This window comes from Ruegeria halocynthiae, from assembly GCF_900106805.1.
In the GTDB taxonomy this organism is placed as follows: Bacteria; Pseudomonadota; Alphaproteobacteria; order Rhodobacterales; family Rhodobacteraceae; genus Ruegeria; species Ruegeria halocynthiae.
Map to the genome: position 1 here is coordinate 113222 of NZ_FNNP01000004.1, position 112068 is coordinate 225289.

Annotated in this window: 115 protein-coding genes and 1 pseudogene (2 of these 116 only partly in view); 68 read left to right on the top strand and 48 right to left on the bottom strand. The window is 57.6% G+C overall.

Annotated features, from left to right (window positions below; translation table 11 throughout):
• Positions 1 to 341, bottom strand: partial view of a 3D-(3,5/4)-trihydroxycyclohexane-1,2-dione acylhydrolase (decyclizing) gene (gene iolD, locus BLU89_RS12850; RefSeq protein WP_074737241.1) — the 5' portion only. It extends 1528 nt beyond the left edge of the window; the window shows 341 of its 1869 coding nt (coding positions 1-341); the start codon lies at positions 339 to 341; its stop codon lies off the left edge, out of view.
• Between the two features lie 129 nt (positions 342 to 470).
• Between iolD and BLU89_RS12855 the strand changes: the two genes are divergently transcribed.
• From BLU89_RS12855 to BLU89_RS12865, 3 genes are read left to right on the top strand one after another with little or no spacing between them, the layout of a single operon-like run.
• The gene (locus BLU89_RS12855) at positions 471 to 1574 is read left to right on the top strand and encodes a Gfo/Idh/MocA family protein (RefSeq protein WP_074737242.1); all 1104 of its coding nucleotides are present in this window, start codon (positions 471 to 473) and stop codon (positions 1572 to 1574) included.
• A gap of 19 nt (positions 1575 to 1593) precedes the next feature.
• Positions 1594 to 2487 carry a TIM barrel protein gene (locus BLU89_RS12860; protein WP_074737243.1) on the top strand — a complete coding sequence of 298 codons (894 nt, stop codon included), beginning with the start codon at positions 1594 to 1596 and terminating at the stop codon, positions 2485 to 2487.
• Between the two features lie 12 nt (positions 2488 to 2499).
• The gene (locus BLU89_RS12865; RefSeq protein ID WP_074737244.1) at positions 2500 to 3633 is read left to right on the top strand and encodes a Gfo/Idh/MocA family protein; all 1134 of its coding nucleotides are present in this window, start codon (positions 2500 to 2502) and stop codon (positions 3631 to 3633) included.
• A gap of 2 nt (positions 3634 to 3635) precedes the next feature.
• Here the strand turns inward: BLU89_RS12865 and BLU89_RS12870 are convergent, their stop codons facing one another.
• Positions 3636 to 4634, bottom strand: coding sequence for a LacI family DNA-binding transcriptional regulator (locus BLU89_RS12870; RefSeq protein WP_074737245.1), 999 nt, complete (start codon positions 4632 to 4634; stop codon positions 3636 to 3638).
• A gap of 187 nt (positions 4635 to 4821) precedes the next feature.
• Between BLU89_RS12870 and BLU89_RS12875 the strand changes: the two genes are divergently transcribed.
• From BLU89_RS12875 to BLU89_RS12885, 3 genes are all read left to right on the top strand, one after another.
• The gene (locus BLU89_RS12875) at positions 4822 to 5772 is read left to right on the top strand and encodes a sugar ABC transporter substrate-binding protein (protein WP_074737386.1); all 951 of its coding nucleotides are present in this window, start codon (positions 4822 to 4824) and stop codon (positions 5770 to 5772) included.
• 86 nt (positions 5773 to 5858) lie between these two features.
• Complete coding sequence (locus tag BLU89_RS12880) at positions 5859 to 6983, top strand: ABC transporter permease (RefSeq protein ID WP_074737246.1); 1125 nt, start codon at positions 5859 to 5861, stop codon at positions 6981 to 6983.
• Between the two features lies 1 nt (position 6984).
• Entirely contained in the window at positions 6985 to 7773 is a 789-nt protein-coding gene (locus tag BLU89_RS12885; protein WP_074737247.1) for an ATP-binding cassette domain-containing protein, read from the top strand.
• A 41-nt stretch (positions 7774 to 7814) separates the two neighbouring features.
• On the opposite strand, the pseudogene BLU89_RS12890 reads toward BLU89_RS12885, so the two are convergent.
• The 5 genes and pseudogenes from BLU89_RS12890 to BLU89_RS12910 form a co-directional block, all read right to left on the bottom strand.
• Positions 7815 to 8300 (bottom strand): annotated as a pseudogene (locus BLU89_RS12890) (DUF3833 domain-containing protein); the annotation flags it as partial.
• A 47-nt stretch (positions 8301 to 8347) separates the two neighbouring features.
• Positions 8348 to 8965: a DUF3833 domain-containing protein gene (locus BLU89_RS12895; protein ID WP_074737248.1), complete on the bottom strand. Its 618-nt coding sequence runs from the start codon at positions 8963 to 8965 to the stop codon at positions 8348 to 8350.
• Positions 8962 to 10185 carry an MFS transporter gene (locus BLU89_RS12900; RefSeq protein ID WP_074737249.1) on the bottom strand — a complete coding sequence of 408 codons (1224 nt, stop codon included), beginning with the start codon at positions 10183 to 10185 and terminating at the stop codon, positions 8962 to 8964. The genes BLU89_RS12895 and BLU89_RS12900 overlap by 4 nt, the downstream gene beginning before the upstream one ends.
• Complete coding sequence (locus BLU89_RS12905; RefSeq protein WP_245709757.1) at positions 10185 to 10652, bottom strand: hypothetical protein; 468 nt, start codon at positions 10650 to 10652, stop codon at positions 10185 to 10187. Before BLU89_RS12905 ends, BLU89_RS12900 begins: the two co-directional genes overlap by 1 nt.
• The gene (locus BLU89_RS12910) at positions 10600 to 12006 is read right to left on the bottom strand and encodes an NAD(P)/FAD-dependent oxidoreductase (protein ID WP_245709758.1); all 1407 of its coding nucleotides are present in this window, start codon (positions 12004 to 12006) and stop codon (positions 10600 to 10602) included. The genes BLU89_RS12905 and BLU89_RS12910 overlap by 53 nt, the downstream gene beginning before the upstream one ends.
• A 190-nt stretch (positions 12007 to 12196) precedes the next feature.
• On the opposite strand from BLU89_RS12910, the gene BLU89_RS12915 reads away from it, so the two are divergent.
• Positions 12197 to 12922, top strand: coding sequence for an SDR family NAD(P)-dependent oxidoreductase (locus BLU89_RS12915; protein WP_074737251.1), 726 nt, complete (start codon positions 12197 to 12199; stop codon positions 12920 to 12922).
• A gap of 2 nt (positions 12923 to 12924) precedes the next feature.
• Here BLU89_RS12915 and BLU89_RS12920 read toward each other — a convergent pair whose 3' ends face one another.
• On the bottom strand, positions 12925 to 13212 hold the full coding sequence (locus BLU89_RS12920; protein WP_074737252.1) for an I78 family peptidase inhibitor: 288 nt from the start codon (positions 13210 to 13212) through the stop codon (positions 12925 to 12927).
• A gap of 129 nt (positions 13213 to 13341) precedes the next feature.
• Here BLU89_RS12920 and BLU89_RS12925 point away from each other — a divergent pair, with 129 nt between their 5' ends.
• Positions 13342 to 14454, top strand: a complete 1113-nt coding sequence (locus tag BLU89_RS12925) for an S-(hydroxymethyl)glutathione dehydrogenase/class III alcohol dehydrogenase (RefSeq protein WP_074737253.1) — start codon at positions 13342 to 13344, stop codon at positions 14452 to 14454.
• Positions 14455 to 14510: 56 nt separating this feature from the next.
• Here the strand turns inward: BLU89_RS12925 and BLU89_RS12930 are convergent, their stop codons facing one another.
• Positions 14511 to 15449 carry a DMT family transporter gene (locus BLU89_RS12930; protein ID WP_074737387.1) on the bottom strand — a complete coding sequence of 313 codons (939 nt, stop codon included), beginning with the start codon at positions 15447 to 15449 and terminating at the stop codon, positions 14511 to 14513.
• 192 nt (positions 15450 to 15641) lie between these two features.
• Here BLU89_RS12930 and BLU89_RS12935 point away from each other — a divergent pair, with 192 nt between their 5' ends.
• A complete protein-coding gene (locus BLU89_RS12935) occupies positions 15642 to 16109 on the top strand; it encodes a DUF1203 domain-containing protein (RefSeq protein WP_074737254.1) in 468 nt (155 codons plus the stop codon).
• On the opposite strand, the gene BLU89_RS12940 is transcribed toward BLU89_RS12935, so the two are convergent.
• Entirely contained in the window at positions 16106 to 17098 is a 993-nt protein-coding gene (locus tag BLU89_RS12940) for an ABC transporter ATP-binding protein (protein ID WP_074737255.1), read from the bottom strand. The genes BLU89_RS12935 and BLU89_RS12940 overlap by 4 nt on opposite strands.
• Before the next feature lie 87 nt (positions 17099 to 17185).
• Between BLU89_RS12940 and BLU89_RS12945 the strand changes: the two genes are divergently transcribed.
• From BLU89_RS12945 to polA, 3 genes are all read left to right on the top strand, one after another.
• Complete coding sequence (locus tag BLU89_RS12945; protein ID WP_074737388.1) at positions 17186 to 17374, top strand: zinc-finger domain-containing protein; 189 nt, start codon at positions 17186 to 17188, stop codon at positions 17372 to 17374.
• A 44-nt stretch (positions 17375 to 17418) separates the two neighbouring features.
• Entirely contained in the window at positions 17419 to 18081 is a 663-nt protein-coding gene (locus BLU89_RS12950; RefSeq protein ID WP_074737256.1) for a YrbL family protein, read from the top strand.
• A gap of 111 nt (positions 18082 to 18192) precedes the next feature.
• On the top strand, positions 18193 to 20994 hold the full coding sequence (gene polA, locus BLU89_RS12955; protein ID WP_074737257.1) for a DNA polymerase I: 2802 nt from the start codon (positions 18193 to 18195) through the stop codon (positions 20992 to 20994).
• 45 nt (positions 20995 to 21039) lie between these two features.
• Here polA and BLU89_RS12960 read toward each other — a convergent pair whose 3' ends face one another.
• On the bottom strand, positions 21040 to 21270 hold the full coding sequence (locus BLU89_RS12960) for a DUF2798 domain-containing protein (RefSeq protein WP_074737258.1): 231 nt from the start codon (positions 21268 to 21270) through the stop codon (positions 21040 to 21042).
• A gap of 74 nt (positions 21271 to 21344) precedes the next feature.
• A complete protein-coding gene (locus BLU89_RS12965; protein ID WP_074737259.1) occupies positions 21345 to 22100 on the bottom strand; it encodes a hydroxypyruvate isomerase family protein in 756 nt (251 codons plus the stop codon).
• Positions 22101 to 22272: 172 nt separating this feature from the next.
• On the opposite strand from BLU89_RS12965, the gene BLU89_RS12970 reads away from it, so the two are divergent.
• Positions 22273 to 23253, top strand: coding sequence for a DMT family transporter (locus tag BLU89_RS12970; protein ID WP_143030578.1), 981 nt, complete (start codon positions 22273 to 22275; stop codon positions 23251 to 23253).
• Here BLU89_RS12970 and BLU89_RS12975 read toward each other — a convergent pair.
• Positions 23211 to 23789, bottom strand: a complete 579-nt coding sequence (locus BLU89_RS12975) for a DUF1285 domain-containing protein (protein WP_245709759.1) — start codon at positions 23787 to 23789, stop codon at positions 23211 to 23213. The genes BLU89_RS12970 and BLU89_RS12975 overlap by 43 nt on opposite strands.
• Positions 23790 to 23853: 64 nt before the next feature.
• Between BLU89_RS12975 and BLU89_RS12980 the strand changes: the two genes are divergently transcribed.
• The 6 genes from BLU89_RS12980 to BLU89_RS13005 all read left to right on the top strand — a co-directional run bounded on the left by BLU89_RS12980 (position 23854) and on the right by BLU89_RS13005 (position 33283).
• Entirely contained in the window at positions 23854 to 24861 is a 1008-nt protein-coding gene (locus tag BLU89_RS12980) for an AAA family ATPase (RefSeq protein ID WP_074737261.1), read from the top strand.
• The gene (locus tag BLU89_RS12985) at positions 24858 to 25733 is read left to right on the top strand and encodes a DUF58 domain-containing protein (protein ID WP_074737262.1); all 876 of its coding nucleotides are present in this window, start codon (positions 24858 to 24860) and stop codon (positions 25731 to 25733) included. The genes BLU89_RS12980 and BLU89_RS12985 overlap by 4 nt, the downstream gene beginning before the upstream one ends.
• Positions 25730 to 28492: a DUF4159 domain-containing protein gene (locus BLU89_RS12990; RefSeq protein WP_074737263.1), complete on the top strand. Its 2763-nt coding sequence runs from the start codon at positions 25730 to 25732 to the stop codon at positions 28490 to 28492. The genes BLU89_RS12985 and BLU89_RS12990 overlap by 4 nt, the downstream gene beginning before the upstream one ends.
• Positions 28489 to 30531, top strand: coding sequence for a hypothetical protein (locus BLU89_RS12995; RefSeq protein WP_074737264.1), 2043 nt, complete (start codon positions 28489 to 28491; stop codon positions 30529 to 30531). Before BLU89_RS12990 ends, BLU89_RS12995 begins: the two co-directional genes overlap by 4 nt.
• Before the next feature lie 67 nt (positions 30532 to 30598).
• Positions 30599 to 32812: a response regulator gene (locus tag BLU89_RS13000; RefSeq protein ID WP_074737265.1), complete on the top strand. Its 2214-nt coding sequence runs from the start codon at positions 30599 to 30601 to the stop codon at positions 32810 to 32812.
• Between the two features lie 9 nt (positions 32813 to 32821).
• On the top strand, positions 32822 to 33283 hold the full coding sequence (locus BLU89_RS13005; RefSeq protein ID WP_074737266.1) for a VOC family protein: 462 nt from the start codon (positions 32822 to 32824) through the stop codon (positions 33281 to 33283).
• On the opposite strand, the gene yaaA is transcribed toward BLU89_RS13005, so the two are convergent.
• The 3 genes from yaaA to BLU89_RS13020 form a co-directional block, all read right to left on the bottom strand.
• Positions 33253 to 34044, bottom strand: coding sequence for a peroxide stress protein YaaA (gene yaaA, locus BLU89_RS13010; RefSeq protein ID WP_074737267.1), 792 nt, complete (start codon positions 34042 to 34044; stop codon positions 33253 to 33255). The two genes, BLU89_RS13005 and yaaA, sit on opposite strands and share 31 nt — an antisense overlap.
• Positions 34045 to 34077: 33 nt before the next feature.
• Positions 34078 to 36117, bottom strand: a complete 2040-nt coding sequence (recQ, locus tag BLU89_RS13015; RefSeq protein WP_074737268.1) for a DNA helicase RecQ — start codon at positions 36115 to 36117, stop codon at positions 34078 to 34080.
• Between the two features lie 77 nt (positions 36118 to 36194).
• Positions 36195 to 36482, bottom strand: a complete 288-nt coding sequence (locus BLU89_RS13020) for a YggT family protein (protein ID WP_039543000.1) — start codon at positions 36480 to 36482, stop codon at positions 36195 to 36197.
• Positions 36483 to 36612: 130 nt separating this feature from the next.
• Between BLU89_RS13020 and BLU89_RS13025 the strand changes: the two genes are divergently transcribed.
• The 10 genes from BLU89_RS13025 (at position 36613) to smpB (ending at position 44756) form a co-directional block, all read left to right on the top strand.
• The gene (locus BLU89_RS13025; RefSeq protein ID WP_074737269.1) at positions 36613 to 37980 is read left to right on the top strand and encodes an MFS transporter; all 1368 of its coding nucleotides are present in this window, start codon (positions 36613 to 36615) and stop codon (positions 37978 to 37980) included.
• Positions 37977 to 38840, top strand: coding sequence for a penicillin-insensitive murein endopeptidase (gene mepA / locus BLU89_RS13030; protein WP_074737270.1), 864 nt, complete (start codon positions 37977 to 37979; stop codon positions 38838 to 38840). The genes BLU89_RS13025 and mepA overlap by 4 nt, the downstream gene beginning before the upstream one ends.
• Positions 38813 to 39697, top strand: a complete 885-nt coding sequence (locus BLU89_RS13035; protein WP_074737271.1) for an esterase-like activity of phytase family protein — start codon at positions 38813 to 38815, stop codon at positions 39695 to 39697. The genes mepA and BLU89_RS13035 overlap by 28 nt, the downstream gene beginning before the upstream one ends.
• A 91-nt stretch (positions 39698 to 39788) precedes the next feature.
• The gene (locus BLU89_RS13040) at positions 39789 to 40433 is read left to right on the top strand and encodes a queuosine precursor transporter (protein WP_074737272.1); all 645 of its coding nucleotides are present in this window, start codon (positions 39789 to 39791) and stop codon (positions 40431 to 40433) included.
• A gap of 262 nt (positions 40434 to 40695) precedes the next feature.
• Positions 40696 to 41115, top strand: coding sequence for an alternative ribosome rescue aminoacyl-tRNA hydrolase ArfB (gene arfB / locus BLU89_RS13045; protein ID WP_074737390.1), 420 nt, complete (start codon positions 40696 to 40698; stop codon positions 41113 to 41115).
• A gap of 61 nt (positions 41116 to 41176) precedes the next feature.
• The gene (locus tag BLU89_RS13050; protein ID WP_074737273.1) at positions 41177 to 41923 is read left to right on the top strand and encodes an SDR family oxidoreductase; all 747 of its coding nucleotides are present in this window, start codon (positions 41177 to 41179) and stop codon (positions 41921 to 41923) included.
• Between the two features lie 82 nt (positions 41924 to 42005).
• A complete protein-coding gene (locus BLU89_RS13055; RefSeq protein ID WP_074737391.1) occupies positions 42006 to 43019 on the top strand; it encodes a P1 family peptidase in 1014 nt (337 codons plus the stop codon).
• 114 nt (positions 43020 to 43133) lie between these two features.
• A complete protein-coding gene (locus tag BLU89_RS13060) occupies positions 43134 to 43547 on the top strand; it encodes a c-type cytochrome (RefSeq protein WP_074737274.1) in 414 nt (137 codons plus the stop codon).
• Between the two features lie 145 nt (positions 43548 to 43692).
• A complete protein-coding gene (gene idi / locus BLU89_RS13065) occupies positions 43693 to 44235 on the top strand; it encodes an isopentenyl-diphosphate Delta-isomerase (RefSeq protein WP_074737275.1) in 543 nt (180 codons plus the stop codon).
• Positions 44236 to 44279: 44 nt separating this feature from the next.
• Complete coding sequence (smpB, locus tag BLU89_RS13070) at positions 44280 to 44756, top strand: SsrA-binding protein SmpB (RefSeq protein WP_074737276.1); 477 nt, start codon at positions 44280 to 44282, stop codon at positions 44754 to 44756.
• Here the strand turns inward: smpB and glpK are convergent.
• The 3 genes from glpK to panB all read right to left on the bottom strand — a co-directional run bounded on the left by glpK (position 44753) and on the right by panB (position 47989).
• The gene (gene glpK / locus BLU89_RS13075; protein WP_074737277.1) at positions 44753 to 46231 is read right to left on the bottom strand and encodes a glycerol kinase GlpK; all 1479 of its coding nucleotides are present in this window, start codon (positions 46229 to 46231) and stop codon (positions 44753 to 44755) included. The genes smpB and glpK overlap by 4 nt on opposite strands.
• 70 nt (positions 46232 to 46301) lie before the next feature.
• Positions 46302 to 47153, bottom strand: a complete 852-nt coding sequence (gene panC, locus BLU89_RS13080; RefSeq protein ID WP_074737278.1) for a pantoate--beta-alanine ligase — start codon at positions 47151 to 47153, stop codon at positions 46302 to 46304.
• Positions 47150 to 47989 carry a 3-methyl-2-oxobutanoate hydroxymethyltransferase gene (panB, locus tag BLU89_RS13085; protein WP_074737279.1) on the bottom strand — a complete coding sequence of 280 codons (840 nt, stop codon included), beginning with the start codon at positions 47987 to 47989 and terminating at the stop codon, positions 47150 to 47152. Before panB ends, panC begins: the two co-directional genes overlap by 4 nt.
• A 171-nt stretch (positions 47990 to 48160) precedes the next feature.
• On the opposite strand from panB, the gene BLU89_RS13090 reads away from it, so the two are divergent.
• From BLU89_RS13090 to BLU89_RS13115, 6 genes are read left to right on the top strand one after another with little or no spacing between them, the layout of a single operon-like run.
• A complete protein-coding gene (locus BLU89_RS13090; RefSeq protein ID WP_074737280.1) occupies positions 48161 to 49648 on the top strand; it encodes an ABC transporter substrate-binding protein in 1488 nt (495 codons plus the stop codon).
• Positions 49649 to 49667: 19 nt separating this feature from the next.
• On the top strand, positions 49668 to 50684 hold the full coding sequence (locus BLU89_RS13095) for a hypothetical protein (RefSeq protein WP_074737281.1): 1017 nt from the start codon (positions 49668 to 49670) through the stop codon (positions 50682 to 50684).
• 40 nt (positions 50685 to 50724) lie between these two features.
• Positions 50725 to 51672 carry an ABC transporter permease gene (locus tag BLU89_RS13100; protein ID WP_074737282.1) on the top strand — a complete coding sequence of 316 codons (948 nt, stop codon included), beginning with the start codon at positions 50725 to 50727 and terminating at the stop codon, positions 51670 to 51672.
• The gene (locus tag BLU89_RS13105; protein WP_074737283.1) at positions 51669 to 52484 is read left to right on the top strand and encodes an ABC transporter permease; all 816 of its coding nucleotides are present in this window, start codon (positions 51669 to 51671) and stop codon (positions 52482 to 52484) included. The genes BLU89_RS13100 and BLU89_RS13105 overlap by 4 nt, the downstream gene beginning before the upstream one ends.
• On the top strand, positions 52481 to 54079 hold the full coding sequence (locus BLU89_RS13110) for an ABC transporter ATP-binding protein (RefSeq protein ID WP_074737284.1): 1599 nt from the start codon (positions 52481 to 52483) through the stop codon (positions 54077 to 54079). The genes BLU89_RS13105 and BLU89_RS13110 overlap by 4 nt, the downstream gene beginning before the upstream one ends.
• Before the next feature lie 40 nt (positions 54080 to 54119).
• Positions 54120 to 55571, top strand: coding sequence for an aldehyde dehydrogenase family protein (locus BLU89_RS13115; RefSeq protein ID WP_074737285.1), 1452 nt, complete (start codon positions 54120 to 54122; stop codon positions 55569 to 55571).
• Here BLU89_RS13115 and pncB read toward each other — a convergent pair.
• Positions 55568 to 56860: a nicotinate phosphoribosyltransferase gene (gene pncB / locus BLU89_RS13120; protein ID WP_074737286.1), complete on the bottom strand. Its 1293-nt coding sequence runs from the start codon at positions 56858 to 56860 to the stop codon at positions 55568 to 55570. The genes BLU89_RS13115 and pncB overlap by 4 nt on opposite strands.
• A gap of 165 nt (positions 56861 to 57025) precedes the next feature.
• Between pncB and BLU89_RS13125 the strand changes: the two genes are divergently transcribed.
• The gene (locus BLU89_RS13125; RefSeq protein WP_074737287.1) at positions 57026 to 57556 is read left to right on the top strand and encodes a hypothetical protein; all 531 of its coding nucleotides are present in this window, start codon (positions 57026 to 57028) and stop codon (positions 57554 to 57556) included.
• A gap of 3 nt (positions 57557 to 57559) precedes the next feature.
• Here BLU89_RS13125 and pncA read toward each other — a convergent pair whose 3' ends face one another.
• Complete coding sequence (gene pncA, locus BLU89_RS13130) at positions 57560 to 58153, bottom strand: bifunctional nicotinamidase/pyrazinamidase (RefSeq protein WP_074737288.1); 594 nt, start codon at positions 58151 to 58153, stop codon at positions 57560 to 57562.
• 96 nt (positions 58154 to 58249) lie between these two features.
• Here pncA and trhO point away from each other — a divergent pair, with 96 nt between their 5' ends.
• Both trhO and BLU89_RS13140 read left to right on the top strand, forming a co-directional pair.
• A complete protein-coding gene (trhO, locus tag BLU89_RS13135) occupies positions 58250 to 59155 on the top strand; it encodes an oxygen-dependent tRNA uridine(34) hydroxylase TrhO (protein ID WP_074737289.1) in 906 nt (301 codons plus the stop codon).
• 64 nt (positions 59156 to 59219) lie between these two features.
• The gene (locus tag BLU89_RS13140; RefSeq protein ID WP_074737290.1) at positions 59220 to 59720 is read left to right on the top strand and encodes a potassium channel family protein; all 501 of its coding nucleotides are present in this window, start codon (positions 59220 to 59222) and stop codon (positions 59718 to 59720) included.
• Between the two features lie 6 nt (positions 59721 to 59726).
• Here BLU89_RS13140 and BLU89_RS13145 read toward each other — a convergent pair whose 3' ends face one another.
• Positions 59727 to 60056 (bottom strand): hypothetical protein, encoded by a 330-nt coding sequence (locus BLU89_RS13145; RefSeq protein ID WP_074737392.1) that lies wholly within the window; start codon positions 60054 to 60056, stop codon positions 59727 to 59729.
• Positions 60057 to 60248: 192 nt separating this feature from the next.
• Here BLU89_RS13145 and betB point away from each other — a divergent pair, with 192 nt between their 5' ends.
• The 3 genes from betB to BLU89_RS13160 all read left to right on the top strand — a co-directional run bounded on the left by betB (position 60249) and on the right by BLU89_RS13160 (position 65617).
• Positions 60249 to 61703 carry a betaine-aldehyde dehydrogenase gene (betB, locus tag BLU89_RS13150; RefSeq protein WP_074737291.1) on the top strand — a complete coding sequence of 485 codons (1455 nt, stop codon included), beginning with the start codon at positions 60249 to 60251 and terminating at the stop codon, positions 61701 to 61703.
• 120 nt (positions 61704 to 61823) lie between these two features.
• The gene (locus BLU89_RS13155; protein WP_074737292.1) at positions 61824 to 64268 is read left to right on the top strand and encodes a GcvT family protein; all 2445 of its coding nucleotides are present in this window, start codon (positions 61824 to 61826) and stop codon (positions 64266 to 64268) included.
• Positions 64265 to 65617, top strand: a complete 1353-nt coding sequence (locus BLU89_RS13160) for an MmgE/PrpD family protein (RefSeq protein WP_074737293.1) — start codon at positions 64265 to 64267, stop codon at positions 65615 to 65617. Before BLU89_RS13155 ends, BLU89_RS13160 begins: the two co-directional genes overlap by 4 nt.
• Positions 65618 to 65734: 117 nt before the next feature.
• Here BLU89_RS13160 and BLU89_RS13165 read toward each other — a convergent pair whose 3' ends face one another.
• Genes BLU89_RS13165 through BLU89_RS13185 form a run of 5 tightly spaced genes read right to left on the bottom strand, consistent with a single transcriptional unit; the run spans position 65735 to position 70362 of the window.
• Positions 65735 to 67882, bottom strand: a complete 2148-nt coding sequence (locus BLU89_RS13165) for a hypothetical protein (protein WP_074737294.1) — start codon at positions 67880 to 67882, stop codon at positions 65735 to 65737.
• Positions 67879 to 68748: a flagellar motor stator protein MotA gene (gene motA / locus BLU89_RS13170; protein WP_074737295.1), complete on the bottom strand. Its 870-nt coding sequence runs from the start codon at positions 68746 to 68748 to the stop codon at positions 67879 to 67881. Before motA ends, BLU89_RS13165 begins: the two co-directional genes overlap by 4 nt.
• 46 nt (positions 68749 to 68794) lie before the next feature.
• Positions 68795 to 69388, bottom strand: coding sequence for a MotE family protein (locus BLU89_RS13175; protein ID WP_074737296.1), 594 nt, complete (start codon positions 69386 to 69388; stop codon positions 68795 to 68797).
• Positions 69385 to 69855, bottom strand: coding sequence for a hypothetical protein (locus BLU89_RS13180; RefSeq protein WP_074737297.1), 471 nt, complete (start codon positions 69853 to 69855; stop codon positions 69385 to 69387). The genes BLU89_RS13175 and BLU89_RS13180 overlap by 4 nt, the downstream gene beginning before the upstream one ends.
• Positions 69856 to 69864: 9 nt before the next feature.
• Positions 69865 to 70362 carry a flagellar basal body-associated FliL family protein gene (locus BLU89_RS13185; protein ID WP_074737393.1) on the bottom strand — a complete coding sequence of 166 codons (498 nt, stop codon included), beginning with the start codon at positions 70360 to 70362 and terminating at the stop codon, positions 69865 to 69867.
• Between the two features lie 119 nt (positions 70363 to 70481).
• On the opposite strand from BLU89_RS13185, the gene fliF reads away from it, so the two are divergent.
• The 4 genes from fliF to fliP are packed head-to-tail and all read left to right on the top strand — an operon-like array spanning position 70482 to position 73672.
• Positions 70482 to 72071, top strand: coding sequence for a flagellar basal-body MS-ring/collar protein FliF (gene fliF, locus BLU89_RS13190; RefSeq protein ID WP_074737298.1), 1590 nt, complete (start codon positions 70482 to 70484; stop codon positions 72069 to 72071).
• Positions 72071 to 72667: an ABC transporter ATP-binding protein gene (locus tag BLU89_RS13195; RefSeq protein ID WP_074737299.1), complete on the top strand. Its 597-nt coding sequence runs from the start codon at positions 72071 to 72073 to the stop codon at positions 72665 to 72667. Before fliF ends, BLU89_RS13195 begins: the two co-directional genes overlap by 1 nt.
• Entirely contained in the window at positions 72660 to 72947 is a 288-nt protein-coding gene (locus BLU89_RS13200) for a FliM/FliN family flagellar motor switch protein (RefSeq protein ID WP_074737300.1), read from the top strand. The genes BLU89_RS13195 and BLU89_RS13200 overlap by 8 nt, the downstream gene beginning before the upstream one ends.
• Positions 72947 to 73672, top strand: a complete 726-nt coding sequence (gene fliP, locus BLU89_RS13205; RefSeq protein ID WP_074737301.1) for a flagellar type III secretion system pore protein FliP — start codon at positions 72947 to 72949, stop codon at positions 73670 to 73672. The genes BLU89_RS13200 and fliP overlap by 1 nt, the downstream gene beginning before the upstream one ends.
• Position 73673: 1 nt before the next feature.
• Here the strand turns inward: fliP and BLU89_RS13210 are convergent, their stop codons facing one another.
• Together BLU89_RS13210 and BLU89_RS13215 are read right to left on the bottom strand one after the other, a co-directional pair.
• Entirely contained in the window at positions 73674 to 75116 is a 1443-nt protein-coding gene (locus BLU89_RS13210) for a sensor histidine kinase (RefSeq protein WP_074737302.1), read from the bottom strand.
• Positions 75113 to 75850: a response regulator transcription factor gene (locus BLU89_RS13215; RefSeq protein ID WP_074737303.1), complete on the bottom strand. Its 738-nt coding sequence runs from the start codon at positions 75848 to 75850 to the stop codon at positions 75113 to 75115. The genes BLU89_RS13210 and BLU89_RS13215 overlap by 4 nt, the downstream gene beginning before the upstream one ends.
• 215 nt (positions 75851 to 76065) lie before the next feature.
• On the opposite strand from BLU89_RS13215, the gene BLU89_RS13220 reads away from it, so the two are divergent.
• From BLU89_RS13220 to BLU89_RS13235, 4 genes are read left to right on the top strand one after another with little or no spacing between them, the layout of a single operon-like run.
• Complete coding sequence (locus tag BLU89_RS13220; protein ID WP_074737304.1) at positions 76066 to 77310, top strand: ABC transporter substrate-binding protein; 1245 nt, start codon at positions 76066 to 76068, stop codon at positions 77308 to 77310.
• A gap of 57 nt (positions 77311 to 77367) precedes the next feature.
• A complete protein-coding gene (locus BLU89_RS13225; RefSeq protein ID WP_074737305.1) occupies positions 77368 to 78240 on the top strand; it encodes a carbohydrate ABC transporter permease in 873 nt (290 codons plus the stop codon).
• Entirely contained in the window at positions 78233 to 79132 is a 900-nt protein-coding gene (locus tag BLU89_RS13230; RefSeq protein ID WP_074737306.1) for a carbohydrate ABC transporter permease, read from the top strand. The genes BLU89_RS13225 and BLU89_RS13230 overlap by 8 nt, the downstream gene beginning before the upstream one ends.
• Before the next feature lie 4 nt (positions 79133 to 79136).
• Entirely contained in the window at positions 79137 to 80234 is a 1098-nt protein-coding gene (locus tag BLU89_RS13235; RefSeq protein WP_074737307.1) for an ABC transporter ATP-binding protein, read from the top strand.
• 80 nt (positions 80235 to 80314) lie between these two features.
• Here the strand turns inward: BLU89_RS13235 and BLU89_RS13240 are convergent, their stop codons facing one another.
• Together BLU89_RS13240 and BLU89_RS13245 are read right to left on the bottom strand one after the other, a co-directional pair.
• Positions 80315 to 80923 (bottom strand): MlaC/ttg2D family ABC transporter substrate-binding protein, encoded by a 609-nt coding sequence (locus BLU89_RS13240; RefSeq protein WP_074737308.1) that lies wholly within the window; start codon positions 80921 to 80923, stop codon positions 80315 to 80317.
• Positions 80913 to 81728: an MlaA family lipoprotein gene (locus BLU89_RS13245; protein ID WP_074737309.1), complete on the bottom strand. Its 816-nt coding sequence runs from the start codon at positions 81726 to 81728 to the stop codon at positions 80913 to 80915. The genes BLU89_RS13240 and BLU89_RS13245 overlap by 11 nt, the downstream gene beginning before the upstream one ends.
• Positions 81729 to 82025: 297 nt before the next feature.
• Between BLU89_RS13245 and BLU89_RS13250 the strand changes: the two genes are divergently transcribed.
• From BLU89_RS13250 to BLU89_RS13265, 4 genes are read left to right on the top strand one after another with little or no spacing between them, the layout of a single operon-like run.
• A complete protein-coding gene (locus BLU89_RS13250) occupies positions 82026 to 82481 on the top strand; it encodes a RidA family protein (protein ID WP_074737310.1) in 456 nt (151 codons plus the stop codon).
• Positions 82478 to 83248: a glycerophosphodiester phosphodiesterase family protein gene (locus tag BLU89_RS13255; RefSeq protein WP_074737311.1), complete on the top strand. Its 771-nt coding sequence runs from the start codon at positions 82478 to 82480 to the stop codon at positions 83246 to 83248. The genes BLU89_RS13250 and BLU89_RS13255 overlap by 4 nt, the downstream gene beginning before the upstream one ends.
• A gap of 45 nt (positions 83249 to 83293) precedes the next feature.
• Positions 83294 to 84481, top strand: a complete 1188-nt coding sequence (locus BLU89_RS13260; protein WP_074737312.1) for a GNAT family N-acetyltransferase — start codon at positions 83294 to 83296, stop codon at positions 84479 to 84481.
• On the top strand, positions 84478 to 84783 hold the full coding sequence (locus tag BLU89_RS13265; protein ID WP_074737313.1) for a 4a-hydroxytetrahydrobiopterin dehydratase: 306 nt from the start codon (positions 84478 to 84480) through the stop codon (positions 84781 to 84783). Before BLU89_RS13260 ends, BLU89_RS13265 begins: the two co-directional genes overlap by 4 nt.
• Before the next feature lie 43 nt (positions 84784 to 84826).
• Here the strand turns inward: BLU89_RS13265 and BLU89_RS13270 are convergent, their stop codons facing one another.
• From BLU89_RS13270 to BLU89_RS13280, 3 genes are all read right to left on the bottom strand, one after another.
• Positions 84827 to 85174 carry an EF-hand domain-containing protein gene (locus tag BLU89_RS13270; protein ID WP_074737314.1) on the bottom strand — a complete coding sequence of 116 codons (348 nt, stop codon included), beginning with the start codon at positions 85172 to 85174 and terminating at the stop codon, positions 84827 to 84829.
• A gap of 11 nt (positions 85175 to 85185) precedes the next feature.
• Complete coding sequence (locus BLU89_RS13275) at positions 85186 to 85431, bottom strand: glycine zipper 2TM domain-containing protein (RefSeq protein WP_074737315.1); 246 nt, start codon at positions 85429 to 85431, stop codon at positions 85186 to 85188.
• A gap of 102 nt (positions 85432 to 85533) precedes the next feature.
• On the bottom strand, positions 85534 to 86019 hold the full coding sequence (locus BLU89_RS13280; protein WP_074737316.1) for a peroxiredoxin: 486 nt from the start codon (positions 86017 to 86019) through the stop codon (positions 85534 to 85536).
• 99 nt (positions 86020 to 86118) lie between these two features.
• On the opposite strand from BLU89_RS13280, the gene BLU89_RS13285 reads away from it, so the two are divergent.
• Genes BLU89_RS13285 through BLU89_RS13300 form a run of 4 tightly spaced genes read left to right on the top strand, consistent with a single transcriptional unit; the run spans position 86119 to position 88722 of the window.
• The gene (locus BLU89_RS13285; protein WP_074737317.1) at positions 86119 to 87330 is read left to right on the top strand and encodes an NAD(P)/FAD-dependent oxidoreductase; all 1212 of its coding nucleotides are present in this window, start codon (positions 86119 to 86121) and stop codon (positions 87328 to 87330) included.
• On the top strand, positions 87327 to 87881 hold the full coding sequence (gene rsmD / locus BLU89_RS13290; RefSeq protein WP_074737318.1) for a 16S rRNA (guanine(966)-N(2))-methyltransferase RsmD: 555 nt from the start codon (positions 87327 to 87329) through the stop codon (positions 87879 to 87881). Before BLU89_RS13285 ends, rsmD begins: the two co-directional genes overlap by 4 nt.
• Positions 87882 to 88517, top strand: coding sequence for an HAD family hydrolase (locus BLU89_RS13295; RefSeq protein ID WP_074737319.1), 636 nt, complete (start codon positions 87882 to 87884; stop codon positions 88515 to 88517).
• 25 nt (positions 88518 to 88542) lie between these two features.
• The gene (locus BLU89_RS13300; RefSeq protein WP_074737320.1) at positions 88543 to 88722 is read left to right on the top strand and encodes a hypothetical protein; all 180 of its coding nucleotides are present in this window, start codon (positions 88543 to 88545) and stop codon (positions 88720 to 88722) included.
• Here BLU89_RS13300 and map read toward each other — a convergent pair.
• The 3 genes from map to sfsA form a co-directional block, all read right to left on the bottom strand.
• Positions 88710 to 89522: a type I methionyl aminopeptidase gene (gene map, locus BLU89_RS13305; RefSeq protein WP_074737394.1), complete on the bottom strand. Its 813-nt coding sequence runs from the start codon at positions 89520 to 89522 to the stop codon at positions 88710 to 88712. The genes BLU89_RS13300 and map overlap by 13 nt on opposite strands.
• A gap of 169 nt (positions 89523 to 89691) precedes the next feature.
• A complete protein-coding gene (locus BLU89_RS13310; protein WP_074737321.1) occupies positions 89692 to 90531 on the bottom strand; it encodes a hypothetical protein in 840 nt (279 codons plus the stop codon).
• A 127-nt stretch (positions 90532 to 90658) separates the two neighbouring features.
• On the bottom strand, positions 90659 to 91360 hold the full coding sequence (gene sfsA / locus BLU89_RS13315) for a DNA/RNA nuclease SfsA (RefSeq protein ID WP_074737322.1): 702 nt from the start codon (positions 91358 to 91360) through the stop codon (positions 90659 to 90661).
• A gap of 51 nt (positions 91361 to 91411) precedes the next feature.
• Between sfsA and BLU89_RS13320 the strand changes: the two genes are divergently transcribed.
• From BLU89_RS13320 to BLU89_RS13340, 5 genes are all read left to right on the top strand, one after another.
• Positions 91412 to 92134 (top strand): competence/damage-inducible protein A, encoded by a 723-nt coding sequence (locus BLU89_RS13320; RefSeq protein WP_074737323.1) that lies wholly within the window; start codon positions 91412 to 91414, stop codon positions 92132 to 92134.
• Positions 92131 to 92841 carry a GNAT family N-acetyltransferase gene (locus tag BLU89_RS13325; RefSeq protein WP_074737324.1) on the top strand — a complete coding sequence of 237 codons (711 nt, stop codon included), beginning with the start codon at positions 92131 to 92133 and terminating at the stop codon, positions 92839 to 92841. The genes BLU89_RS13320 and BLU89_RS13325 overlap by 4 nt, the downstream gene beginning before the upstream one ends.
• A 10-nt stretch (positions 92842 to 92851) precedes the next feature.
• Positions 92852 to 93424 (top strand): peroxidase-related enzyme, encoded by a 573-nt coding sequence (locus BLU89_RS13330; protein WP_176797706.1) that lies wholly within the window; start codon positions 92852 to 92854, stop codon positions 93422 to 93424.
• Positions 93421 to 94320 carry an OmpA family protein gene (locus BLU89_RS13335; RefSeq protein ID WP_074737326.1) on the top strand — a complete coding sequence of 300 codons (900 nt, stop codon included), beginning with the start codon at positions 93421 to 93423 and terminating at the stop codon, positions 94318 to 94320. Before BLU89_RS13330 ends, BLU89_RS13335 begins: the two co-directional genes overlap by 4 nt.
• Positions 94321 to 94403: 83 nt before the next feature.
• On the top strand, positions 94404 to 95222 hold the full coding sequence (locus BLU89_RS13340; RefSeq protein ID WP_074737327.1) for a DUF2189 domain-containing protein: 819 nt from the start codon (positions 94404 to 94406) through the stop codon (positions 95220 to 95222).
• Between the two features lie 105 nt (positions 95223 to 95327).
• Here BLU89_RS13340 and BLU89_RS13345 read toward each other — a convergent pair whose 3' ends face one another.
• Positions 95328 to 96233 (bottom strand): LysR family transcriptional regulator, encoded by a 906-nt coding sequence (locus BLU89_RS13345; RefSeq protein WP_074737328.1) that lies wholly within the window; start codon positions 96231 to 96233, stop codon positions 95328 to 95330.
• 228 nt (positions 96234 to 96461) lie between these two features.
• On the opposite strand from BLU89_RS13345, the gene BLU89_RS13350 reads away from it, so the two are divergent.
• The gene (locus BLU89_RS13350) at positions 96462 to 96902 is read left to right on the top strand and encodes a DUF4399 domain-containing protein (protein ID WP_074737395.1); all 441 of its coding nucleotides are present in this window, start codon (positions 96462 to 96464) and stop codon (positions 96900 to 96902) included.
• 14 nt (positions 96903 to 96916) lie between these two features.
• On the opposite strand, the gene BLU89_RS13355 is transcribed toward BLU89_RS13350, so the two are convergent.
• The 3 genes from BLU89_RS13355 to BLU89_RS13365 all read right to left on the bottom strand — a co-directional run bounded on the left by BLU89_RS13355 (position 96917) and on the right by BLU89_RS13365 (position 99678).
• On the bottom strand, positions 96917 to 97306 hold the full coding sequence (locus BLU89_RS13355) for a hypothetical protein (RefSeq protein ID WP_074737329.1): 390 nt from the start codon (positions 97304 to 97306) through the stop codon (positions 96917 to 96919).
• Complete coding sequence (locus tag BLU89_RS13360; RefSeq protein WP_074737330.1) at positions 97303 to 97554, bottom strand: hypothetical protein; 252 nt, start codon at positions 97552 to 97554, stop codon at positions 97303 to 97305. The genes BLU89_RS13355 and BLU89_RS13360 overlap by 4 nt, the downstream gene beginning before the upstream one ends.
• 96 nt (positions 97555 to 97650) lie before the next feature.
• A complete protein-coding gene (locus tag BLU89_RS13365) occupies positions 97651 to 99678 on the bottom strand; it encodes an NADPH-dependent 2,4-dienoyl-CoA reductase (protein ID WP_074737331.1) in 2028 nt (675 codons plus the stop codon).
• Positions 99679 to 99815: 137 nt separating this feature from the next.
• On the opposite strand from BLU89_RS13365, the gene BLU89_RS13370 reads away from it, so the two are divergent.
• Positions 99816 to 100307 (top strand): RNA pyrophosphohydrolase, encoded by a 492-nt coding sequence (locus BLU89_RS13370; RefSeq protein WP_074737332.1) that lies wholly within the window; start codon positions 99816 to 99818, stop codon positions 100305 to 100307.
• 236 nt (positions 100308 to 100543) lie between these two features.
• Here the strand turns inward: BLU89_RS13370 and BLU89_RS13375 are convergent, their stop codons facing one another.
• The 3 genes from BLU89_RS13375 to nth all read right to left on the bottom strand — a co-directional run bounded on the left by BLU89_RS13375 (position 100544) and on the right by nth (position 102867).
• Positions 100544 to 101161, bottom strand: a complete 618-nt coding sequence (locus BLU89_RS13375; RefSeq protein WP_083347755.1) for a GNAT family N-acetyltransferase — start codon at positions 101159 to 101161, stop codon at positions 100544 to 100546.
• A gap of 75 nt (positions 101162 to 101236) precedes the next feature.
• Positions 101237 to 102226, bottom strand: a complete 990-nt coding sequence (locus BLU89_RS13380) for an adenosine kinase (RefSeq protein WP_074737333.1) — start codon at positions 102224 to 102226, stop codon at positions 101237 to 101239.
• The gene (gene nth / locus BLU89_RS13385; RefSeq protein WP_074737397.1) at positions 102223 to 102867 is read right to left on the bottom strand and encodes an endonuclease III; all 645 of its coding nucleotides are present in this window, start codon (positions 102865 to 102867) and stop codon (positions 102223 to 102225) included. Before nth ends, BLU89_RS13380 begins: the two co-directional genes overlap by 4 nt.
• A gap of 118 nt (positions 102868 to 102985) precedes the next feature.
• On the opposite strand from nth, the gene BLU89_RS13390 reads away from it, so the two are divergent.
• Entirely contained in the window at positions 102986 to 103837 is an 852-nt protein-coding gene (locus tag BLU89_RS13390) for a methylated-DNA--[protein]-cysteine S-methyltransferase (RefSeq protein WP_074737334.1), read from the top strand.
• Positions 103838 to 104014: 177 nt separating this feature from the next.
• Positions 104015 to 104449 carry a glyoxalase superfamily protein gene (locus tag BLU89_RS13395; protein ID WP_074737335.1) on the top strand — a complete coding sequence of 145 codons (435 nt, stop codon included), beginning with the start codon at positions 104015 to 104017 and terminating at the stop codon, positions 104447 to 104449.
• A 56-nt stretch (positions 104450 to 104505) separates the two neighbouring features.
• Here BLU89_RS13395 and BLU89_RS13400 read toward each other — a convergent pair whose 3' ends face one another.
• A complete protein-coding gene (locus BLU89_RS13400; RefSeq protein ID WP_074737336.1) occupies positions 104506 to 105945 on the bottom strand; it encodes an aldehyde dehydrogenase family protein in 1440 nt (479 codons plus the stop codon).
• A 219-nt stretch (positions 105946 to 106164) separates the two neighbouring features.
• Between BLU89_RS13400 and BLU89_RS13405 the strand changes: the two genes are divergently transcribed.
• Positions 106165 to 106815: a peroxiredoxin gene (locus tag BLU89_RS13405; RefSeq protein WP_074737337.1), complete on the top strand. Its 651-nt coding sequence runs from the start codon at positions 106165 to 106167 to the stop codon at positions 106813 to 106815.
• A gap of 81 nt (positions 106816 to 106896) precedes the next feature.
• Here BLU89_RS13405 and BLU89_RS13410 read toward each other — a convergent pair whose 3' ends face one another.
• The 3 genes from BLU89_RS13410 to BLU89_RS13420 form a co-directional block, all read right to left on the bottom strand.
• Positions 106897 to 107892 carry a Hint domain-containing protein gene (locus BLU89_RS13410; RefSeq protein WP_074737338.1) on the bottom strand — a complete coding sequence of 332 codons (996 nt, stop codon included), beginning with the start codon at positions 107890 to 107892 and terminating at the stop codon, positions 106897 to 106899.
• A 166-nt stretch (positions 107893 to 108058) separates the two neighbouring features.
• A complete protein-coding gene (gene pnp / locus BLU89_RS13415; RefSeq protein ID WP_074737339.1) occupies positions 108059 to 110209 on the bottom strand; it encodes a polyribonucleotide nucleotidyltransferase in 2151 nt (716 codons plus the stop codon).
• 176 nt (positions 110210 to 110385) lie between these two features.
• Complete coding sequence (locus BLU89_RS13420) at positions 110386 to 111288, bottom strand: LysR family transcriptional regulator (protein WP_074737340.1); 903 nt, start codon at positions 111286 to 111288, stop codon at positions 110386 to 110388.
• Between the two features lie 124 nt (positions 111289 to 111412).
• Between BLU89_RS13420 and BLU89_RS13425 the strand changes: the two genes are divergently transcribed.
• Positions 111413 to 112068: the 5' end (the start) of an arylsulfatase gene (locus tag BLU89_RS13425; RefSeq protein WP_074737341.1), read on the top strand. Its footprint extends 913 nt past the window's final position; only the first 656 of its 1569 coding nucleotides appear in the window; its start codon is at positions 111413 to 111415; the stop codon falls past the right edge of the window.

The following is a 112068-nucleotide window of genomic DNA, read 5'->3' on the forward strand; positions in this document are numbered from 1 at the left end:
AGGCGGTTGGCATGGGCCAGTCCGGCCGCGGTCAGCAGATTCGCAGTGCCGGGCCCCGCGCTGGCGGTGCAGAACATAAATCGCTGGCGCAGCCATTGCTTGGCATAGCCTGCTGCGGCGAATCCCATGCTCTGTTCATTCTGCCCTCGATACAGCGGCAGCTCCTCCCGGACCGAATTCAGCGCCTCACCCAGACAGGTCACATTGCCATGGCCGAAAATCCCGAAACCGCCGCCACATAGGCGATATTCCTGTCCATCGATCTCTATGAACTGGTTTGACAGCCAGCGAATGATCGCCTGCGCCGTTGTCATGTAAACGGTGTCGTGTTGCGCGGACATGTCTGCGGGCTCCTTTGGGAAATTTACGGTGCTGTGCCGAATGCAGCTTGCGAGAGTCCTATTCTCACGATACAAGTTTTGCAACCGGTTGCAAATGGTTTTCAAGAAAAAGCGGAGGAGGGCGTCGGAATGGCAGAAATCGGTATTGGCATTCTGGGCGGCGGATATATGGGCAAGGCCCATGCGGTCGCCATGTCCTCGGTCGGGGCGGTGTTCAACACTGCCTTGCGCCCGCGGTTAGAGATGGTGTGCGCGTCCTCACCGGAAAGCGCTGATCGATACCGTCAGGCCTATGGTTTCGCCCGTTCGACTGATGATTGGCGTGTGCTGGTGAATGACCCGAGGGTCGAGGCCATCGTGATCGCCACGCCTCAGGAAACGCATCGCGAGATCGCACTGGCGGCCTTTGCGCTGGGCAAGCCAGTTTTGTGCGAAAAGCCCTTGGGGGCGTCGATGGAAGATGGTGCCACCATGGTGGCCGCAGCGTCGGAATCAGGTCTGCCGAATATGGTTGGTTTCAACTATATTCGCACGCCCGCCAGCCAACACGCCCGCCGGTTGATCGCCGAAGGAGAGATCGGCGATATCACATGGTTTCGGGGCGAACACACGGAAGACTTCTATGCTGATCCACAGGCCCCCGCGACCTGGCGCACGACGGGAATGTCCAACGGGACAATGGGTGATCTGGCGCCGCATATGATCAATGCCGCGCTGGCGTTGATCGGGCCTATCACGCGCGTGATGGCCGAGGTTGAAACGGTTCACAAAAGCCGTCCGGGTGGTGAGGTGGACAATGATGATCACGCCCAGATGATGGTGCGCTTTGCAAACGGGGCGATGGGATCAATGTATTTCAGCCGCATCGCGACCGGGCGCAAGATGGGTTACGCGTATGAGATCAGCGGAACCAAAGGCGCGATCCGCTTTGATCAGGAAGATCAGAACGCCCTGTGGCTTTACCGCATGGATGGGCCTGAGGCCGAGCGTGGATTTCGCAAAATCCTGACCGGCCCGGCGCATCCCGATTATGAGCCGTTTTGCCAAGGCCCCGGCCATGGCACGGGCTATCAGGATCAGATTATCATCGAAGCGCGGGATTTCCTGCGCGCGATCGAAACTGGAAAACCGGTTTGGCCGACCTTCCGCGACGGGCACGAGGTCAACCGGATCGTTGCTGCGGCGCTGTCGTCGTCGGAGGATGAAAATTGGAAAAACATCGAAGATTTCTGAGCATCGGAGACAAGACAAGATGAGCATCAGAATTGGCAATGCGCCCTGTTCCTGGGGCGTGGAATTTGCGCAGGATCCGCGCAATCCGCATTGGAAAACCGTCCTCAGCGATTGTGCCGAGGCGGGGTATAAGGGTATCGAATTGGGCCCGGTGGGGTTCATGCCCGAGGACCCTGCGGTTCTGGCCGATGCGCTGACCGAGCATGATCTGGAACTGATCGGTGGTGTGGTGTTCCGCAACTATCACGACCCGGATGCGTGGGAAGATGTGCTCGATGCCACTCATCGCACCGCGCGCGCATTGAAAGCACATGGGGCGCAGCATCTGGTGCTGATCGATGCAATCTCACCCCGTCGCGCACCCACAGCTGGCCGCGCTGATGAGGCAGAACAGATGGATAAGGTCGAGTGGACGGCCTATCGCGACCGGATCACCGAAAGCGCACGCATCGGGTCCGAGGAATATGGGCTGACGGTGGGCATGCACGCCCATGCGGCAGGTTTCATGGACTTTGAACCTGAACTTATCCGTCTGCTGGAAGAGGTTGATGAAAACCTGCTGAAAATCTGCTTCGATACCGGGCATCACTCTTATGCAGGGTTCGATCCGGTTGGCTTCATGCAGCGTTACGTTGACCGGATCTCGTATATGCACTTCAAGGACATCTCACCGACGGTGAAGGCGGATGTCATCGCCAATCGGACAGGTTTCTACGATGCCTGCGGGCAGGGGATTTTCTGCAATCTGGGTGAAGGCGACGTGGACTTCCCGTCGGTCCGTCAGGTGCTTCTGGATGCAGGCTTCACCGGTTGGTGTACGGTTGAGCAGGATTGCGACCCAACGCTTGATCCCGATCCTGTAGGCGATGCGCGGAAGAATCGCGAATACCTTGAATCCATTGGTTTCAATTGAGGAGGCCAGACCATGACCAAGCTGAAATGGGGCATGATCGGTGGCGGCGAAGGCAGCCAGATCGGACCGGCGCACCGTCTGGGCGCGCTGGCGGACGGGCACTTCGAATTCACCGCCGGAGCGCTGGATCACAGGCCTGATGCCGGTCGCGAGTATGCGCAACGGTTGGGCATCGCGGCGGACCGTGCCTATGGCGATTGGACCGAGATGTTGGCCGGTGAGCGTGGTCGCGACGACCGGATAGATCTGGTCACGGTGGCGACACCAAACGCGACACATTTCGAGATTACTAAGGCCTTCCTTGAGGCAGGCTTTAACGTGCTGTGCGAAAAGCCCATGACCATGACCGTGGAAGAGGGCGAAGAGATCGTCAAAGTCGCCGAGAAATCCGGGAAGATTTGCGCGGTAAACTATTGCTATTCGGCCTACCCGATGGTGCGGCAGGCCCGGGCAATGGTACGCGCAGGTGAATTAGGCAAGGTTCGCTTGGTCGTCACCAATTTCAGTCACGGCCATCACGGCGATGCGACAGATGCCGACAATCCACGCGTGCGCTGGCGTTATGATCCTGCGATGGCGGGCGTCTCCGGGCAGTTCGCGGATTGTGGTATTCATGCAATGCACATGGCCGGGTTCATTGCCGATGACGAGGTTGAAACCCTGTCAGCAGATTTCGCATCAACCATCGGCAGCCGTGAGTTGGAAGATGATGCAATGGTCAATTTTCGGACTCAAAAAGGCGCGGTCGGTCGGCTCTGGACGTCCTCGGTGGCCATCGGTCGCCAGCATGGGTTCGATATTCAGGTGTTCGGAGAAACCGGTGGTCTGCGCTGGGCGTCAGAGCAGCCGAACCAATTGATATATACACCCGTTGGTGGGCGCGTGCAGATCATCGAGAAGGGTGAAGGCGGTTTGCACGAAGAAGCGCAGCGCCTCAGCCGTGTTGCCATTGCGCATCCCGAAGGGTTCCCTCTGGCGGTTGCCAATATCTATTGCGATCTGGCAGATGCGATTACAGGTGAAACCCGCGACGGGCTGCCCAATGCCGCAGACGGCGTGCGGTCGATGGCGGCGGTGCACACTGCGGTCGAATCTGCAAAACGGGGCAGCGCATGGATGGATGCGCGGCCGCCGATGTTCCGTTAACTTTAAGCGACGGGGCGCAACGTGCCCCGTTCCACAACCGAGCATGGGAAAATCCGAGCCTCAGGGTATCGGTCGGGTTCGTTCAGCGTTGCCACCATCAATTCGATCGACGAACTGACGATCTGGCGGATCGGCTGGTGAATGGTGGTGAGATCGATATTCTCCCACCGCGCCATTTCCATGTCATTCAGGCCGATTATGCCGATATCTTCGGGCACGTTCAGGCCGCTGTCCAGAATTGCGGACAAAACCCCGATGGACAACACGTCATCTCCGCAGAAATAGGCATCGGCCCGTTTAGATTGCAGCAATCGCAGCATTTCCCGGCGACCTGCATCGAACGAATATGCATCGGCAAACGAGCAGTTCACCCCGATATGTGGGTGCTGCTCCATTTCCGACATAAAACCCGCATGGCGATCCTGCGTTGATGTGGCGGCCTCGGGGCCGCCAAGGAAGGCCACCTTGTCATACCCGCGTGTAACCAGTTCACGCGCCGCCATGCGTCCGCATTCCACGTTGTCGATCCCCACCACATGCACCTGTGGCGACGAAGAGGACCGGCCAAAACTGTGAACCACCGGCACCCCTGCATCGCGAAAAGCTTTGGCAAAACCCGGCGGCAAAGTCGAAGACGCCACCACTACGCCATCAACCGAATACTGACGCAGCATCCGGACCGAGTTTTCCGGGTCTACCTCATCTGTCAGGTTCACCAGCAACGGGCGCAGACCCCGGTCTTGCAGTCCCCGGGTGAAAAGGTCGAAAACTTCCAGAAAAATAGGGTTGTGAAAGTTGTTCGACACCAGCCCAATGAGTTTGGTCCGCCCTGTCGTCAGCGATGATGCCAGCGCGTTAGGGCTGTATCCAAGCTCTCGCGCGGCCTTTTCGACCTTGCGGCGCATTTTGTCAGAAACCGAGGCCCCATCCGTGAAAGTGCGCGACACTGCGGACCGGGATACCCCCGCGCGTTCTGCAACCTCTTTCAATGTGACAGCCATATTCCGTCTGACCTTTCTAAGTGTTTAGCAGTCCTATTACCCGTATTCTCTGGCAGATACAGTATGAAACACTTCCGAGATGTTTTGCAACCGGTTGCAAAAAGATATCAGATATGCTCTAAATCGAGTCGGAGAGGTTCGGAGAAAAACCTCGTTCCGGGAAAACGATGTGTTTTGGGAGGACATTATGACTTCACTGACGAAGAAGCTGGCGCTGGCCGCTGTCGTCGCAGCGTCGCCGCTGATCGCAGCCACGAGCGCTGCGGCAGAGGGTGAGAAATATATTCTGGTTAGCCACGCACCAGATAGCGATAGCTGGTGGAATACCATCAAGAACGGCATCGCGCTGGCAGGCGATCAGATGGGTGTCGAGGTTGAGTATCGCAACCCGCCCACAGGCGATCTTGCCGATATGGCGCGGATCATAGATCAGGCGGCTGCCTCGGGTCCAAACGGGATCATCACGACGCTGGCCGACTATGACGTGCTGAGCGGTCCGATCAAATCGGCCGTGGATTCGGGTATTGACGTGATCATCATGAACACCGGGACCCCGGATCAGGCGCGCGAAGTTGGGGCGCTGATGTATGTCGGTCAGCCCGAATATGATGCGGGATACGCTGCGGGTGTACGGGCCAAAGGTGACGGAATCGGCTCGTTCCTGTGCGTGAACCACTATATCGTACAGCCTTCCAGCCAAGAGCGATGCCAGGGTTTCGCGGATGGTTTGGGGATCGAACTGGGTGATCAGATGATTGACGCCGGTCAGGACCCCGCCGAAATCAAGAACCGCGTCCTGGCCTATTTGTCGGCGAACCCGGATACCCAAGCGGTTCTGACATTGGGCCCAACATCTGCTGACCCGACCATTCTGGCACTCGAAGAAAATGGCATGGCCGGTGACATCTATTTCGGCACATTCGATCTGGGTGGCGAAATCGTCAAAGGCATCAAATCCGGCGTGATCCAGTGGGGCATCGATCAACAGCCCTTCCTGCAGGCCTACCTGCCGGTTGTTGTTATGACCAACTACCACCGCTATGGTGTTCTGCCCGGCAACAACATCAACTCGGGCCCCGGATTTGTAACCGCTGACGGTCTGACAAAAATCGAAGAATTTGCTGGCGAGTACCGCTAATTCTTGCAGCGCGGGCACCCTGAGCACGGGGTGCCCGCCCTGACTTTCAAACGCAAATTCACTGCTTAACTCGGAGGGGCGTTCTAATGAGCGAGTCTGCTCAAAACTCGGCTGTAACCGACGAACGGATCAAAGAGATTTCTCCGCTGCGCAAGGCGATGATCCGACCGGAACTTGGCGGAATGGTCGGCACGGTTGCCGTGTTCACCTTTTTCCTGCTCTTTGCTTTCGACAGCGGAATGTTCAACGCACAGGGCATGATGAACTGGTCGGTTGTATCGGCTCAATTCATGATTATCGCGGTCGGGGCGTGCCTTTTGATGATCGCGGGTGAGTTTGACCTGTCTGTCGGATCGATGATCGGTTTCTCTGGCATGATGATCGCAATATTCTCGGTCACGCTGGCCTGGCCGGTCTGGATGGCCATTATCGTCACCTTTGCGATGGCCGTTGCGATTGGCGCATTGAATGGCTGGATCGTGGTTCGCACGGGGCTGCCCAGCTTTATCGTGACATTGGCCTTTTTGTTCATTTTGCGGGGATTCACGATCTTTCTGCCGCAGGTCATCGAACGCAAAACGATCATCGGTGGCGTAAAAGACGTGGCTGAAGGCGACTGGCTGGCGCCAATCTTTGGGGGCAAGGTACTTCAGGGACTGTTCAGTTGGTTAGGTGATGCAGGAGTTATCGCGGTGTTCGAACGCGGTACGCGCCAGGGTCAGCCTGTTGTCGATGGTATCCCGATGCTGATCGTCTGGGCCATTGCGCTGGTTATCTTTGGTCATGTGCTGCTGACCAAAACCAAGTTCGGCAACTGGATTTTTGCGTCTGGCGGTGATGCCGAGGCTGCCCGAAATTCGGGTGTCCCTGTGAGCAGGGTTAAGATCCTGATGTTCATGTTCACCGCCTTCTGCGCCACTGTATTCGCGGTCTGTCAAGTTATGGAGTTTGGTTCCGCCGGGGCCGACCGTGGCTTGTTGAAGGAATTCGAGGCGATCATCGCGGTTGTCATTGGTGGTGCGCTTCTAACCGGAGGATATGGCTCGGTTCTGGGGGCTGCGCTGGGCGCGTTGATCTTTGGCGTGGTACAGCAGGGCCTGTTCTTTGCAGGTGTCGAAAGCTCACTGTTCCGGGTGTTCCTGGGTGTGATCCTTTTGGGCGCTGTGATCCTCAACACCTATATCCGCCGCATCATCACAGGGGAGCGTTGATATGAATCCCGAACATGCACCCATCATCCAGATGAAAAACATCGAAAAGCACTTTGGCAGCGTGATCGCGTTGGCAGGCGTGTCCGTAGATGTTTTCCCGGGCGAGTGTCACTGTCTTCTTGGCGACAACGGCGCTGGCAAATCAACCTTTATCAAAACCATGTCGGGTGTTCATCAACCCACTCATGGTGAGATTCTGTTCGAAGGTAAACCGATGCATTTCGCGGATCCGCGTGATGCAATCGAAGCCGGGATCGCAACCGTGCATCAGCATCTGGCGATGATCCCGCTGATGTCGGTCTCTCGTAATTTCTTCATGGGTAATGAGCCTGTTAAGAAAGTCGGGCCTATCCAGCTTTTCGATCATGATTATGCCAACAAGATCACGATGGAAGAAATGAAGAAGATGGGCATCAACCTGCGCGGACCCGATCAGGCGGTTGGCACGTTATCGGGCGGTGAGCGCCAAACGGTCGCCATTGCGCGTGCTGTGCATTTCGGGGCCAAGGTGCTGATCTTGGATGAGCCGACCTCAGCCCTTGGTGTGCGCCAAACAGCCAACGTGCTGGCCACCATCGACAAGGTGCGCAAGCAGGGCATTGCGGTTGTCTTCATCACCCACAACGTCCGACACGCGCTGGCGGTAGGGGATCGGTTCACGGTTCTGAACCGGGGCCAGACGCTGGGTACGGCGCAGCGCGGACAGATCACCCCGGAAGAGCTGCAGGACCTAATGGCCGGCGGACAGGAGATGGTTGCACTGGAAGGAAGCTTGGGCGGAACCGTCTGATCCAAATGCACCCCGCTGGTGAAGCTGGCGGGGTGACTATTTTTCTCAAAAAATAAAATGACCTCACCCAACCTAACGCCATAGCGTGAGACATAGGCCCGGTTCAGCAGCCGGTCATCTGACAACAGCCACATCCAGTCGTCGAAAGTGACGCGCATGGTGCCGTCCTTGATGGGCAGGTCGATCTTGTACTTCCAATTGAACGTATCACCTCGTTCAACACCGTTTGCTATGCCCAACACGCCAGGTGCGGAGCCGGTCCAGCTGTCTTCGCCTGTCTTGGTCAGGGTCCAGACCCGCTGCTCGGTCGCGCCGTCATCATAAACGAAATCCTCAACAAGCGTCAGTGTCTCACCGTCCCAGGTGCCATCAATGTCGACCGAGAAGCGGCGTGGCACGTTGCCCAGTACATCCTGAAACTGGCCATAGGCGACGGTCTTGCCTTCAAAGAACTCTTCTAGATTCAACTGGCGATCTGACAAGAAGGTCTTCGGCACACGCGGTTTAGCCGAGCAGGCGGCCAGCATTGCTAGCCCCAAAATAGCGACGACCGTAACAAGGCGGTGGCGGGCGATCACTGCAAAACCCTCAGGTCAGAGTCTGTATCGTGACCATTTGCACCATGCAGATCGGCCGACTTTACCTCGGGCGCCGGGCGCATAGTAGCGACCAGTTCGGCCACTTTGATCCCGAATTTGCGCATCTCGGATCGATTCATGATTGCCCCGTTCTCGGTCAGATACATCCAATCGGTCACATTCAGCGTATGTCCGCCCGCGTCTTCTGGCAGGATGATCCGATAATTCAGTTTTACGGTCGCGCCTGAGATCACGCCCTTGCCTTCGCCCACAATGTCATCTGCGGTTGCGATAAACGTGTTCCCGGTGCCCAGCGTCAGATACCATTTGCGGGACATCTGTTTGCCGTTGGAATAGGTGAAATACTCGGACAAGGTGCCGGTATTCCCGTTCCATTCACCCACCATGCTTGCGACAAAGCTGTTCGCCATCTTGCCATTCGGGCCATAGATCAGCCCCTCTGAGAGGATCTTGCCGTTCAGATGGTTCTTCAGCGAGAACTCAGGCCCGGTGCCGCCGTAGTCGGAGGGCGATTGAGACCGGAAGCCGAGGAAACGGTTCTTCAGGGCGAAAAGCGCAAAGATGGTGAGCAGACAAATCAGGAGCGTTTTCATTTGGCAGAGACCTCTGTCGGGAGTGTCAGGACCAAACCAAACGCTCCGAGTTTCAGGATGCAGGGCAGCATTGCATAGGCGAGGGTGAGTGTGTTCAAAGCCTCAGCTGAATTGGTCTGTCCGGGGGTGAAGCCGCTGCGTTCCAGCAGCGGCAGTGTGATGAAAGCGGCCAAAGCGAGCCCCAGCTTGCCCGCGAAGGACCAGATGCCAAACGCGGCAGATGCGTTTAGCCCAGCCCGAGTCAGAACGACCGAAAACATGGCGGGCAGAACTACCATATCCGCCCCAAGCGCCGCACCCGAAGCGAAGCAGATGATAGCGAACCCAGTTAAATTTCCAGGCGCAAGAAGGGCTGCCCCGATAAAGCCAAGAATGGCCAGCGGCATGGCAATTATCAGAGTCTGTTTTGGGCCAATCCGATTGCTAAGCCGTGCCCAGATCGGCACGCTGAGCCCCGCACTGAGGAAGAACAGGATCAGCAGTGGGCCGGCCTTGCCCGCTAGTTGCAGCCGGTCTTCGACAAAGAACAGAAACAAGGTCGAGGTGATCGCCACGGGCAGGCTGTTGACTAGCGCCAGCGTGAGCAGACGCAGCGCTCCGGCCTGTCCAAGCCCATCGAAGGACAGCCCTTGACCGGTGATTGGGGTGCGTCTCCACATTGGCAAAGTCACGACCAATGTCACCAAGGCCAGAATACCGAGGAACAGCCCAAAAGCCGGATATCCCTGCGCGCCAGCGCCAAGGGTTACAAACAGGGCAGGTGCTGCAGCGGCGATTATCACACCAGTCAGCTGCCCACCTTCTCGGAAGGCCGCCAAAGTCATCAACTCTTTCGGATTGACCTGCTTGGCCAGCGTCGCGCTGCGGCCATAGAGCAGGATCGTCCCGAGGCTGTAGGCCGAGAATAATAAGATCAGAATAGACACTAATACTGATATTTCAGCCCCTACCGGCAAGGTAAACAGCAAAGGAAACCCGATCGACAGACCTAGCGCGGCGGAGGCGGCGAACAAAGTCTGCCCACCGGGCCAGCGGTCAATCGCCCAGCCGATCAACGGGTCCTGCACCAGATCGACTAGTCGAATCACCAGCAGAATAGTGCCGATCACACCTAGCCCAATGCCGAGGTTCACGGCAGCAAAGCGTGGCAGATGGATGTATAGCGGGATACCCGCCGCAGCAAGCATCAGCGCATAGAGGCTGACACGGGGATACAGCATCAGTTGCCTCGCAATGACCGTGTAAATGCCGCCGACCGGGTATTGTCACCCAGAAAGATCGACATGAAGCTGCGTTTGATACCCGGATAAGACATGGTGCAGACTTTCTGCCCGTTCAGCCAGAATGCTACTTTGTCCGGCCCCTGTGAGATCGCAAGATAACGATCACCCTTGCTGACTGCGCCGAAACAGACCTCAAGCTGATTGCGCACAGGCGCGGCTCGCCCAATCCGCTTCATTTCGTCCAGTGTCGAGTTCACCAGAGCCTTCTTGGATATATTTCGGCGATAGCGCAGCTCGAGACCGAAATCCTGGCTCCAGTTCAGGGGCGTGCCGCCTTGGGTAAACAGTTGCGCATCATAAATGGGAAAGCCTAAATAGCGGAAGGTTGCTGTGCCGCGCAGCTCGGCATCGTTAAACGCACCAAAAACAGGCGAGGCTGAAAGTCCTCCGGGGGCGAACAGCATCAACGACACCAATATCGCCGCGAAATTGGGCCGAGGTAGGAACGGCCGGCTCTTTCTCAGAAATGCCATTGTCAGCTCCGATAATCTGCGGGGCGCTGGTGATGCGCTCAACCAAGTGCATTGCACTGGCAATCCCGTCTTCGTGAAAGCCGTGCCGGTTGTAAGCCCCGGCAAACCAGGTTCGATTCTGCCCCTGCATTTCACGGATCTGTCCTTGGGCGCGCAGGGCTGCTTTGTCGAAAATCGGATGGGCGAATTCAACCTCGTCGTAGATTTTATCCGCGGGAATGTCAGATGCGGCGTTCAGCGTCACAAATAGCGGATCGCTGTCAGGGATGTTCTGAAGCCGGTTCATCCAGTATGTGACCCCAACATTGCCGTTTTGTGACCGGTAGGTCCAACTGGACCAACAGGCGCGTCGCCGTGGCATCTGGCCAGGATCGCAGTGAAGGATGGCTTTGTTCGGTTGATACCTGATCGCACCAAGCGCGGCTTTTTCAGCCCCGGTCGCCGCTTCGCCCAGAATGGCAAGGGACTGGTCGGAATGGGTGGCCAGAATGATCTCGTCAAACAGTTTGGCCTCACCACCCGCGTGGACAGTAACGCCCAAGTCATGCCGTTCGATCCGCTGCACGGGTGAGCCGAGGCGGATGTCAGAGCCCCGCGCACGCAACGCGGCTTCGATCCGTCGGACATATTCGATGCTGCCACCTTTCACGGTGTACCATTGATGTTGATTGGCGCGGCCAGAGGCCAGCAGCGCGTGATTGCGGAAGAAATGAACGAGTGATCGGGCGGGGAATTGATCGACAAACTCCACCGGCGTTGACCAGATCGCGCCGCACATGGGCATCAGGTAATTGTGCCGGAACCAATGGCCAAGGCGGAGCTGATCCACCAGCTCTCCGATGGTGGTGTCATCATCCTGCGCGGCCTCGGGGGCCTCTTTGCCAAAGCGCAGGATGTCGGCGATCATCTTGTAATAGGCCGGGCGGGCCAGATTGCGTTTCTGCGCGGTCAGAGTGCGCAGGTTGTTCAGACCGTATTCGATGCGGCCATTGTCGATGGTTGCACCAAAGCTCATCTCGCTTTTCGTGACTGGTACGTTCAATTCGTCAAATAGCCGGGTCAGATAGGGGTAGGTGACGTAGTTGAACACGATGAACCCGGTATCGACCGGCTGATCGCCTTTGCGCCCCGCCATCACCGTGCGGGCGTGGCCACCCAGCCTGGGCTCGGCCTCGAACACCGTGATATCGTGATCTTCAGAAAGGTAATAAGCCGCAGAGAGACCTGAAATGCCTGCGCCGATTACTGCGATTTTCTTACGTACGCCCCGGGTTTCGTCGAACATTCCATCCTCGTTATTCGGCTTTTACAATAGGATACGCAGGGAATGGTCTATTGGATCAATCGAATTACAAGTTTTTTGCGAACACACTATGTCGAGAAGTCTGGCCGCCTGCTGTTTGCTTCGAAGGTCGGGTGTGATCCAGTGAAGCCAGCGGGCCGTAATGGTCTCAACAGCAGCACTAAGGCCGGTTATGAGCAGTTTTGACGGAAAGACCTATTGGATCATCGGTGCCAGCGAAGGGCTGGGCCGGGCGCTGGCCGAAGCGTTGAGCCGTCGAGGCGCGCATTTGATCCTGTCAGCGCGCAATGCGGCCCGGCTGGCTGAAATGTGTTACAAGTTGCCCAACGCCCGTGCTGTCCCATTTGATGTGACTGATCTGAATGCTGTCCGCCGCGCTGTGGCCGAGGTCGGCGCATTCGATGGGTTGGTCTATAATGCGGGCACCTATGACCCGATCAATACGGCCGATTGGAACACCGAATCCGCTCTGGCTATCTGTGACGTCAATTACTCGGGCGCTATACGTGTGCTTGGTGAAACGGTGCCTGCTCTCATTCATGAAGGGCGCGGAGATATAACCCTGATTGGATCATTGGCCGGATATCACGGTTTGCCCAATGCAATTTCATATGGGTCTAGTAAGGCCGCTTTGATCTCGCTGGCCGAAACGATGCGGCATGATCTGTCGGGTACTGGCGTCACTGTTCGGATCGTCAATCCCGGCTTCATCAAAACCCGTTTGACCGACAAGAACAGTTTCAACATGCCCATGTTGATGGCGCCCGAAGACGCTGCTGATCGGGTGGTTCGAGCCATGTCCCGTCGCCGTTTCCGCACGGATTTCCCGGCCCCGTTTTCTTGGGTTATGCGCCTGATCGATTATTTACCCGACATTTTAGTTTACCGAGGGAAGTAACCTTATCCGCAGGTTAGTCTCTGAATTATGCCCGCGTCATTTACATAAACATTCAACCGGTCGATACGATAATCCTGAGTGGCAATATCATCCGGACCCAATACACGCGACCGTTCGGGCAGCTCGGCTCGCATATTAGAGACCGGTTGGCCAATCGCGTCCGCAAACGGCTCACCCTTACAGAAGGCTAGATCGACAGGCGCATCTTCCGCTGCAGTCGTGGTGTTTTGCGGGGCAGGATCTTCAGAACAAGCAGCTAATAGGATCAGGATCGGTAAAAAACGGAACATTGGCGCAGGGCTTTCTGGTGATGTCGTTTCTGAAATATCAAATATTTAGCCAACCTGTCATGAAAGCGCAGTTGAAAAAACCCTGTATTTGACGCAGGGTCGGGCAAAACAGACAGGGAGATATGCACTATGCGAACCCGTGCAGCCGTTGCCGTTCAGGCAGGCAAACCTTTGGAAGTGATGGACGTGAACCTTGAAGGCCCCAAAGCGGGCGAGGTTCTGGTCGAAATCAAGGCGACAGGCATCTGTCACACCGATGAATTCACGCTGTCGGGCGCCGATCCCGAAGGCCTGTTTCCCGCCATTCTGGGCCACGAAGGCGCAGGCGTTGTGGTTGACGTCGGCCCCGGTGTCACCAGCCTGAAACCCGGCGATCACGTGATCCCACTCTACACACCCGAATGCCGCGAGTGTGAATATTGTCTGCATCCCAAGACCAACCTGTGTCAGGCAATCCGCGAAACCCAAGGTCGGGGCCTGATGCCGGACGGAACCTCGCGTTTTTCGACGCTGGATGGCGATCCGATCCTGCACTACATGGGCTGTTCGACCTTCGCGAACCACACGGTTTTGCCTGAAATCGCGCTGGCCAAAGTGCGTGAGGACGCACCCTTTGACAAAATCTGCTATATCGGCTGCGGAGTGACCACCGGCATCGGCGCGGTGATCAATACCGCCAAGGTGGAAATCGGCAGCCGTGCCATCGTGTTTGGTCTGGGTGGCATTGGCCTGAACGTCATTCAGGGTCTGCGCCTAGCTGGGGCAGATCAGATCGTTGGTGTCGACCTGAACCCATCGAAGGTCGAAATGGCCACCAGGTTCGGCATGACCGATTTCGTCAACCCATCCGAAGTTGAGGGCGATCTTGTCCCCTATCTGGTCAACCTGACCAAAGGCGGCGCGGATTACACCTTTGACGCCACCGGCAATGTTGGTGTGATGCGCACAGCTCTTGAGTCGGCGCATAAAGGCTGGGGTGAATCGATCATCATCGGCGTGGCACCTGCGGGTGCTGAAATTTCGACCCGCCCCTTCCAGCTGGTCACAGGCCGCTCATGGCGCGGCACCGCATTTGGTGGTGCGCGTGGTCGGACCGACGTCCCGAAAATCGTCGATTGGTACATGGACGGGAAGATTGAGATCGACCCAATGATCACCCACACCATGGGTCTGGATGACATCAACCATGGGTTTGACCTGATGCATAAGGGCGAAAGCATTCGGTCAGTTGTGGTTTACTAAGGCTCAAATCTGATTGAACAAGCTGGTAACGGCGCACTTCCCGGTGCGCCGTTTTCTTATTCTCCCGGTCGTGTCGCTCCGGTGTCCGACCGGGGTGATCTAACCCGTAAAACTGGGGTATTCGCCGAAGTTGTGTTCGACCGGCTCTCACGCCAAACCACGAAGACGCCTGAGGCAATGATGATACTTGCACCTACCGCGACCCAGATATCCGGGTGCTCGCCAAAGAATAGCACGCCGAAAATCGTGGCCCAGATGATCTGACTGTATTGGCTGGGGGCAACGACACCTGCGGGGGCGGCGCGGTAGGCGAGGATGATCAGGTGTTGCGCGATCACTGAGAGTACGCCCACCGCTGCCATCATCGTCAGGTGCAGCAGAGAGGGTGGTTGATAGACTGCCGGCTGTGCGATGCTCATGACGACAATGGCCAATAGCATCGGATAGAGGATCAGGACGGCCGAACGCTCTTCGTTCCCGATCTTGCGGACCAGAACCGAGGCGAACGCGCTGCAAAACGCTGCTGTCAGAGCGGCAAGATGCCCGAGCGTTATATCCGTCGCACCGGGGCGCAGGACGATCAGGACACCGATCAGGCCGACGCCTACTGCAGCCCATCTCTGAGCGCGGACTACTTCACCCAGAATCGGGATCGAAAGGACGGTGACGATCAGCGGGAAGGAAAATAGCAGCGAATACACCTCGGCCAGGGGCAGGACAGAGAAGGCATAGAATGCGCAGGACATCGCAGTGACCATCAACGCTGATCGCAGCAACACCAGCCATGGGTGGCGCGGCACGAAATTGCCTGTGGTTCGGTCAGCCAAAATGGTCACTGCCATAGGAACAAACGAAAACAGCGTGGCAAAGAATATGATCTGCAGCACCGAGTAAGTGCCACCCAGCACCTTGATCAACACATCATGGGTGGCAAAGACAGCAAAGCCCAAGAACGCAAAGGTTAGCCCACGAAGGGCGGAATTCTGAGCGCTCATGATAAAAGCCTCAATCATGGTTGGATCTGGGGTGTTTTGACCTGCTTAGACCCAAATTGATGCAACGGGTAGCCCTAATTTTACCGCTAACATCCCTTGGTGATCAGAGTTGTAGATTTTGCAATGCGCAGGAAACGGGTCGAATGCGCGGTAAGCGATTGTCATGATCTCTCAAAAACAAGGAGATACATCATGCACAAAATTTCAGCTTTGCCGACCGAACAGGTTCAGACCTATCGGATGGGTGCGCCCGACGGATATGGAAATCCACCTGAACGGGCGATATCTGACGGCGGGGGAAACCCCTGTCGCCATTGCCTGAAATATATTCCGGCGGGCAAAGAGATGCTGGTTTTGGCGCACCGGCCCTTTCCGGAAACTCAACCCTATGCGGAAACCGGCCCGATCTTTCTGTGTGCCGAACCTTGTGCGCGCTATGAGGATAAAGATGGGGTGCCCGAGACGCTGACCGACTCGGCGAACTACCTTATCAAAGGCTATGGATCGGACAATCGGATTGTTTATGGAACCGGCATCATAGCGCCCCAAGCGCAGTTGACGGAAGCGGTCGCGAACATATTTATCCGCCCGAATGTGGCCTATATCCACATCCGATCAGCGCTGAACAACTGCTATCATTCACGGATTGATCGCGCCTAAAGCTTGACTCGATGCATCCCGCGATGCGGTTGATCCGGGGTATCGGGCATCGGGTCATCCGCACGGCTGGAAGTCAGCGCCAGGAACACATCTTCCAGATCGGCCTCTTCGGTGCGTACATCTTGAATGCGGATACCGGCCTGACGCACCGCTTCCAACACCTGCTCGGCTGTGGTTTGGTTGCTGTGATACTGCAGCACAAGATCGCCGTTTTCACGTTGTACCGCAGAGACGTTTTCCGCCTTCGGCAGAGTTTGAATGGGGCTATCCGGCACGATCACCATGGTCCGGCTATCCATGCGGCCCAGCAGATTGGCCGTGCTGTCCTGCGCGATCTTTTCACCGTGATTGATGATGGCGATCTCGTCACACATTTCCTGCGCTTCTTCCAGATAATGCGTGGTGAGAATGATGGTCATACCCTGTTCGTTCAACTTGCGCACATTGGCCCACAGCATCTGCCGCAGTTCGATGTCTACGCCTGCGGTGGGTTCGTCCAGCACCAAAATCTTGGGATGGTGCACCAGTGCCTTGGCCAGCAGCAAACGCCGCCGCATCCCACCCGAAAGTGTGCGCGCGTAGGCTTCGGCTTTGTCGCCAAGGCCAACGAGGTCGAGGATCTCGTCACTCCGCCGATCTGACTTGGGAACGCCATACAGCCCTGCCTGAACCTCCAATGCGCCACGCGGGGAAAAGAACGGATCAAGGTTCAATTCCTGTGGCATCACGCCAATGGCCGCACGTGATTGTCGTGGGTTCCGATCCTGATCGAAACCCCAGATCGAGACACTGCCCGAGGTTTTGACAACCAAACCCGCCAGAATGTTGATTAGTGTCGATTTACCGGCACCGTTCGGGCCAAGCAGGCCGAACACCGAGCCCTGCGGCACAACCAGATCGATACCTTTCAGCGCCTGTTTCTCGGGCTGGCCCTTGCCGCCGCGATAGGTCTTGCGCAGTGCTTTGATCGTGATTGCCGCATCGGCCATGTGGCCCTTGCCCCCGGATTGCTCATCGCTCATAAACGCACCTAATACATGCCCGCGAGGCCGACAACCAAAGAAGGATCGCCAGCCGTGCCACTTGAAGCGCCTGAAACCAAGATTGTCGACAAATCCCGCGTCGCCTGCGATGGCGGCGAGGGTGCGCTGGGGCATCCGCGTGTCTGGTTGCAGATCCCCGAAGACACCGGTTGGGTCGAGTGCCCCTATTGCGATTGCAAGTATGTGCTGCGCGACGCGGCGGTCTCGAGCCAAGACACTTGAGGACAGTCAGGGCGGCAGGCAGTCGGTGCTGGCGAGGATAGACGATGCTGTTCACAGCCAAAACGATTGACCTCTCTGACGGCCAACCAATCGCCAACGGGACTGTGCGCAGTGTCTATGACTTTCCCGGCCAACCTGACCTTCTGATCAAAGTCTTTACCCGGTCCGGAGATCGCGTCTCTCACAGATTTGGTAAGCGTCTTGCGTGGAAGCTGTTCCCCGAAGCGCAATATCGCAGCACCCTGAAAGAACTGGAATGTGAGCTTCGCGTATCACTGAAGCTTGGGACAAATATTGAGCACTCACCCCTGTCCAGAATGTTGGGCGTGGTCCAGACCAGTCGCGGGGCTGGCGTGGTTGTAGAACGCATTGCCGGTCTGGATGGTGGTCTTGCGCCTAAGCTTTATGAAGTTTGCCGCAACGGATTGGACGATCCGGCGTTGGATGCGCTGAATGTATTCGTTGGACAAATGTTTGACCTGCATATCGTTGCGCGTGACGTCAAAAGCTCGAATATCGTCTATGGGACAAGGGGCGCTGGACCGGCCTGTTTCCTGATTGATGGATATGGGGAGCGTAACCTGATCCCATTGCGCAGCCTGTCCCGTCGTTTGAATGATCGTTCGCTAAACAAACAGTTCTCATTGATTGCGCAAAAAGCGGGTTTGACGTGGAATGCGGACCAGCGTGCGTTTTCGAATAGCTAGGACGTGAATTCGGAAAACACCCGAAAGAGCGGACTAATTGAATGTTGACTGGCCTCGTCTTTTTTCCAGCCGTTCTGTACAACTTGCCGCAACCCAGCGCAGGAGCCTCAAATGACCACGACCCAATTCGGAAAAGGCTGCCATCTGCATCTCATTGATGGATCGGCCTTTATCTTCCGCGCCTATCACGCGCTGCCGCCGTTGACGCGGAAATCGGACGGGTTGCCGATCGGGGCGGTCTCGGGTTTTTGCAACATGTTGCAGAAGTATGTTGAAGATAACGCGGGGCCGGACGCGCCTACGCATGTGGCGGTGATCTTCGACAAGGGGTCTCATACGTTCCGCAACGACCTCTATGATCTTTACAAGGCCAACCGCGAAGCGATGCCTGAGGATTTGCGCCCACAGATGCCTTTGACGCGCGAGGCGACGAAGGCGTTCAATATCGCCTGCAAAGAGCTTGAGGGTTACGAGGCCGACGACATTATTGCGACCCTGGCTGTTCAAGCCCGCGAGGCCGGGGGGCGTGTGACCATCGTGAGCTCGGACAAGGATCTTATGCAACTGGTTGGCGGCGGCGTCGAGATGCTCGATGCGATGAAGAACAAGCGCATCGACCGGGATGGGGTGATCGAGAAATTCGGCGTCGGGCCAGAGCGTGTTGTGGACGTGCAGGCTTTGGCCGGGGACAGCGTGGATAACGTACCGGGGGCTCCGGGAATCGGGGTCAAGACTGCGGCATTGTTGATCAATGAATATGGCGATCTGGAAACCCTTCTGGACCGCGCCGAAGAGATCAAGCAGCCCAAGCGCCGCCAGACATTGATTGACAAGCGTGATCAGATTGAACTGTCCAAGAAACTGGTTCAACTCGATGAGGAAACGCCGCTGGATTTCACGCTGGATGATCTAGAGGTGAAAGATCCTGAACCGGACACACTGCTGAGTTTTCTGGCCGAGATGGAGTTCCGTACGCTTACCAAGAGGATTGCTGACAAACTGGGGGCCGAGGCTCCGGTAATCGCGGACGCTCCTGCGCCCGCTGACGAACCCGAGGCTGAGGCGATTCCGTTCGATGCATCGAAATACGAGTGCGTGCGCTACGCAGCGGCTTTGCAGAAATGGATCGACCAGACTTATGAGCGGGGTTGGGTCGCAGTGGATACCGAAACCACCGGCCTAAATGAAATGATTGCCAATCTGGTCGGCATTTCACTTTGCGTTGAGCCGGGTGAGGCTTGTTATATTCCGCTGACGCACCGCGAGAGCGCGACGGACGATCTGTTCGGCTCAGATGCGCTGGCCGAGGGACAGATGCCTCTGGATGAGGCTCTAAACCTGCTGAAGCCGATGCTAGAGGACCCGTCGATCCTGAAGATCGGGCAGAACATGAAATATGATGCAAAGATATTCAGGCGCTATGGCGTCGACGTTGCCCCCATCGATGACACCATGCTGATGTCCTATGCGATGCATGGTGGCGAGCATGGGCATGGCATGGATACACTTTCTGAACGCTATCTCAGCCACACGCCAATCCCGATCAAACCCCTGTTGGGGTCAGGTAAGTCGGCGATCACCTTCGACAAGGTGCCGATTGACGAGGCCACGGCTTATGCGGCTGAGGATGCAGATATTACGCTGCGCCTGTGGAAGCTTTTCAAACCGCAGCTGCATCAGGTTCAGGTAACGACAGTTTATGAGACGCTCGAACGTCCGCTGGTCCCGGTTCTGGCCGAGATGGAGATGCACGGTATCAAGGTCGACCGCGATGTGCTGTCGCGCATGTCGAACGCTTTTGCCCAGAAAATGGCTGGGTTAGAGGCAGAAATCCACGAATTGGCCGGTGAGAATTTCAATGTTGGCTCTCCGGCTCAGTTGGGAGAAATCCTGTTCGAGAAGATGGGGCTTGAGGGAGGCAAGAAAGGCAAAACCGGGAAGTATTCGACCGGTGCCGACATTCTGGAAGACCTCGCGACCGAGCACGAGTTGCCGCGCCGGGTGTTGGACTGGCGGCAACTCAGCAAGTTGAAGTCGACCTACACCGACGCGCTGCAAACGCATATTAACCCGGATACGGGGCGGGTGCATACGTCCTATTCGATCACCGGGGCGAATACAGGGCGTCTGGCGTCGACCGATCCGAACCTGCAGAATATCCCGGTGCGCACCGAGGAAGGGCGCCGCATCCGCGAAGCATTTATTGCAGAGCCGGGCAATGTGCTGGTCAGCCTCGACTATAGTCAAATCGAGCTGCGGATACTGGCCCATATTGCCGATATTCCGACTCTGAAACAGGCATTTGCCGATGGGCTGGACATCCATGCCATGACGGCCTCGGAGATGTTCGATGTGCCTCTGGACGAGATGACACCGGATATCCGCCGTCAGGCCAAGGCGATCAACTTTGGTGTGATTTACGGCATCTCAGGCTTTGGTCTGGCGCGTAATCTGCGCATCCCCCGGGCTGATGCGCAGGGCTTCATCGATCGCTATTTCGAACGCTTCCCGGGTATCCGGCGCTATATGGACGACACAATCGCCTTTGCGAAGGAAAATGGTTATGTCCAGACTCTGTTTGGGCGCAAGATCCACACGCCTGAGATCAACGCCAAAGGCCCTCATGCCGGGTTCTCGCGCCGGGCGGCGATCAACGCGCCAATACAGGGGACGGCGGCAGATGTGATCAGGCGCGCCATGGTGCGGATGCCCGAGGCGATCAATGGGCTATCCGCCAAGATGCTGCTTCAGGTGCATGACGAATTGCTGTTCGAAGTGGCCGAAGATTCTGTGGAACAGGTGATTGGGGTGGCACGGGACATAATGGAAGGGGCAGCGGATCCGGCCGTAAAGTTGGATATCAAGCTGGTTGCGGATGCCGGGCAGGGGGCGAACTGGGCCGAGGCGCATTAGGGGCGGCGCTGCTCATCATGCCCTGCGGGCCCTCTTCGCAGCGGGTCAGGACTGAGGCCTGACCAGGCGCGCGATCATCCGTTTCACGGCCGGACCCAGTGTCAGGATCACAACAAACGCGATGGGCCAACAAAACGCCCATGAGGCCATCCAGTCGCCAAAGGTAGAAGGGCCGACGCCGATTGCCTTGACCGTGGCAATTCCGGTCACGACACACGACATCAGGCCTGACATGATCAGAGCGAACAAAGCATTTGCAAAACGTGCTGGTATCATCGGGTGTTGTCCTCAGTCTGGCCTGTCAATCATGTGCGTCGATTTATATGTGAATGCCAGCGCTGATACAGAGCCTATTGTCGCATCCAATGCAGTGAAGCCTCGGTTCGTGAGGTTGAGGGAGTGTACTCGGCGCTAACCCAGCCTGCGTAACCGCTGTGATCCATAGCGTCGAACAGCGCCGGGAAGTTGATATCGCCCCGCCCGGGTTCGGAACGATCCGGTGCGGCGCCGATCTGTGCATGAACAATACGGTCGCGATAGCGGCACCAGATCGACAGAGCATCGCCATGGATCATCTGGGCGTGAAAACTGTCATATTGCAGCCCGAGATTGGGTCGGTTCACCTGAACCAGTACTTCCGCTGCCAGACCATAATCATTCAAGAAGTATCCGGGTTGCGAAACCGGGTTGAGTGGCTCGATCGTAAAGCGCTGATGGGGTGCGAAATCAGCGGCCCATTGCAGGTTCCGGACAAAGCAGTCCAGGGCTTCGGACCCTTCGGCATACCCGGCCATAACGTGGATCAGGCCAGGGCGCAGAACTTCGGCGTAACGCATTACACGGCGGATATCGGACTGAAACCGTGCCGTGCAGTCCGGGACGGCGGCGTAACCCGGTTCACCCCCAGTATAGTTCGGGGGTGGCGCGTTGATCAGCGCCAGTTCGAGCCCGTTGGCCAGCAATGCACGATGGGTTTCTTTGGCGGCGATGTCGTAGGGAAACAGAACCTCGACGGCACTGAATCCGGCCTGTGCAGCCGCTTGAAACCGATCGAGATAAGGGAGCTCGTTGAACAGCAGCGAAAGATTGGCGGCAAAGCGAGGCATTGGGTTCAAGTCTCCTGTCGCGCAGAGCTTAACGGTCGATCTGGTTTGTTGAAAGAGACTGAAAACGACAGATTGTCGAAAATCGGCCAGATCATGAGCCTCGAATCAGAGACCTTTCGGGTATGAGGCGCCTCGGTGCAGGGGGGCCGTGTTAACTGAAGGTTTGAATACAATGGCAATGAGCCCTGACCCCGCGCGCGGGAACACCCTTGCTGTATCCGATGGGCGGCAAAACGCCTTCACCGGCAACACGTTGGCGGTGGCATCCATGCTGACATGGGCGGCAGGTTTCCCAGCGGCCGAGGTCCTGCTGCAGAGTTGGCCCCCAATTGCCTTGTTTGCGGCGCGCATGAGTTTGGCGGTGCTGGTCATGGTGCCGATCTGGGTGTTGCTTGATGGATCGGCACGGGTGTTGCGTGCTCGCTGGGGTCATGCCCTGTTCGTGGGTGGGTTAGGCATCGGAACGGGGATGTTTCTGATCCTTGTGGCGCAGAAACTGACCGATCCGATCACCGTTGCTATCATCGCCTCTTGCGCGCCGTTGATTGCGACGCTGTTGGAACTGGCGGCGGGGACGCGGCGGTTGCGGTGGAATTTTGCATTGGGCATAGCGATCTCGATCATCGGCGGCCTGATCGCGACCAGTGCGGTGGCCCCGGCGCAGCTGGGTCTTGGCGCAGCCTTTGCGGTAGTGTCGACCGCGCTTTTCTGTTGGGCCAGCATGGCAACGGCGCGCGATTTCCCCGAGCTCAGCCAATTAGGCCGCAGCACTATTACGCTGGCCGGAGGATTGTCGACTGCAGCCGTGCTGGTGCCGGTTGCAGGTTTTCTGGGGCTGGAGGTGATGCCCACGCGTCAGGTGGATGCAGCTCAGATGGGAATGTTGGTGTTCTATGCGCTTTTTTCACTGGGGTTGAGCCAGTTTTTCTTCATTGCATCGGTTGGTAAGCTGGGTGTGGCACTGGCCTCGTTCCATATCAATATTGCGCCGTTTTATGTGATGGTGATCATGATGTCGCTGGGCGAGGATTGGAATTGGACCCGCGCGCTGGGCGCTGGGCTTGTGGCGCTGGCGGTGGTGCTGGCGCAAGACCGCAAGCCGCGGCCAGTTCAATCCTTCAGTGCATCAGACGAAATCAGCGGAAAAAACTGACCGTCCGACCACACACCGAACCAGCCATCGTGATGTGTGCCGATCTCGACCAGTCGATAAAAGCTCTTGCGATCAATACGCGCTTCGAGATTGGCGCGGATCAATATGTAGGGCGATGGTTCATCCGTTTCTGTATCAAAGACAATGCGAATTGGATGATCAGGCCCAGCGATGGCTGTGTCGCCCACTCTGGTCGTGAAGGTCAGGCGCTGGGCTTCGCCCCCACTGTCCTGATTGAAATCAACGGCAATAAACGGCGCATCCTCAACGGTGATTCCCACTTTTTCGACTGGGGTGACCAGGAAGTACTTGTCCTTTTCCTTCTTAAGAATTGAGGAAAATAGCTTCACAAGCTCGATGCGGGTGATGGGAGACCCTAAATAACTCCATGAGCCATCTTTTGCGATCCGGATGTCCAGATCGCCGCAAAACGGAGGATTCCACAGGTGAACGGGCGGCAAACCTTGTGTTTTGGCCGCTTTGACCGAGGCTGCCAGACCATCTGGCGAGGGGGTCACGGGTTTTTGTCCGCTCATTGCTTTTGCCATTTCCTCTCAGCGCGATACACTTCAATCATAACAGTCCATGGAAGGGAACCTCATGTCCGAACCTGCCGACCTCGTGTCCGAGATCGAAGCGCTGGAAAACAAGCTGCAAGAGGCCAAAGCCTCGATCACCCGCCGCTTTATCGGGCAGGAGAAGGTCGTGGATCTTACCCTGACCGCGCTTTTGTGTGGTGGTCACGCGTTGTTGATCGGTTTGCCGGGCCTTGGAAAAACGCGATTGGTCGAGACGCTTTCGACCGTGATGGGTCTGCATGGCAACCGCATCCAGTTCACGCCCGATCTGATGCCTGCGGATATTTTGGGGTCCGAGGTTCTGGATACCGCCGAGGATGGCAGTCGCCATTTCCGCTTTATCCCCGGTCCGATTTTCTGCGAGTTGCTGATGGCGGATGAGATCAACCGCGCCAGCCCCCGAACCCAGTCGGCTTTGCTGCAGGCGATGCAGGAGCGAACAGTGACCGTTGCAGGTGAAGATCGCGAACTGGGCGTCCCCTTCCATGTGTTGGCGACGCAAAACCCGATTGAGCAAGAGGGCACCTATTCGCTGCCCGAAGCTCAGTTGGACCGTTTTCTGGTACAGGTCGATGTAGAATACCCCGACCGTCAAACCGAACGCGATATCCTGCTGGCCACTACGGGCGTCGAGGAAGATGAGGCGCATCAGATTTTCACTAAGGAAGAGCTGCTGGCGGCGCAGGTTTTATTGCGCAGGATGCCGGTGGGTGAATCGGTGGTGGAGCTGATCCTCGATCTGGTCCGTGCCTTCCGCCCGGACGAGGCCGGCGTGTCTGAGCGGGTGAAGGAAACCGTTGCCTGGGGCCCTGGCCCACGGGCAGCGCAGGCGTTGATGATGACCGTACGGGCTAATGCGATGCTGCAGGGGCGGCTGGCCCCCAATGCCGAGGATGTGCTGGAGATGGCCCGCCCGGTTCTCAGCCACCGTATGGCGCTGAACTTTGCGGCACGGGCACGGGGCGACAGCCTGTCTGACCTGATCGAGTTCACAGCCGCTGGTCTGGTTCGGACCGAGGCTGCGGCGTGAACGCCGCCCAGACCCTACGCGAACGATCTGAGGCCGAGGCGTCTCGGCTGCCGCCCCTGTTGGCGCGTGCCGAGCAGTTGGCGGGAACCGTATTACTGGGCGATCACGGGCGCAGACGCTCGGGTCTGGGGGATGATTTCTGGCAATATCGCCCGGCGCAGATCGGTGACAGTCGCCGGATGATTGACCACCGCCGCTCGGCGCGCGGTGATCAACAATTTGTCCGCGAGCGGGAATGGCAGATTGCGCAGTCGATCATGCTTTGGGTCGATCAGGGCGCGTCGATGCGGTTTGCTTCGGGCAAGGATCTGCCGACCAAAGCCGACCGCGCACGCCTGCTGGGTTTGTCGACGGCCATCCTGTTGGTGCGTGGCGGGGAACGCGTTGGCCTGACCGGCACCACCTTGCCGCCGCGCAGGGGCAATGCACAGATCATAAGGCTGGCGCAGGCTTGGTCTGAGGATACGCAGACAGACTATGCTCCACCTGAACACCGCGCCATGATCCCACATGCGCGTGCCGTGTTTATTTCAGATTTCCTTGGCCCGTTGGATGAGGTCGAATTGGCCCTCACCAAAGCCGCCGACCGCGGTGTGCGCGGCGTGTTGCTGCAGGTTCTGGACCCAAGTGAGGAATCCTTCCCCTATTCCGGACGCACTATCTTTGAAAGCGTCGGGGGCACCGCCCGGCATGAGACACTGAAAGCCGCAAACCTGCGGGATCGCTATCTGGATCGCCTCGCAAAGCGTAAGGATGCACTGACGCAGCTTTGCCGCGCGACCGGTTGGCAGATGGGCCTCCATCATACCGGGGATAGCGCGCAATCGGCTCTATTATGGCTCTATCGTGCCTTGGATGGGAGCGCGCAATGACGGTTCTGGCGGGCATCGGCTTTACTGCACCATGGGTTCTGTTGGGTCTTCTGACCCTGCCGATCCTGTGGCTGATCCTGCGCGCGGTCCCGCCTGCGCCGATCCGCCGCCTGTTCCCTGCCGTCACGTTGCTGCTGGGCCTAAAGGACGACGAAAGCGTCTCGGATCGCACACCATGGTGGCTGTTGCTGCTCAGGATGTTGGCGGCTGCGGCGATCATCATCGGGCTCGCAGGGCCGGTGCTGAACCCCTCGCGCGATGAAACCGGATCTGGTCCGCTGCTGCTGGTGCTGGATGCCAGCTGGGCCGGTGCGACGCGCTGGTCATCGACGCTGGATCAGATCGATTCCCAACTAACCGAGGCCGGTCGCGCCGGTCGCCCCGTTTCGATCCTGCGCCTGACCGAGCCCGAGCCCCCTGTGTTTCAGGCAGCCGAGGCCTGGCGAAGTCGTCTGCCGGGCCTGACCCCGATGCCATGGCAGCCAACGGAGGCGCAAATCGACCTGATCCTTGAAACGCTGGAGCAGGCGGCAGGCGGATTTGACACGCATTGGTTCAGTGATCGCCTCGACTATGATGGCCACGACCAGCTTGTCACTGCGCTGCAAGGGCGAGGGGACGTAACGGTATATCAGTCTTCATCCCCGGCAACGGCGATCCTGCCTGCCACCTATCAGGACGGAGCGATCCAGCTGAGCGTTTTGCGCGCCAATCCAGGCCCGGCCGAGACGGTCACCATTCTGGCGCAGGGCCGCGATCCGGCAGGCGCGATGCGGGTGTTGCAATCAACCGATCTCGAGTTCGAAAGCGGCTCTACTCAGTTGCAAATAGATCTTGCGCTGCCCTCGGAACTGCGCGCGCGTATCACCCGGTTTGAACTTCAGGGCCAGCGTTCGGCCGGGGCGGTGACGCTGACAGACGACAGTTTGCGGCGTCGCGAAGTGGCGCTGATTGCAGGCACGCTGAACCGCGAAGGGTTAGAGCTGTTGTCGCCCCTCCACTATCTGACACAGGTACTGGTCCCGACGGCCGATTTTGTTGATGGCGGACTGGCCGAAGTCCTGCCCGCCAACCCGGATGTGATCGTGTTGGCGGATGTGGCCAAACTGTCCGAGGTCGAGCAGGCAGAGGTCGTCGAGTGGGTCGAACAGGGTGGCCTTCTGCTACGATTTGCGGGCCCGCGCATGGCCGCCAGCGATCTGGGGCGAGATGCAGAAGATGTCTTGTTACCCGTGCGCCTGCGCAGCGGTGGCCGATCTGTCGGTGGCGCGATGAGCTGGGGTGAGGCCAAGGGTCTTGCGCCCTTCTCCGAAAGCTCTCCGTTCTATGGGCTGATGATCCCCGAGGATGTGACAGTGGCAACCCAAGTGATGGCTCAACCAGACCCTAATTTGGCGGATCGGGTGATTGCGTCGCTGTCTGACGGCACACCTCTGGTGACACGCAAACCGCTGGGTCTGGGGCAGGTGGTCCTGTTTCATGTGACTGCCGATGCGGAATGGTCCACCCTTCCATTATCAGGGCTGTTTGTCGAAATGCTGGACCGATTGGCCGTCGCATCTGCCGCCAAATCGCGGCAGGAGGCGCAGATGCAAGGCACCGTCTGGGAGCCGGTCCAGATATTGGATGGGTTTGGCACACTGATTGACGCCGGTACGTTGGCAGGGGTTGATGGAGTCGAACTGGTTTCAGGCCAGATCGGACCTAACCTGCGTCCGGGGCTCTATGAAAGCGGTAAGCAGAAACTGGCACGCAACGTCCTCTCTGATGATAGTGTGCTATCTCCGGCGGTCTGGCCAGCCGATGTCCCGATCAGAGGGCAGGAGATTAGCACCGAGACACCGTTGGAGGGTCTTTTATTGGCCCTCGCGCTGCTGCTGCTGACGGTCGATGTCATCGCGTCATTGGCTTTGTCGGGCCGTTTGGGCAAGGTTCAACCGATCGCCTTTATGCTGGTTGCGTTGCTGATTGCCCCTGATGCACGGGCGCAGACACCTGACGATACTGAATTTGCCCTGAACGCAACGCATGAACTGGTGCTGGCCCATGTTCTGACCGGGAATGCGCAGGTGGATGACATCGCGTTGGCCGGATTGCGTGGCCTTGTTCAGACGCTGCACTTCCGCACATCGGTAGAGCCCGCCGATCCCATAGGCGTTGATCTCGAGCGCGATGAGCTCGCGTTCTTCCCGCTGCTCTATTGGCCCATCACACCCGATCAACCGCAACCTTCGGCTGAGGCCTATGCCAAACTCAACGCCTATCTGCGGTCAGGTGGGATGATCCTATTTGACACGCGCGACGCGGATATCGCCGGTTTCGGAGCGTCCAGCCCCAATGGGCGCAAGCTGCAGCAACTGGCAGCGCCTCTGAATATCCCTTCGTTAGAGCCTGTTCCGCGCGACCACGTTCTGACCCGAGCTTTCTATCTGTTGCAGGATTTCCCTGGCCGCTATTCCGGTACCGAGGTCTGGGTCGAGGCCGCGCCGCCGGATGCCGAGCAGATCGAGGGGATGCCGTTCCGCAACCTCAACGACAACGTTACGCCCGTGGTGATCGGCGGCAATGACTGGGCCGGAGCTTGGGCTGTGGATCGCAACGGTCAGTCTTTGCTGCCCGTGGGTCGCGGCTATGCCGGAGAGCGACAACGAGAGCTGGCTAATCGCTTTGGCGTCAACTTGGTGATGCATGTGCTGACCGGAAACTACAAATCTGATCAGGTCCACGTACCCGCCCTACTGGACAGGTTGGGACAATGACTGGAACCGTCATCTTTGATCCGCTGATCCCGTGGCCCATTCTGGCCGCTGTGGCGCTTGTCGCCCTGTCGGGTGTCGTGCTGGCCCTTTGGCGTGGGCTGTCGGGTTGGGCTCTGCGGGGGTTGGCCGCTTTGGTTGTCCTTGCGGCACTCAGCGGTCCTGTTTATCAAGTCGAAGATCGCGCGCCGCTTACCGATATCGTGCTGATGATCGAGGATGAAAGCGCCAGCCAATCCCTGTCGGATCGCGCCGAACAGACCGCTCAGGCCGCAAACGACCTTGCGACTGAAATCGAGACCCGAGACAATACAGAACTGCGCCGTATTCAGATTGGTGACAGCGACGGCGATGAGGGCACGCAGGTCATGTCCGCGCTGAACGCGGCGCTTGCAGAAGAACCCCGTGCGCGGATTGCGGGCATCATCGTGGTTTCAGACGGCATCGTGCACGACGCAGACCAAGCTCCCGATCTACCCGCGCCTATGCATTTGCTACAGACTGGACGCGAAGGCGATTGGGATCGCCGCCTGATCGTGCGCAATGCGCCTGCATTTGCAATTATCGGAGAGCCTGTGACCCTTACTTTACGGGTCGAGGATACCGGGGCTGCGCCTGCCGGTGTTTCAAATGCGCCGCTCGAGATTTCGGTCGACGGGGGTGCGCCCGAGCAATTCACCATTCCAATCGGTCTGGACGTTGAGTTTCCGATCACCTTGCCGCATGGCGGGCGAAACGTCATCCAGTTCTCAGTTCCGCAAGCTGACGGTGAACTGACCGATCGCAACAACACTGCGTTGATCCAGATGAACGGTGTACGTGATCGCCTTCGCGTCCTGCTGGTTTCAGGCGAACCGCATCCGGGCGGGCGCACTTGGCGCAACCTGCTGAAATCTGACAGTTCGGTCGATCTGGTCCATTTCACCATCCTGCGGCCACCGGAAAAGCAGGATGGTGTGCCTGTTGATGAACTCTCGCTGATAGCCTTCCCAACGCGCGAGTTGTTTCTGGAAAAGATCAATGATTTCGACCTGATCATCTTTGACCGGTATAAGCGACGCGGCATCCTGCCCGCGATCTATCTGGACAATGTCGGCGACTATATCGTCAATGGCGGCGCCGTTCTGGTCGCCGCTGGCCCCGATTTCGCCACGGCTGACAGCCTGTTCCGATCTCCACTGGGGCCGGTTCTGCCCGCAAAACCCAGTGCGCGGGTTTATGAGGAACGCTTTGTTCCGATGGTCACAGATATGGGTCAGCGTCACCCGGTGACAACTGATTTGGGCGATTCAGAAACCTGGGGCGCGTGGCTGCGCCAAATTGACGTAAGTCAATTATCGGGTGAAATGCTCATGACAGGGGTAGATGACCGCCCGCTGCTGGTTTTGGACCGCGTGGGTGAGGGGCGTGTAGCAATGCTGGCCTCTGATCACGCCTGGTTGTGGAGCCGTGGATTCGAGGGTGGTGGCCCGCAACTGGAACTGCTGCGCAGGCTGGCCCATTGGATGATGAAAGAACCCGAGCTTGAAGAAGAGGCGCTGTGGGCTGAGGCGAACGGCCAATCCATGCGGATCATTCGCCAGACGCTTGAGGATAAAGTCGGTCCCGTGACCGTGACCCGACCCAACGGTGAGGTTCTGGACATCACGCTGAACGAAGTCTCCCCCGGCCGGTTCGAAGCGCAATACTTTGGTCGCGAGATTGGTCTCTATCGTTTGCAAGAGGGCGAGCATTCCGCCGTGATCGGCCTTGGCCCGGCGGCGCCCAGGGAATTCGAGCGCACTATCGCGACCGATGAGATCCTGAACCCGGTACTGGCCAGTCTGCGCGGCGGTACGATCCGTGTAGAAGAGGGCCTGCCCTCAGTCAGGAACGTCCGTGCGGGTCGACCGGCTGCGGGTCGGGGGTGGATCGGCCTGACCCCACGCAACGCCTATGAAACCCGCGATGTCACACAAGCCGGGCTGCTGCCACCCTGGCTGGTTTTGCTGCTTGCCGGCGGTTTCCTTCTGGCCGGATGGCTGCGCGAGGGGCGGCATTAGCACGGTTTAAGCACTTTTTCATGCTCTCTGGTGATGCTGTGGGTAAAGCATCGCGGGAACTAAATTGATGAGCCTTGCAGAAAAACTGGCACAGGAACGGCGGGCACGTCTGGCTGCCGAGCGACTGTTGCATCTGAAACAGGCTGAGCTTTCTGATGCCAACCGTAAACTGGGCCGCCATGCCATCGCGTTGACACGCCGAATCGACGAGACTCAGGCCGAGGTTGCGACAGTTCGCGATGAAAACGAGAAGGTCAAATCCGACCTGACCGTGGCTAATGCCAAGATCGAAGTGGCCGAACGCCGCCTATGGCACTCAATCCAGACGATCCCGGACGGGTTTGCTTTTTTTGATTGCTACAACACGCTGGTCGGTGCCAATGCCGCCTATTTAAGCGTGTTTGACGGGCTGGATGAGGTTGCCCCCGGCATCACCTATCCGCGCCTTCTGGAAATTCTCACATGCGAGGGCATCGTGGATATCGGACCGGATTCGGCCGAGGACTGGAAGGCCAGCATGTTGTGTCGCTGGGAGCAGTCGCATCCGGAACCGGTGGTGATCCAGCTGTGGAACGGTCAGTATATTCGCTTGATCGACCAGAGGGGTCATGGCGGAGATGTCCTGAGCCTTGCGCTGAACATCACCGCCTCGGTCCGGCATGAGGCTGAACTGAACGCCGCGCGCGAACGCGCCGAAGCCGCAAACCGTGCCAAATCCGCGTTTCTGGCCAATATGAGCCATGAGATCCGCACCCCGATGAATGGAATCGTGGGTATGACTGAACTGCTGACCGAAACGCCTCTGAATGAGGAACAAAGGCTCTATATCAGCACAATTCGCAATTCGGGTGAAGCTTTGCTGGTCATCATCAACGATGTTCTGGACTATTCCAAGATCGAGGCCGACAAACTTACGCTGCACCCCGAACAGTTCGACCTGGAGCGTTGCATTCTTGAAGTGGCGATGCTGCTGCAACCCAGTGTTCGCGACAAGGGGCTGACCCTGCTGGTGGATTATGACCTGTTTCTGCCGACGCTCTTTGTAGGCGATCCGGGGCGGATTCGTCAGGTTCTGACCAATCTGGTGGGCAATGCCGTAAAGTTCACCGCGCAGGGCCATGTATTGATCCGGGTGACCGGTGTGCCCGACACCGGTACGAAAAGCTGTGATATCCACGTGGCGATCGAGGATACCGGCATCGGCATTGAGCCGGACAAGGTTCCTCACATTTTCGGCGAGTTCAATCAGGTCGAAGATGCCCAGAACCGCCAGTTCGAAGGCACCGGGCTTGGATTGGCGATCACCAGACGTCTGATCACCATGATGGGCGGAACCGTCTGGGTCGAAAGTGAATCGGAAAGGGGGTCATGCTTTGGTTTCCGTATCTCATTGCCCACCGCAGAGGGACCGCAGCCTGTCCCTCCTGATCTGGCAGGACAACTGGGGCATGTTCTGATCGTCGAGGATATGGCGGTGAACCGCGCCATCCTGACCAAACAGCTGGGTCGGCTTGGGTCGCGGGCATTGACCTGCGCGACGGGGGCCGAGGCGCTGTCCGCTGTGGACGGCACCATTGATCTGGTCCTGTGTGATCACGACCTGCCGGATATGGACGGGTTGGAACTTGCCACCACGCTGCGCGATAAGGGATGGGCCGATCTGCCAATTGTAGTGATGTCCGCCAACCCCGGTGTGATTCATGCTGATCCGGCCCATCACCTGATTGATGGCGTGCTGCAAAAGCCCATCCCGCGGGCTGAGCTGTATTCCCGTCTGATGGCGTTGGATGCGCCCGTGTTCAAGCCTGACCGCAAGGATGAGCGCAGCGCTGAGTCCATACCTGATGCGCAAATTTGCCCGGATCAGAGACTGATGCGTGTCCTCGCCGCTGAGGACAATCGTACCAATCAGTTGATCCTCAAGAAAATGACCAAGGATTTAACTATTGATCTGAGATTCGTCTCTAACGGGATGGAAGCGATTGAAATATTTCCCGATTTTGAACCAGACCTGATTTTCATGGATATCTCGATGCCCAAAATGGATGGTAAGGAAGCAACCGGGGAAATTCGACGGCGCGAAATCGGAACCGATCGCCATGTTCCCATCGTGGCGCTGACAGCTCATGCGATGTCGGGGGATGATCAGGGCATTCTGGCGGCGGGACTGGATCATTACCTGACCAAGCCATTGCATAAAAAGTTGATCCACCAGATGATACTGGACCACCGCCCCGCTGAGGCTCAGCCGGTCAGTGCGGACGCAGAAGGGGTCGAATAGGATCGAACCATGTCAGAAGACCGAGGGTTTCGCCCCCGAGGATTGGGTGAGATTGCAATACGCTGCGCCGATATGGATGCGATGGTGCAATTCTACGAGACAGTCATCGGATTGCAGCGGATGCACGGCGGCTACAACAGCGCCATTACGTTCTTTCGGATTGCCGAGGGGGTTGGCGGCCATACGCAGGTACTTGCGCTCTTCGCTGATATGGCCGCACCAGGCTCGGGATCGGGTCCGACCGGCGAGGAAAACCCGGTTACCGGCAGGGCATCGGCCTTGCACCATATTGCCTTGTCTTTGCCATTTGCCGAGCAAGAGGCGGTCATGCGCTGGTATGACCGGATCAGTCAGCCCTATCGTGTTGAACGCTTCGGCTGGATCGGCTGGCGTGGAATCTTTACCCAAGACCCCGAGGGAAACACGGTCGAGATGGTGGCCTACGACCCTTCGATGCTTGATCGGGCCTGATAAGGGCGCACAAAGACAGGCTTGTTGTCCTCTGAAAGGTCGGCTTGGTATTCATACCCGCCACTGTCGAATTCCAATAGGCTGCGCGGATCAGTCAGTTGGTGCTGGATAATGTAGCGCGCCATCGCGCCGCGCGCTTTCTTGGCAAAAAAGCTGACAATCTTGGGGGTGCCGCCCTTGTCCTCCATAAAAACCGGGGTCACGACCGGAAGCTTAAGAGCATTCAGATCAACCGCACCAAAATACTCCTGACTTGCACAATTCACCAGAACCTTGCTCCCGATATCGGACGCTTGCGCGTTCAGCGCCTTGCTCAGCTGATCGCGCCAGTATTCATAGAGGTTCTTGCCGCGCCGGGTTTTCAGCTTGCTGCCCATCTCAAGCCGATAGGCCTGTATGGCATCCAGCGGGCGCAGTACGCCGTATAGGCCGGATAAGATGCGCAGGTGATCCTGTGCCCAGGCCATTTCGTCCGTATCCAGCGACGCCGCTTCGAGCCCCTGATAAGTATCACCAGCAAAAGCCAGCGCGGCGGGGCGCGTGTTTTCCGCCTCGGGTGCGTCTGAGAATACACGATACCTGTCGCGATTCAGACGAGCCAGATCATCGCTCAGATCCATAAGTTTCTTCAGATCGCCCAGTGTCAGATTGCGTGCGGTTTTTGACAGGCGGATTGCGTCGTCCTGAAAATCGGGCTGCGTGACCGCCACGTCTCGTTCTGCCCAATCCAGCCGTTTGGCCGGGGAAATCACTACCAGCATATCCGCCCTCGTTTCTTGCCTGTCGTTGGGTATCTAGCCCGCCTGTTGCAGCACGTCCAGAAACGCCGCCCCAAATCTTTCGTGACGACGGTCGCCCAGAACCTGTTCCATCGCCCGCGGGTCATCTGGGCGCAGTTGCGCCACCTTGGCCAGTTGCGAGGCCGTACAGCTCAGCGGTTTGTCGATCCCGTCAGGGCCACGCGACAATTGTGACTGAACCTCGAGCAACTGATCGTAGATGTCGCCCTGATTGCGGCCTGCAAGCTTGCGCCGCGCCGGATGCAGCTCTTCCACCGCGCCGGTCAGGACCTCAAGGAAGGTGGCGCCATAGCGTTCCAGTTTCTTGGCCCCGACGCCGCTGACCCGTGCCATATCGTCCAAATTCGCAGGTCGGGTTTCAGCCATCTCGATCAGGGTGCGATCAGGAAAGATGACATAAGCCGGAACCCGCGCTGCCTCGGCCAGTGCGCGACGCTTGGCCTTGAGCGCCGAAAGCAGTGGCGCATCCTCCTCGGACACCATCGCTTTGACTGCGGGTCGTCGGGTGGCTTTACGGATCGTATCCTTGCGCAGATTGATATGCGCTTCGCCCTTGAGGATGGGTTTGGCGGATTCAGTCATGCGCAGGGCCCCGTGACGCTCGGGGTCGGGACGGACCAGATCATGGCCCATCATCTGCCGAAAAATCGCCTGCCATTGTGGGCGCGACCAGTCCTTGCCAATGCCATAGGTCGACAGGGTGTCATGTCGCCGGGCGCGGATTTTGTCGGTCTCATTGGCAAGCAGGATATCGATCAGATGCCCCGCGCCGAACCATTCTTCGGTGCGCAGGATGGCAGACAGGGCCATGCGGACCGGTGTTGTGCCATCGAATATTTCAGGCGGGCTGTCGCAAAGATCGCATTTGCCACATGGGTCAGCCTGCTCACCAAAATACCCCAGCAAAGTCTGGCGACGACATTTCAGAGCCTCGGCTAACCCCAGCAACGCGTTGAGCCGGGCATGATCTGCCATACGCCGCTCAGGCGGGGCCAGCCCTTCGTCGATCTGTGATCGGCGCAGGCGGATGTCGTCAGGTCCAAACATGGTCAGGGTTTCGGCCGGGCCGCCATCGCGCCCGGCGCGTCCGATTTCCTGATAATAGGCCTCGATGGATTTGGGTAGGTCCGCATGGGCGACCCAGCGGATGTCCGGCTTGTCGATGCCCATTCCAAAAGCGACGGTGGCGACCACGATCAGACCATCCTCGCGTGCGAAACGAGTCTCAACGATGCGACGGTCGTCTGCCTCCATTCCGCCGTGGTAGTGGCAGGCCGAATGCCCTTCGGAACACAGAGCCTTGGCCAGCACCTCAGTCTTGTTGCGTGTGCCGCAATAGACGATGCCGGATTGGCCCTTGCGGGCGGCAGCAAAATCGAGGACCTGTTTGCGCGGCCCGTCCTTGGCGGTGAATGCCAGATGGATGTTGGGCCGATCGAAACCGCGCAGAAATTTGCGTGGTTCACTGCCGTCAAACAGCTTCTGAACAATCTCATCCTGTGTTTCCGCGTCTGCGGTCGCTGTAAAAGCAGCGAGCGGTACGTTCAACGCACGACGCAGTTCTCCGATCCGTAAGTAATCCGGGCGGAAATCGTGACCCCATTGGCTGACGCAATGCGCCTCGTCCACCGCGATCAGGCTGACATTAATCCGGCGCAGCATCCCGAGCGCAGACCCGGCGGCCAGACGCTCGGGCGCCATATAAAGCAGCTTGAGCCGCCCGGCTTCCAATGCCTCCCACACCGCATCGGTTTCCTCGGGGGTATTGCCAGAAGTTAGCGCGCCAGCCTCAACACCGGCCTCCTGCAATCCACGGACCTGATCACGCATCAGCGCGATTAGCGGAGAGATCACCACCGTTACCCCGTCGCGCAACAGCGCAGGAAGCTGAAAGCACAGGGATTTCCCGCCTCCGGTTGGCATGATGGCCAGCACGTTCTCACCCGTTGTCACGGCATCAACGATTTCCTCCTGCCCAGGGCGGAAGTCGTCGAATCCAAAGACATCTCGCAGCAAAGGCGCGGAGTCGAACATGTGCGGGGTGGCCCTGTTTTAAGGTCTATCTGCTCTTATGCAGGACCATCACATACTAAGAATCTCTGAACAAGAGGTCAGTAGAAATAGACCGCATTGTTGATCAGGACGATCCGCAGTGCATAAACACCGATCAGCACGACCAGAGGTGTCAGATCCAGACCGCCCATATTGGGCAGGATGCGGCGAATGGGGCCATAGATGGGCTCTAGGATGCGGTTCAGGCCGTACCAGATTTGTGCCACCAGTTGCTGGTGCAAATTGAGTACCTGAAAGTTGATCAGCCAGCTCATAATCACATGGGCGAGGATGATGAACCAGACGATGTCCAGGATCAGCAGCAGAATTTGGATCAGTGACAGCATGGGCGCTCCGTTCTTCGCGTTTGCCGAGACCTAAGCACACCCAAAGCAAAGAGCAAGCCTGTCCCAACACAACCCTTGCGAATTGCATCAAAGACCCGTCTTATGAAAGCAACGATAAACAGGGGCAGTGATGGCAGGGATTTCCAAGCGCAAGCGCATTTGGGGGTGGTGGTTTTTCGACTGGGCCAGCCAGCCCTACCACACGTTGTTGGTGACCTTTGTCTTTGGACCCTACTTCGCCGGGGCTGCAGCACAGTTCTACCTGAATTCTGGTCTGGAGATTGAGGCGGCCAAGGCGCAGGCACAGGTGGTTTGGGCCAACTGTATGACCATCATTGGCCTGCTTATCGCCTTTGGAGCCCCGTTACTGGGGGCCATGGCCGATGTCTCAGGCCGTCGTATCCCGTGGATTTTTGCCTTTTCGGTCATGTATGCGGTGGGTTCGGCTTCGTTGTGGTACATGATGCCGGACGGCTCGAACATGTGGCTGATGCTTTCGGCCTTTGGGTTGGGCTTTATCGGTGCCGAATACGCGCTGATCTTTATCAATTCGCAACTACCCGATCTGGGTGATGACACCGAAGTGGGTGAGATTTCGGGCTCGGGCTTTGCCTTTGGCTATTTCGGAGGGTTGTTGTCGCTGGCGATCATGCTGACCCTGTTTGTTGAACAGGCAAATGGCAAAACCTTGATCGGAATAGACCCGCTTTTTGGGCTGGACGCCGCAACCCGCGAAGGGACGCGTTTTGTCGGGCCCTTCACGGCGGGGTGGTTCATCCTGTTCATGGTGCCCTATTTCCTGTGGGTGCGCGATGATCCGAACGCGGACCGCAAAGGCAGCGTGGCTGAGGCGCTGCGTCTTCTGGGTAAATCCATTTCCAATCTGCGCCACCGCACCAGCCTCGCCACTTATCTGGGCGCGTCCATGTTTTATCGCGACGCTCTGAACGGGCTTTATACGTTTGGCGGGGTTTATGCGACGCTGGTCCTTGAGTGGGGACTGATCAAGATCGGTGTCTTCGGGATTGTCAGTGTTCTGGCCTCGGCTATTTTCGCGTGGATTGGCGGTAAGGTCGACAGAAAACACGGCCCTAAACCCGTCGTTCTGATTGCGATCTGGGTGCTGATCTTTGTCTGCATCACGGTGGTCTCGATGGACCGGACGCAGGTGTTCGGCATCACCGTGCCCGAAGGTTCGGGTCTGCCGGACATGGTGTTCTTTGGCTGCGGTATACTGATCGGTGGTATGGGGGGCATTCTGCAATCGGCAAGCCGGTCCTTGATGGTGCGCCATACCGACCCGCAAGCCCCTGTCGAAAGCTTTGGTCTTTATGGCTTGTCGGGCCGTGCCACCTCATTCGCGGCGCCGATGTTGATCGCACTCGCCACGACCGTGACCGGAAGTGCACGCCTGGGGGTGTCACCGGTCATTCTGTTGTTTATTCTGGGGTTATTCCTGATGCGCTGGGTCAGACCGGAAGGGGATCAGAGCAGATGATTTTATTACGTTTTTTGGCAATTCTGGCAGTCGTCACACTGGCGGGATCAGCCTCGGCCCAACCGCTGGCAAAACAGTTGTTCGGTGCTCAGAAAGCCAATTCCCAACAGAAACCGGCGGCTTTCGGCAGTTATTCGCGCGGATGTGCAGCCGGTTCAGTGCAATTGCCTGAAACCGGGCCCACATGGCAGGCTATGCGCCTGTCGCGCAATCGGAACTGGGGGCATCCGCAGGCGATCGACTATGTGCAGGATCTCAGCCGGTTTGCAGCGAAGCAACCGGGATGGAATGGTCTCTATGTCGGCGATATCAGCCAGCCGCGCGGGGGGCCGATGACCTCGGGGCATCGCAGTCACCAGTTGGGCCTTGATATCGATATCTGGATGCTGCCCGGCGACAACATGCGTCTCAGCCGCAAATCGCGCGAGAATATCTCGTCCATCTCGCTGCGCCGCGCGAACGGGGCTTATGTGAACGGCAACTGGACGAAACAGCACCATGCAGTCCTACGCGAAGCCGCCAAAGACAAGCGAGTTGCGCGCATATTCGTGTTCCCCGGCGCCAAGGTTCAGATGTGCAATGACGAGAAAGGTAACCGTGCCTATTTGCGCAAGATCAGGCCATGGTGGGGACACCACTATCACTTCCACGTCCGCCTCAAATGTCCAAAGGGTTCGCGTGGTTGCGTCAATCAGGATGCGCCGCCCAAGGGCGATGGCTGCGCCGAAGCGCAACAATGGGTGCGCAATATTTTGAATCCACCTCCGCCTGATCCGAATGCGCCGCCGCCCAAAAAACGGCGCGAATACCGTCTGGCCGATCTGCCTCAGCAATGCACTGCCGTTCTGCAGTCCAACTGATCGCCGCCCTGCTGCTGGCCAGTTCGGCCGGCGCTGTCGAAAGCAAGATGGCGAAGCATCTGGGTAGTTTCGTATGGCGCCACGGGGCTGACTGGTTCGGTGGTTTTTCGGCCATCCACGTCGCCGACAATGGTCGCGGCCTGATTGTGCTAAGTGATCGAGCGGTTCTCATCAAAGCGCAAGTTGACCGGGAAGGTGTACAGATCGTGCGTGCCACGGTGACAGGGCACTGGCCGGTTTTGTCCAGCAAAGGCCGCAATCTGCCCGGTTATGTCGGAGATTCCGAAGGGATCGCGATGGCACCCGATGGCGGCATGTATATCTCGTTCGAAGGTATCCATCGGGTGGCGTATTATCCGGCACCGGGTGCCAGGGCGCGGGTTCTGCCGCGCCCCAGGGCATTTAACGCATTCGAAGGTAATGGATCTTTCGAAGCTCTGGCGATTGATGACCAAGGATGGCTCTATGCGTTACCCGAGAAAAACCGGACCGAGAATGGCGCGATCCCTGTCTATCGCTGGAATGGTCGAACATGGTCCACGCCCTTTGTGCTGCCCGCACGCGGCAAGTTCTTGCCCGTTGCGGCTGATTTCGGTCCGGATGGTCGATTTTACCTGCTCGAACGTGCGGTATCCCTGACCGGGTTCCGCTCGCGTCTGCGGCGTTGGCACATCGGCGGCAACGGTCCAAATGCCGAAGAGGTCCTGTTTGAAACCGCCACCGGTACTCATGACAACCTCGAAGGTTTGTCTGTTTGGCGCGATGATCAGCACCGGTTGCGCGCCACCATGATCTCGGATGATAACTTTCTGGCGCTCCAACGTACCGAGGTGGTCGAGTATCTGCTGCCCGATTGACTCGGGTGACACAAAGGTCTAAACGCACGGCCTGCCTTGGGATGAGCCCTTGGCCAAGTCGCCGCTACCTTGTCAAAACGGGCATCTGAAAATGCAACGCAGCTTTATTCCCGGCATAATTGCCATGGCCGCCATTGTCGTGGCCTCAAACATTCTGGTCCAGTACCTGATCCTTGACGGTCTGTTGACCTGGGGTGCCTTCACCTATCCGCTCGCCTATCTGGTCACTGATATCACCAACCGCGTCTACGGCGCGGGCCCGGCCCGCAAGGTGGTGTTTGCCGGTTTTGTAGCGGGTGTCATCTGCTCGTTGATCGGCAGCCAGATCATGCTGCAGGGTGATGGGTTCACCTATGCCGCTGTGCCGCTGCGCGTGGCCGTGGCCTCAGGTATTGCCTTCCTTGTCGCGCAACTTTCGGACGTAACCGTGTTCAACGCCATGCGTGGCGGGCGCTGGTGGCGTGCGCCGCTGGCCTCGACCCTGGTGGGCTCTGCGCTGGATACGGTTGTGTTTTTTACCATCGCGTTTTCGGCTTCGGTCGCGATCTTTGGTGCCAATGCCGACGCAGCGATCAGCTGGGCGTGGGAGCCTGTACCCTTCATGCTGTCCGGTCCGATGGTGCCGCTTTGGGTCACGCTCGCCTTTGCGGATTGGCTGGTGAAGCTGGCGCTGGCCCTGATCGCCCTGATCCCGTTCAAGGTGATCGTTGCACGGCTGACCACGCAGCCTGCGTAAAAAATGCTTTGAGAATGGCGCATCTTGTGTCAGGCTCTAGGTTAACCGCAACAGATAGAAAAGGAGGTGATCCAGTGTCGAGAAAGAGATTGGAGAGAGGTGTCGGAACAACCGGGGGGATCGCCCGTTAGGGCAGCCCTTGGCGGAGCGCTCGCTCCGGCTGGTCGATTGATCTAACCGACCCCACCTCCTGAACTTTCGAAGGGCCGTCCCGCCGGGGCGGCCCTTTTTGTTTCCGCGCGCCGGCTGTAAGGTCCGCACCATGTTGCGCGTCACCGATGATATCACCCTGCAGGATTGGGAAATAACCGAAAGCTTTGTGCGTTCTTCGGGTCCCGGCGGGCAGAATGTGAACAAAGTCTCAACCGCCGTTGAGTTACGGTTCGAAGCAGCGCGTTCCCCCTCATTGCCCGAGCCTGTCAAAACGCGCTTGAAACGGTTGGCGGGGCGTCGCTGGACCAAGGACGGCGCAATCATAATCCAATGCGAGGAAACCCGCTCTCAGGCCCGGAACCGAGAACTTGCCCGTGCCCGTCTGGCCGAACTGATCAGCCGTGCGCTGGTCAAGCCAAAGCGCCGCATTGCGACGAAACCGACCTATGGCTCTGTCAAGCGGCGTCTGACCGCCAAAAAGGCGCGTTCGGATGTCAAAGCTCTGCGGGGGAAAGTTTCAGACGATTGAACTGGTATCTTTCAGGGCTGTTGTTACTCTGACCCGGTACAGCGCCAAGGGGGGCAAGAGCATGAGGTTAGAGGGAAAAACCGCGATCGTAACGGGCGGCGCGTCCGGCTTTGGCGCTGGGATCGTGGGGAAATTCGTGGCCGAAGGTGCCCGGGTTATGATTGCGGATATCAACGGAGATGCCGCGGCTGACCTCGCGGGCACTCTTGGATCAGGGGCGCTGTCGCAACCGGTTGATGTTTCCGACGCAGGCTCTGTGCAGAAGATGGCGGATGTGTTCATCCGGGCCCTCGGACCCCTCGACATTCTGGTCAACAATGCAGGCGTGACACACTTTCCGACGCCGTTGGAAGAGGTCGATGAGGATGAATTCGACCGAGTTTTCAAAGTGAATATGAAATCAGTCTACCTGACTGCCCGCGCCTTTGTTCCGCTCATGAAGACGCGTGGGGCCGGTGCGATCCTGAATGTGGCCTCGACCGCGGGCCTGTCTCCGCGGCCCAATCTCAACTGGTACAATGCCTCAAAAGGATGGATGATCACCGCAACCAAGACCATGGCGGTGGAACTTGCACCTTCCGGTGTGCGCGTGAACGCCATTTGCCCGGTTGCGGGTGAAACGCCCCTACTGAAATCCTTCATGGGCGAGGATACTCCGGAAATCCGCGCCAAATTCCTGTCAACTATCCCTCTGGGTCGCTTTTCAACCCCCGAAGACATGGGCAACGCCGCCTGTTTCTTGTGCTCGGACGAGGCCAGCATGATCACGGGCGCAGCGCTCGAAGTGGATGGTGGCCGATGCATCTGATCCGCCCCTTCATCTGGCAAAAAATACCTCCGCCGGAGGCAGTGCGCGTACGCGCACAATGCCCTCAAAGCACGAGGTCGTTATGATCCCCGGATCTGGAAACCTGATTACCGATGTCGCCGGTCTGAAGGTTGGCAATGCACAGGATGAGACCCTGAAATCGGGTGCCACCGTGCTGACAGCGGATCAGCCTTTTACTGCCTCGGTGCATGTGATGGGAGGTGCGCCGGGCACCCGGGAAACCGACCTTTTGGCGCCAGACAAATCCGTTGATCAGGTGGATGCAATTGTCCTGTCGGGCGGGTCGGCCTTTGGGTTGGATGCCTGCTCGGGTGTTTCGGACGCGATGCGGGCCGACGGCCGAGGATTTCAGGTCGGAGAGGCAATCGTACCCATTGTTCCCGGCGCGATTCTGTTCGACCTGCTTAACGGCGGTGACAAGAACTGGACTGAGAACCCCTATCGTGCGCTGGGCAAAGCGGCCTATCGCTCGGCCTCACAGCAATTTGATCTGGGCACTGCGGGCGCTGGCACCGGCGCTTTGGCGGCGATGCAAAAGGGTGGACTGGGGTCTGCCTCATTGGTGCTTGAAGATGGATTGACCGTCGGCGCTTTGGTGGCAGCCAACCCCTTGGGCAGTGTCACGACACCGGGCGATTGTCATTTCTGGGCGGCACCGTTCGAGATTGGGGCCGAGTTCGGTGGGCTCGGGCCAGACCCGGCTTCTGGTCTGGGGCGGGCTCATGTCAGCCGCAAAGCCAAAGCGATGCATTCGGCGCCGCCGGACAAGGCAAATACGACGATTGCCATTGTTGCAACTAACGTTGCCCTGTCCAAACCGCAGTGCCAGCGGCTGGCGGTGGCGGCCCATGATGGCATCGCCCGCGCGATCGTCCCGGCGCACACGCCAGGGGACGGAGATCTTGTGTTTGGGGTCAGCACCGGTGCGCGCAGTGTTGATGCGGGCGCTCTGGCGATGATTGGCCATGCGGCGTCGATCTGTTTGGCTCGGGCTATCGCTCGCGCTGTTTATCTGGCGTCGCCCGCCGCAGGTGATCTTCTGCCCTGTTGGTCGGACGTACATGACTTAAGTTAAGGACGACCCGAGTTTCGCTGTGACACAGTGCCGTCACGCGGCAATCTGCGCGTTGACTCTCTGCTGTGCCAGCGGTCCATTCGGTGCAGCCAATTTGTATCGGAGCTAAATGCTATGAATCGTATCCTCGCAACCGCAATTGTCGGCCTGCTGGCCCTTCCTGCTTATGCGGAAGGCGACGCCGAAGCCGGCAAGAAAACCTTCAATAAATGCAAATCCTGCCACCAAATCGTTGATCCGGCGGGTGAAGTGGTCGTCAAAGGCGGCAAGACCGGGCCGAACCTCTATGGTGTTGCTGGTCGTACTGCTGGGTCTGTCGAAGGGTTCAAATATGGCGACAGCATTGTTGCAGCGGGTGAAAACGGCTTGGTCTGGGACGAAGAGACCTTTGTCACCTATGCGCAGGACCCCAAAGCATTCCTGAAAGAATATCTGGGCGAAACCTCTGCCAAATCAAAAATGACCTTCAAACTGAAGAAGGGTGCCGAGGACGTTTACGCCTATATTATAAGCGTTTCGGGCGAATAAACTCATATTCCTGAATATAAATCAGGTGCAAAAAGGCCGCAGCCCCTGCGGCCTTTCGTGCGCTTGATCGAAGCCCCGATCAGCGTCACTTTGGAGGAAAACCGGTAGGCCTGCGCGAACCGGTGATCGCCAACGGGAGACGACAATGGGAATCTTGATCCCGGCCTGGGTTGACGGGGAATTGACGCCCGTCGACAAGCTGGAGGCCCATGAAAAGGGTCTGAGGCACAAGGCGGTGTCAGTCTTTGTCGTGCGCGGAACTCAGATTTTGCTGCAACGTCGGGCGATGGGCAAGTACCACACCCCCGGCTTGTGGGCGAATACCTGCTGCACGCATCCGGATTGGGAGGAAAGCGCTTCGCACTGCGCTGTGCGTCGCCTGAGCGAGGAAATGGGCATAACCGGGCTGTATCCCGAATACCGGCACCGGTTGGAATATCACGCCGATGTCGGCAATGGTCTGATCGAGAACGAGGTGGTTGACGTTTTCCTGGCCCATGTGCGTGGCCCGCTGGATATCGAGCCTAACCCGGACGAAGTTATGGATATTCGCTGGGTCGACTACCACGACTTGCTGGCTGAGGTGAAACGGCACCCGGACCGTTTTACGCCGTGGCTCAAGATTTATCTACACAACCACGCCGACACGATCTTTGGTCCTGATCTGATTATCTCAGCCAATTCGTAACCCTGCCTTGCAAGGCGCGCACAAGCGGAATACATCAACGCGTCATGGCCAAACCGAAGACAGACCCGAATTACAAAGTCATCGCCGAAAACCGGCGTGCGCGCTTCGATTATGCAATCGAGGAGGATCTTGAGTGCGGTCTTATGCTGGAAGGGTCCGAGGTCAAATCCCTGCGCGCAGGTGGGGCGAACATCGCCGAAAGCTATGCATCGGTCGATGATGGTGAGCTGTGGCTGGTCAACAGCTATGTCGCGCCTTACGAGCAGGCGAAGGTCTTCAAACACGAAGAACGTCGTCGCCGTAAGCTGCTGGTGTCGCGCAAGGAACTGTCAAACCTGTGGAACGCGACCCAGCGCAAGGGTATGACGCTGGTACCGCTGGTGCTGTACTTTAACCACAAAGGTCGGGCAAAGCTGAAGATCGGCATCGCCAAGGGTAAGAAGCTGCACGACAAGCGTGAAACGCAGGCCAAGCGGGATTGGTCACGGCAGAAGCAGCGCCTGATGAAGGACCACAGCTAAAAAGCCATGGTCGCCTGAACCGCCCGCTGCCAGCGCGCATAGGCGGCGTCTCGGTCTGCCTCAGCCTTCACAGGTTCAAACCGGCGATCCAGATCCCAGGTCTCGGCGAATCCTGCCTGATCCGGGTAGACACCTGCTTTCATCCCCGCCAGCCACGCGGCACCAAGCGCGGTGGTTTCCTGCATCACCGGGCGGTCGACCGGTGCCCCCAGAATGTCGGAAAGCCCCTGCATGGCCCAATCCGACGCGCTCATCCCGCCGTCGACTCGCAGGGTGACATCAGCCTCGGCGCCCCAATCGCCCTGCATCGCATGCCACAGGTCCCGGGTTTGGAACGCGATGCTTTCCAGCGTGGCCCGCGTGATCTCGGCGCGGCCGGAATTGCGGGTCAGGCCAAAGATCGCGCCTCGGCAATCGGGTTTCCAATAGGGTGCACCAAGCCCGGTGAAGGCAGGAACAAGAACAACATGCTGGTTCGGGTCAGCCTGCGCAGCCAGCTCGCCGCTTTGTGGCGCGGCCTCGATGATCTGCAATGCGTCGCGCAACCATTGCACGGCAGCACCCGCGATGAAGATCGAACCTTCAAGCGCATAGGTTTTCTGCCCGTCCAACTGATAGGCAATGGTGGTGAGTAGGCGATTCTTGGATTCTACTTGCTGCGCGCCAGTATTGAGCAGCGCAAAACAGCCCGTGCCATAGGTGGATTTCATCATACCGGGTTGGAAACAGGCCTGCCCAATCGTGGCGGCCTGCTGATCCCCGGCCACGCCAAGAATCGGAATGTCGCCGTCGAATAGTGAGGTTGATCCGAAATCTGCTGCACAATCCCGCACGTCAGGCAATAGAGCCTGCGGGATATCCAATAAGTCGCAAATCTCGCTGCTCCATTGCCCCTTGTGAATGTCAAACAGCAATGTGCGGGCCGCATTGGTGGCATCGGTGGCGTGCACACGGCCTTTTGTCAGTCGCCAGATCAAAAAGGTGTCGATGGTGCCGAACAGTAACTCTCCTGCGGCGGCGCGATCACGCGCGCCAGGAACGGTGTCCAGCAGCCATTTGACTTTGGTGCCTGAGAAGTACGGATCCAGCAGCAGGCCAGTCTGGGCAGTTACGTCATCCTCGCATCCCGCTTTGCGAAGACGTTCGCAGATTTTGGCGGTGCGGCGGTCCTGCCAGACGATCGCGTTGTGAATCGGGACCCCGGTGACGCGATCCCAGATGACAGAGGTTTCGCGTTGATTGGTGATCCCTATTCCGGCGATCTGGGCGGCGGAGACACCTGCTGATTCCATCACTTCGCGGCAGACCGTCAGAACACTGTCCCATATTTCTTCGGCGTCGTGCTCGACCCAGCCCTCTTGTGGGAAATGCTGGGTGAATTCACGCTGTGCTGTGCCTACGCGCTGCATTTGCGCGTCAAACAGGATCGCCCGAGACGATGTGGTGCCCTGATCGATTGCCATAATATAGGTCATGCCTGCGCCCCTCCCACTTTGGTTTTGCGGGACTTTAGCGCAAACACAAGCAAACGTGCCAGAGGGGAAATCAGGCTGGCGAAACCGGCAGATTGTCGATCAGCCGTACGCCTTCGACCAAGGCGGCCGCGAACAGGCGCGCCGGTCTGTCGGTAATTGGCAGGAGCTTCAGCGTTTCAGCGCAGCGCAGTTGCAAATACTCTACCTCGCTGAAACCGGCGGCCAATAGATCTGCCTGTGCCTGCGGAGCCACCACGTCAAACTCTTCGCCGTCCTCCAAAGCCTGAACTAGCGCGCGCATGACCCGGTGTTTTACGGCGGCGATGACCAGACCTTTTTCTGATAACCGCTGATTGCGCGACGACATTGCGAGCCCCGAGGATTCTCGGACCGTAGGGCACCCAATCACCTCGATAGGGATATCCAAATCTCGGGCCATCCGGCGGACAATCATAAGCTGCTGATAGTCCTTTTCGCCGAAATAGGCTCTATCCGCTTGCGTTTGCAGGAACAGTTTGGCGACAACAGTCGCCACCCCATCGAAATGACCCGGGCGAAATTCACCTTCCATGACATCGGTCAGGCCCGAGACCGAAACTGTGGTTGCGAACCCCTCTGGGTAAATCTCATCCGGGTCGGGGACGTAAATTGCGTCAATGTTGTAGGGCGCCAGCTTTCCCGCGTCTTCCTGTTCGGTGCGCGGATAGTTGGTAAGGTCCTCAGGGTTGTTGAACTGTTTGGGGTTTACAAAGATCGTCACGATCACCCGGTCGCAGTCCGCCTTCGCAGCTTCGGCCAGGGACAGATGCCCCTGATGCAGCGCGCCCATAGTGGGGACAACACCGATTACGTCTCTTTGCTGGCGCCATTCATGGGTCAGAGCGCGCAGGTCCGCCAACCGGCGCAAGATAGGCGCGGTCATGATTTGGATCCTGTGGCGGGTGCCGTATCGGCAAAGACATGTTCATCTGCCGGAAAGCTGCGCGCACGCACTTCAGCTGCGTATTCCGCAATGGCGGCCTCGGCCAGCGGTCCTAGATCAGCATATCGTTTGACGAATTTCGGTTTGAACGCGGTGAAAAAACCCAGCATGTCATCGACTACCAGAATTTGCCCGTCACACCCGACCGAGGCGCCGATTCCGATCGTGGGAATCGCAATTTCAGAAGTGATCCGATCAGCCAAATTTTGTGGAACCTTCTCTAACACCACGGAAAACGCTCCTGCATCGGTAACGGCGTGGGCATCGGCCAATACGGCTTGTGCCTGTTCGTCGCGACCCTGAACCTTGTAGCCCCCCAACGTGTTGATCGATTGTGGCGTCAGGCCGATATGCGCCATCACCGGGATACCGCGTTTGACGAGAAAGCGGATGGTTTCGGCCATTTCAACGCCGCCCTCCAGCTTGACCGCGCCCGCGCCGGTTTCGGACATCAGGCGTGCGGCGTTGCGAAAGGCCTGCGCCGGGTCATGTTCGTAGCTGGCGAAAGGCATGTCGACCACCATCATGGCATTGTCCAGACCACGGGCGACGGCCTGACCGTGCATGATCATCATCTCCATCGTCACCCCAAGGGTCGAGGTCAGGCCGTGCAGCACCATGCCGACGCTGTCTCCGACCAGAACAAAGTCGCAATGCGCATCCATCAACCGCGCCATCGGTGTCGTATAGGCGGTTAGACTAACCAGTGGATCGCCGCCTTTACGGCTGCGGATATCCTCGGCGTTCGGGGCTTTCTTGTGGGCGGTGGCGCTCATGCTCGCTCCTCGCGGGGTTCATGTTGCAGTGCGGCATAGCAGATGCGACAGGGCCGAAGGAACCCCGGTTGCGCGAACAATCCCTTGATTGACCTTTGGTTTGCGGGGACATTGGGCGCAGACCGGCCCATAACGCGCAGGGCCAGCCATTTTCAGTGGGGAGAGATTTTCATGACAAAGCAGCGCTTTCGCTTGTTCGCGTCGGCCCTGGCCCTTGGTGCCAGCCTGTTTGCAACGCAGGCCCTGGCCAAATCGGACATCATCATCGCCATGCAGCTTGAGCCGCCGCATCTGGATCCGACCAGCGCCGCAGCTCAGGCCATCGATTCGGTCGTTTACACCAATATCTTCGAAGGGCTGACCCGCTTCATGGGCGACGGATCGGTTGTACCGGGGCTGGCCGAAAGCTGGGAAATCTCAGAAGACGGTACCGTCTATACGTTCAAACTGCGCGACGGTGTGATCTTTCATGATGGCACCACAATGGATGCTGAGGACGTCAAGTTTTCTCTGGACCGTGCCACTGCCGAAGACAGCACCAATGCACAAAAGGCCCTGTTTGCGGGGATCGAGAGCGTCGAAGTTGTGGACCCCCTGACTGTTCAGGTGACGTTGAAGGACCCAAACGGCAATTTCCTTTTCAACCTTGCTTGGGGTGATGCGGTCATCGTTGCGCCTGAAAGTATCGAGAATATCAAGACCAACCCGGTTGGCACCGGGGCTTTCACCTTTGCCGATTGGGTGCAGGGGGATAGCATCACTCTGAATCGCAACCCTGACTATTGGGGCGATCAGCCCGCATTAGAGACTGCGACGTTCAAGTTCATCTCGGACCCAACCGCCGCCTTCGCCGCAATGATGGCGGAAGATGTGGACGTATTCGACAACTTTCCCGCGCCAGAGAACCTGCCACAGTTCGAGGCTGATCCGCGCTTTCAGGTCCTTGTCGGCTCGACCGAGGGTGAGACAATCCTGTCGACCAACAACAAACAGAAACCCTTTGATGATATCCTCGTCCGGCAGGCCCTGGCCCATGCCATCGACCGACAAGCCATCATCGACGGAGCAATGTTCGGCTATGGCACGCCCATTGGTACACATTTCGCACCACACAACCCGGCTTATATCGATTTGACCGGCAATTCAGCCTATGACCCGGAAAAAGCCAAGGCGCTTCTGGCAGAGGCCGGGTATCCCGATGGATTCGCGACCACCCTTCATCTACCGCCGCCATCCTATGCCCGGCGCGGAGGTGAGATCATCGCCGCCCAACTGGCCGAAGTTGGCATCAAAGCTGAGATCATCAATGTGGAATGGGCGCAATGGTTGGAAAGCGTGTTCAAAGGCAAGGAATTCGGTCTGACCATTGTCAGCCATACCGAGCCGATGGATATCGGCATCTATGCCCGGCCTGACTATTATTTCCAATATGAAAGCACCGATTTTCAGGCTTTGATGGACACGTTGAATTCCACCACAGACCCTGATGAGCGCACCCGCCTGCTGGGAGAGGCACAGCGTCTGATAGCAACTGATTACGTCAACGGGTATCTGTTTCAGCTTGCCAAGCTCGGCGTGGCCAAGGCTGGTGTTCAAGGCCTTTGGGAAAACGCGCCCACCGCAGCGATCGACCTGACTGCCATCAGCTGGGACGAATAGGCCTAAGGGAGGTCTGCGCATGGTCAGGTCATTCCTCGTCGCACTAATTCTCGCGGCGCAGATCTTAGTTATGCCTGCTCGGGCCGATTCATCGCTTGGGCAGGCGGTAGCGTTGTGGCTGCAAGGCGACGATATGCAGGCCCTTCCGATGCTCGCAGAACTTGCCGCTGAAGGTGACGTTGATGCGCGCTTGTTACTGGGACGGATTGAAACATCCGACCTGGGGCTTTCACCTTACCGGCAATCACTGGGACCCGAGCGATCGCGAAAGCTATTCCGTCAGAAAGATTGGTCGGCCTTTGGGCAGTCGTGGTTAACGGTCGAGGCGCGTGCTGGAAACGAGCTGGCGCAAGCCTTACAGCAGGCCAAGCGCCCGGAGCCCGATCTCGATCTGATCGCCAAGCTTAACGCCTTTGGTGAACATCAGGCCACCGACTATCCCACACGCATCGTCGCTCTCTATGGCGATGTGGACATGCGTGAGAAGTTGCTGGCCGACGATCAGGTCATGCAGGCCTTGAAACCTTACTTGACCTATCTGTCTCAAACCCCAGAACCACGCGGAGACGGTCTTGCTGCGCTGCGCCATATTCAACCTGAGCCGGTCGACGCAAGCTCGGATCAGGCGCTTGGCATGGCGGGTCTGCTGGCGCTTGGGTTGGGGTATGGTGATGTTTCTCCAGACAACCCATGGCGTGTATCGGTGGAAAGCTGGCTGATGTCCTCGGATTCGACCCGACCAATTGCGCAACTTTGCACCGAACATTGCGCCGATGACGCACCTGCCTGTGCTTTCGCATTTCTGGCTCTGACAGGCGGGTATTTCGAGGCCATCCGCATCGACAGCCCGCTTGAGACGGTAATCCCGCAAGAGGAATTTCTGGATAGCCCGCGTGCCCGACTGATGGTCCTGCGTCGCGCGGCGCTGGCGCGAACCGAGACCAACCTTGACTGGTTGTCCAGTACCGAGCCCGCCGCTGCGCTTTCGGCCTGTGCGATCAAACTGATCAACGAAGAGCGACAGGCCTACAAGTAGGTGCTGGACCCGTGCGATCCGCACACTTAACCTGTTACCTATGCTACGTTATGCCCTCAAACGTCTGCTTTCTTTGACCCTGAGTCTTGCCGTTGCCTCGGTTGTCATCTTTGCGGTGATCGAAGTCGCGCCTGGCGATCCGGCGTCGTTCATGCTGGGGGTGAACGCACAGGCTGATACGCTGGCCGCGCTGAGGGCCGAGTTGGGCCTCGATGTCTCGAAGGTTGAGCGGTATTTCAACTGGGTCGGCGGGATGTTGGTCGGGGATTTCGGTACATCCTACACCTATCGCACGCCGGTGTCGCAGATGATTGCGGATCGGTTATGGGTATCTTTGCCGCTGGCTTTGTATGCGCTGACCCTGTCCACGCTGATTGCCTTTCCCGCTGGAATTTATGCAGCCGCACGGCGCGGGAAACCGGGGGATGTAGCTGTCATGGGCGCGACGCAACTTGGGATTGCCGTGCCCAATTTCTGGTTTGCGATGATGCTGGTGCTGGTTTTTGCCATCAACCTGCGCTGGTTCAACGCCGGGGGTTTTGCGGGTTGGGAAGACGGTGTTTGGACCGGTCTGCATTCTCTGACCCTGCCAGCCATCGCCTTGGCCCTGCCGCAGGCGGCGATCCTTGCGCGGGTCATGAGATCGGCGCTGTTGGACATTCTGGCCGAAGATTTCATGCGCACCGCACGTGCGAAGGGCCTATCGCGTCGTCAGGCGCTCTGGCGTCACGGAGTGCGGAATGCTCTGATCCCGGTGCTAACCATTATCGGGCTGCAATTCTCATTCCTACTGGCAGGCTCGATCATCATCGAACAGGTGTTCTATCTGCCCGGCCTCGGGCGGCTGGTATTTCAGGCGATCTCAGCGCGCGATCTGATTGTGGTGGAATCTGTCGTCATGCTGCTGGTCTTCGCCGTCATTATGGTGAACTTTCTGGTCGATCTGGCCTACGCCGCCGTTGACCCAAGGCTGAGGAGCAGGACATGAACCGCAACCTGATCCTGGGTGCAGCGCTGTCGTCGCTGGTTCTGCTGGCGGCGCTCGTGTCGTTTGTCTGGACGCCCTTCAACCACGCAGCACTGGATATCCCGGCCAAGCTGCAACCGCCGAATGCACAGCACTGGTTTGGCACAGACCATTTCGGACGCGACATGTTCTCGATGATCATGGTGGGCGCACGCACGTCGATTGCGGTGGCACTGGTGGCTGTTGGGATTGGCATGGTGTTGGGCATCCCCATGGGCCTGACCGCTGCTGCACGCAAAGGATCATGGCTGGATGAGTTTATCATGCGCGGCAACGATGTGGTCTTTGCCTTTCCCTCACTGGTCATTGCCATCCTGATCACCGCGGTCTTTGGTGCCGGCGCCATTAACGCGATCATAGCAATCGGTATCTTCAACATTCCCGTCTTTGCCCGCATCACGCGGGGCGCGGCCCTGTCACTTTGGGAGCGTGAATTTATCCTCGCGGCCCGGGTGTCGGGTAAAGGCATTGCACGAATATCGGCCGAGCATATCCTGCCCAATGTTGCCAACCTGCTGATCGTTCAGGGCACTATCCAGTTCTCACTGGGTATTCTGGCCGAGGCGGGGCTGTCCTATGTCGGCCTTGGCGCGCAACCGCCCACACCAAGCTGGGGCAGAATGCTGGCTGACGCGCAAACAATGGTCAGTTTTGCCCCGCATTTGGCTCTGATTCCGGGTGTGGCGATCATTGTGACGGTGCTGGGTCTGAACCTTCTTGGAGATGGCTTGCGGGACTGGCTTGACCCTCGGATTAGGGTGGCGCGCGCATGAACTTACTTCAGATTAAAAACCTTTCCCTAGCCATACACGACACTCCAATCCTGAAACGGATCAACCTGTCGGTTGCAGCGGGGCAGATCGTGGCCGTGACCGGTGAGAGCGGTTCGGGTAAATCAATGATTGCCCTTGCCGTAATGCAGTTACTACCCAACGGGGCCGAGGTGGACGGGGAACTGCGGCTAGACGGTCAGAATCTGTTGAACCGGCCCGAGGCTGAGATGTGCGCGCTGCGGGGCGCTGCGATCGGTATGGTATTCCAGGAGCCGATGACCGCCCTGAACCCGGTGAAAACGATCGGCGACCAGGTGATGGAGACCATTCTGATCCACAAGGCCATGCCACCCGCCAAGGCGCGCGTGCGTGCCGAGGAGGTTTTGGCCCGTGTCGGATTACCAACCGATCGCTACCCGATGACCCGCTATCCGCACGAGTTGTCGGGCGGCCAGCGTCAGCGGGTGGTGATTGCAATGGCGATTGCGTTACGCCCCCGACTGTTGATCGCGGATGAACCAACGACGGCGTTGGATGTGACCACACAGGCGCAAATCCTCGATCTGCTCAAGGGGCTGGTGTCGGAATACGGTATGGGACTTTTGATGATCACCCACGATTTGGCGGTGGTTGCTGACATGGCGGATGAGATTGTGGTTATGCGGCATGGGGAAGTTGTTGAAACCGGCGTAACCGATCATCTTCTGCGCCACATGCAGCACGCTTATACCCGCATGTTGTTTGAGGCCTCTGGCCATCAAGTCAACCTGCCCGTGCCCCCGGAACCGCGCCCTTTGCTGGAAGTCGATAATGTTGTTCGGGACTACCGCCTGCCTCGAAAACGCTTGTTTGATGCGCCCGGTCATCATCGGGCAGTCAATCAGGTCAGCTTCACCCTGAACCGAGGTGAGCGATTGGGCTTGGTTGGCGAGTCAGGATGCGGGAAATCGACCCTAACACGGGCGATTTTGGGGCTAGAAGAGGTGCAAAACGGTCGAATATCACTGGATGGACAGCCCGTGTTCACAGGCCACAAACCCAATCTGGCAGTGCGCCGCAAGATGCAGGTAGTGTTTCAGGACCCCTACGGCAGCTTCAATCCCCGCCACCGCGTTGCGCGGCTGATCACCGAGCCGTTCCATCTGTTGGACACCTCGCCAACCGGGTCCGAACGGCAAGATCGTGTCGCCGAGATGCTCACCGCCGTGGGTCTCAGCCCGGATGACGCAAGCAGATTTATTCACGAATTCTCGGGCGGACAACGACAACGGATCGCCATTGCTCGTGCGCTGATCATTCGGCCTGAACTGATCCTGTTTGATGAAGCGGTCTCGGCCCTCGATGTCTCGGTTCGCGCCCAGATCCTCGACCTGCTGGCTGAGCTTTGTTCGATCTATGATCTGACATATCTGTTCATCAGCCATGACCTGAGCGTGGTTCGAACGATCACCGACAGAGTTTTAGTGATGCAAGATGGCCAAATTGTCGAGCAAGGTGAGACCGAGCAGGTATTTTCCCGACCGCAGCATCCTTACACGAGGACACTTATCGATGCAGCACCCAGCTTGCCAGAGATTGGACAGGGAGCCGCATGATCCAAAAGTTAATATTTAGAGCCTGATCTAGGAGTATCTGATGTCCAAACCCCTCTGGTTCGATCCCGCCCTTTGCCTGATTGGTGGTGAATGGAAAATGCCTGCATCAAGGCAAACCCTGACGCTGTTCAATCCCTCGGACGGCTCTGAAATCTGTCAGATCGCCCGAGGTGCCAAACCCGAAATAGACGCCGCAGTGCAGGCCGCCAGTGCTGCGCGCGACGGTAAATGGGGGCGCATGTCTGCGCTGGAAAGGGGGCGTATTCTTACCAGATTGGGACAACTGGTTCTGGAAGAAGTGGATGATCTGGCCCAGCTAGAGGCAATGGATGTTGGCAAGCCGCTGACCCAGGCGCGTGCTGATGCAGTTGCTTTGGCGCGATACTGCGAATTTTACGGTGGCGCGGCGGATAAGGTGATGGGCGAGACTATTCCTTATCTCGATGGCTATACGGTTTACACGCTGCGCGAACCGCATGGTGTGACCGGCCATATCGTGCCGTGGAACTATCCGATGCAGATCATTGGTCGTTCGGTCGGTGCGGCGCTGGCGATGGGCAATGCCTGCGTTCTGAAACCAGCGGAAGAGGCCTGCCTGACCGCTTTGGCCTTTGCACATCTCGCGCTTGACGCTGGTCTGCCGCCCGGAGCGTTGAACGTGGTGCCCGGGCTTGGGGCTGAAGCGGGCGCGGCTTTGTCATCTCATCCGGGCGTCGATCATATCTCATTCACCGGGTCGGTTGCCACGGGTGCGTTGGTGCAACAAGCCGCAGGACGGAATGTCGTCCCGGTGACGCTGGAATTGGGCGGGAAGTCCCCGCAGTTGGTCTTTGACGATGCTAATCTGGATGCGGCGCTGCCGTTTCTGGTGAATGCGGGCATTCAGAATGCGGGGCAGACCTGCTCGGCCTCGTCTCGCATTCTGGTGCAGAGGGGCGTCTATGAACAGGTCAAATCCCGTATGGCCGAAGCTTACGGCCAGCTGACTGTGGGGCCAGCGATGCAGGATCTGCGCGTCGGGCCGTTAATCTCGGAACGGCAAAAACAGATTGTTGGCGGGTTTTTGGAGAAGGGTGCCAATCTTTCCATCGCCGGTCAGGGGCAAATCGTCGACGACGCCCCTGAGAAAGGGGCATATGTCCAACCCACGCTCTTTGCGGACGCCCCGCCGGATCATGTGCTCGCGCAGGACGAAATCTTTGGCCCGGTACAGGTTCTGATACCGTTTGAAACTGAAAAACAGGCTCTCACTATAGCCAACTCAACCGAATATGGCCTTGTCGCAAGCGTCTGGACCCAGGACGGATCTCGCCAGATGCGGCTGGCAAAGGGGCTGCGATCGGGGCAAGTGTTCATCAACAACTACGGCGCCGGCGGCGGCGTTGAGCTGCCATTTGGCGGCACCGGTAAATCTGGTCACGGCCGTGAAAAGGGATTTGAGGCGCTTTATGGGTTCTCGCAACTCAAAACAGTGGCGGCCTATCACGGCTAGACGATGACTTCGATCGATTCCTGGGCGCCAACGCCAAAGACTCGCTTGTACCGTTCTATCTGATCCGCAGGTCCCATCGCCTTTTCCGGGTTGTCCGATAGTTTAACTGTCGGATTACCATTAGCCGCAACAGCCTTGCAGACCAGCGAAAACGGAGCCAGCGCGTCATTGGGTACCAGTTGGCGGAAATCATTGGTCAGTAGCGTACCCCAGCCGAAGGAAACGTTGGTCTGGTCCGCAAACTGGGCGTGCAATTCGCGGATCTTGTCCACGTCCAGCCCGTCCGAGAAAATAACCCTTTTCTGAGTTGGGTCTTCGCCGCGCGATTTCCACCAGTCTATGGCGATCTCGGCACCGGTCGCGGGATCGCCACTGTCAATCCGTATACCGGTCCAACCCGCCAGCCAGTTGGGCGCGCGCTCCAGAAACCCTTTGGTGCCATAGGTATCAGGCAGAATGATGCGCAGATTGCCGTCATGTTCGTCATGCCAGTCTCTGAGAACGTCATACGGCGCCTGTGCCAGTGTGGCGTCATCTTCGGCCAAAGCAGAATAGACCATAGGCAGTTCATGCGCGTTGGTACCGATGGCCTCGACCTCGCGCCGCATCGCAATCAGGCAGTTCGAGGTGCCGGTGAAAGCGGGGCCCAACCCTTCGATCATCGCCTGAACGCACCAGTCCTGCCAAAGGAACGAGTGCCGCCGCCGTGTGCCGAAATCCGCGATCCCCAGCCCTTCAACGGTGCGGAGCTGAGCGATCTTTTCCCAGACGCGTGTCATCGCCTGGGCATAAAGCACCTGAAGCTCGAAACGGCGCATTTCGTTCAGAACCGCCCGCGAACGCAATTCCATCAATACGGCCAATGCAGGAATCTCCCACAGCATGACTTCGTGCCATTTGCCTTCGAACGTTAGTTCGTACTGATCGCCCTTACGTTCGAGATGATAGGGTGGCAGGCGCAGGTTCTCGAACCACTCCATGAAATCGGGGCGGAACATCTGGCGTTTGCCATAAAAGGTGTTGCCCCGCAGAAAGGTGCCTTCCCCGCGGCTCAGGCTGAGTGAACGGATGTGATCCAACTGCTCACGCAGTTCGCCTTCATCGATCAATTTGGCCAACGGCACGTGATTCGACCGGTTGATCAGCGAGAACACCACATCGGTTTGGGGCTTATTTCGAAACACTGACTGGCACATCAGCAGTTTGTAGAAGTCTGTGTCGATCAATGACCGCACAATTGGGTCAATCTTCCATTTATGATTGTAGACCCGCGTCGCGATATCGACCATGGGGACCTCCTGCGATTTCCGTTGTTAGATCAATCGGAGCACGAAATGGCAAGAGTCGCGGAATTGGTAACAATGCCCACGACAAAACACATTGCGGGCTTATTGTAGGTTGCCTTCACGGTTTAGTGAGGGTGTGGGGATGGTAATAAAGGTTGAATTTGGTGAATGAGTCTCGCGTACGACTTTGACATTGTGGCGATTGCTCCGGACGAGGTTGATCCTGAGCATGGGCATACTGCGGTAACAGGGCGTCCCCCGGTGCGGGCGCAGTTTCGGAACATCAGAACTGCGGATGCTTTGCGGGGGGCATCTCCTAAGATTCGCAGGATATTTCAGGAATCCGGCTTTAGTCTGGATAGTGTCGGAGATGATCGCTCCTGCGATTATTATCGGCCTGAGGATGCGGAGGATCGCAATCTGATCCTGAGGCGGCTTTTTGCAAATATCCGGAACATGGGGGTTCAGGGCGAGTATAGTGGTGAATTCGATTTCCACCACTTTCTGGCCCATATCAGGACGGCAAAACCCGGCAATGTGATGCAGGCGGCACCCGTACGGCCTTTGCGACCGCCAAGCTCGGGGCCAGCGCATATCAGTCGCCGTACTGTTCCCGGACGTATAGGTTTCGCGCTGGGTCTGGCGGTGATCTTGTTTGTGCTGCTGAAACTGCTGGCGGCACATGGTGCCGCGCTGTAACCATCAAGCCAGCGTGACACCTGCATCACGCATGGCCTGCTCGGCGGCAGCCAGAGAGCCGCCCATATCGATGGCGCGGCACAGGTCGGTTCTGACCGTAACTTCGAACCCCTGTTGTGCTGCATCCACGGCTGAGTAATGCACACAGAAATCCGTCGCCAAGCCAACCAATGTCAGCTGTCTGATCCCGCGTGATTCCAGATAACCTTTCAGGCCGGTGGGCGTGGAATGATCATTCTCGAAAAACGCCGAATAGCTGTCGATAGCGCTGCGAAAGCCCTTGCGGATGATCAGATCGCCATCGGTGCGCAAATCCGGATGAAAGGCCGCGCCTTCACTGCCCTGCACACAGTGATCGGCCCACAACATCTGCGGACCATAGGGCATTTCGATCAATTCGAGCGGTGACTTGCCGGGATGTGAACTGGCGAATGAGGAATGGCCCGCCGGATGCCAGTCCTGGGTCAGGATCACCGCACCGAAATCGTCCATGATGGCGTTGATTGGGGCGACGATTTCATTTCCTCCGGCAACTGCCAGCGCACCACCGGGGCAGAAATCATTCTGAACATCAATAACGATCAGGGCATGGGACATAGCGACCTCCTTAAGTTGCGTTATCGGTATGGCGCGCCGCGTAGATCGTCAATGCGGTCTCTTGTGTGTTTTTGCTGGGGGCATTAGATCGCGCACATGTATACAATCGCTGCTCTATATCATTTCACGCGTTTTCCTGACCCTGACGCGCTGCGCCCTGCCTTGCAGGAGCTTTGCGGCGCGCATCTGGTCAAGGGCACCCTGCTTTTGGCGCAAGAAGGGATCAACGGCACCATCGCCGGACCCCGCGCCGGGATTGACGCTGTTCTGGCGCATATCCGCGCTCTGCCGGGATGCGCCGATCTGGATTGGAAAGAGGCGACCTCGGACCATCCGCCCTTTGGCAAGATGAAGGTGCGGTTGAAGAAAGAGATCGTCACCATGGGGCAACCCGACGTCGATCCTCGTGCCAGTGTCGGGAACTATGTCGAGCCTGAGGATTGGAACGCGTTGATCCGCTCGGAAGATGTGGTGGTGATCGACACGCGCAACGACTATGAAGTTGCGATCGGCACATTCGATGGCGCAATCGATCCTAACACAGCCAGTTTCCGCGAATTTCCGACCTGGTGGGAGGAGAACAAGGAGCGCTTTCACAACAAGCGCGTCGCGATGTTCTGCACCGGTGGTATCCGCTGTGAAAAATCCACCAACTTCCTGCTGGGGCAGGGGGTCGAGGATGTCTATCACCTGAAAGGTGGCATCCTGCGCTATCTGGAAGAGACGCCGCCCGAAGACAGTACGTGGCAGGGCGAATGCTTCGTTTTTGATAATCGCGTCTCGGTCGGTCATGGGTTGGTTGAAGGGCCACACAAGCTGTGCCATGGCTGCCGCCGCCCAATCCTGCCCGAAGATGTGAAACGCCCAGAATACGAGCATGGCGTGTCGTGCCATCGATGTATCGGCGAAACCTCAGAACAGGATAAAGCGCGCTTTCGCGAGCGGCAGAAACAAATCCAATTGGCCCGCGTAAGGGGCCAGGAACATTTGGGGTCTGATTGAAATCAGCTTGCGGGCCGCGCCGGAAACAGGCCTGATGCGATCAAATCAGTAAGACGGAGCGCAAATGTCGCACGAACCCAGAACTTTGGATGAATGGAAATCCACCTTGCTGGCTGCGTTCGGACTGGTCCTGGCCAGTTTTCTTGCCTGGTACGGCCTGTCGCGTCTGAACGAGAGCACCGCAGGGGATACAATCGGGACAACCGCATCAGTCGGATTGGTGATCTGGATGGTGTCGCAGTCCTACTACTATGTGACACAGGTGAAATCCCCGCGCCGGATGCTGTTTCTGATGGGGGTATCATTTATTCAGGTCGTTCCATTCCTGTTTGCCGCCGTTTACGGGGCTTTCGGGTACGAGGATCGTTGTGTCGTCGGGGCAAGCGGCCCTGCGGATATCCTGTATTTCTCGTACGTCACCTTTACGACCGTCGGGTACGGAGACATGTCCCCAACCGGATTGTGCCGCGGACTGGCGGTGGCCGAGGCAGTGACGGGCTATATCCTGCTGGGCATGTTTGTCGCGGCCGCTGTGGCGCTCTATGCGCGCAATCACGGTAAATAGACCGGTCTATTTGTTCTGATCAATCCAGCGCGACATCATTTGCTTGTCGCGGAAACACTCGGATGGGATCGGACGACGCTTGCCGCGCGAGATACGCTCGGCAAAGGTGACCTGCTTACCGGTCGGGTAGTTCGCAAAAGGCGACGGATCCTGCGGTTTATGGGCCGAAATCCAGTCTGACAGGGATTTGCGGTCATGCTGCGCCTCAACCGGAATCTCCAGTGCGGATTGTTGCGCAATGGCGCGGGCATAGCGCATCTGCCGATCCGTAACGGGCAGCAGGTGATAGTCGTTTGCGGGGCCGCCAAAAGCGGTATTTTGCGTGTTCTGGGCCATCGGGTGATCCTCTGACTGCATAGAACATAAGTAGAACATTAACCATTCTTTTCAAGGGAAAGCCCTTTGGAATCGGCGGGAACTTGCCAGAAACTGATTTTATTGACTGGTCAATCAATAAAATATAAGCCGGTTCGCAAAGCATTCTATCTCTTTGCTTAAAAGGGATATCCGACCAAAAAAGGAACCGGCATGAAGTTTCAGCCCAAGGCCAGCCACTTTATAAATGGCGAATATGTCGAAGATACCAGTGGCGCCCCTATCGACGTTATCTATCCAGCCACTGGCGAGATCATCGCGCGCCTGCATTCGGCCACCCCAGAGATCCTGGAACAGGCTCTAAACAGTGCAAAAGCGGCACAAGTGGCCTGGGCAGCCATGTCAGGAACCGAGCGGGGCCGGGTGCTGCGCCGTGCCGCCGACATCATGCGGGATCGCAACCATGAGCTTTCGATCATTGAAACGCATGACACCGGAAAACCCCTGCAGGAGACGCTGGTGGCAGACGCAACCAGCGGTGCGGATGCGTTGGAGTACTTTGGTGGACTGGCCGCCTCGCTGACGGGTGAACATATACCCTTGGGCGGCGGTGATTTCGTTTATACCATCCGCGAGGCACTGGGCGTCTGTGTGGGTATAGGCGCATGGAATTATCCAACGCAGATCGCTTGTTGGAAGGGTGCGCCGGCACTGGCCTGCGGCAACTCAATGGTTTTCAAACCGTCCGAGACCACACCGCTGTCAGCCTTGCAAGTGGCCGAGATTCTGATCGAGGCGGGTGCGCCCAAGGGCGTCTACAACGTGGTGCAGGGCTACGGGGATGTGGGGGCCAGCCTTGTGACCGACCTGCGTGTGGCCAAAGTCTCGCTTACCGGGTCGGTTCCTACGGGCCGCAAGGTCTATGCCGCCGCCGCCGGCAGCATGAAACATGTCACCATGGAATTGGGCGGCAAGTCCCCGATGATCGTGTTCGACGATGCCGATATAGATAACGCTGTCTCGGGCGCGATTTTGGGCAATTTCTATTCTTCAGGGCAGGTCTGTTCCAACGGCACGCGGGTGTTCGTGCAAAAGGGCATCAAAGAAGCGTTCCTTGCGCGCTTGTCTGAACGCCTGGCCACTGCGAAAATCGGTGATCCGATGGATGAAGAGGTCAACTTTGGCCCGATGGTCAGCGAAAACCAGATGAATATCGCTCTTGGCTACGTCGAAAAAGGCAAGGCCGAAGGCGCGCGTCTGGTTTTTGGCGGCGAACGGGTCAAAGGCGATGGCTTCTACATGCAACCTACGGTCTTTGCCGATGTCACCGACGCTATGACAATCGCACGTGAAGAGATTTTTGGCCCCGTGATGTCGGTGCTGGATTTCGACACCGAAGAAGAGGTGCTGGCCCGCGCCAATGACACCGAATTTGGTTTGGCCGCAGGTGTCTTTACCAGCGATCTGACCCGCGCCCACCGTATCGTAGCCGGATTCGAGGCCGGTACGTGCTATATCAACACCTATAACCTCGCCCCGGTTGAAGCTCCGTTCGGTGGGTCCAAGTTGTCTGGCGTGGGACGCGAAAACTCGAAACTTGCGATCAATCACTACAGCGAGATGAAAACAGTTTACGTCTCATTGAATGATGTTGAGGCGCCCTACTAATCAAAACCGGCCATTCAGAGCCTGTTCCCGACATTTCGCGTCGGGAACAGAGCATACCCTGACACATGGCTGTGGCTGACTTTCCTGAAAGCGTTTGGTTCGCAAACAGGAGATCAACCCATGAAGACCCACGCTCAGGCCGTCGTGATCGGAGGAGGATTGGTCGGCTGTTCGATCCTCTATCATCTGGCCAAACTTGGCTGGACTGATGTGGTTCTGCTGGAACGCGATGAGCTGACCTCGGGGTCAACTTGGCACGCGGCCGCCAATATTCACGGGCTGCACGACAACAACAACATCACACGCATCCAGCACTATACGATGAACCTGTACAAAGAGCTGGAGAAGGAAACCGGACAGGGTTGCGGCGTCTTTCAGTCCGGATCTCTGTATTTGGCCCAGACCAAAGACCGTGAGCACCAATTGCGGCTGCAGGAGGCCAAGGCGAAGTTCTATGGCCTGAATTTCCATGAGGTCAGCCGCGAGCAGGCGTGGGAACTACACCCGCTAGCACAGTTTGACGATATCCGCTGCATTATGTTCGAACCCGATGGTGGCAATGTCGATCCGTCGGGTGTGACCCACGCCTATGCTGCGGGCGCAAGAGCCATGGGGGCCACGATCGAGCGGTTTTGCCCCGTAATAGGGACTGAACAGCAGTCCGATGGGTCATGGATCGTGCGCACGGGAAAGGGCGACATTCGCACCCAATGGGTGGTGAATGCAGGTGGGCTGTGGGGGCGCGAGGTTGCCGCCCTGGCCGGGATCGAATTGCCACTGCAACCGACCGAGCACCAGTACTTTGTTACCGAAGCCATTGATGAGGTAGCAGCGCTTGGCCGCCGATTGCCCTCAATCGCCGATCGCGATGGCGAATACTACTTTCGGCAGGAAGGCAATGGGCTACTGATTGGCGCTTATGAGAAAGATATGCGGTTCTGGGCGGAAAACGGCACACCGCTGGATTTTGCCCATGACCTGTTTCCCGATGATCTGGACCGCATCATGGAAAACGTCATCCGCGCCACCGAACGGGTACCCGTCGCCGCCACCGCGGGCGTTAAACGGGTGATCAACGGACCGATGATTTGGTCTCCGGATTCCAATGCGATCTGGGGACCTGTTCCCGAGTTGCGAAATTATTTCTGTTGCACCGGCATCATTCCGGGCTTTTCGCAATCGGGTGGTCTGGGCCTGTTGTCGGCGCAATGGATGATCGAAGGTGAACCGCAATACGACATGTTTGCCTGGGATCTGGCCCGTTTCGGCGATTGGGCGGATAAGGCTTTCACCAAGGCGCGGGTCGAAGATGCCTATACTCACCGTTTTGCAATCCATTTCCCGAACGAGGAACGCAGCGCAGGCCGACCCACTCGTGTTAGACCCGCATATGAGATGCAAAAAGACATGGGCGCGGTCTTTGGCTTAAACTGCGGTTGGGAACATCCTCTGTGGTTCGCCAGCCAGCCCGGAACGTTGGAAACCAACGGCTTCACGCGCCAAAACTGGTGGGAACCCGTGGGCCACGAGGCGCGGATGTTGCGGGAAAATGTGGGCGTCATCGATATCTCGAACTTTGCCAACTATGTTGTCAAAGGGCCGGGTGCCCATAATTGGCTGGACCGATTGGTCGCCAACCGGGTACCGACCGAGGTCGGGCGATCCCGCCTGACGCCTGTGATCTCGGTCCGGGGTGGCGTAGCCGGGGATTTCACCATCACCAAGGTTGCGCAGGATGAATACATGATGATCGGCTCGGGCATGGCCGAGCGCTATCATCAACGCTTTTTCAACATGGTCGATTTACCCAGAGGCACCACCTTTGAGGTCGCCACCGACCGTATTGCGGGGTTCAACGTCGCAGGTCCCAAGGCGCGCGAGCTGCTGCAGCGGTTGACCAATGCCGACTTGTCCAACGATGGTTTCCGTTTCACGCGGTCTCGCACGATTGAGGTTGCCGACGTCACCTGCCTGGCCATTCGCGTCAGTTTCACCGGGGATCTAGGGTGGGAGCTTCACTGCGCTGAGACTGATCAAATCAGACTCTATTCGGCGCTTCTGGACGCTGCAAAAGCGTTGAACGGTGGCCCGGTCGGCGGCCGGGCACTGGGCGCGCTGCGCATTGAAAAGGGCTATGGCTCGTGGGGCCGCGAGTATTCTCAGGAATATTGGCCGCAAGAGGTCGGGCTGGATCGCCTAATCAAGCTGGATAAGGATTTTCTGCACAAGGATGCCTATATGACTGTCAAAGACAGACCAGCGCGCGAGGTACTCTCGATTTTCGAAATTGAAGCAGTTGACGCCGATGCCAGCGGAGGAGAGCCGATCTTTGCACCAGATGGTAGACCGGTGGGGCGTGTGACGTCCGGGGCATACGGGTATTCAGTGGGAAAATCGCTGGCAGTTGGCTTTGCTGATCCCAAGGTTGCCGGGCCGGGTGACATAGTAGAGGTCTACATCCTGGGTCGACCGCATAAGGCGCGGATTTGTACTGCGCCACCCTTCGATCCAGAAGGTTATCGCCTGCGCGGGACAAGCCCGATTGTTGCGGAGCAAGCCCAATGACCAATGCACTCAATCAAGTCATGGAATTCACACTGAACAGCGCTGTCGAGGATGTGCCTGCCTCGGCTCGGGATAATGCGGCGCTCTTGTTGTTGGATACGATCGGCGTTCTGATCGCAGCGGGCCCTATGCAGGCCGGTGGGATCGCCCGGGATACCGCCGCCCTGCTGTATGCCAGCGCAGAGCCTGAGTATAGCGCGCGGATGCTGTTTGACGGGCGCCGGGTCAGCCTGGCGGGCGCGGCCTATGCAACTGCAACACAGACCGACAATCTGGACGCGCATGACGGCTTTAACCCGGTCAAAGGACATATCGGGGTTGCCGTGGTCCCAGCGCTGGCAGCATTGGCCGAACAGTGCCCCGACTTGACCGGGCCCGAGGCGCTGACGACCATGATCGTCGGGTACGAGGTCGCGGGCCGGGCTGGTCTCGCGCTTCATGCGACTGTCAATGATTACCACACTTCGGGTGCCTGGAATGCGCTGGGCGTGGCTGCGATGGCGGCGCGTCTGCGCGGACAATCACCCGGGCAACTCCGACAGGCGCTTGGGATTGCCGAGTTTCACGGCCCCCGCAGCCAGATGATGCGCGAGATAGAAAACCCGACCATGCTGCACGATGGCTCTGGCTGGGGTGCGCTGGTGGGGCTGTCTGCCGCCGTTCTGGCCGAACGAGGTTTTACCGGTGCCCCTGCCATCACCATCGAAGCCATGCAGGTTGCGCCGTATTGGGCCGATCTGGGCAGCGTTTGGCAAATCGAACAGCAATATATCAAGCCCTATCCGATTTGCCGTTGGGCCCATGCCGCCATTGACGGCGTGCGATTGCTGATGGATCGGCACGGCCTATCGCATCAGCAGATCGCATCCATCCGCATCAACAGCTTCCACGAAGCGGCCTGTTTGTTCGCCAACCACCCCCAGACCACGTCTCAGGCGCAATACTCTTTGCCTTTTGCCGTTGCCGTTCAGGCTGTCAATGGCCGTATCGGGGTAGAACATATTTCGGGCGCAGGGCTGTCCAATCCTGAGGTGGCACAGGTGATGTCCCGAATCGAAGTTACGGAGAGGCAGCGCCATTCGGCCCGGTTTCCGGAAGGCAGATGGGCCGATGTCGCGATCGAGATTTCAGATGGCACAGTTTATGAATCCGGAGATCTAAACGCGCGAGGCGGTCCTGAACTGCCTCTGAGCCAGCAGGAGATCATCGATAAGTTCACCGAATTTGCAGCACCTGTCGTGGGCGGCAATCGAGCCGACAAGATTTGTACAGCTATCTTGAAGCTAACCCTGCCGGGAGCACGCTATTCCGATTTGTCCGACCTGTTGTACGACCCGCCTGCCGGTTGAAGGACGAACTTTTCAGTTTGTGTTTGCGCAAGATCTCCTTATTAGAGCCTATTCTTTCGCAGCAGAGCCATTCGATACTTCTTGAGATGGTTGAAATGTGTTGGATTACCTCATGGATCAGTTCGGATTGTGGGCTTGCACGATCTCAAGCATATCCGCGATTTGTCCGCGCGCGTTGGCGCTTTGCCGCAATAGTGCTGCGGCGTCCGCCAACGGCCTGCCCGGTTGTCGCTCAATTGGCTGGGTCAGGGTTGCTCTGATACGTGCCAGATTAGTGAAGACGTTTGTAACGCCTTCATCAGCATCATCGGAACCGGCAAGCCAGGAGTAGCGGTCGGCAGCCTCGGTCTTCCCAGCCTCCCGCAAGGTGAGTGCTGCGGCTTCGAAATCCTGAGTCTGCATCATGGCTTGCGCCCGCAACTGCAGAGCGGTGTCGGACTTATCATCGGCGATTTCCAATAGTGCCTGTCGTGGGCGGTCGTTCATCAGAGCCGCCCGCGCCCGTAGCTGCGCCCTCTCATAGCGAAGGCCCTGATCCTGGGGTCGGTCTGCCAGCGCGTGTGCCTGTGCTGAAAACCCGAGCTTGGCCAATCGATCTGCCAGCGACAGAGCTGTCTCAACCGCCAGTGCATTGCGCGCGCTGTCTCCCAATCCCAAAACATGTCGTAGAAAGGTGATATCGTCCGCTCGCTCTGCAAGCAGTTGATACACCTGATCACGTGACAGCCGCCATTCACCAGATTCACCGGCGTTTTCTAGACGTTTCAGCGCGCCGTCGAAATCTTGCGACAAAGCCATGGCCAATATGTGAGCGCGCGTCATCATTGGGCCAAGTTCCGAATTCCTGAACTCACGCGCGTAGCTCGCGGCCAAACCGAGGTCACGTGGTGATATTGCGCCCCTGTCCGACCACCGCTTCTGGATCAGGTGCGCAAGCGCCAGCGGTGCTTCGGTCGCGGCATCGGGGGCAGAGATTACGTCAATCAACAGCGATTCGGCCGTATCCGCCTCTCCTGCTGCATCCGCTATTCGGGCTTCGGTGAGCGTCACGTCGACTGGTTTGACTTCAAGCACGCGCTCCACTGCGCGCAATATGCGGCGCGATGCCTCCAGTCGGCCTGCTGAAACCAATATTTCGGCCAAATCCGAGCCAATCTGGTGCCTTAAATGTCGGGGAAGTCGGCCAAAACTGCGTTCGATTGCATTCAGGTCAGCTTCTGGCTGCAATGTTCCTTCAGTCAACAGCGCCCAGAAGGAGGCAAACCCATTACATCTTTGCTGCCCTTCGAATGGATTTGATGCGGGTACTGCCAAACCATCCATGACGGATGCGATCGCGGACAGTCTGCGCTGCTCTGCCGTAGTGTCCGGCAACAAAGCCAAAGCCTGAAGCGCTTCGGCCCCGAATCCGTAGTATGTATAGAGCTTCGCCAGTTTCAGCACCTGCACCCGATCAACCCGGTCAAACTCCTGAAACAGGCCAACCCGCAGCGCAGAAACTTGCATAGGAAGTGGCTGAGTGCCCGACCATGTTTCGAACGCCAACTCGCTGTCGGTGATACATTCGGGTTTGGCGTCAAGCTGCGGGATCGCAAGATTATTCAGCCCCTGAACGTCGTCCAGAACCGAAGACAATCGCAGATTCGGCGCCAACTCTTCCGCCGTCAACAGCGGGCCAAACCCATTCGAGTGCCTGCGCCCGACGCCCGCTAGTTCCAGATCGACAACCTCTCGGTCGGCGCTTTGCAATATGCGTGATGTCAAATGGTCTTCGAAATTCTGATGGCTTAAGCGCAGCAGGGGTAACGCCAGTTCGGTGGCCGGGATTTCAATCGGCAAAGGGTCGGACGCAGTGACGTTTTGGGACTGAAAGCTGTGCGTCGGCACCACCGTTTCTGCTTTGGGTATGAATTTTCCGGGGGTGATGTCTATGACGACCATAGTTTGACGATACAGAAATGCCGTGGCCACGCATTCGCAACCGAATGTCATCTCCAATGCCGCACCGGGTTCAGATTGTTTCAGCGATTTCAGACGATTCCCGGACAGGCGGTTGAAAACGGCTGTGGTATCATACGTGGCCTCATCAATAGCGATACTCAGGTGCGCACTGGTCTGGGTCTGATCCAGAACCCAGCCGGTGCCCGGGGGCACCTGCACCACTATGCGGGTGTATCCTTCATGCTCTCCCGATCGTACGCGCAAGGCCTGTGCGGAGGCGTTCGTGCCAATGGCAATCAGGATGAATGCGATTACCCGAATCATGCGGCAGCCTGTTTGAGTTCCTTAAGGGCGTCCTCAAGTTCGGAAAAGGTCGGGCGATTATGCGTTGGCGTGTTCTGACGACCAACTTCGATACACATGGCCGGGTTGTGGTTGTGCAAGTTTGCCACCAGAACTTCTTTGATGAGTTGATAAAAGTGGTTGTCTTCCTCAACGACTGCTTTCAGCTTGCCTGCAAAGGGTCCGACAAGCCCGTAGGCTAGAAAAACCCCCAGAAATGTTCCGACCAGCGCGCCACCGATCAGCTTGCCCAGCACCTCGGGGGGCTGATCGATCGAACCCATCGTCTTGATGACGCCCAGAACCGCAGCAACAATGCCCAGGGCGGGCAAGCCATCGGCGACGGTTTGCAGCGCGTGGCTGGAATGCATGGCGTGGTGAAAGTTCGCTTCCATGCGTTTCTCGAGAACCTCTTCTACCTGATGCGGATCGTCATAATTCATCGCCGCCGAGCGCATCGTGTCACAGATCAGGTCCACCACCTCTTTATCGGTCTGGATTCTGGGATAAGCCGAAAACAGCGTAGAGCTTTCGGGTTCTTCGATATGCTGTTCTACTTCGACCGGGTTTGCACGCGCGATCCGGATCAATGAAAAGAGCAGGCACAGCAAATCGCGATAATCCTCGGGCTTCCATTTTGGCCCCTTGAACACTTTGGCCATATCTTTGGCCGTGTGTTTCACGCCGCCCATATCATTGCTGATCAGAAAGGCGCCAACGGCGGCCCCGCCGATCATCATCATCTCGAAAGGTAAGGATTTCATGATGATCGTCATCTTACCCCCTGCGGCCAGATAACCGCCGAACACCATGACAAAAATGACGACAATTCCAATGAGTCCGATCATGAAGGGTCTCCGGCGTTTGAGGTATTTGGATGGTCGAACATGAGGCTCACTCCCGCGGGGCGTTTGCGTTGCGCCCCGCCATGATCACGCTGATTGTATAGGCAACTTCAGGGCTGAGACCGGCCATGACATTTGCCGCCGTGTCAGGCGGCATACGTGACAGGAAACCGGCAGCGAAAACCGCATCCATTGTCTCGAACAAGGCGGCGGCGTCCTTGGGTTTCATGTTCTGATAAACATCGGTCAGTTGTGTAAGATCGCTTTCGGCGGCCTGTTCCGCGATTGCCACCGTTTCGCGCAGCGCTTCTTCAGCCTCCTGCAGCATGGCGAGGCGGGAATCGATCGCCTCATTGGCGATATCCAGGGCCCGTTCGCGATCCAGGATCGTGTTTTCCCGCCGGTTTAGTTCATCCTCGCGACGTCGTAATTCTGTCAGCAAAAGCTGAAGATTCGCCGCACCTGTCTCCTGATCATTCGCATCAACCTGAGGGGGCGTCGTGGGTTCGGCGCCTCGGGCCAGTGCGGGGCCGGCTTCTAGTCCGATGCGAATGATGGCGGACCCGATCATCAACAGTGAAATGACTGTTAGAACGCCTCCGCGTGGACGACGATTGGGTCTGTTGGCCCCGGTACGGGTCATTGTGCCGCTCCGCCAGAAGTGGCGGCATGTCGAAAGAACATCAGACCTTCCGGTTTCTTTTGCGGTTGCTCGAGGGTGGTCTGCGTCGGTTCGACAGACGGCTCGGTGACGCCCTCTTCGGGTATCTCCAGCGGTGTGTCCTGAGGCGTTTCCTCGGCTTTGTCGAGGTCTGCAGCTTCCTCCTGCACAACATCGTGCATCGAAGCCATCATCAGTTCCAACCGCTGTGCGACCGTTTCCGCCCGCTCGGTCAACGCCTGCAGGGCGATCCCGGAATCGTCCGAAGCCTGGCGCGCATCATCAAGCGATTTTCGCAGTTCCTCTGCCTGTGCGGAAAGGACCGACACCGCGCCGCCGACGCCCTTCTCAAGATCGGTAAATCGCCGCAGGCGCCGCGCGAGAATGAAACAGTACAGCCCCGCCCCAAGCGCGCCCGCAACCAGTAGTATATCGGCAATCAGCTCCACCTTCGCCTCCTAGTTCAACACAAATTCCATCACGAGAACGTCGCGCACGCGCCCTTCGCCCACGACAATCCCGATCCGCCGGTGCAAGTGCCCACGGATGCGTATCAGAGCCAGCGGATCTTCGAGAACTGTCAGATCAATCGCGCGGAGATAGCTGTTCAAGACATCCATGATTCGCGGCTGCATCTTTTCGACTTCGGCGGCGTAGTCTGCATTCACCTCAAGCTGAGCGTGAAATTTCAAGTGCCGCGAATCTGCCGCTTTGACCGAGATGATTACTGCGGGAAGATCGACAAAACTTACGTCGGGCAATGCCGCAAAAGGCGCCTCTTGACCCTTCTTTTCCGTATCTTTCGAGACCTCGGCGTCTCCGAACGGAAGCAGGCCGGATGCGGTTATGAAATAGCCGCCTATGCCACCCGCAATGGCAAGAATCACGCCAAGCAACAGGCCCTTTTTCCCTGATTTCTTAGGGGCTTCTGCCTCTTCTACGGTTGCATCGGTCATGCCGTCCTCATCGATCTGTTCGGCATCTGTCATAACCCTGCAGGGACTAACCGATTGTTAAGGGCAATCGTCCAAACAGGAGCTGAGCCGAGCAGAATGTCGGTGAGTCGGAGGTGAGCGTGCAGCAGATCGGAACTGTCTGGGCAAGTTTGGACAGGCGCAAACAATTTATCGTGGCCGGTGCCGTGGCGCTGGTGTTTCTGGGCGTACTTGTGATGTCACGGATTGCCACTGCGCCTTCGATGACCCTGTTGTATGCGGGGCTGGAAAGCGGAGCAGCCGGAGATATCGTGCGCTCGCTCGATCAACGCGGGGTCCCGTATGAGATACGCGGAGGTTCGATCTACGTAACCGGTGCGCAACGGGATGAACTGCGCATGACGCTGGCCAGTGAAGGGCTGCCCGCAAACAGCAATCGCGGGTACGAGCTGCTGGATTCGCTCAGCGGGTTCGGGACCACATCGCAGATGTTCGATGCGGCCTATTGGCGGGCAAAGGAAGGTGAGCTGGCGCGTACAATTGTTGGCAGCGCCCATGTCAGTCAGGCCCGTGTGCATATCGCCAATGGCTCGTCCAATCCGTTTCAGCGCAGCGTTGCGCCGACCGCTTCGGTCTATTTGGTCGCTTCGGGGGCACAGATCACCGGCGAACAGGCGAAAGCCATTCGGTTCCTGGTGGCCTCAGCCGTCAGTGGATTGGCGCCGGAAAACGTTACTGTGGTCGATTCGAACGGTACTGTGATCGGAGCTCAGGAAACGGCCGTGGCTGCCGATACCGCTGATGACAAGGCGCGTCAGTTGCGCGAAAAAGTGTTGCGGTTGGTCGAAGCCCGGGTCGGCGCCGGCAACGCGGTGGTCGAGATCAGCGTGGATACGGTGACCGAAACCGAATCGATCCGCGAACGTCGCTTTGATCCCAAAGGACGCGTTGCGATCAGCACGGATGTCGAGGAAAGATCCGACAGCGCGCGCAACCAATCCGCAGATGTGACTGTGGCCTCTAACCTGCCGGATGGCGATGGGGCCGGCGGTGACGAATCCAATTCGAACGCCACCCAGACGCGCGAGCGTGTGAATTATGAGGTTTCCGAAACGGAACTCGAGGTGCATCGCGCACCGGGGGCCATCAAGCGTTTGACCGTTGCGGTGTTGGTCAACGGCGTGCGGACGGTGGATGCGACTGGTGCTGAAAGCTTTCAGCCCATGCCCCAGTCCGAACTTGATGCGCTGGAAGAGCTTGTTGCCTCGGCCGTTGGCTTTGATGCCGAACGTGGCGATGTGATTACTCTGAAATCGCTTGATCTGCCGGCGATCGAACCGCAGGGCACATTGGTGTCGGCGTCGATTTGGCAAAGGATTCATCTCGATGCGATGTCGCTGATCCAGATGATGGTTCTGGCACTGGTTTCCCTTGTTTTGGGTCTGTTTGTCATACGTCCGATCCTGACAAAATCTGCAGCACCGGCGCTGTTGCCAGCGGCCCCCTTGCCCGAGGTGGGCCCGGCACCTTACCTCACCGGAGAGATTGCGACCGGCGACACACAGGAATTCACATCGCTCCCAGACCCTGCGCAACCCAGTGTCCCGGCGATTGGCAGTGTGCGTGGTGAGGATCCCGTCGACCGCTTGCGCGCCATGATTGGCGACAAGCAGGAGGAAACGGTTGAAATCCTGCGCAGCTGGTTAGAGGACGGCGAGGAGAAGGTATGATGTCGATTGCCCATCTCCTTGAGGATTTTACAGCTCCGGCCAGCGGTGTCGCGGTGCATCTTCTGGATGAGGAAGCATTGGAAGAACAACGTCTTGCGGCGTTTGAACGAGGCTATGGCGCGGGCTGGGACGATGCGGTTCAGGCGCAGGAACAGGGGCGTGCGCAGCTTGGTTCAGATCTGTCAGCAACGCTATCGGATCTGTCCTTTACCTATCAGGAAGCTATGACCCGCATGACATTATCGCTGGAACCGATGTTTCAGAGCCTGGTTCAGGTTGTGTTACCGGAAACCTTCGAACGTGGCTTTGCCACCAGACTGGCAGAGCAGCTGGGTGAAATGGCGGGGGAACAGATCGGGCAGCCGATGCACCTGACAGTACCAGCAGGAACCTCCGAGCAGGTCGCGGCGCTTCTGCCGCAGGACATCTCTCCGCGTCTGCAACTGGTCGAAGACCCGTCTCTGCTACCGGGGCAGGCGCGCCTGCAGGTCGGCATCGCCCGGCGCGAGATGGATTGCGCCGCGCTGCTCAAATCCATCGCCACAGCGTTCGACGCATATCTGTTTGAAGCAAGAGAGGCTTTGTCAAATGAGTGATCCTCAACCTCCTAAACCCGAAAAACCAAACCCATTTGAAACGGTCCCTATCGAAGTTACGGTTTCGGTCGGGCGTGCGCGACCTCTGATCCGAGATCTGCTGAGTATGGGCGAGAATGCCGTGCTGACGCTGGACAAACGGATTGAGGATCCGGTGGATCTGTATGTCGGTGACCAACTGGTCGCGCGCGGTCTGCTGGAGGAGATGGAGGGCGACCAGGCCGGGCAACTGGCGGTGCGATTGACCGAGATTTCGGACCTGCAGAACGGGATCAGTTGATGCGCCATCTGATCTGGCTGGCGCTGCTGCTGGTCATTCCCTCCGGCGTTGCCGCACAGGAGCTGTCTTTGTCGCTGGGCGAGGGCGGGTCGATTTCGACCCGGACAATCCAGCTGATCTTGCTGATCACAGTGCTGAGTCTGGCACCCGGTCTGGCAATCATGATCACATGTTTCCCGTTTCTGATCACCGTATTGGCGATCCTGCGCCAGGGCCTCGGCCTGCAACAGTCGCCGCCCAACATGCTGATCGTCAGTCTGGCCCTGTTTCTGACCTATTTTATTATGGAGCCGGTTTTCACCGAGGCGTGGGAGGAGGGAATTCAGCCCATGGTCGCGGAAACGCTCGACGTGGAACCGGCGCTCGAACGTGCTTTGGTGCCGTTTCGCAGCTTCATGGCCGCGCGGCTGGACGCTGACACGTTTCATGCGATGGCGGCGTTGCGTCCGGATGGTGCCGCGATGCAGATGTCTCCCGATGCGCCGTTGTCCGTTCTGATGCCCTCGTTCATGCTGTCCGAAATCGCGCGGGCCTTTCAGATCGGATTTCTGATTTTCCTGCCCTTCCTGATCATCGATCTGGTCGTGGCAGCGGTGCTGATGTCGATGGGGATGATGATGGTGCCACCGGCCACAGTTGCATTGCCGTTCAAGCTGGCGTTTTTCGTGATCGCGGATGGCTGGGCTTTGGTTGCCAGCGCTTTGGTGCGCAGCTACATGCCCTGATCTATTGCCGGGTGATCTGCAGACGGGCGCGCAGGCCTTGGTCTCCGGCTTCGAAACTCAGCGTACCACCATGTTGCTCGGCAACGGTGCTTGCAATGGTCAGGCCCAACCCGAAACCGTCAGAGGATCCTGTGTTTGATCCGCGCTGAAACGGGGCCAAAAGCGCCTCGATATCCTCGACCGACATGTCGGTGCCCTTGTCCTCGACAATGATTGTGGCGGTTTGCGCGTCGGTCTCCAACGCAACTTCGGCGCGGCGACCATATTTCAGGGCATTGTCGATCAGATTGGTCAGGGCCCGTTTCAGGGAGATCGGCCGCCCCATTACCAGGATGCGCCGCGTTTCCGGCAGCGACCCGTGCCCTCGGCGCGACATGAAGACCGAAGGCGCGCCTTTGACCGCAACCGGTTCAACCGCTTTAAGCAACACGGGCCGGTCCATATCCTGATAATCAGCCACCAACGCCTCGACCAGTGAAGTCAGAGAGATTGGACGTGGCTCCTCGACGCTGAGTTCGGATCGTGTGTAGGTCAGCACGCTTTCGATCATGCCGGTCATCTGATCCACGTCCGCCTCAAGCTTTTCTCGCAGTTCGGCATCGTCAATCAAAGCCGCGCGTAGCCGGACGCGGGTTGCTGGCGTACCCAGATCGTGACTGACACCCGACAACACGATTGCGCGTTTCTCAAGCTGCGCACGCTCAGCCTCAAGGTGGTCATTCACGGCAGCCACGATATCACGCAACTCTTCCGGCCCATCCGCATCATAACTCTGTGGTCCTCCACGGCGTTTGCGATCACCAAGTGCCTGTGCAAAGCGCGTGAAGTTGTCCGAAACATTTCCAACCGAGGTCAACAGCGCTGCCAACGCGACAACTCCCAGCAAAATCGCGGGCAGTCGCAGATCAACCGGAGCGGCTTTGCACCCCCAGATATCTGTGCCATCGATCTGCTTCCAAACCCCACGTCCGTATTGCGCAATCAGGATCGGTTCGCTGCAATAGGTTGCCAACAGGCGCGTCAGATTACCCATCTTTTCGGGCCCGGTCTGATCGCTGCCCGATACAATATCTGATACCGGGTAAACGAGCTGATCTGACAGCACAGCCAAAGTCAGCTCACGCCCACTCAGTGGGGCCGAACTATCAGTCAGGATCGACAGGTTGGTGACAAAGCGGCGATCCGAAAACCCCGACATTTGCTGAAACTCACCTGTTTCTGCCAGAGCAGCGGCCGCAGCGGGTATGGGAGTGATCAATATGCCTGGAGGTGGCGCCATTCCGGTGCGTAGCTCTTCGTAGACGGTGAACCCGGCCACGAACGAGTTGGTCAGATACCGGTTCCAAGCCTGAGCCGATGCATACCACATCCCGGTTGATATCAGGCCTGCGGCAAAGGCCGTCAGCGTCCAAAGCCAACCATAACTGCGCAGACGCAGGGTCATGCGTCCTCATCCACCGAGACGTCGGCGGTAAAGAGATATCCAACCCCACGTTCGGTGCGCAGCATCTGAGGGTCTTTCGGATTGGTCTCGATTTTCGACCGCAACCGTCCCACCAGCATGTCGATGGCTCGACCCTGCGCTTCGGGTTTGTCGGCTTCACCGGTGACATCAAGTGCGGTGGCAATCTCATCCCGGGTCAACGGAATATGCGGATTTGCCAGCAGAACCTTCAGCAAGGCGGTTTCCCGTTGCGACAAAGAAACCAGATAGCCTTCGGGTGAATGCACTTCATCACTTTTGCCATCATAGACCCAACCATCAAAATGAAAGGTGCGGGTGCGGCGGCGATACGCCAGAGAAGAGGAGCGTTGTGCGCGTTGCATCACCGCGCGGACGCGAGCCAACAAAAGCTGTGGGTTGAACGGTTTGGCGATGTAGTCGTCTGCACCAACCTCATAACCCGCCATGCGTTGATGATCTGCTGACAGGGCAGAGACCAGAATAATAGGTACGTCCTGTTCGTGCCGCAGTCGGGCGCAGATCTCAACGCCATTTTCATCGCCAAGCATCACATCCAGCAGGATCAAATCGATCCGCCCCGAGGTCAGATGAGAACGTATTTCGCTTTCCGAACTGGCGGGCAGTGCGATGCACCCGTTCTGCTGAAAGAACTGGGTCATCATCGACCGCATCTCCGAATCGTCGTCCACCACCAGAAGTCGGGGAATGCCCACTCTGATCGTCCTCCTTATCATTCTCCGCCACCGCCCATTGTAACGAATGGAAACGGATTCAAGCCCAACGTAACACGCGGTAACAAAAGCGGTGAAAATTTCCACCTTGTCAGGATATTACTCTGCATTCTGCGTTGCCATGTGGCATTCCGTTAGCGCTATATCGAGCATGGCCGCCCTATGGGTGGCACCGAATTCTCAGGGAGGAGATCAATATGAAGCGTTTTGCATTTGCCACCGTTTCGACATTGGCCGTTGTGGCCGGGTCGTCCGTTGTGGCTGAACCGCAGGCCGAAGTTCTGCACTGGTGGACATCCGGTGGTGAGGCGAAATCGGTCGCGGTTCTGCAAGAAGAATTTGCCTCGAACGGCGGTACATGGACCGACATGCCCGTCGCTGGCGGTGGTGGCGATGCCGCGATGACTGCGCTGCGTGCCCGAGTTCTGGCTGGCAACGCACCGACTGCGGTTCAGCTGAAAGGCCCCGCCATTCAGGAATGGTACGAAGAGGGCGTTCTGGCTGACATTTCATCGGTGGCCGAAGCCGAAGGCTGGGCCGAGGTTCTGCCCGCGTCGATTGCAGGACACATGATGTGCGAGGGCACGTGGTGCGCCGCACCCGTGAACGTGCATCGCATCGACTGGATCTGGGCGAATGCCGACATTCTGGCCGCTAATGACATTGAAATGCCCTCCACTTGGGAAGAATTCAATGCAGCTGCCGAGAAACTGCAGGCCGCTGGTGTGATCCCGCTGGCCCATGGCGGTCAGTCCTGGCAGGACGCCACCGTTTTCGAAGCGGTAGCGCTGGGTCTGGGTGGCCCTGAGTTCTATCAGAAGGCCCTCGTTGATCTGGACCCCGAGGCGCTGACTTCGGATACGATGATTCAGGTCTTTGACCAGATGCGTACAATGCGCGGATACGTGGACGAGAACTTTTCTGGCCGCGACTGGAACCTTGCGACGGCCATGGTGATGAATGGCGAAGCTGCGTTCCAGATCATGGGTGACTGGGCCAAGGGTGAATTCCTGGCTGCCGGTAAAAAGCCCGGCGAAGATTTCCTGTGCGCCTCGACCCCCGGCGACGGTTATCTGTACAACGTCGACAGCTTTGCCATGTTCGAAGTGGAAGGTGACGACAACCGCGCCGGACAGGAACTGCTGGCCAAGCTGATCGTTGCGCCGAACTTCCAGGAAGTATTTAACCTGAACAAGGGTTCGATCCCGGCCCGGACCGATGTCGCGCTGGATGCGTTTGACATCTGTGCCAAGATTTCGGCCGAAGACATGGGTTCGACCTCGGCCGGTGGTTCACTGTTGCCGTCCTACGCCCATGGCATGGCGCTGCGTGGATCGCAGGCTGGTGCGATTACGGACGTTGTGACCGCGCATTTCAACTCAGATATGTCCTCGGCTGACGCGGTTCAGCAACTGGCGGACGCGGTAGCAAACAGCTACTGATCCAATACGCTCTGCCCCCTATAATGCGGGGCAGAGCATCTTTCCCCGGAGGCTAAAATGTCCGAATGGCTGGAAAACCACCTGCCCAAGGTGGTGCTGGCACCGTCGTTCATCGCCGTATTGATCTTTGTTTACGGATTTATCGGATGGACCGCATGGGTGTCGCTGACCCGATCGAAACTACTGCCGAAATACGAGATCCATGGCTTCATTCAGTATGAACGCCTGTTCGACTCGCCCCGCTGGGATACGGCAATCAACAACCTGTATATCTTTGGCGCGCTGTTCATCGTGATCGCGATGGTACTTGGCCTGCTGCTGGCCATCCTGCTGGATCAGAAAATCCGCGTCGAAGGGGCAATCCGCACGATTTACCTGTACCCGATGGCGCTGTCGATGATCGTGACTGGTACGGCGTGGAAGTGGATCCTGAACCCAGGGTTAGGCATTGAATCCATGGTTCAGGGCTGGGGGTTTCCGAATTTCGAATTCGACTGGCTGGTGAATCCGGATTACGCGATCTACACAATCGTCCTCGCTGCGATCTGGCAAAGCTCCGGCTTTGTGATGGCGCTGTTTCTGGCCGGGTTGCGGTCGGTGGACGGGGAAATCATTAAGGCCGCGCAGGTCGACGGTATCCCCACATGGCGTATCTATACGGCGATCATCATCCCCTCGATGGCTCCGATTTTCCTGTCCGCCTTCATCGTGCTCGCCCACCTTGCAATCAAGAGCTTTGATCTGGTCATCGCACTGACGGGTGGTGGTCCGGGTTACGCAACCGATCTGCCAGCCACCTACATGTACGCCATGGCGTTTTCGCGCGGCGACATCGGTCAGGCGGCTTCCTCCGCGATGATCATGATGCTCGTCGTCTTTGCCATCGTGGTTCCTTACCTTTACTCAGAATTGAGGGCGAAAAATGACTGATCTGTCGATGCCCCAAACCCAAACACGCAGCCAAAGCAACACAAGCAAAATTGCCTTGCGCTGGTTGCTCTACATCCTGCTGGGCCTGTTCGCGCTGTATTACCTGATGCCGCTCTTCGTGATGTTGACGACATCACTGAAAAGCCTTGAGGAAATCCGCACCGGGTCTCTGATTTCGCTGCCGCGAGAGGTCAGCTTTGACGCCTGGAAGACCGCATGGTCCGGGGCTTGTACCGGTATCCAATGTGAAGGCCTGCGGCCTTACTTCTGGAACTCGGTTCTGATCGCGGTGCCTGCAGTATTTTTGTCGACTTTGATAGGTGCGCTGAACGGTTATGTTGTTGCGCAGTGGCGGTTCAAGGGGGCCAACATCATCTTCTCGCTGATGCTGTTTGGCTGCTTCATCCCGTTCCAGGTTGTTTTGCTGCCGATGGCGCGATTGCTGGGCATGATGGGGATCGCCGGAACCATTCCGGGTCTGATCTTTGTCCATGTGATCTACGGGCTGGGTTTCACCACGCTGTTTTTCCGCAACTACTATGTCACCATTCCGGCCGAGCTGACCAAAGCAGCCCGTGTTGATGGGGCCGGGTTCATGCGGATTTTCTGGTCGATCTTCCTGCCGCTGTCGCTGCCCATCATCGTGGTGACCGTGATCTGGCAGTTCACGCAGATATGGAACGACTTCCTGTTCGGCGTGTCGTTCAGCCAGGCGGGCACGCAGCCCGTGACCGTGGCGCTCAACAACATCGTAAACTCCACCACCGGCGTCAAAGAGTACAACGTCGACATGGCCGCCGCGATCATCGCGGGGCTGCCGACGCTGTTCGTCTACGTCGTTGCCGGTAAGTATTTCATCCGCGGCCTGACCGCCGGTTCAGTGAAGGGATAAACTCATGGCTCCCATTCTCGACATCAACAAACTCTACAAGAATTACGGCCCAGTCGAAATTCTGAAAGACATCAACATCTCGATCGAACCGGGTGATTTCCTGGTGCTGGTTGGCCCTTCGGGTTGCGGTAAATCTACCCTGCTGAACTGCATTGCAGGGCTTGAGGAAATTACCGACGGCACGTTGGCGATCGGCGGCAAGGACATGACCCATGTCAGCCCCAAAGATCGTGATATCGCGATGGTATTCCAGTCCTATGCTCTCTACCCAACTATGTCGGTCGCCAAGAACATCACCTTCGGCATGAAAGTGCGTGGGGTTGATCAGGCTACGATGGATGCAAAGCTGAGAGATGTAGCCTCACTTTTGCAGATTGAGCCGCTGCTGCACCGCCGGCCCAGCCAGTTGTCGGGCGGTCAACGCCAGCGCGTAGCGATGGGACGGGCACTGGTACGCGATCCCAAGCTGTTCCTGTTCGACGAGCCATTGTCGAACCTTGACGCAAAGTTGCGGGTCGAGATGCGGACTGAGATCAAGAAGTTACACCAGACGCTGGACGCTTCGATTGTTTATGTCACCCATGACCAGATCGAAGCGATGACGCTGGCGACCAAGATCGTTGTCCTGAAAGGTGGTATCGTGCAGCAGATCGGAACACCGGCCGAGATCTATAACAACCCGGCCAACCTGTTTGTGGCAGATTTCATGGGCTCTCCGGCAATGAACCTGATCCCGGCGCAAGCGTCGAACAATGGGTCAGGCACCCAGATATCGATTGCGCGCGAATCCGGCGAAACACTGGTTTTGAACGATGCGCGGAACTTGTCGCTGCCGCAGGATGTCATTCTTGGTCTACGCCCGGAAGACATTGCCGAGGCCGGTTTCCGCGCCGGAGCGGGCGTGCAAGAGGCCGAATGCATGGTCGATATGGTCGAGCCCGCCGGGGCAGACACCTATGTCGTGTCGGAATTGGGAGGTAAACAGGTGACAGCGCGCCTACATGCCGAAACCAGCGCGCAGGCGGGAAAAACACTGAACCTAGCCTTTGACATGAGCAAAGTGTCCTACTTCGCCAAGGAAACCGGTGAACGGCTGAATTGACCCACGTCTTCTGACAAGGGATCGCCACTGTGCCGCCGCCGGGGATGGATCGGCGGCACAGTCGCTTTTGATACCGGGGACTAGCCGGTGTTTTTCAGATCCTTGATCAGCTGATTAAGATTGCCCTTTCGGGCATCCAGCATCGCGCCGATCTCGGTACGTTCGGTCAACAGCAGGTTCACGCCTTCGATGAACATGTTGTAGAACTTGCCGCTGCCGGATTTGTCGGAAACCAAAAAAGTCACCTCAAACGGCGATGAACCGCGCAGTTTGACCGAAGTTCTGACCTCATAACCGGTTTTGATCTTGCGGGCATTCCGTACAGAGACCTCGCCGCCGATAAACTCGCGAAACCGGCGGCCGTATTTACGCGCGATATAGCCCTCGAACGCCTTGGTGAACTGACGAAGTTGTGCAGACGAGGCCGTGCGCGCATCGGCACCTAGCGCATAACGGGCCATGATCGGAACATCGCCATATCGCACAAAGAGCTTCTGAAAATCGCGCAGCATGGCATTTTCGGATTTGCCTGAGTCGATGATGCGGGTGATATCGGCCACCACGCTGTCGACCAGCTGTTTGGCGCTGGCTTCGGTTAATGCAAAAGCGGGCAGAGGTAATGCTGCAACCGTCAACCCGGTCAGGGCGGTTGCCACAAAACGACGTCGATTCAACGGATTATTCTGCATAGGGGTCCTCGTACGGGTCAAGATAGGGGTCTCTGACAGGATCGGTCCCGGTGGTGGCATAGGGATCATCATACAGACCCAAATAGGCGTCCTCATCATCCCTTGCCAGTTCAAAGCGGCGATTTTGCAGGTAGATTGTGCGCGCCTGCGCGTAACTGTCGGCACTGTCATATAGAATCGAATCCACAGTGTCCGAGAACCGGCCACGATCCCCCATGCGCCGGACGACCTCGGCATATACACCGATATTGTCCACCGGGCGCACCGGAGAAAAGTTGATCGGGTTGGAGAACAGATTGACGACCACACCCACCGCGTCGCGGGCGGTCGAGGGACCGTAGAGGGGTAGTTCGACATAAGCGCCTTCGCCAAAGCCCCAGACATGCAGGGTTTCGCCGAAATCCGTATCGACGGGGGGCAGGTTCAACTCATCCGCCGGGGCGGACAATCCAAAACCGCCAACAGTCGAGTTGATCAGAAACCGCAGCAATGCGTTGCCTGACTGTTTCAGATTGCCTTGCAACAGGTAATCCAGCGCCTGGCCGGGCATTGTCAGGTTCTCTGCAAAGTGATTGAAGCTGGTGACCATCGGATCGGGCACAATCTTCACATAACCTTTTGAGGCTGGGCGAAACAGGAATCGGTCGACGCCCAGATTGAACTTGTGAATGCCGCGGTTGGTTCCCTCATATGGATCGAAAATATCACCCCGCGCTGCCGAGTCCTGTGGCTGCGTTGCACATGCCGACAGAACCGTCATGATTGCTAAAATGATCAGGTGCTTCAGGCGAATGTAGCTTGGCACTGTCTTCTTTACTCCAAAAATACCCGTTGGTGTGTCGGGCCTTCAATCAATACAGCGGTTGCGCTCTTGGTGGCGCAATTGGTCTCACATAGAGGTTTTGCGCAGGATATGAAACAACGACTCGCGTTTACCTCAGCCGATGGGGCAACGTAAAGTGACACGAATTCAACACTTCCTGAACAAGAGGAGACCCGCGCAGTTCGCGGGCATTGGGAAAAACACCGCTTTCCCGCTTTCCGAAACCGGCTTTCCCGGTTAGCGTCCGCGCTGAATCACTGTGAGATGAGGATCAACCACATGAGCATTGCAGCAAAACTGGATAGCCTGGGTGTCAGCTTGCCGGACGCACCTGCGCCGGCAGCCAACTACGTTCCGTTCGTACGCATCGGCAATATCGTCTATGTGTCGGGCCAGATTTCCAAGGCAGATGATCTTATCACCGGTAAGCTGGGCGATGACATGGAAATCGATGCAGGCGCCGCAGCCGCCAAGGTCTGCGCCATCAACCTGCTGGCACAGGTCAAGGCGGCGTGTGGCGGTGATATCGACAAGCTGGTGCGCGTGATCAAACTGACCGGTTTCGTGAACTCGACCGCTGATTTCACCGCGCAGCCGCAGGTGATCAACGGCGCGTCCGACTTCCTTGTCGAGGCGTTGGGTGAGGCTGGGCGTCATTCCCGCTCGGCTGTCAGTGCCGCGTCGCTGCCGCTGGGTGTCGCGGTCGAAATCGAAGGCATATTCGAGGTTCAATGACACCGTCCCTACCGTCCGAATTCCTGCGGCGTCCGATTACACATCGGGCGCTGCATGACGTTACAGATCAGCGCCCGGAAAATAGCCGGGCCGCCATTCGTGCTGCGATTGACGCTGGATATGGGATCGAGATTGACCTGCAGCGCACCCGCGATAACCGCGCCATGGTGTTTCATGACTACGACATGACTCGCCTGACCGGACAGTCTGGTCCGATTCAGCAGATCACGGCGGCGCAGGCTCAGGCGCAGCCTTTGCTGAATTCCGATGGCGAGGGCATCCCGTCACTGGAAGAGGTACTGGACCTTGTTGCGGGTCGGGTGCCTTTGCTGATCGAGTTGAAGGATCAGGATGGCGCGATGGGGCCGGATGTTGGTGCGCTGGAAGCGGATGTCGTAGGCACTCTGCAGGGCTACGATGGCCCGGTGGCGTTGATGTCGTTCAACCCGCACTCGGTCGCGGAACTGGCGCGGCTTGCCCCGCACCTGCCGCGTGGACTGGTCACCTGTTCCTACGATCCCAAGGTCGAGCTATTGCCCCGGGTGGTCTGCGATCACCTGCGCGAAATCCCCGATTTCGAACGTGTCGGCGCAAGCTTCATCAGCCACGAAGCCAAAGATCTGGACCGCCCCCGAGTCGCCGAATTGAAAGCGCAAGGTGTACCGATCCTGTGCTGGACTATACGCTCGCCCGAGCAGGAAGTCGCGGCGCGCAAAGTTGCCGACAATGTGACCTTCGAAGGGTATCTGGCCGAACATCCCGCTTGATCCCGGCGCGCGCGATCACAGATAAAGGTGAAGCGCGGAGGGTACATGGATCAGGCACAGATCGAGGTTAGAGTTCTGACATCGCTCTCGCAAATTTCAGCGAGCGATTGGGATAGCTGCGCCTGCCCCGAGGCTGCTGATGGTGGACGTCCGCTTGATCCGTTCACAACCCATCGGTTTCTGCTGGCCTTAGAGGACAGCGGTTCTGTCGGACGGGGTACCGGCTGGCAGCCGCAATATCTGACGGCCTATCTGGACGGTATGCTGATCGGAGCGGCTCCGATGTATGCCAAGTCGCATTCGCAGGGCGAGTATATCTTTGATCACAGCTGGGCCCACGCGTACGAAAGCGCAGGCGGGCGATATTATCCCAAGCTGCAGATCGCTGCGCCATTCACGCCCGCCACCGGGCGGCGCTTTCTGGTGCGGCCCGGGTATGATGCAATCGGCATCTCGGCGCTGGTTCAAGGCGCGGTGCAGCTCGCCGCCGAAAATCGCATCTCATCCCTGCACGCGACCTTCTGCACCGAGGCTGAGGCACTGGCGGGTGAGCAGATGGGCCTGATGGTCCGACACTCGCAGCAATTTCATTGGCTGAATGACGACTACACCGACTTTGACGGCTTTCTGGCCGCGCTTTCGTCGCGTAAGCGCAAAAACATCAGAAAAGAACGCGCGCAAGCCTGCGATTTTGGTGGGCAAGTTCGCACAATCACCGGCGACGATCTGCGACCCGAGCACTGGGATTCGTTCTGGCGGTTCTATCAGGATACCGGCGCGCGCAAATGGGGCGCGCCCTATCTGACCCGACAATTCTTTGATATCGCTCAGGAAACCATGGCTGATGACATGGCTTTGGTATTGGCCGAACGCAATGGGTACCCAATTGCCGGGGCGCTGAATTTCATTGGGCGGGAAACGCTCTATGGCCGCTATTGGGGCTGCATGGAGCACCATCCCTGTCTGCATTTCGAACTGTGCTATTATAGGGCGATCGACTTTGCCATTGCGAAAGGACTGGCCCGGGTTGAGGCTGGCGCGCAGGGCGAGCACAAGCTGGCGCGCGGTTATCTGCCGACGCGCACGCATAGCTTGCATTGGGTTGGCGATCCGGGTTTTGCTGATGCGGTTCAGAAATATCTGGACGCCGAGTCCCACGCAGTGGGAGAAGAGATCGAGATCTTGACGGATTATGGCCCGTTCAGGAAATCGAACCCGGAGGAACAGCAATGACCGAACTTTTGTCGACCGAGACCCGCGGCCCGCTGCTGGACCCGCTGTTCAGAAATGGCTGGACCATGGTCGAGGACCGAGATGCGATCACCAAGACCTTCATTTTCGACAATTTTGTCGCCGCCTTCGGCTGGATGACCCAGGTTGCGATCTGGGCTGAGAAATGGAACCACCACCCCGAATGGTCGAATGTCTATCGTACCGTCGAGGTGGTGTTGTCGACCCATGATGTTGGCGGCCTGTCCGCACAGGACGCCAAGCTGGCCCGTAAGATGGACAGCCTTCTGGCGATTTCTGCATGATCTGCCGCGTGAGGTCTGAACGCCCTGTTTGCCGGTTCGGGCTTTAGTCCAGTTGACCATTCCCATCCTGATCAGCAGCCTCAAAATCGCTGCCCATCTGTGCATCGTATTCCGCACGCGAGATCAGATTGTCCTGATTCCGGTCGGCAGACTGAAACTGTTTGATATCCAGAAACGGCTTGGCTTCGCTTTGCCCTAACGTACCGTTCTTGTCGTCATCCATTGCCTGAAAGGCATAGTCTGAAAATGCGTTAAACTCATCCTTCGACAGGAAGCCATCATTGTTCTTGTCGATATTGTTCAGCTCGGCTTCGTGCAATTCCGAGACGCTCTCGGCGAATGCGGTGCCAGTCAACAACATGGTTGTACCAAGTATCAATATCCGTTTCATGCCCAACCTCCTCAGCACGCGTACCGTTCGCCCGACACACCACCCGCAGCGGCACCGGCTGCAGTCAGAATGGCCTTACCTGATCCGCCGCCGAACTGGTTGCCAATGACCCCGCCGATCAGGGCACCGCCCAATGTGCCGCTGAGGCAGGCGATCTCGTGTTGCCGCGCCGCCTGCTGCTGAGGCGTGGGCGCGGGGCCGCAGGCCGCAAGCGCACCGGCGCTACCAAGAAACAAAGTAAGAAATTTTAGTCGCATCAATGAACTCCCGGGTTATGTGAGCCAAGTATTGGCACATCGGGGCGTTGCATCAAGTTAATTGCGCTTCATCTGGCCCCGGCTATGCCGGGGCCCAGTGGGTCAGATCACGTCCAGCAAACCCTCACCGGCCGAAATCTCGCAGGCGCCGGGGCTCACCTCGAGATTCAGCGCGACAACCTTGCCATCCTCGACCAGCATCGCATAGCGCTTTGAACGTGCCAGCAGACCAACCGGAGGCGCGTCAAAATCCATGCCGATGGCTTTGGTGAACTCGGATGCAGCATCGGCCAGCATGGTTAACCCGGCCTCGGTCGCGCCGGTGCTCTCACCCCAAGCGTTCATCACAAAGGGGTCGTTGACCGAGATACAGATAATCTCGTCCACACCCTTGGCATCAAACTGGTCTTTGGTCCGCATGAAGCTTGGGACATGCGCGGTTGTGCAGGTCCCTGTAAATGCGCCGGGCACCGCAAAAATCACCACTTTGCGGTCCTTTGTCCTGTCTAAAATCCGAACGTCTTCCGGGCCGTCCGCACCCATTTGGATCAGAGTGGCCTCGGGCAGCATGTCACCTGTTGCAATCATTTTTACGCTCCTGTCATTTGGATTTGCAGAGTCGGGCTTTGCCGCAATATAGGTGGTCGAAACAAAGTGACCATGGAAATTCTGCAAGGTGGGCGAGACATGAGCCATATTGTCGTGATTGGTGCGGGTCAGGCGGGCGCCTCGCTGGTGGCGCGCTTGCGCAAGGACGGGTTCGCCGGTGACATCACTTTGATCGGCGCCGAACCGCATCTACCCTATCAGCGCCCGCCTTTGTCCAAGGCCTATCTGTTGGGTGAGATGGAGCTAGAACGCCTGTTTCTGAGGCCCGAAAGCTTTTATTCAGAGAACGACATCTCCCTGCGCCTGGATCAGCGTGTGACCGGGATTGATCCCAAGGCAAAGACGGTGACAGTGGGGGATGAGATTATCGCCTATGACGAACTGGCACTGACTACCGGTTCGGACCCGCGTCACCTTCCTTTTGCGATCGGGGGCGACCTTGAAGGCGTTCACGTGGTGCGCGATCTGGCCCATATCGACCAGATGGAGCCCCGTGTGAAAGACGGTGCGCGTGCACTGATCGTCGGCGGTGGCTATATCGGTCTCGAAGCCGCAGCGGTCTGCGCCAAGCGCGGGGTCAAGGTGACACTGGTCGAAATGGCCGAACGCATCCTTCAACGGGTCGCCGCGCCAGAAACCAGCGACTATTTCCGCGCGCTGCACAGCGCATACGGGGCCGATATCCGCGAGGGTGTAGGGCTGGATCGATTGGTGGGCGAAGACGGCACCGTGACAGGCGCCATTCTGACGGATGGCACCGCGCTTGAGGTGGATTTCGTTGTGGTCGGTGTCGGCATCGCGCCGTCGACCCGACTGGCTGAAATCGCAGGGTTGGAGCTGGACAACGGCATCAAAACTGACGCCCATGGCCGCACCTCGGACCCCTCGATCTGGGCCGCAGGCGATTGTGCGTCCTTCCCACATGCTGGTGGGCGTATCCGTTTGGAAAGCGTGCCAAACGCCATCGATCAGGCTGAGATCGTAGCCCAGAACATGTTGGGCGCGGCCAGGGATTACGTCGCGACCCCTTGGTTCTGGTCGGATCAGTATGACGTCAAGCTGCAAATCGCGGGGCTGAACACCGGCTATGATCGCGTCGTGACCCGCAAGGGTGAGGGCGCAACGGTGTCTTTCTGGTATTACAAGGGCGATCAGCTGATTGCCGTGGACGCAATGAATGATCCCCGCGCCTATATGGTCGGCAAGCGTCTGATCGATTCGGGTAAGACCGCTGATCCTGCCGTAGTGGCGGACGCGCAAGCGGACCTGAAACCGCTGCTCAAGGCGTGAGGATCATCGCCGGAGACTTTCGGGGCCGTGCCCTGACTTCGGTCGGCAAAGGCGATGCTGGTGCGCATCTGCGGCCAACCACGGACCGCGTGCGCGAAAGCCTGTTCAACGTTCTCGGTCATCAGATCGACTTTGGTGATCTGCGCATACTTGACCTGTTTGCGGGCACTGGTGCCTTGGGGCTCGAGGCGCTCTCGCGCGGTGCGGCGCATGTCACCTTTGTCGATGACGGACGGGTTGCGCAGGGTCTGATTCGTAAGAATATCGACCTGACCGGAAGTCATGCGCAAACCACGCTGATCCGCCGCGATGCAGCTAGGTTGGGCGAAAACCCGGGGGCGGCCTGTGATCTGGTATTCCTCGACCCACCCTATGGCAAAGCGCTGGGGCAAAAGGCGCTGGCTGCGGCCACGCAAGGCGGCTGGCTGGCTGACGACGCGCTGATTGTGTGGGAAGAAAATGCCCCCATGACGGCACCTGAAGGGTTCGCGCTGCATGACACGCGAAAATATGGTGATACGCATGTCTCGTTGATGTGGAGGGCAGCCTGAATGCATGATCTGGTGATCTTCGACTGCGATGGTGTTCTGGTCGACAGTGAGTTGCTGTCCAATCAGGTGATGATCGACAATCTTGCCCGCTACGGGCTGAAACTGACGCTGGAAGACAGCTTCGGGTTCTTTGTCGGCGGCACCATGACAGGAGTCCGCGACAAGGCACGTAGCCTAGGTGCCGATCTGCCGGAGGATTGGACCGAAGAAATATACGAAGAAATCTACGAAGTTCTGAAGGCTGGCACACCGCTTGTTTCAGGTGTCCGCGAATTGCTGGCGAAACTGGACGCAAATGGCATTCCATTTTGTGTTGCCTCGAACGGCCGGCCTGAGAAAATGCAGATCACGTTGGGCCAGAATGGGCTTTGGGAACGGTTCAAAGACGTGATGTTCTCGGCCCATGTGCTGGGTGTGGCAAAACCCGATCCCACGCTGTTTCTGACCGCCTCTCAGTTCTTTGGCGCCCAATCCCCGGTTGTTGTCGAAGACAGTGCAAGCGGTGTTACCGCCGCTATTCGCGCCAACATGCGGTGTCTTGGCTACGCCGCCCATGATGACGGGGCGGGGCTGTCTGCGCTTGGGGCCGAGGTCTTTTCAGACATGTCACATGTACCCGGACTTTTGGGACTTTGACCCGGAACCATGCTAAGGTTCGGGCATGGACCGCGCGATCACACCTCTGCTCTGGGCTTTTTCACAAGATGGCGACGCCACTACCGGGCCGCCGCCAAAGCCAATGCACGCGCCGGTTTTCATCCACGATGCCGTCATCCCATGGCGGGATGAGACTTTACTGCTGAAGCTGTTGCGTGATCAGGCCACCGATCAGGACGAATAGGTCGGATGATACTTACCGCCCGGTGACAGGGTGAAAATCTCAACCCCATCTGCGGTGACACCCACCGAGTGTTCAAACTGCGCCGACAGCGATTTATCGCGGGTTACGGCGGTCCAGTCATCTGCCAGTGTCTTGGTCTCGGGGCGGCCCAGATTGACCATCGGTTCGATGGTGAAGATCATGCCTTCTTCCAGAACCGCACCTGTACCCGGACGGCCATAGTGCAAAACGTTCGGCGGCGCGTGGAATACCCGGCCCAGACCGTGGCCGCAGAAATCGCGCACGACGCTCATCCGCTGTGCCTCGACATAGGCCTGAATGGCGTGGCCGATATCCCCGAACGTATTGCCCGGCTTGACCATTTCAATACCTTTGAACAGCGCATCATGGGTGACCTGAATCAGGCGTTCGGCCTTGCGCGGTAGTTTCCCGGCCACATACATGCGTGAGGTATCGCCGTACCAGCCATCGACGATGACGGTAACGTCGATATTCAGGATATCGCCATCCTTCAGCTTTTTGTCGCCGGGAATGCCGTGGCAAACCACGTGATTCACGCTGATGCAGCTTGCGTGCTGATAGCCCTTGTAGCCGATCGTCGCCGAGGTCGCGCCCGCATCCTCAACCATCTGAGTGATCAGCCCGTCAATCGCACCTGTGGTCTGACCGACAAAGACATGCTCTGCCATGTCATCCAATATCCGTGCAGCCAGTGCCCCTGCCGCGTGCATCCCGGCAAAGTCACTCTGTTCATAGATGCGGATACCGTCCTTCGTCAGACGGCCACGATGTTCTTTCATCGGTGCGGGACTCCAAATATTTCGCGCAGCACTTCTTTTACGCTGCTTGTGCAGAAAGTACCAGAGGGTGCGGGGTAGCGTGAACGCTGAAATGGCATTCAATAACGCTTGTTCAAGCGTAGCGTGGATTTCTGACTGATTTTGGCTGCCGTAGATGACGGCTTGCAGTTCAGGAATCGCTTTGGTCTTGTTCAATACTCTCGTATATGATGACCCCTTTGCCAGGGGAGTAACTGGCGGGTGCTTTGGGCAGGTCTGCTATGATCGGGTTCATATCGAACTCTGAAAGAAACGCCTGAAGCTCCTCATTTGTCGCGTCGGAAACAATCGTTACTTCTACTTGCCCGTCCAGATAGATCGATAAGTTCTGGTATTTGACCGCAGTGTAGTCCCGTGTTTTGGAATCGTAAGAAAACTGGCTGTGTTTGTGAATCAATACGCCGTCTATCTCGGCGAAGTGTTCTGTGCTTTTCTTGAGCCGGAATTTTTTACCATCCTTCGCGGCGTGAAGTCCTTTGCGATAGATTTTTATGCCAATTGCAATTGTTCTTCCGTCTTTGCGATAGATTCTGACGTCACCAGATTTGGGTTCTTTTGTGACCCGCTTCAGCGCAGACAGAACGCGATGCTCTGTTGTGTGGCTGTGTACTCCACTTTTGGCTGGTTTACCCAGCATCTCTTCGAGCGCGCCAATGTCGAACGAGGTCTCTGTCCAACCTGGAATTGCCGCAGGGAAGACTCGGGCTGGCTCAAAGGGTAACGAGAAGAAAATCCCATCCCGCAAATTGACGATAAAATGTGCGAGCGCTCCTTGACGGCCACACCGTCGAACACATCCATCCTCGTGCCGTTTCTCATATTGATCTGCACTTGCATCCAATTGCGCATTCAGCGCTGCACGGCTTGCCGATTTGCGCTCGTCCGTCATGTAGGTGTCAAATGCCAACAATGTGGCGCCAACCATCAATATCGCGCCAAGCGTGAATACAATTCCTGCAACTACCCGCATGTTAATTCTCTTTTTTAGACTGCGCCTGCATAATCAATTATCAGGTTATACCTTAAGTTGAATTGAGGCGATTTTATGATTTGGAGAACCGGTAAGGCATTGTTTTTAAACATTTGATACCAATAGACTAAATTGAGAATCGCATCGGATCAGCCCACACACCTGTTGGGGAGATTCGGGTTCCGCAGATCATCCGCTCAACACCCGATGCCTGCGCCACCTCAAACGACGCCGCATAAGTTGGATCAATATCCGCAGCCAGCGTGAACCGATCACAATCTGTGCGCTGCACCAGATAAAGCAAGATCGCCCGGTGTCCTTGCGCTGCCATCTTGGCCAGTTCGCCCAGATGCTTGGTGCCTCGCGCGGTCACACTGTCGGGGAACTCGGCCAGACCGGGTTCGCGCGAAAGGGTCACGCTTTTGACCTCAACATAGGCATCGGGCAGGCCCGGCTGAGTCAGCAGGAAATCGATGCGGCTGTTTTCGCCGTATTTGACCTCGGGGCGGATGGTTTCATAGGCCGCCAGTTCGGGAAACTCGCGCGCCTTCAAAGCCGTCCGCAAGGCCCGGTTCGGGACGGACGTATCGACCCCAGTGAAATGTCCGTTCTCATGATCGACCAGCCGCCAGCCGTATTTCAGTTTTTTCTTCGGGTCATCATTCGGCTCCAGCCAGATCTTCTCACCCGGTTCGGCCAAACCCATCATCGAGCCAGGATTGGCGCAATGGGCTGTCACCTCTTGCCCGTCTTCCAGCCTGCAATCGGCCAGAAAGCGTTTGTAGCGGCGGATCAGGCGGGCGGGGACAAGGGGGGTTTCAAATCGCATGGCCAAGGGCCTATACCTGCCCTAACGGTCGATCAAGAGGGAGGGCGCGCCATGGCCAATCCAACTGCTGCAATGTTGGTGATCGGGGATGAGATCCTCTCGGGCCGCACCCGCGATGCCAACATGCATTATCTGGCTGGTGAACTAACCAAGCAGGGTATCGACCTGAACGAGGTGCGCATTGTCAGCGACGACGCCCCGGCGATCGAGGCGGCGGTCAAGGCGCTGTCGGATACTCATGACCATGTTTTCACCAGCGGTGGCATCGGGCCAACCCATGACGATATCACCGCCGATTGCATCGCCCGCGCCTTTGGGGCGCATATCGACGTGCGGGCCGACGCTCGAGCGCTGCTTGAGGTCCATTACGAAAAATCCGGGTTGGAACTGAATGACGCCCGCCTGCGCATGGCGCGCATCCCGGACGGGGCTGAACTGATCGACAATCCGGTCTCGACCGCGCCCGGCTTCACTATCGGGAACGTGCATGTCATGGCCGGTGTGCCCTTGGTCTTTCAGGCGATGGTTGCGAGTGTTCTGCCCTCGCTCACCGGTGGCCGCCCGCTTTTGTCGCAGACACTGCGTGTCGACCGGGGTGAGGGCGATATCGCAGCGACCTTGGCCGCGCTTGCCGAGGATTTCGGAGACCTGTCCATCGGCTGCTATCCGTTTCAAACCAATGGTGTGTTCGGGGCGAACGTGGTTGTCCGTGGCACGGATGGCGGGCGGATCGACGCCGCCATGATACGCCTCGCGAAAGAGATCGAGCTTTGAGCGTCGATTGGGCCGCAATTGTTGATGGCACATGGCCTGCGGCAGCCTATCAGACACAGGGGCCTTTCCAGTTGCGGCAAGGGCAGGGCGGCGGTTCGCGAGTCTCGGCAGCCAGTCGCATCGGGGACGTGACTGATGCTGATGTCGACGCCGCCGAGGCTGCCATGCAGGCGATGGGCCAGAAACGTATCTTCTGCCTGCGTCCCGGGGATGAAGCGCTGGACGCGATGCTTGCCGAACGAGGTTATGATATCCTCGATCCGGTCAATATTTACTCCTGCCCGGCGCGGCAGCTGACGGATACTCCGATCCCGCGCGTCACCGTGTTCGACATTTGGGAACCGCTGGCCATCATGCGCGAAATCTGGGCACAAGGCGGTATTGGCCCGGAGCGGCTTGCGGTCATGCGGCGGGCAAAAGGGCTAAAAACGGGCCTGTTGATGCGCCATACCGATCAACCGGCAGGCACCGGCTTTGTGGCAATCCATGACGGTATCGCGATGGTGCACGCGCTGGAAATTCTGCCGGATCACCGCCGCAAGGGCATGGGTGTCTGGGCCATGCGCGCCGCGGCCTTTTGGGCGCTGGACAATGGCGCTGAGACGCTTAGCGTGATCTGTACCAAGGCGAATGCGGGGGCCAATGGCCTCTACCACTCGCTGGGGATGGAGATCGTCGGAGAATATCACTACCGCCAGCGCGTCTGAGGAGAGCGAATTGACCAAACAGGACATGCCCACCGCCCTGAACCTGCCGATGGTGGACCCGCTGCCGCCGGAGACGCAGAAATATTTTGATATCTGCATCGAAAAGCTGGGCATGGTGCCCAATGTGCTGCGGGCCTATGCCTTTGATGTTGAAAAGCTGAACGCCTTTACGGCGATGTATAACGATCTGATGCTGGCCGAGAGCGGGCTGTCGAAACTGGAACGTGAGATGATCGCGGTCGTGGTTTCCTCGATCAACAAGTGCTTCTACTGCCTCGTGGCCCACGGTGCGGCGGTGCGACAGCTTTCGGGCGATCCACATCTAGGAGAAATGCTGGTCATGAACTACCGCGTCGCCAAACTGGACGACCGCCAGCGTGCCATGCTGGATTTTGCCGCCAAGATGACCACAGCCAGTACGACGATCGAGGAACCTGATCGTCAGCAGTTACGCGATGCCGGGTTCTCGGATCGTGATGTCTGGGACATCGCCAATGTCACCGGTTTCTTCAATATGACCAATCGCGTCGCCAGTGCCACGGCGATGGTCCCGAACCCCGAGTATCACGCCCAATTCCGATGATCCGTTTTCTGCTCCTTGTCCTTCTTCTGGCTGTGCCTGCACATGCGCAGGAATTGACGCTGCCCGCCAGCGCCCGGCAGATCTCTGACCGCACCAGTGCGTTGGACAGCTACGACCTGCCAACCGGAGTGTTCACTGATGGCGCGGTGCCATCCCGCATTGTCGAAGGACGCGTTGAGCGGCTTACATGGCGGTTGCAGGCCGGGTCCAGCACAACGCTGCAAATTTTGGCACCGCTGCGGGATCAGTTGCAGGCGCAGGGATTTGACATCACCTTTGAATGCGAGGCGCGGACTTGTGGCGGCTTCGATTTCCGCTTCGGTACCGAAGTTGTGCCAACGCCCGATATGTATGTGGCGATCCATGACTATCGGTTCCTCACTGCAACCCGTGGCGATGACGTGCTGAGCTTGCTTGTCAGCCGCAATCCCCCAGATGGCTACGTACAGATGATCCGCGTTACTCCGGTGGGAACTCAATCCGCACCGCCTATAGTGATCGAGGAGACCGGTGACGGTGCCGCGGGCCTGCTGAGCAACCTGACCCGCGACGGCCATGTCATCCTTGACGATCTGCATTTCCGTACGGGCGAGGTGGCGCTGGGCGAGGGGCCCTTTGCCTCTCTGAATTTGTTGGCGGGGTATCTCTCTGAAAATCCAGGAACGCGGTTGGCATTGGTTGGGCATACCGATGATACTGGTGATCTGCAGGCCAATATTGCGGTCAGCACCAAACGGGCCGAGGCGGTCCGCACCCGCCTGATCGAAGCACATGGCATCGCCTCTGACCGGGTTGAAGCGCAGGGTGCGGGATATCTTTCCCCGATCACTTCTAATGCCACGCCCGAGGGTCGGGATATCAATCGCCGGGTCGAAGCCGTACTGCTGGTCAATTGACCCACCGCAGATACAGCGGCCGGCCGCCTTCCCTTGCTCTTATGCCTCGCCATGATGCAAACTTGCTTGCGGAGGAGTGTGTCATGACATCCAAGGCCGCAGGTTCACCACCACCGGACAATCATACACCGCAGCAGCAGGCCATGCCCGAAGTGAATAATCTGACAACGGCGGATATCACCGCATCGCTGAAGGCCGGGTTTTCCGACTTTCTGGCGCGCCCCGTCATGAGTGGCTTCTTCGGTCTGTTCTATGCGGTTTTCGGGATTCTGTTTGTCTGGTGTCTGATCTGGCTCGGCAAGATCTGGATGATCATTCCCGCCGCTGTTGGTTTTCCGCTGGTTGCACCGTTCGCCGCAGCCGGGCTCTATGAAATGTCTCGCCGATTACAGAGCGGCGAGAGCTTCGGCTGGTCTGAAATTCTTGCCGTCATGGCCAATCAGCGAAAGCGCGAAATGGGCTGGATGGCCTTTGTCACCCTGTTCATATTCTGGATATGGACCTACCAGATCCGGCTTTGGCTGGCGATTACCTTGCAGAATGCATCGTTTTCGAATTTTGACAGCTTCTTGAACACCGTGTTTTTTACACCGCAGGGCTGGACCTTCCTTGCGATTGGCACTTGCGTCGGCGCCATCCTGTCGACTGTTTTGTTCTCGGTAACTGTCGTCGCCATGCCCATGCTGCTCGATTGGGAAACCAATTTCGTGTCCGCCATGCTCACGTCCATTCGTGTCGTCACACAAAACCCGGTGGTCATGCTCAGTTGGGCCGCTATCATCTCGGTGACCATGCTGCTGTCTATGATTCCGGCATTTCTGGGACTGATCTTCACCCTGCCGATCCTGGGTCACACCACATGGCATCTCTATCAGCGGGCTGTGTCACCGGCAGAGAAATAACTTGTCCAGCCTAATGGTCGCGACAAATTGCGCCGGATCGCTATCAGCACATAAAAAAAGACCCGCACAATTCAGTACGGGCCGTTTAAGTTCTCTGGGAGAGATTTACCAATCCATCGGGCCCTTCTCGGCAAAGGAATCGACCAGAAAGTCAATGAACGCCCGCACTTTGGGCTGGGTGAACCGGCCCGGCGGATACACGGCATAGACGCCCTGAACTTCATCGGGTAGCGATGGCATTGCATCCACCACTTCGCCTGACTTCAGCGCGTCAGCATAGAGATAACTGGGCAGATGCGCGATCCCCAGCCCCGAGATGGCGGCGTTTAGCAGGGATTGTCCGTCATTCACACTCAGCCAGCCAGCCGTGCGGACCTGACGTTTTTCACCCGATGGTGCCGTCAGTTTCCACACGCTGCCCGAGGATTGGCTTGAATAATGCAGCAGCTTGTGTTCGTTCAGATCGTCGATCTTCTGGGGGCGACCAAACTGTTCAATGTAACTGGGGGCCGCAACCATACGCTTGACGGTTTCGGTCAGCTTACGGGCGCGCAGTGTGCTGTCTTCCAGCTCACCAATACGCACGGCCACGTCGAAACCTTCTGAAATCAGTTCTACATAACGGTTGTTCAGCACCATGTTCACGGTGATGTCTGGATAGACGGACAGGAAATCAGACAGTACTGGCGACAGATGATTGACACCGAAATCCGTCGCGACACTGATCCGCAGCAGACCAGAGGGATCGGATTGCATCGAGGTCACAAGCGCATCCGCCTCGCCCGCGTCGTTCAAAACGCGGCGCGCGCGGTCGTAATAGGCCAGTCCGATCTCGGTCGGCGATACCCGGCGCGTGGTCCGGTTCAGCAGCCTTGCCCCCAGCCGCGCCTCAAGGCTTGAGACGTGCTTGGACACGGCTGATTTGGAGATGCCCATCTTCTTGGCCGCGTCGGTGAAACCACCTTGGTCCACCACGTTGGAAAAGGCCTCCATTTCGGTCAGTCGATCCATTCTCGTTCCCCAGGTCTTCTGTTCGTTGTCTCTTTATCGCGATCAATCTGGGCAAGAACGGGGCAGACATGGGATAATATCAGGGTTTTGAATCGGATCGTTTGCGACTGGGAAACGCCGGGATCGCAACGCCGCAGCCCGAACCAGCCGGTGCATAACCCCGATTTCTGGACTTATTTCCAATCGTGCTATGATGAGAATGGCATTTTTGTGACCAAGGAGGAGATCATGAAAGCCCTTTTCTCAGTTGCCGCCCTGTGCCTGTCCGCCAGTCTTGTCTGGGCCGGAGGGGAAACGCCCTCAAATCCCGATGCGACGGTCTATTTCGTGAATCTGTCTGATGGGGATACCGTGCAATCGCCGGTCACCGTTGTCTTTGGCCTCAGTGGCATGGGTGTGGCCCCTGCTGGAATCGAGAATGAAAATACGGGCCACCATCACCTTCTGATTGATCGCCCGCCGCTGGGGCAGGGAGAGGACGGAGCGGATGAACTGGCTTTTGGCCTGCCTGCTGACGATAATCATATGCATTTTGGAGGCGGCCAGACCGAGGTGGCGCTGGATCTTGCTCCGGGAGAGCACACGCTGCAACTGGTGCTGGGCGATGCGGGTCATGTGCCCCATGCGACTCCGATTATGTCCGAGGTGATCACGATCACCGTGGAGTAACCCAAAAACCGCGTCTATGCGGCTGTGGGTAGCAGAAATATGCCGCGGGCAAGCTGTGAGTTTAGACGCTCGGTAGTATACCATTGGTTGAGCACTGCCTTGACCATCAGGTCCTCATTGTCCCGCGCGAAGCTTTCAAAATCATCGGCTTGGGTCATGGCAAGGCGCTCTGCTATCAGGCTCATGAAAGCGTAGGTGATTGTCAGATTGAACTTGTCCGGGGCACCTGCACTGGCAGCCAATGCCCGGATTCCCTTGGCATAAGTCGCTGCTGCATCAATGAAATCGTACTTGCGCAGCAGATCATAGGCGACCTGCACGTGTTCTGCATGACCGAATTTTGTGTCGTCGATCGCATGTGCCTCAAACGCGACGGTGACATCGGCGTATCGCAATGTACTCATTCTCTGTCCTCCTTGAAACGGTGACTGTCTTCAGCGGTCCAATCCAGGTCATAGACTTTCTTGAGCTGTTTGATCTTCTCCAGTGTTTCCTCGGAAAATGCGGGCTTGTTCTCAAAGCTGTGCAGAGCGATGCCCTCGATCAGATCGCCAAGGGTCATGTCCAGCGACTCGGCCAGCCCTTTGAGGACTTTCAGCAATCGCTTTTCGATTCGAATACCTGTTTGGGTGCGTTCTGTTTTCTGATCCATCAGATATATATGTACTTATGTATGTAATTAGTCAAGCAGCACAGGAAAACCGCCCCTTGCGGGGCGGCTTCTGAAAACTCAAGTTGATCTTAAATGTCAGAACGTCGCTGCCAGTCGCGTTCCTTGATTGATCGCCCGTTTGGCGTCCAATTCGGCCGCGACATCCGCGCCGCCAATAACATGAGGCGTTATCCCGCGTTCAATCAGTTCATCCGCCAATGAACGCTCGGACACCTGCCCGGCGCACAGCACGATCGTCTCTGCCGCGATCACGGTCGGATCGGCGCGTTCCTCACCAAAGCTGACATGCAGGCCATCGTCGTCGATGCGTTCATAATTCACGCCGCCGACGAAATTGACGTCTTTCATTTTCAGCGTCGCGCGGTGAATCCAGCCGGTTGTCTTGCCCAATCCCTTGCCATGACGTTGCGCCTTGCGTTGCAACAGCGTGATTTGCCGCGCTGGTGCCTCGGGCTGTGGGCCTTCGGGGGCCAGACCCGAGCGATGCTCGGCAGGGTCTGTGACACCCCATTCCTTCATCCACAAAGGCAGATCGGTCGTCGGGCTGTGACCGTCTTCCAGCAGAAATTCAGAGACATCGAACCCGATTCCTCCAGCCCCGATCACGGCGGCTGATTTGCCGACATCGGCCTTGCCGCGCAGCACATCGATATAGCTGAGCACATTGTTACGCTCCTGCCCTTGTATCTGCGGGTCGCGTGGAATGACACCTGTGGCAATCACCACCTCGTCATATCCGGTCAGGTCATCGACGCCGACCTCGCGGTTCAGTTCCACCTTCACACCCAGATCATCCATCATGGTGCGGTACCAATCGACCAGCCCCCAGAATTCCTCTTTCCCCGGTACCTGTTTCGCCAGGTTCAATTGCCCGCCGATCTCGGCAGCGCGATCAAACAGGGTGACATCGTGACCGCGCTGGGCGGCGGTCATCGCGGTGGACAGACCCGCAGGTCCGGCACCGACAATGGCGACGGTTTTCCACGCCTCGGTCTTGGTGATCACCAATTCCGTCTCGTGGCAGGCGCGTGGGTTCACCAGACAAGAGGTCAGTTTACCGCTGAACGTATGATCCAAACAGGCTTGATTGCAGGCGATGCAGGGCGCGATCTTTGCCGCCTCACCTGCGATCGCCTTGTTGACGAAATCCGCATCCGCCAGCATCGGTCGCGCCATCGAGACCATATCGGCGCAGCCGGTCGACAGGACCTCTTCGGCCACTTCTGGTGTGTTGATCCGGTTCGAGGTGATCACCGGGATTCCGACCTTGCCCATCAACTTCTTGGTGACCCACGCAAAGGCCGCGCGGGGAACGCTGGTGGCAATGGTCGGTATCCGCGCCTCGTGCCAGCCGATGCCTGTATTGATGATCGTGGCCCCGGCCTGTTCAATCCGCTGTGCCAGCTCCACCACTTCCTCATGGGTCGAGCCATTAGGCACCAGATCGATCATAGACAGGCGGTAGATGATGATGAAATTCGGACCCACAGCTTCGCGTGTACGACGTACAACCTCGATAGGCAGGCGCATCCGGTTCTCGTAGGATCCACCCCAGCGGTCGGTGCGTTTGTTGGTATGGGTCACGAGGAACTGGTTCAGGAAATACCCCTCGGACCCCATGATCTCGACCCCGTCATAGCCCGCTTTCTGGGCCAGCCGTGCTGCGTTGACGATATCGCTGATCTGCTTCTCGATGCCTTCTTCGTCCAGTTCATGCGGTGGGAACGGGGAAATCGGCGATTTCACCGGGCTCGGTGCCACGCATTTGGGGCCATAGGCATAACGCCCCGCATGCAGGATCTGCATCGCGATCTTGCCACCTGCCTCGTGCACACGCTGGGTGACGATGGAATGGTTCGCCACTTCTTTGTCGTTGGTCATCATCGACGCCCCAGGCAGCACCGAGCCCTCAAGGTTCGGACCAATCCCGCCCGTAACCATCAGCGCCACACCGCCGCGTGCCCGGTCGGCATAGAACTCGGCCACGCGATTCCAGTCGCCGGTCTCTTCCAGCCCGGTATGCATCGAGCCCATCAGCACGCGGTTTTTCAGAGTGGTAAAGCCCAGATCTAGCGGGGCCAGCATGTTTGGGTACGCAGTCATCGCGAACTCTCCCTCCCGAATTTGTTCGCCAGATTGACGTTCACGTCATCTTTGTCACGCGAAACCTAACGTCATTCCCTTTGCCTTCGTTGCGTCGCTTGTTACAGACGCAGCTGAACTTGTTGATGAGGCCGCGCATGACCCCTGAAGATATCGCCAAACTGCCCTATCGCCCTTGCGTGGGGCTGATGCTTATGAATGCCGAGGGTAAAATCTTTGTCGGTCAACGCAATGACCGCCACAAGGATGCCTGGCAGATGCCGCAGGGTGGCGTGGATCAGGGTGAAGACCCGCGCGATGCGGCTTTGCGCGAGCTTTGGGAAGAAACCGGGGTGACTGCTGATCTGGTTGAAATCATCGCCGAAACGGACGGCTGGCTGCCCTATGACCTGCCCCATGACATCGTGCCGAAGATCTGGAAGGGTCGTTATCGCGGGCAGGAGCAGAAATGGTTCCTGATGCGGTTTACTGGTCGGGATGACCAGATCGACATCGCGACCCAACATCCCGAGTTTACCCGCTGGAAATGGCAGAAACCTTCGCGGCTGGTTGAAGAAATCGTGCCCTTCAAATGCGATGTGTACCAGCAGGTGATGGAGGCGTTTCGGGGATATTTGGTTGCGATCTGAATTCGGCTCGCTTGATTGAGAGTTGTGAGATATGCGGACAATCCGGCCTTTTCCACCTGCGGCTATTGCTAACGCGGAAAGTCGCCGCATCTGCGGCATGATTGTCGCTGCCTTGCAGCTGATGTCGCCGACGCGGTTGTTGAAACTCGCCACGAGGAACTAAAACCAAACCTCCCTTTCGCTGGGGTCAGTTTGAACCATCGAAGCGCGGGACATTTCTGCCGTTTGATCAATAGCTATTGGGCGGCTCGAAACATTGGAAACAGAGGAGGAGCTTGGTCGGCTTTGATTAGCCCCAATTCTTGAAAGCCAAAGCGCTTATACATCGGTAGATTTGCGGGGTTTGTCGACTCCAAATAAGCAGGTCTTCCGTCTTCGTCACAACGTCTGAGGCAGGATTCAAGCAGCGTGGAACCTAACCCCTTTCCTTGGCGATAAGGATCGACCGCAATAAAAGCTAAATGCCAGCAGTCCTCATCAGGATGATATTTGTCCATCTGCTCGAAGGTTTCAAACAACGCATCATGCTTTTCTGGTGCTACCGTCTGCTCAAAACAGGCAACAAGCTGTTCTTCGTCTGGGTGAATCCTTGGCGGAAGCCAAAGTGCGCCAGCAGTGAAATCATCGTTCCGAAACGCGCTATCGTGTTCAAATGCGCGCCCTCCAAAGAAGTCCATTACTCGCGGGAAGTTGGTAAGAAAATCGCCCGGTTCAGGATACAGCCAACGCATGAATGGGTCGGCAGAAAACCCAAGAGCAAGTCCGCTTAATAAGCTATCTGCTTCACTTCGGTTCGATGTTCTAAGCATGAAAATACCCTTGGTCTTTCTGGCGCGATTTTCAATTTGGAGCATGCAGGTTGCAAATACTTGTTGTCAAATGTGCAATTTATCGCCCCGCTCAAGCAACGATGGATGACTGCTTCGGGCTCAAACCAACCCCGCCTCACGCAATAATTCAACCATATTTGCCTCCGGCCTTGGGCCGATATGGCTGATCACTTCTCGGGCGCAGACGTTGCCAATGCGAGCGCAGGTTTCAAAGTCGCGACCGGTGGCCATGCCGAACAGGAATCCGGCGGCGAACTGATCTCCTGCTCCGGTTGCATCTACAGGAACAACTTTTTCCACCGGTACATCCGTGCGTTTGCCGTCGCTCAGGACAGTCACGCCGTCACCGGACCGGGTACAGACAACCAAGGGGCAGATTTCTGCGGTCTTGGCCAGTGCCTCCTCAAGATCGTCGGTTTCGAACAGCGATTTGATCTCGGCCTCGTTGCCGATAACAAAATCGAGTTCGTTCTCGATCAGCAGCAGGAAATCGACGCGGTGGCGTTCCACGCAGAATGGGTCGGATATGGCGATACCCGCCTTGCCGCCGCTTTTGTGGCAATTGCGTGCGGCCTCCAAGAACGCCGCTTTTCCTTTTTCTTTGTCGAACAGATACCCTTCGAGGAACATGATCTGGCTTTTGCCCGCGACCTCTTCCGAGACATCGGCCGAGGACAGTTCGGATGAGATGCCGAGGTAAGTGTTCATCGACCGCTCTCCATCGGGCGAGACAAAGATCATCGAACGCGACGTTGGCAGCTCTCCACCCGGGACCGGAGGGTTCACGAAGTCGACGCCGTCTTCGTACATCGCATCCGCATAGAACCGGCCCAAAGCGTCATCATGTACCCGCCCGATAAATGCCGCGTCCAACCCCAGCGCGCCCGCTCCGGCGATGGTATTTGCAACTGAGCCACCGGGCGTCTGCACCCGGCCTTCCATCGAGGCATACAGGACCTCACCGCGTTCCTGCTCGATCAACTGCATGATGCCCTTTTCGATGCCCATGAGTTCCAGAAAACTGTCATCTGCCTGGGAAATCACGTCCACAACAGCATTACCGATGCCGGTCAGTTGGTAGGTCTTCATTGGGTCTTGTCCTCAAATTCGCAGAGATCGCGGATGATACAGGTGGGGCACTGCGGTTTGCGTGCCTTACAGTGATAGCGGCCATGCAGGATCAGCCAGTGATGCGCATGGAGTTGAAAGTCGGTGGGTATGTTATCTTCAATGGCGCGTTCAACTGCGTCCACATGTTTGCCGGGGCAGATGCCGGTGCGGTTGCCGACGCGGAAAATATGTGTATCCACGGCCTGCGCCGGATAGCGCCACCACATGTTCAGAACTACATTGGCTGTCTTACGCCCGACGCCGGGCAGTGACTGCAGCGCGGCGCGCGAGTTGGGCACTTCGCCGTCGTAGTCATCGACCAGAATGCGGCTGAGTTTGATGACGTTCTTGGCCTTTTGCCGAAACAAACCGATGGTCTTGATATGCTGAGTCAGGCCTTCTTCACCCAGATCCAGCATCATTTGCGGTGTATAGGCGATCTTGAACAGTTCTTTCGTCGCCTTGTTGACCCCGGCATCTGTCGCCTGCGCGGAAAGCGCCACGGCGACGACCAGCGTATAGACGTTCACATGATCCAGTTCGCCTTTGGGTTCAGGATCAGCCTCCTGAAACCGGGTAAAGATCTCGCGGATCGTGTGATATCCAAGCTGTTTTGCCATTCCGGCCTTAATGCCGCCCGACGCCTCGTGACACAAGCCCAAAGCCATTGCGCAAGTTCCGGGTCGCGGGGGCGTGACCTGCGCGCTATGATTTAGTCAAGCGAATGAGGTGAGAGCCATGAACATCCAGAACCCGGAAAGCGGATATCACTACAATGTCATGCGGCGCGCGATTGAGCTGATTGATCAGGGCGGCGAGAGCCTGAGCCTCGAAGACCTTGCTCGTCAGATGGATATGAGCCCGGCGCATTTCCAACGGTTGTTTTCACGCTGGACCGGGGTGTCCCCGAAACGATACCAGCAATACCTGACGCTGGGCCACGCCAAGGCATTGCTGCGCGAACGATTCACGACGCTTGAGACGGCCCACAACGTGGGCCTGTCGGGCAGCGGGCGGTTGCACGATCTGTTCCTGAAATGGGAATCCATGAGCCCCGGCGAATACGCCCGCAAAGGCGCCGGGTTGACGATTTACGGGGGCTGGTTCGAAAGCCCGTTTGGTGCCGCGCTGGTCATGGGTACCGTCAAAGGCATTTGTGGCATGGCGTTCGGCTCCGAGACCGGCGAAGAAGCAGCGATGGAAGACATGCTGTCGCGTTGGCCGCAGGCAGCGTTTGTCGAAGATCCGATGCGTCTGCGCCCCTGGGTGCTCAGCGCGTTTGGCGCGGCGAGCGACCGGTTGACGCCAACCCCACTTTATCTGATCGGTTCATCGCTACAGATCAAAGTGTGGGAAGCGCTGATGCATATCCCTTCGGGGCAGGTCACCACGTATTCCGAGATTGCACAGCGCGTTGGTTCGCCGCAGGCGGTTCGGGCTGTGGGTACAGCGGTGGGACGGAACCCGGTTAGCTGGCTGATCCCCTGTCATCGCGCCCTGCGCAAATCCGGGGGACTAGGCGGCTATCACTGGGGTCTGCCAGTCAAGCGAGCGATGCTGGCCTTTGAGGCGGCGCAGGCGGACGCCTGATTGACAGAATGCTGTGCCGGTGCCAAAAGGTGCCGCAGGTTAGGGTCCCCTGCTGTTCGCGGTCATTTGGCTTTGGTGAAACCCGGCAAGATAAACATCTGTTGCCCTTTCCAGGCGCGCGGATGGCAATGCGAACCCCGTCCTGACTTTGCGCCCGTTCAAGGAAACGAGGCAAATATGACTCTGTCACAAGACATCGCTCCGATTGAGGAGCTGAAAGCGCAGGCGAAGCGCCTGCGACAAAAACTTGGATCTGCAGATCTGCAGATAACTCATGGCGAAGCCTTGGAGCTTTTGGCCCATCAGTACGGCGCGCGGGACTGGAATACGCTGCACGCAATGGCCGGAAACCGTATGCGTCTGCGGGTTGGGGATCGGGTTGAGGGTCAGTATCTGGGCCAGCCATTCAGCGCGGAAATTCGTAGTATGACTATGCTGGGCGATGGGTCTCATCGCAGAGTCACATTGCATTTCGATAAGCCCGTCGATGTGGTTCGGTTCGACAGCTTTTCCGCCTTCCGACAGCGCGTAACCGGAGAGATTGGCTGGGATGGCAGATCCACAAGGCAAACGTCAGATGGTGAGCCGCAGCTTGTGGTGCGGCCCGCCTGAGAAAGCGGGCGAGGCAAATTTCACGCCTCGCCCGCTATTCGTGAATTGGTCGTTGGCTACTTGGCGGCCCAACCACCGACGGCCTTGACCTCAAGGAAATCCTCAAGCCCCCAGACGCCGCCTTCGCGCCCGTTGCCGGATTGCTTCATCCCGCCAAACGGGGACCCCGCACCGCGCGATTGGCCGTTCATCTCGACCATACCGGACCGCAGCGCCCGAGCCATCCGATTGGCGCGGTCGCCGTCCTGTGTCTGAACATAGTTGGTCAGCCCGTAGGGCGTGTCATTGGCGATCTCGATGGCCTCTTCTTCGGTATCGAAGGGGATCATAGTCAGGACAGGGCCAAAGATTTCCTCACGCGCGACGGTCATTTGGTTGTTGGCATCGGCAAAGACGGTGGGGCGGACATAGTAGCCTTTGTTCAGGCCCTCAGGACGACCCGTGCCGCCTGCAACCAGACGCGCCCCTTCGTCGATACCTTTTTGGATCAGGTCTTGGATCTTGCTCCACTGCACCTCATTCACCACGGGCCCGATATGGCGGCCTTCCTCGGATGCGCTGCCCACAGTGACTTTGTTTGCCACTTCGGCGGCGGTCTCAACCGCCTGGTCATAGATCGGGCGCTGCACCAGCATTCGGCTGGGCGCGTTGCAACTTTGGCCGGTGTTGTTCATCATATGCAGGACGCCGCGCTTGACGGCTTTCTCATCCGCATCAGCAAAGACCACATTTGCCCCTTTGCCGCCCAATTCCAGATGCACCTTCTTCAAGGTATCTGCGGCGTTCTTGGAAATCGCGGTTCCGGCACGGGTCGAACCGGTAAAGCTGACCATATCCACATCCGGGTGCCCGGAAAGCCGCGAGCCGACGCCCACACCATCGCCGTTGACCAGATTGAAGACGCCGGCCGGAAAGCCCGCCTCATCCATCATCTCAGCAAAGATCATTGCGTTCAGCGGGCTCTGCTCCGAGGGCTTCAACACCATGGTGCAGCCTGCAATCGCTGCTGCCCCAACCTTCAGCGTGACCTGATTCATCGGCCAGTTCCAAGGTGTGATCAGGGCGGCCACACCAACGGCTTCGTAGATGATCCGGTCGTTCGGGGCATGATCGCCCAGCGGGCGGTCGAATTGGAACGCTTTGGCGGCGCGGATGAAATTCTTGAGGTGATAGATACCCGCGCCGGATTGCTGAGTGCGCGCCATGTCAATCGGCGCACCCATTTCCACCGACATTGCCTGCGCCAGATCTTCAGAACGTGCAGCATAGATATCGACCAGCTTCTCTACCATCGCGATACGTTCTTCAACCGGCGTTGCCATCCAGCCGGGAAAGGCAGCTTTGGCCGCGGCGACCGCCGCGTTTGCGTCCGCTTCTGACCCCAGTGAGATCACTGCGCAGGGTTCTTCGGTCGAGGGGTCGATCACCTCGAAATCATTCGGTGCCGATGGGGCAACCCATTTGCCGTTGATATAGAAATCGCGTTTTTCGATCATGGCTCATCCTCCGGAACAGGAATCAATCGACCGGTCGGTCGGTTTTCATGTGCACTCTGTCACCCGCCCCGGTTAGGGGCAAGGGAAAATCAAAATTTGATCAAATTATCTATCTGCCAAATCTTCTGACAGAGCAACATGAATGGTTTAACCTCTGCACAAAGTGATTAGGTTGGCAGCAACCGACTCAGAGATTTTCGCAGGAAAAGGAGTTTCCCAATGGGTTTGCGTATCAATGACACCGTCCCGAATTTCACGGCAGAAACGGATCAGGGCACCGTTCAATTTCATGATTGGATCGGCGACAGCTGGGCCATTCTGTTTTCACACCCCAAGGATTTCACCCCGGTCTGCACCACCGAATTTTCGGCGGTCGCGCAACTGAACGATGAATGGGCGGCGCGCAACACCAAAGTGATGGGCGTGTCTGTCGATGGTGTCGAAGACCACAAGAAGTGGAAAAAGGATATCGAGGCTTACGGCAACGCCAACCCCGGTTTCCCGATCATCGCCGATGATGGCTTGGCCGTGTCCAAAGCCTTCGACATGCTTCCTGCCGAGGCTTACATGCCCGATGGCCGCACACCTGCGGACAGCGCCACCGTGCGCTCGGTCTTTATCATCGGTCCCGACAAGCAGCTGAAACTGTCAATGACCTATCCGATGACCGTAGGCCGCAACTTTGCCGAGATCCTGCGCGCGCTGGACGGCCTGCAGATGAGCGCCAAGGGTGTTGCCACCCCCGCCAACTGGGTGCCGGGAGAAGATGTAATCATCCCGCCAGCGGTCTCGAACGACGAAGCGAAAGAGAAGTTCGGCGAATTCGAAACGATCTTCCCATACCTGCGCAAGACCAAAGCGCCGTCGTGATTAGCTAAAAGACAGACGGAGGGCACCCGCCCTCTGTCACTTCTGGCGTGCAAACCGCAATTCCACGCAGGGGTCGCGGGATTAATGTACGAAAGCGGATATGGCCTCGGTGGGTGCGGAAAGATCCGGGCGCAGCATACGCACCTCATGAGGCTTCAGCACTGGAAGCGCGGTTTCAGCATATGCACCCTTGTCAAATCGTAGCTCTGGGAACAGGGTGAAAAGCTCTTCTTTTGTGGCCGCGGACATCGCATCCAGCGTGCAGTCACCCGGAAAGAAGGACTCGGACCATACACCGTCAACGTTTACCAGTTCATGCCGGTCAAACAGGATGTGAATATATTCCACATTCTTTTCAGGGGGCATCTGCGTAATTGTATCGCCATTTACCAAGGCTTTGGCGGGGGCCAGCATCGTCCGGTTGAAATAGTGCAGCTCCAACGAAGGCGAGGAAACGACCATACGATGCTGGGGCGATACCATCATGTCACGCGCGGGCAGCTGGTTCCCAAGACTTCCTGCCTTGAAGCGGATCGGGCAGAATTTTGGTGTATGCTGTTGGTCCCGCCTGCTTAGGTGTCGACGGCCCACCCAGCGGACAGGGCGGCTGCTGCCATCCCCAACAATAATATGATCCCCCGGTTTCACGGTCTCAATCGGCTTTTCCCCGGCTGGGGTCAGGATCATCGAACCTGCGGTGAAACAGACAAAGGACGGAAGCGTGTTATACTGGGCAGGAGGTGCTGTACTCTGTGTTTGGGTATTGCCAGAAAGTATATCGTTAACCGAGACGGTTCCCGAAGTGACAACGATATACTGCGTGCCGGAAAACTGCAGCAGCGTATACGTGACCGGAGCCCCCCCGACAGTCGCACTGTAGCCCTCAAAAATCTGGAAGTTTTCTGAATTGCCAAGCCCGGGAATCGAGCTGGTATCAAACTGCTCGCTACCATCGGAATCCGGGTCTTCAAGCAGATTATCGTCATCTGTGATTTCAACCAGAAAGGCCTCTGTCACGGTGACATTGGGGTTGAATAGAGGGTCGGCGCTTACCTCGTAGACAGTAAAGAAAGGCATATTCTACAACACTTCCTAAAACTATAAGGGATATAATTTCTGTTGATACACTTTATGCGTGTGGAAATAAACAGTTGAGAGTGTTTGGTCACCGTCGGGCGAGGGGCAAACAAAAAAACCCCGGCCAAAGCCGGGGTTTCTTGCGTTGTGACAGAGAGTTGGCAGATTATTCTGCGCTTTCCTCTTTCTTTTCTTTCTTCTCGGGAACGACCTCTTCGCCGGTTTCCTGATCGACCACTTTCATCGACAGGCGAACCTTGCCGCGATCGTCAAAGCCCAGCAGCTTGACCTTCACTTCCTGACCTTCCTTCAGAACATCTGACGGGTGGTTCAGGCGGCGGTTTTCGATCTGGGACACGTGGACCAGACCGTCGCGCTTGCCAAAGAAGTTCACGAAGGCACCGAAGTCGACGATCTTGACCACTTTACCGGTGTAAACCTGACCTTCTTCCGGCTCAGCAACGATCGAGTGGATCATCTCATAGGCCTTCTTGATCGATTCACCGTCGGGCGAGGCGATCTTGATGACGCCATCGTCGTTGATGTCGACCTTGGCACCCGAAACTTCGACGATCTCGCGGATGACCTTACCGCCCGAGCCGATCACTTCACGGATCTTGTCGGTCGGGATGTTCATGGTCTCGATGCGCGGCGCATGGATCGAGAAATCGTTGGTCTCGGACAGGGCTTTGCTCATCTCACCCAAGATGTGCATCCGGCCGTCTTTGGCTTGTGACAGGGCCTTTTCCATGATCTCAGGCGTGATGCCCGCGACCTTGATGTCCATCTGCAAAGAGGTGATGCCGTTTTCGGTTCCCGCCACTTTGAAGTCCATGTCGCCCAGGTGGTCTTCGTCACCCAGAATGTCCGACAGGATGGCATATTCGCCGTCATCTTCCAGGATCAGGCCCATGGCCACACCGGCAACGGCTGATTTCAACGGAACACCCGCATCCATCATCGACAACGAACCGCCGCAGACAGACGCCATCGAGCTGGAGCCGTTGGATTCAGTGATCTCCGACACGATGCGGATCGTGTAGGGGAAGTCGGTCGCCGCAGGCAGAACCGCCTGCAAGGCGCGCCATGCCAACTTACCATGGCCGATCTCGCGACGGCCAGGGCCCATGACCCGGCCAACTTCACCAACCGAATACGGAGGGAAGTTGTAATGCAGCAGGAAGTTCGATTTGAAGTTGCCATGCAGCGCGTCGATGAACTGTTCATCGTCACCGGTGCCCAGCGTGGTCACAGCCAGCGCCTGCGTTTCACCACGGGTGAACAGGGCAGACCCATGGGTCCGTGGCAGCATTCCGGTTTCCGAAACGATACTGCGGATCTCGTCGGTCGCACGACCGTCGATCCGCTTGCCCGTTTTGACAACGTCACCACGCAGAATGCCAGCTTCAAGCTTTTTGAGGGCTGAACCAAGGTTGCTGTCTTCCAACTGCTCTTCGCTCAGCGATTCTTTGATCGCGGTGCGGGCAGCGGCAACAGCGGCAGTGCGCTCTTGCTTGTCGGTGATCGCGAAGGCGGCGCGCATTTGCTCTTCACCGGCAGCTTTGACAGCTGCGGACAGCTCTGAATAATCAGGCGCCTGGAAGTCAAACGGCTCTTTCGCGGCGTCTTCGGCCAGTGCGATGATCAGGTCGATAACCGGCTGAATCTGCTCGTGCGCGAATTTGACCGCACCCAGCATTTCGGCTTCGGACAGCTCATACGCTTCTGATTCAACCATCATCACGGCATCTTTGGTGCCGGCAACAACCAGATCCAGACGCTGTTCGGGGTTCAGGCGCAGGTCCTGCATGTCATCAACGGTTGGGTTCAGGACGTAATCGCCATCCTCAAAACCAACGCGGCAACCGGCGATCGGGCCCATGAACGGTGCGCCAGACAGGGTAAGCGCAGCGGACGCCGCGATCATCGCAACTATGTCGGGGTCGTTGACCAGATCGTGGCTCAGCACGGTGCACATCACCAGAACTTCGTTCTTGAAGCCATCGACGAACAGCGGGCGGATCGGACGGTCGATCAGACGCGCAGTCAGCGTCTCTTTCTCGGTCGGGCGCGCCTCGCGCTTGAAGAAACCGCCTGGAACTTTACCGGCGGCATAGTATTTCTCTTGATAGTGTACGGTCAGCGGGAAAAAGTCCTGACCGGGTTTTTGCGCCCGCGCAAAGGTCACGTTTGCCATGACGCTGGTTTCGCCCAGCGTGGCAATCACGCTGCCGTCGGCCTGACGGGCAACCTTGCCGGTTTCCAGTGTCAGCGTTTCTTCGCCCCACTGAATTGATTTCTTTGTTACATCAAACATATGCGTATCCTAGAAGGGAGCACTCCCGGCCCTCCGGGTCTCCCGTTTGCATGGCGGCCCCATTGCCGCCGATCCCATTTTTATTTTCGTCTGAGTGCCGGGATCAGGGCACAACGTCTCAGATACCGCGCGCATACATGAGATTGCGCTGGAAGGAAAGAGAAAGTGATCCCGGTTCAATCCGTCAAAGACTGCAGCTTTTGCCAGAAGACCTGCGCTGCCGAGTGGGTATCTCCTGCACGCCGGGCGGCGCAGATGTTCCACTGAATTCGGGGGTGCGGTTCGATCAGCGCCACTTCGCCCGTTGCAACCGCTTCGGCAAAGGTTTCGGGCATACCGCCAACGACGAAGCCATCCTCTGTCAGCAAAGTTGTGAGAAATGCATAATCATCGCTCTCAATCGTCGGCATCGTGGCTACCTTTTCCGCGGCCTCCGGCGTTCCCCCCAGGGCCTGAGCAATCACCGCGCGCCAGTGCTTGTGCAAATGCGGTGAGGCGAAAGGATGGGAAAACAAATCCTTCAGGCTGGGATTGTCCATTTTATGCAGCGGGTGCGAGATATGGGCGGCAAACATAACAGCACGTTTTTCGAACATCATCAGTTCGATATTCTCGGTTTCAGGCGTGTGCGTCAGGTCACCGACGTAAATGTCAATCTCGCCATTTTCGAGCATCTCTATCGGCGTTTGGCGGGCGCTGACGTCTATACGGGCGCGCAGGCCCGGATAAGCCATTTGCGCCGCACTCAGGGCGGGTTGGATCAGCGTCCGGGGTGTCAGCGGCCCGCAGCCGACATGAACAACCTGATCAGTTTCCAGCCGGATTCGGTTCGTCTGGTCGGCGCAGGCGATCAGGTCTGAGTACAGTTTTTTGGCTACCGGCAGATAGGCCCGCCCTTTGCGGGTCAAAGTACTGTTGCCACGCCGGCGGTCAAAGAGGACAAAGCCGACCTGCTCCTCAGCCAAAGAAATATAGCGTGACAATGACGCGTTCGAGACTCCCGTCCGCTTTGCAGCCTGCTGAAAGCTGGAAGTTTCGGCCAAATGCAGAAAGGCAGACAGGGGTTTTTCAGATAACATGGGCACGCCTTTGATTTCAGGTTTTCGAGTTTTAATTTCAGAACTTGCAAGATGGAAAGCCCAAGTTGCGATCCCGACAAGCCAGCGTCTAGGACCGGGGGACCACAATCGGGAGACTCAAAAGGTGTTTCAGATCAAATCTATAACAACTGGCATAACCGTAGCATTATGTGCGGTGGCTTCAATCGCGGCCGCTGAAACGGAAAAGCCCAATATTCTGGTGATCATGGCGGATGATGTTGGCTGGGCAAGTCTTGGCAGCTATCATCAGGGGGTCAAAAGCATCCAGACGCCAAATCTGGATCAACTTGCTGCACAAGGCGCACGGCTGACGGACTATTACGCGCAGCCCAGCTGCACCGCAGGACGGTCCGCCTTTATCACTGGCCAGTTTCCGGTTCGGACAGGGATGCATACCGTCGGCCTTCCTGGCGACCCGGTAGGGCTGAGCGACGAGGACCCGACGCTGGCAAATATCCTCAAATCCATGGGTTATACCACCGGGCAGTTCGGCAAGAATCATCTGGGAGATCTGAACAAGTTCCTGCCCACCGCCAAGGGCTTTGATGAATACTGGGGCTGGCTCTATCACCTCAACGCGATGGAATATGCGTCTGACCCGGATTGGCCGGATGATCCAGAATTTGCGGCCCAGTTTGGCCCGCGCAACATCATCCACGCTTTCGCCACGGACACGGTTGATGAAACCGTTGATCCGCGCTGGGGTCTGGTCGGCAAACAACGCATCATCGATGACGGCCCGGCCCCGCCGGAACGTCA

Excerpts from the sequence above, each read along its gene's own strand:
- BLU89_RS13250 (WP_074737310.1), top strand. The coding sequence starts at position 82,026 with ATGAGCATTGCAGCAAAACTGGATAGCCTGGGTGTCAGCTTGCCGGAC.
- BLU89_RS12995 (WP_074737264.1), top strand. The coding sequence starts at position 28,489 with ATGACTGGAACCGTCATCTTTGATCCGCTGATCCCGTGGCCCATTCTG.
- BLU89_RS12915 (WP_074737251.1), top strand. The coding sequence starts at position 12,197 with ATGAGCAGTTTTGACGGAAAGACCTATTGGATCATCGGTGCCAGCGAA.
- BLU89_RS13275 (WP_074737315.1), bottom strand. The coding sequence starts at position 85,431 with ATGCGACTAAAATTTCTTACTTTGTTTCTTGGTAGCGCCGGTGCGCTT.
- BLU89_RS13105 (WP_074737283.1), top strand. The coding sequence starts at position 51,669 with ATGAACCGCAACCTGATCCTGGGTGCAGCGCTGTCGTCGCTGGTTCTG.
- BLU89_RS13155 (WP_074737292.1), top strand. The coding sequence starts at position 61,824 with ATGAAGACCCACGCTCAGGCCGTCGTGATCGGAGGAGGATTGGTCGGC.
- motA (WP_074737295.1), bottom strand. The coding sequence starts at position 68,748 with ATGATCGGACTCATTGGAATTGTCGTCATTTTTGTCATGGTGTTCGGC.
- BLU89_RS13405 (WP_074737337.1), top strand. The coding sequence starts at position 106,165 with ATGGGTTTGCGTATCAATGACACCGTCCCGAATTTCACGGCAGAAACG.
- BLU89_RS13380 (WP_074737333.1), bottom strand. The coding sequence starts at position 102,226 with ATGAAGACCTACCAACTGACCGGCATCGGTAATGCTGTTGTGGACGTG.
- BLU89_RS13000 (WP_074737265.1), top strand. The coding sequence starts at position 30,599 with ATGAGCCTTGCAGAAAAACTGGCACAGGAACGGCGGGCACGTCTGGCT.
- panB (WP_074737279.1), bottom strand. The coding sequence starts at position 47,989 with ATGAGCGCCACCGCCCACAAGAAAGCCCCGAACGCCGAGGATATCCGC.
- BLU89_RS13280 (WP_074737316.1), bottom strand. The coding sequence starts at position 86,019 with ATGATTGCAACAGGTGACATGCTGCCCGAGGCCACTCTGATCCAAATG.
- yaaA (WP_074737267.1), bottom strand. The coding sequence starts at position 34,044 with ATGCTGGTAGTGATTTCCCCGGCCAAACGGCTGGATTGGGCAGAACGA.
- BLU89_RS13195 (WP_074737299.1), top strand. The coding sequence starts at position 72,071 with ATGTCGATTGCCCATCTCCTTGAGGATTTTACAGCTCCGGCCAGCGGT.
- polA (WP_074737257.1), top strand. The coding sequence starts at position 18,193 with ATGACCACGACCCAATTCGGAAAAGGCTGCCATCTGCATCTCATTGAT.
- BLU89_RS13345 (WP_074737328.1), bottom strand. The coding sequence starts at position 96,233 with ATGGATCGACTGACCGAAATGGAGGCCTTTTCCAACGTGGTGGACCAA.
- BLU89_RS13095 (WP_074737281.1), top strand. The coding sequence starts at position 49,668 with ATGGTCAGGTCATTCCTCGTCGCACTAATTCTCGCGGCGCAGATCTTA.
- BLU89_RS13270 (WP_074737314.1), bottom strand. The coding sequence starts at position 85,174 with ATGAAACGGATATTGATACTTGGTACAACCATGTTGTTGACTGGCACC.
- BLU89_RS13375 (WP_083347755.1), bottom strand. The coding sequence starts at position 101,161 with ATGCTCCAAATTGAAAATCGCGCCAGAAAGACCAAGGGTATTTTCATG.
- BLU89_RS13235 (WP_074737307.1), top strand. The coding sequence starts at position 79,137 with ATGGCTCCCATTCTCGACATCAACAAACTCTACAAGAATTACGGCCCA.
- BLU89_RS12935 (WP_074737254.1), top strand. The coding sequence starts at position 15,642 with ATGCACAAAATTTCAGCTTTGCCGACCGAACAGGTTCAGACCTATCGG.
- betB (WP_074737291.1), top strand. The coding sequence starts at position 60,249 with ATGAAGTTTCAGCCCAAGGCCAGCCACTTTATAAATGGCGAATATGTC.
- BLU89_RS13390 (WP_074737334.1), top strand. The coding sequence starts at position 102,986 with ATGAACATCCAGAACCCGGAAAGCGGATATCACTACAATGTCATGCGG.
- nth (WP_074737397.1), bottom strand. The coding sequence starts at position 102,867 with ATGGCAAAACAGCTTGGATATCACACGATCCGCGAGATCTTTACCCGG.
- BLU89_RS13310 (WP_074737321.1), bottom strand. The coding sequence starts at position 90,531 with ATGCGGGTAGTTGCAGGAATTGTATTCACGCTTGGCGCGATATTGATG.
- BLU89_RS12950 (WP_074737256.1), top strand. The coding sequence starts at position 17,419 with ATGCTGTTCACAGCCAAAACGATTGACCTCTCTGACGGCCAACCAATC.
- arfB (WP_074737390.1), top strand. The coding sequence starts at position 40,696 with ATGTTGCGCGTCACCGATGATATCACCCTGCAGGATTGGGAAATAACC.
- BLU89_RS13115 (WP_074737285.1), top strand. The coding sequence starts at position 54,120 with ATGTCCAAACCCCTCTGGTTCGATCCCGCCCTTTGCCTGATTGGTGGT.
- BLU89_RS13005 (WP_074737266.1), top strand. The coding sequence starts at position 32,822 with ATGTCAGAAGACCGAGGGTTTCGCCCCCGAGGATTGGGTGAGATTGCA.
- BLU89_RS13225 (WP_074737305.1), top strand. The coding sequence starts at position 77,368 with ATGTCCGAATGGCTGGAAAACCACCTGCCCAAGGTGGTGCTGGCACCG.
- BLU89_RS13230 (WP_074737306.1), top strand. The coding sequence starts at position 78,233 with ATGACTGATCTGTCGATGCCCCAAACCCAAACACGCAGCCAAAGCAAC.
- BLU89_RS13100 (WP_074737282.1), top strand. The coding sequence starts at position 50,725 with ATGCTACGTTATGCCCTCAAACGTCTGCTTTCTTTGACCCTGAGTCTT.
- BLU89_RS13210 (WP_074737302.1), bottom strand. The coding sequence starts at position 75,116 with ATGACCCTGCGTCTGCGCAGTTATGGTTGGCTTTGGACGCTGACGGCC.
- pncA (WP_074737288.1), bottom strand. The coding sequence starts at position 58,153 with ATGTCCCATGCCCTGATCGTTATTGATGTTCAGAATGATTTCTGCCCC.
- BLU89_RS13145 (WP_074737392.1), bottom strand. The coding sequence starts at position 60,056 with ATGGCCCAGAACACGCAAAATACCGCTTTTGGCGGCCCCGCAAACGAC.
- BLU89_RS13040 (WP_074737272.1), top strand. The coding sequence starts at position 39,789 with ATGCAACGCAGCTTTATTCCCGGCATAATTGCCATGGCCGCCATTGTC.
- BLU89_RS12990 (WP_074737263.1), top strand. The coding sequence starts at position 25,730 with ATGACGGTTCTGGCGGGCATCGGCTTTACTGCACCATGGGTTCTGTTG.
- BLU89_RS13200 (WP_074737300.1), top strand. The coding sequence starts at position 72,660 with ATGAGTGATCCTCAACCTCCTAAACCCGAAAAACCAAACCCATTTGAA.
- glpK (WP_074737277.1), bottom strand. The coding sequence starts at position 46,231 with ATGACCTATATTATGGCAATCGATCAGGGCACCACATCGTCTCGGGCG.
- BLU89_RS13295 (WP_074737319.1), top strand. The coding sequence starts at position 87,882 with ATGCATGATCTGGTGATCTTCGACTGCGATGGTGTTCTGGTCGACAGT.
- BLU89_RS13410 (WP_074737338.1), bottom strand. The coding sequence starts at position 107,892 with ATGCCTTTCTTTACTGTCTACGAGGTAAGCGCCGACCCTCTATTCAAC.
- BLU89_RS13160 (WP_074737293.1), top strand. The coding sequence starts at position 64,265 with ATGACCAATGCACTCAATCAAGTCATGGAATTCACACTGAACAGCGCT.
- BLU89_RS12860 (WP_074737243.1), top strand. The coding sequence starts at position 1,594 with ATGAGCATCAGAATTGGCAATGCGCCCTGTTCCTGGGGCGTGGAATTT.
- map (WP_074737394.1), bottom strand. The coding sequence starts at position 89,522 with ATGAAAGAACATCGTGGCCGTCTGACGAAGGACGGTATCCGCATCTAT.
- BLU89_RS12865 (WP_074737244.1), top strand. The coding sequence starts at position 2,500 with ATGACCAAGCTGAAATGGGGCATGATCGGTGGCGGCGAAGGCAGCCAG.
- trhO (WP_074737289.1), top strand. The coding sequence starts at position 58,250 with ATGTATACAATCGCTGCTCTATATCATTTCACGCGTTTTCCTGACCCT.
- BLU89_RS13285 (WP_074737317.1), top strand. The coding sequence starts at position 86,119 with ATGAGCCATATTGTCGTGATTGGTGCGGGTCAGGCGGGCGCCTCGCTG.
- BLU89_RS13110 (WP_074737284.1), top strand. The coding sequence starts at position 52,481 with ATGAACTTACTTCAGATTAAAAACCTTTCCCTAGCCATACACGACACT.
- BLU89_RS12930 (WP_074737387.1), bottom strand. The coding sequence starts at position 15,449 with ATGAGCGCTCAGAATTCCGCCCTTCGTGGGCTAACCTTTGCGTTCTTG.
- BLU89_RS13240 (WP_074737308.1), bottom strand. The coding sequence starts at position 80,923 with ATGCAGAATAATCCGTTGAATCGACGTCGTTTTGTGGCAACCGCCCTG.
- fliP (WP_074737301.1), top strand. The coding sequence starts at position 72,947 with ATGCGCCATCTGATCTGGCTGGCGCTGCTGCTGGTCATTCCCTCCGGC.
- BLU89_RS13220 (WP_074737304.1), top strand. The coding sequence starts at position 76,066 with ATGAAGCGTTTTGCATTTGCCACCGTTTCGACATTGGCCGTTGTGGCC.
- BLU89_RS13255 (WP_074737311.1), top strand. The coding sequence starts at position 82,478 with ATGACACCGTCCCTACCGTCCGAATTCCTGCGGCGTCCGATTACACAT.
- BLU89_RS13360 (WP_074737330.1), bottom strand. The coding sequence starts at position 97,554 with ATGGATCAGAAAACAGAACGCACCCAAACAGGTATTCGAATCGAAAAG.
- smpB (WP_074737276.1), top strand. The coding sequence starts at position 44,280 with ATGGCCAAACCGAAGACAGACCCGAATTACAAAGTCATCGCCGAAAAC.
- BLU89_RS12975 (WP_245709759.1), bottom strand. The coding sequence starts at position 23,789 with ATGAGCGGACAAAAACCCGTGACCCCCTCGCCAGATGGTCTGGCAGCC.
- BLU89_RS12870 (WP_074737245.1), bottom strand. The coding sequence starts at position 4,634 with ATGGCTGTCACATTGAAAGAGGTTGCAGAACGCGCGGGGGTATCCCGG.
- BLU89_RS13370 (WP_074737332.1), top strand. The coding sequence starts at position 99,816 with ATGACCCCTGAAGATATCGCCAAACTGCCCTATCGCCCTTGCGTGGGG.
- BLU89_RS13350 (WP_074737395.1), top strand. The coding sequence starts at position 96,462 with ATGAAAGCCCTTTTCTCAGTTGCCGCCCTGTGCCTGTCCGCCAGTCTT.
- BLU89_RS13185 (WP_074737393.1), bottom strand. The coding sequence starts at position 70,362 with ATGACCGATGCAACCGTAGAAGAGGCAGAAGCCCCTAAGAAATCAGGG.
- BLU89_RS13165 (WP_074737294.1), bottom strand. The coding sequence starts at position 67,882 with ATGATTCGGGTAATCGCATTCATCCTGATTGCCATTGGCACGAACGCC.
- BLU89_RS13320 (WP_074737323.1), top strand. The coding sequence starts at position 91,412 with ATGGCCAATCCAACTGCTGCAATGTTGGTGATCGGGGATGAGATCCTC.
- BLU89_RS13395 (WP_074737335.1), top strand. The coding sequence starts at position 104,015 with ATGACTCTGTCACAAGACATCGCTCCGATTGAGGAGCTGAAAGCGCAG.
- BLU89_RS13265 (WP_074737313.1), top strand. The coding sequence starts at position 84,478 with ATGACCGAACTTTTGTCGACCGAGACCCGCGGCCCGCTGCTGGACCCG.
- BLU89_RS12980 (WP_074737261.1), top strand. The coding sequence starts at position 23,854 with ATGTCCGAACCTGCCGACCTCGTGTCCGAGATCGAAGCGCTGGAAAAC.
- BLU89_RS13420 (WP_074737340.1), bottom strand. The coding sequence starts at position 111,288 with ATGTTATCTGAAAAACCCCTGTCTGCCTTTCTGCATTTGGCCGAAACT.
- BLU89_RS12900 (WP_074737249.1), bottom strand. The coding sequence starts at position 10,185 with ATGCTGTATCCCCGTGTCAGCCTCTATGCGCTGATGCTTGCTGCGGCG.
- BLU89_RS13025 (WP_074737269.1), top strand. The coding sequence starts at position 36,613 with ATGGCAGGGATTTCCAAGCGCAAGCGCATTTGGGGGTGGTGGTTTTTC.
- BLU89_RS13260 (WP_074737312.1), top strand. The coding sequence starts at position 83,294 with ATGGATCAGGCACAGATCGAGGTTAGAGTTCTGACATCGCTCTCGCAA.
- pnp (WP_074737339.1), bottom strand. The coding sequence starts at position 110,209 with ATGTTTGATGTAACAAAGAAATCAATTCAGTGGGGCGAAGAAACGCTG.
- pncB (WP_074737286.1), bottom strand. The coding sequence starts at position 56,860 with ATGGTCGATATCGCGACGCGGGTCTACAATCATAAATGGAAGATTGAC.
- BLU89_RS12970 (WP_143030578.1), top strand. The coding sequence starts at position 22,273 with ATGGCAATGAGCCCTGACCCCGCGCGCGGGAACACCCTTGCTGTATCC.
- BLU89_RS12895 (WP_074737248.1), bottom strand. The coding sequence starts at position 8,965 with ATGAAAACGCTCCTGATTTGTCTGCTCACCATCTTTGCGCTTTTCGCC.
- panC (WP_074737278.1), bottom strand. The coding sequence starts at position 47,153 with ATGACCGCGCCTATCTTGCGCCGGTTGGCGGACCTGCGCGCTCTGACC.
- BLU89_RS13400 (WP_074737336.1), bottom strand. The coding sequence starts at position 105,945 with ATGATCGAAAAACGCGATTTCTATATCAACGGCAAATGGGTTGCCCCA.
- BLU89_RS12925 (WP_074737253.1), top strand. The coding sequence starts at position 13,342 with ATGCGAACCCGTGCAGCCGTTGCCGTTCAGGCAGGCAAACCTTTGGAA.
- BLU89_RS12875 (WP_074737386.1), top strand. The coding sequence starts at position 4,822 with ATGACTTCACTGACGAAGAAGCTGGCGCTGGCCGCTGTCGTCGCAGCG.
- BLU89_RS12960 (WP_074737258.1), bottom strand. The coding sequence starts at position 21,270 with ATGATACCAGCACGTTTTGCAAATGCTTTGTTCGCTCTGATCATGTCA.
- BLU89_RS13060 (WP_074737274.1), top strand. The coding sequence starts at position 43,134 with ATGAATCGTATCCTCGCAACCGCAATTGTCGGCCTGCTGGCCCTTCCT.
- BLU89_RS13175 (WP_074737296.1), bottom strand. The coding sequence starts at position 69,388 with ATGACCCGTACCGGGGCCAACAGACCCAATCGTCGTCCACGCGGAGGC.
- BLU89_RS13300 (WP_074737320.1), top strand. The coding sequence starts at position 88,543 with ATGGACCGCGCGATCACACCTCTGCTCTGGGCTTTTTCACAAGATGGC.
- BLU89_RS13050 (WP_074737273.1), top strand. The coding sequence starts at position 41,177 with ATGAGGTTAGAGGGAAAAACCGCGATCGTAACGGGCGGCGCGTCCGGC.
- BLU89_RS13020 (WP_039543000.1), bottom strand. The coding sequence starts at position 36,482 with ATGCTGTCACTGATCCAAATTCTGCTGCTGATCCTGGACATCGTCTGG.
- BLU89_RS12940 (WP_074737255.1), bottom strand. The coding sequence starts at position 17,098 with ATGGCCGATGCGGCAATCACGATCAAAGCACTGCGCAAGACCTATCGC.
- BLU89_RS13140 (WP_074737290.1), top strand. The coding sequence starts at position 59,220 with ATGTCGCACGAACCCAGAACTTTGGATGAATGGAAATCCACCTTGCTG.
- BLU89_RS13055 (WP_074737391.1), top strand. The coding sequence starts at position 42,006 with ATGATCCCCGGATCTGGAAACCTGATTACCGATGTCGCCGGTCTGAAG.
- BLU89_RS12965 (WP_074737259.1), bottom strand. The coding sequence starts at position 22,100 with ATGCCTCGCTTTGCCGCCAATCTTTCGCTGCTGTTCAACGAGCTCCCT.
- BLU89_RS13335 (WP_074737326.1), top strand. The coding sequence starts at position 93,421 with ATGATCCGTTTTCTGCTCCTTGTCCTTCTTCTGGCTGTGCCTGCACAT.
- BLU89_RS13035 (WP_074737271.1), top strand. The coding sequence starts at position 38,813 with ATGCACTGCCGTTCTGCAGTCCAACTGATCGCCGCCCTGCTGCTGGCC.
- BLU89_RS12885 (WP_074737247.1), top strand. The coding sequence starts at position 6,985 with ATGAATCCCGAACATGCACCCATCATCCAGATGAAAAACATCGAAAAG.
- recQ (WP_074737268.1), bottom strand. The coding sequence starts at position 36,117 with ATGTTCGACTCCGCGCCTTTGCTGCGAGATGTCTTTGGATTCGACGAC.
- BLU89_RS13365 (WP_074737331.1), bottom strand. The coding sequence starts at position 99,678 with ATGACTGCGTACCCAAACATGCTGGCCCCGCTAGATCTGGGCTTTACC.
- BLU89_RS12910 (WP_245709758.1), bottom strand. The coding sequence starts at position 12,006 with ATGTTCGACGAAACCCGGGGCGTACGTAAGAAAATCGCAGTAATCGGC.
- BLU89_RS13355 (WP_074737329.1), bottom strand. The coding sequence starts at position 97,306 with ATGAGTACATTGCGATACGCCGATGTCACCGTCGCGTTTGAGGCACAT.
- mepA (WP_074737270.1), top strand. The coding sequence starts at position 37,977 with ATGATTTTATTACGTTTTTTGGCAATTCTGGCAGTCGTCACACTGGCG.
- BLU89_RS12905 (WP_245709757.1), bottom strand. The coding sequence starts at position 10,652 with ATGCTGTTCGCCCCCGGAGGACTTTCAGCCTCGCCTGTTTTTGGTGCG.
- sfsA (WP_074737322.1), bottom strand. The coding sequence starts at position 91,360 with ATGCGATTTGAAACCCCCCTTGTCCCCGCCCGCCTGATCCGCCGCTAC.
- BLU89_RS12880 (WP_074737246.1), top strand. The coding sequence starts at position 5,859 with ATGAGCGAGTCTGCTCAAAACTCGGCTGTAACCGACGAACGGATCAAA.
- BLU89_RS12920 (WP_074737252.1), bottom strand. The coding sequence starts at position 13,212 with ATGTTCCGTTTTTTACCGATCCTGATCCTATTAGCTGCTTGTTCTGAA.
- idi (WP_074737275.1), top strand. The coding sequence starts at position 43,693 with ATGGGAATCTTGATCCCGGCCTGGGTTGACGGGGAATTGACGCCCGTC.
- BLU89_RS13090 (WP_074737280.1), top strand. The coding sequence starts at position 48,161 with ATGACAAAGCAGCGCTTTCGCTTGTTCGCGTCGGCCCTGGCCCTTGGT.
- BLU89_RS12855 (WP_074737242.1), top strand. The coding sequence starts at position 471 with ATGGCAGAAATCGGTATTGGCATTCTGGGCGGCGGATATATGGGCAAG.
- BLU89_RS13340 (WP_074737327.1), top strand. The coding sequence starts at position 94,404 with ATGACATCCAAGGCCGCAGGTTCACCACCACCGGACAATCATACACCG.
- BLU89_RS13125 (WP_074737287.1), top strand. The coding sequence starts at position 57,026 with ATGAGTCTCGCGTACGACTTTGACATTGTGGCGATTGCTCCGGACGAG.